This window comes from Caenispirillum salinarum AK4 (assembly GCF_000315795.1).
Lineage (GTDB): Bacteria > Pseudomonadota > Alphaproteobacteria > Rhodospirillales > Rhodospirillaceae > Caenispirillum > Caenispirillum salinarum.
Genome location: NZ_ANHY01000002.1, coordinates 56,247 through 170,936, shown reverse-complemented (window position 1 = coordinate 170,936; position 114,690 = coordinate 56,247). Strand labels below are relative to the sequence as shown.

General features: G+C 69.3%; 95 protein-coding genes (2 of these 95 running past the window's edge). 35 read left to right on the top strand and 60 right to left on the bottom strand.

Going from position 1 to position 114,690, the window contains the following annotated elements; translation table 11 throughout:
* A protein-coding gene (locus tag C882_RS00875; protein WP_043642781.1) for a polysaccharide pyruvyl transferase family protein crosses the window boundary here: on the top strand, positions 1 to 399 show its final stretch. Its footprint begins 873 nt before the window's first position; 399 of the gene's 1,272 nt are visible here — the last part of the coding sequence; its start codon lies off the left edge, out of view; the stop codon is at positions 397 to 399.
* Positions 400 to 427: 28 nt separating this feature from the next.
* On the opposite strand, the gene C882_RS00870 is transcribed toward C882_RS00875, so the two are convergent.
* On the bottom strand, positions 428 to 1,885 hold the full coding sequence (locus tag C882_RS00870; protein WP_043642779.1) for a lipopolysaccharide biosynthesis protein: 1,458 nt from the start codon (positions 1,883 to 1,885) through the stop codon (positions 428 to 430).
* A 611-nt stretch (positions 1,886 to 2,496) separates the two neighbouring features.
* On the opposite strand from C882_RS00870, the gene C882_RS00865 reads away from it, so the two are divergent.
* On the top strand, positions 2,497 to 3,378 hold the full coding sequence (locus C882_RS00865; protein WP_236262419.1) for a glycosyltransferase family 4 protein: 882 nt from the start codon (positions 2,497 to 2,499) through the stop codon (positions 3,376 to 3,378).
* Positions 3,379 to 3,386: 8 nt separating this feature from the next.
* On the opposite strand, the gene C882_RS00860 is transcribed toward C882_RS00865, so the two are convergent.
* From C882_RS00860 to hutI, 6 genes are all read right to left on the bottom strand, one after another.
* The gene (locus tag C882_RS00860) at positions 3,387 to 4,967 is read right to left on the bottom strand and encodes a TRAP transporter large permease (RefSeq protein ID WP_009538631.1); all 1,581 of its coding nucleotides are present in this window, start codon (positions 4,965 to 4,967) and stop codon (positions 3,387 to 3,389) included.
* A 1-nt stretch (position 4,968) separates the two neighbouring features.
* Positions 4,969 to 5,541, bottom strand: coding sequence for a TRAP transporter small permease subunit (locus C882_RS00855; protein WP_009538630.1), 573 nt, complete (start codon positions 5,539 to 5,541; stop codon positions 4,969 to 4,971).
* A gap of 111 nt (positions 5,542 to 5,652) precedes the next feature.
* Positions 5,653 to 6,759, bottom strand: a complete 1,107-nt coding sequence (locus C882_RS00850) for a TRAP transporter substrate-binding protein (RefSeq protein WP_009538629.1) — start codon at positions 6,757 to 6,759, stop codon at positions 5,653 to 5,655.
* A gap of 141 nt (positions 6,760 to 6,900) precedes the next feature.
* The gene (gene hutU, locus C882_RS00845) at positions 6,901 to 8,574 is read right to left on the bottom strand and encodes a urocanate hydratase (protein ID WP_009538628.1); all 1,674 of its coding nucleotides are present in this window, start codon (positions 8,572 to 8,574) and stop codon (positions 6,901 to 6,903) included.
* Between the two features lie 44 nt (positions 8,575 to 8,618).
* Entirely contained in the window at positions 8,619 to 9,365 is a 747-nt protein-coding gene (gene hutC / locus C882_RS00840) for a histidine utilization repressor (RefSeq protein WP_009538627.1), read from the bottom strand.
* Complete coding sequence (hutI, locus tag C882_RS00835; RefSeq protein WP_009538626.1) at positions 9,365 to 10,609, bottom strand: imidazolonepropionase; 1,245 nt, start codon at positions 10,607 to 10,609, stop codon at positions 9,365 to 9,367. The genes hutC and hutI overlap by 1 nt, the downstream gene beginning before the upstream one ends.
* A gap of 113 nt (positions 10,610 to 10,722) precedes the next feature.
* Here hutI and C882_RS00830 point away from each other — a divergent pair, with 113 nt between their 5' ends.
* The 3 genes from C882_RS00830 to hutG are packed head-to-tail and all read left to right on the top strand — an operon-like array spanning position 10,723 to position 14,459.
* Entirely contained in the window at positions 10,723 to 12,090 is a 1,368-nt protein-coding gene (locus C882_RS00830) for a formimidoylglutamate deiminase (protein WP_009538625.1), read from the top strand.
* Positions 12,087 to 13,631 (top strand): histidine ammonia-lyase, encoded by a 1,545-nt coding sequence (gene hutH / locus C882_RS00825; protein ID WP_009538624.1) that lies wholly within the window; start codon positions 12,087 to 12,089, stop codon positions 13,629 to 13,631. Before C882_RS00830 ends, hutH begins: the two co-directional genes overlap by 4 nt.
* Positions 13,632 to 13,643: 12 nt before the next feature.
* The gene (gene hutG / locus C882_RS00820) at positions 13,644 to 14,459 is read left to right on the top strand and encodes an N-formylglutamate deformylase (protein WP_009538623.1); all 816 of its coding nucleotides are present in this window, start codon (positions 13,644 to 13,646) and stop codon (positions 14,457 to 14,459) included.
* A gap of 92 nt (positions 14,460 to 14,551) precedes the next feature.
* On the opposite strand, the gene C882_RS25635 is transcribed toward hutG, so the two are convergent.
* From C882_RS25635 to C882_RS00810, 3 genes are read right to left on the bottom strand one after another with little or no spacing between them, the layout of a single operon-like run.
* Positions 14,552 to 16,510, bottom strand: coding sequence for a hypothetical protein (locus C882_RS25635; RefSeq protein WP_009538622.1), 1,959 nt, complete (start codon positions 16,508 to 16,510; stop codon positions 14,552 to 14,554).
* A 7-nt stretch (positions 16,511 to 16,517) separates the two neighbouring features.
* The gene (locus C882_RS24840; RefSeq protein WP_009538621.1) at positions 16,518 to 16,682 is read right to left on the bottom strand and encodes a hypothetical protein; all 165 of its coding nucleotides are present in this window, start codon (positions 16,680 to 16,682) and stop codon (positions 16,518 to 16,520) included.
* 12 nt (positions 16,683 to 16,694) lie between these two features.
* Positions 16,695 to 18,488, bottom strand: a complete 1,794-nt coding sequence (locus C882_RS00810) for a glycosyltransferase family protein (protein ID WP_152415151.1) — start codon at positions 18,486 to 18,488, stop codon at positions 16,695 to 16,697.
* Between the two features lie 252 nt (positions 18,489 to 18,740).
* On the opposite strand from C882_RS00810, the gene C882_RS00805 reads away from it, so the two are divergent.
* Entirely contained in the window at positions 18,741 to 19,841 is a 1,101-nt protein-coding gene (locus tag C882_RS00805) for a glycosyltransferase family 2 protein (RefSeq protein ID WP_009538619.1), read from the top strand.
* Positions 19,838 to 20,290: a GtrA family protein gene (locus tag C882_RS00800; RefSeq protein ID WP_009538618.1), complete on the top strand. Its 453-nt coding sequence runs from the start codon at positions 19,838 to 19,840 to the stop codon at positions 20,288 to 20,290. The genes C882_RS00805 and C882_RS00800 overlap by 4 nt, the downstream gene beginning before the upstream one ends.
* A 66-nt stretch (positions 20,291 to 20,356) precedes the next feature.
* Here C882_RS00800 and C882_RS00795 read toward each other — a convergent pair whose 3' ends face one another.
* The 13 genes from C882_RS00795 to C882_RS00735 form a co-directional block, all read right to left on the bottom strand.
* The gene (locus C882_RS00795) at positions 20,357 to 20,842 is read right to left on the bottom strand and encodes a YchJ family protein (protein WP_009538617.1); all 486 of its coding nucleotides are present in this window, start codon (positions 20,840 to 20,842) and stop codon (positions 20,357 to 20,359) included.
* 85 nt (positions 20,843 to 20,927) lie between these two features.
* A complete protein-coding gene (locus C882_RS00790) occupies positions 20,928 to 22,964 on the bottom strand; it encodes a CocE/NonD family hydrolase (protein WP_009538616.1) in 2,037 nt (678 codons plus the stop codon).
* A 31-nt stretch (positions 22,965 to 22,995) separates the two neighbouring features.
* Entirely contained in the window at positions 22,996 to 24,297 is a 1,302-nt protein-coding gene (locus C882_RS00785; RefSeq protein WP_009538615.1) for an ATP-grasp domain-containing protein, read from the bottom strand.
* A gap of 185 nt (positions 24,298 to 24,482) precedes the next feature.
* Positions 24,483 to 25,493 (bottom strand): threonine-phosphate decarboxylase CobD, encoded by a 1,011-nt coding sequence (gene cobD / locus C882_RS00780; RefSeq protein ID WP_009538614.1) that lies wholly within the window; start codon positions 25,491 to 25,493, stop codon positions 24,483 to 24,485.
* A gap of 70 nt (positions 25,494 to 25,563) precedes the next feature.
* Positions 25,564 to 28,341, bottom strand: coding sequence for an ATP-binding protein (locus tag C882_RS00775; protein ID WP_009538613.1), 2,778 nt, complete (start codon positions 28,339 to 28,341; stop codon positions 25,564 to 25,566).
* Between the two features lie 9 nt (positions 28,342 to 28,350).
* A complete protein-coding gene (locus C882_RS00770; protein ID WP_009538612.1) occupies positions 28,351 to 28,710 on the bottom strand; it encodes a hypothetical protein in 360 nt (119 codons plus the stop codon).
* A gap of 12 nt (positions 28,711 to 28,722) precedes the next feature.
* Positions 28,723 to 29,121 carry a response regulator transcription factor gene (locus C882_RS00765; protein ID WP_009538611.1) on the bottom strand — a complete coding sequence of 133 codons (399 nt, stop codon included), beginning with the start codon at positions 29,119 to 29,121 and terminating at the stop codon, positions 28,723 to 28,725.
* A gap of 275 nt (positions 29,122 to 29,396) precedes the next feature.
* Positions 29,397 to 30,227, bottom strand: a complete 831-nt coding sequence (locus tag C882_RS00760) for a universal stress protein (protein WP_009538609.1) — start codon at positions 30,225 to 30,227, stop codon at positions 29,397 to 29,399.
* A 247-nt stretch (positions 30,228 to 30,474) separates the two neighbouring features.
* On the bottom strand, positions 30,475 to 31,245 hold the full coding sequence (locus tag C882_RS00755; RefSeq protein ID WP_009538608.1) for an ABC transporter ATP-binding protein: 771 nt from the start codon (positions 31,243 to 31,245) through the stop codon (positions 30,475 to 30,477).
* On the bottom strand, positions 31,245 to 32,006 hold the full coding sequence (locus C882_RS00750) for an ABC transporter ATP-binding protein (RefSeq protein WP_009538607.1): 762 nt from the start codon (positions 32,004 to 32,006) through the stop codon (positions 31,245 to 31,247). Before C882_RS00750 ends, C882_RS00755 begins: the two co-directional genes overlap by 1 nt.
* Before the next feature lie 4 nt (positions 32,007 to 32,010).
* Entirely contained in the window at positions 32,011 to 33,174 is a 1,164-nt protein-coding gene (locus C882_RS00745) for a branched-chain amino acid ABC transporter permease (RefSeq protein ID WP_009538606.1), read from the bottom strand.
* Position 33,175: 1 nt separating this feature from the next.
* A complete protein-coding gene (locus tag C882_RS00740) occupies positions 33,176 to 34,192 on the bottom strand; it encodes a branched-chain amino acid ABC transporter permease (RefSeq protein ID WP_009538605.1) in 1,017 nt (338 codons plus the stop codon).
* A gap of 99 nt (positions 34,193 to 34,291) precedes the next feature.
* Positions 34,292 to 35,638 carry a substrate-binding protein gene (locus C882_RS00735; RefSeq protein ID WP_009538604.1) on the bottom strand — a complete coding sequence of 449 codons (1,347 nt, stop codon included), beginning with the start codon at positions 35,636 to 35,638 and terminating at the stop codon, positions 34,292 to 34,294.
* Between the two features lie 210 nt (positions 35,639 to 35,848).
* Between C882_RS00735 and C882_RS00730 the strand changes: the two genes are divergently transcribed.
* Positions 35,849 to 37,501: a helix-turn-helix domain-containing protein gene (locus C882_RS00730; protein ID WP_009538603.1), complete on the top strand. Its 1,653-nt coding sequence runs from the start codon at positions 35,849 to 35,851 to the stop codon at positions 37,499 to 37,501.
* Here the strand turns inward: C882_RS00730 and C882_RS00725 are convergent, their stop codons facing one another.
* Positions 37,502 to 38,251 carry an inner membrane-spanning protein YciB gene (locus tag C882_RS00725; RefSeq protein WP_009538602.1) on the bottom strand — a complete coding sequence of 250 codons (750 nt, stop codon included), beginning with the start codon at positions 38,249 to 38,251 and terminating at the stop codon, positions 37,502 to 37,504.
* Positions 38,252 to 38,676: 425 nt separating this feature from the next.
* Between C882_RS00725 and C882_RS22750 the strand changes: the two genes are divergently transcribed.
* On the top strand, positions 38,677 to 39,420 hold the full coding sequence (locus C882_RS22750; RefSeq protein ID WP_160166756.1) for a helix-turn-helix transcriptional regulator: 744 nt from the start codon (positions 38,677 to 38,679) through the stop codon (positions 39,418 to 39,420).
* Positions 39,421 to 39,524: 104 nt separating this feature from the next.
* Here the strand turns inward: C882_RS22750 and C882_RS00715 are convergent, their stop codons facing one another.
* Both C882_RS00715 and C882_RS00710 read right to left on the bottom strand, forming a co-directional pair.
* Positions 39,525 to 40,586, bottom strand: coding sequence for a glycosyltransferase family 4 protein (locus C882_RS00715; protein WP_043642773.1), 1,062 nt, complete (start codon positions 40,584 to 40,586; stop codon positions 39,525 to 39,527).
* Position 40,587: 1 nt separating this feature from the next.
* Complete coding sequence (locus tag C882_RS00710; RefSeq protein WP_009538599.1) at positions 40,588 to 41,841, bottom strand: glycosyltransferase; 1,254 nt, start codon at positions 41,839 to 41,841, stop codon at positions 40,588 to 40,590.
* A 321-nt stretch (positions 41,842 to 42,162) separates the two neighbouring features.
* Between C882_RS00710 and C882_RS22745 the strand changes: the two genes are divergently transcribed.
* On the top strand, positions 42,163 to 43,119 hold the full coding sequence (locus C882_RS22745) for a glycosyltransferase family 2 protein (protein WP_009538598.1): 957 nt from the start codon (positions 42,163 to 42,165) through the stop codon (positions 43,117 to 43,119).
* A gap of 17 nt (positions 43,120 to 43,136) precedes the next feature.
* Here C882_RS22745 and C882_RS00700 read toward each other — a convergent pair whose 3' ends face one another.
* Positions 43,137 to 46,949 carry a hypothetical protein gene (locus tag C882_RS00700; RefSeq protein ID WP_009538597.1) on the bottom strand — a complete coding sequence of 1,271 codons (3,813 nt, stop codon included), beginning with the start codon at positions 46,947 to 46,949 and terminating at the stop codon, positions 43,137 to 43,139.
* A gap of 251 nt (positions 46,950 to 47,200) precedes the next feature.
* On the opposite strand from C882_RS00700, the gene C882_RS00695 reads away from it, so the two are divergent.
* The gene (locus C882_RS00695; protein ID WP_009538595.1) at positions 47,201 to 48,442 is read left to right on the top strand and encodes a TIGR03087 family PEP-CTERM/XrtA system glycosyltransferase; all 1,242 of its coding nucleotides are present in this window, start codon (positions 47,201 to 47,203) and stop codon (positions 48,440 to 48,442) included.
* A gap of 96 nt (positions 48,443 to 48,538) precedes the next feature.
* On the opposite strand, the gene prsR is transcribed toward C882_RS00695, so the two are convergent.
* From prsR to C882_RS00655, 8 genes are all read right to left on the bottom strand, one after another.
* Positions 48,539 to 49,894 (bottom strand): PEP-CTERM-box response regulator transcription factor, encoded by a 1,356-nt coding sequence (prsR, locus tag C882_RS00690; protein WP_009538594.1) that lies wholly within the window; start codon positions 49,892 to 49,894, stop codon positions 48,539 to 48,541.
* A 1-nt stretch (position 49,895) separates the two neighbouring features.
* A complete protein-coding gene (gene prsK / locus C882_RS00685) occupies positions 49,896 to 52,067 on the bottom strand; it encodes an XrtA/PEP-CTERM system histidine kinase PrsK (RefSeq protein ID WP_009538593.1) in 2,172 nt (723 codons plus the stop codon).
* A 4-nt stretch (positions 52,068 to 52,071) separates the two neighbouring features.
* Positions 52,072 to 53,556: a TIGR03013 family XrtA/PEP-CTERM system glycosyltransferase gene (locus tag C882_RS00680; protein ID WP_009538592.1), complete on the bottom strand. Its 1,485-nt coding sequence runs from the start codon at positions 53,554 to 53,556 to the stop codon at positions 52,072 to 52,074.
* Between the two features lie 246 nt (positions 53,557 to 53,802).
* Complete coding sequence (prsT, locus tag C882_RS00675; protein WP_083875631.1) at positions 53,803 to 56,637, bottom strand: XrtA/PEP-CTERM system TPR-repeat protein PrsT; 2,835 nt, start codon at positions 56,635 to 56,637, stop codon at positions 53,803 to 53,805.
* A gap of 39 nt (positions 56,638 to 56,676) precedes the next feature.
* Complete coding sequence (locus C882_RS00670; protein WP_009538589.1) at positions 56,677 to 57,891, bottom strand: glycosyltransferase family 4 protein; 1,215 nt, start codon at positions 57,889 to 57,891, stop codon at positions 56,677 to 56,679.
* A complete protein-coding gene (locus tag C882_RS00665) occupies positions 57,888 to 59,165 on the bottom strand; it encodes a TIGR03088 family PEP-CTERM/XrtA system glycosyltransferase (protein ID WP_009538588.1) in 1,278 nt (425 codons plus the stop codon). Before C882_RS00665 ends, C882_RS00670 begins: the two co-directional genes overlap by 4 nt.
* A gap of 120 nt (positions 59,166 to 59,285) precedes the next feature.
* Entirely contained in the window at positions 59,286 to 60,551 is a 1,266-nt protein-coding gene (locus C882_RS00660; protein ID WP_009538587.1) for a TIGR04063 family PEP-CTERM/XrtA system glycosyltransferase, read from the bottom strand.
* A gap of 76 nt (positions 60,552 to 60,627) precedes the next feature.
* The gene (locus tag C882_RS00655) at positions 60,628 to 62,259 is read right to left on the bottom strand and encodes an FAD-binding oxidoreductase (protein ID WP_083875630.1); all 1,632 of its coding nucleotides are present in this window, start codon (positions 62,257 to 62,259) and stop codon (positions 60,628 to 60,630) included.
* Between the two features lie 256 nt (positions 62,260 to 62,515).
* Here C882_RS00655 and C882_RS00650 point away from each other — a divergent pair, with 256 nt between their 5' ends.
* On the top strand, positions 62,516 to 63,382 hold the full coding sequence (locus tag C882_RS00650) for a PEP-CTERM/exosortase system-associated acyltransferase (protein ID WP_083875629.1): 867 nt from the start codon (positions 62,516 to 62,518) through the stop codon (positions 63,380 to 63,382).
* A gap of 105 nt (positions 63,383 to 63,487) precedes the next feature.
* Here the strand turns inward: C882_RS00650 and pepA are convergent, their stop codons facing one another.
* From pepA to C882_RS00630, 4 genes are all read right to left on the bottom strand, one after another.
* Positions 63,488 to 64,333: a flocculation-associated PEP-CTERM protein PepA gene (gene pepA / locus C882_RS00645; protein WP_083875628.1), complete on the bottom strand. Its 846-nt coding sequence runs from the start codon at positions 64,331 to 64,333 to the stop codon at positions 63,488 to 63,490.
* A gap of 367 nt (positions 64,334 to 64,700) precedes the next feature.
* Complete coding sequence (locus C882_RS00640) at positions 64,701 to 65,945, bottom strand: pyridoxal-dependent decarboxylase, exosortase A system-associated (RefSeq protein ID WP_009538583.1); 1,245 nt, start codon at positions 65,943 to 65,945, stop codon at positions 64,701 to 64,703.
* A gap of 1 nt (position 65,946) precedes the next feature.
* Positions 65,947 to 67,548 (bottom strand): acyl-CoA ligase (AMP-forming), exosortase A system-associated, encoded by a 1,602-nt coding sequence (locus C882_RS00635; RefSeq protein WP_009538582.1) that lies wholly within the window; start codon positions 67,546 to 67,548, stop codon positions 65,947 to 65,949.
* Between the two features lie 59 nt (positions 67,549 to 67,607).
* Entirely contained in the window at positions 67,608 to 67,805 is a 198-nt protein-coding gene (locus tag C882_RS00630) for a hypothetical protein (protein ID WP_009538581.1), read from the bottom strand.
* A 182-nt stretch (positions 67,806 to 67,987) separates the two neighbouring features.
* Here C882_RS00630 and C882_RS00625 point away from each other — a divergent pair, with 182 nt between their 5' ends.
* From C882_RS00625 to C882_RS00600, 6 genes are all read left to right on the top strand, one after another.
* Positions 67,988 to 69,355 carry a putative O-glycosylation ligase, exosortase A system-associated gene (locus C882_RS00625; RefSeq protein ID WP_009538580.1) on the top strand — a complete coding sequence of 456 codons (1,368 nt, stop codon included), beginning with the start codon at positions 67,988 to 67,990 and terminating at the stop codon, positions 69,353 to 69,355.
* A complete protein-coding gene (locus C882_RS00620; protein ID WP_051999907.1) occupies positions 69,352 to 70,689 on the top strand; it encodes a glycosyltransferase in 1,338 nt (445 codons plus the stop codon). Before C882_RS00625 ends, C882_RS00620 begins: the two co-directional genes overlap by 4 nt.
* 114 nt (positions 70,690 to 70,803) lie before the next feature.
* A complete protein-coding gene (locus C882_RS00615) occupies positions 70,804 to 71,358 on the top strand; it encodes a C-type lectin domain-containing protein (RefSeq protein ID WP_043642760.1) in 555 nt (184 codons plus the stop codon).
* 2 nt (positions 71,359 to 71,360) lie between these two features.
* A complete protein-coding gene (locus C882_RS00610; RefSeq protein WP_009538577.1) occupies positions 71,361 to 73,112 on the top strand; it encodes an adenine nucleotide alpha hydrolase family protein in 1,752 nt (583 codons plus the stop codon).
* 35 nt (positions 73,113 to 73,147) lie between these two features.
* Entirely contained in the window at positions 73,148 to 74,200 is a 1,053-nt protein-coding gene (locus C882_RS00605) for a polysaccharide deacetylase family protein (RefSeq protein ID WP_009538576.1), read from the top strand.
* Complete coding sequence (locus tag C882_RS00600) at positions 74,197 to 75,360, top strand: right-handed parallel beta-helix repeat-containing protein (RefSeq protein ID WP_009538575.1); 1,164 nt, start codon at positions 74,197 to 74,199, stop codon at positions 75,358 to 75,360. Before C882_RS00605 ends, C882_RS00600 begins: the two co-directional genes overlap by 4 nt.
* Here C882_RS00600 and C882_RS00595 read toward each other — a convergent pair.
* The 11 genes from C882_RS00595 to C882_RS00545 form a co-directional block, all read right to left on the bottom strand.
* Complete coding sequence (locus tag C882_RS00595) at positions 75,357 to 76,949, bottom strand: polysaccharide lyase domain-containing protein (RefSeq protein ID WP_009538574.1); 1,593 nt, start codon at positions 76,947 to 76,949, stop codon at positions 75,357 to 75,359. The two genes, C882_RS00600 and C882_RS00595, sit on opposite strands and share 4 nt — an antisense overlap.
* Positions 76,946 to 77,704, bottom strand: coding sequence for a GNAT family N-acetyltransferase (locus C882_RS00590; RefSeq protein ID WP_009538573.1), 759 nt, complete (start codon positions 77,702 to 77,704; stop codon positions 76,946 to 76,948). Before C882_RS00590 ends, C882_RS00595 begins: the two co-directional genes overlap by 4 nt.
* Positions 77,705 to 77,719: 15 nt before the next feature.
* Positions 77,720 to 79,633, bottom strand: a complete 1,914-nt coding sequence (locus C882_RS00585) for an asparagine synthetase B family protein (RefSeq protein WP_009538572.1) — start codon at positions 79,631 to 79,633, stop codon at positions 77,720 to 77,722.
* Positions 79,630 to 80,526 (bottom strand): hydrolase 1, exosortase A system-associated, encoded by an 897-nt coding sequence (locus tag C882_RS00580; RefSeq protein WP_043642757.1) that lies wholly within the window; start codon positions 80,524 to 80,526, stop codon positions 79,630 to 79,632. Before C882_RS00580 ends, C882_RS00585 begins: the two co-directional genes overlap by 4 nt.
* Positions 80,523 to 81,428, bottom strand: coding sequence for a hydrolase 2, exosortase A system-associated (locus C882_RS00575; RefSeq protein ID WP_009538571.1), 906 nt, complete (start codon positions 81,426 to 81,428; stop codon positions 80,523 to 80,525). Before C882_RS00575 ends, C882_RS00580 begins: the two co-directional genes overlap by 4 nt.
* Positions 81,429 to 81,432: 4 nt before the next feature.
* On the bottom strand, positions 81,433 to 81,690 hold the full coding sequence (locus tag C882_RS00570) for an acyl carrier protein (protein ID WP_009538570.1): 258 nt from the start codon (positions 81,688 to 81,690) through the stop codon (positions 81,433 to 81,435).
* A gap of 33 nt (positions 81,691 to 81,723) precedes the next feature.
* Complete coding sequence (locus tag C882_RS00565; protein ID WP_009538569.1) at positions 81,724 to 82,575, bottom strand: S1 family peptidase; 852 nt, start codon at positions 82,573 to 82,575, stop codon at positions 81,724 to 81,726.
* 20 nt (positions 82,576 to 82,595) lie between these two features.
* Positions 82,596 to 84,554 carry an XrtA/PEP-CTERM system amidotransferase gene (locus C882_RS00560; RefSeq protein WP_009538568.1) on the bottom strand — a complete coding sequence of 653 codons (1,959 nt, stop codon included), beginning with the start codon at positions 84,552 to 84,554 and terminating at the stop codon, positions 82,596 to 82,598.
* Between the two features lie 31 nt (positions 84,555 to 84,585).
* The gene (gene xrtA / locus C882_RS22740; protein ID WP_009538567.1) at positions 84,586 to 86,085 is read right to left on the bottom strand and encodes an exosortase A; all 1,500 of its coding nucleotides are present in this window, start codon (positions 86,083 to 86,085) and stop codon (positions 84,586 to 84,588) included.
* Between the two features lie 191 nt (positions 86,086 to 86,276).
* Positions 86,277 to 87,269, bottom strand: a complete 993-nt coding sequence (locus tag C882_RS00550; RefSeq protein WP_009538566.1) for an XrtA-associated tyrosine autokinase — start codon at positions 87,267 to 87,269, stop codon at positions 86,277 to 86,279.
* Between the two features lie 80 nt (positions 87,270 to 87,349).
* Positions 87,350 to 89,059: an XrtA system polysaccharide chain length determinant gene (locus tag C882_RS00545; protein ID WP_043642753.1), complete on the bottom strand. Its 1,710-nt coding sequence runs from the start codon at positions 89,057 to 89,059 to the stop codon at positions 87,350 to 87,352.
* A 273-nt stretch (positions 89,060 to 89,332) separates the two neighbouring features.
* On the opposite strand from C882_RS00545, the gene C882_RS00540 reads away from it, so the two are divergent.
* The 9 genes from C882_RS00540 (at position 89,333) to C882_RS00500 (ending at position 98,348) form a co-directional block, all read left to right on the top strand.
* Positions 89,333 to 89,968 carry an XrtA/PEP-CTERM system exopolysaccharide export protein gene (locus C882_RS00540; protein ID WP_009538564.1) on the top strand — a complete coding sequence of 212 codons (636 nt, stop codon included), beginning with the start codon at positions 89,333 to 89,335 and terminating at the stop codon, positions 89,966 to 89,968.
* Between the two features lie 95 nt (positions 89,969 to 90,063).
* A complete protein-coding gene (locus tag C882_RS00535; RefSeq protein ID WP_009538563.1) occupies positions 90,064 to 91,734 on the top strand; it encodes a TIGR03016 family PEP-CTERM system-associated outer membrane protein in 1,671 nt (556 codons plus the stop codon).
* Between the two features lie 94 nt (positions 91,735 to 91,828).
* On the top strand, positions 91,829 to 92,962 hold the full coding sequence (locus tag C882_RS00530) for an XrtA/PEP-CTERM system-associated ATPase (protein ID WP_009538562.1): 1,134 nt from the start codon (positions 91,829 to 91,831) through the stop codon (positions 92,960 to 92,962).
* Positions 92,959 to 93,930 carry an XrtA system polysaccharide deacetylase gene (locus C882_RS00525; protein ID WP_009538561.1) on the top strand — a complete coding sequence of 324 codons (972 nt, stop codon included), beginning with the start codon at positions 92,959 to 92,961 and terminating at the stop codon, positions 93,928 to 93,930. Before C882_RS00530 ends, C882_RS00525 begins: the two co-directional genes overlap by 4 nt.
* Positions 93,931 to 93,991: 61 nt before the next feature.
* The gene (locus tag C882_RS00520; RefSeq protein WP_009538560.1) at positions 93,992 to 95,032 is read left to right on the top strand and encodes a FemAB family XrtA/PEP-CTERM system-associated protein; all 1,041 of its coding nucleotides are present in this window, start codon (positions 93,992 to 93,994) and stop codon (positions 95,030 to 95,032) included.
* Between the two features lie 150 nt (positions 95,033 to 95,182).
* Positions 95,183 to 95,935: a hypothetical protein gene (locus C882_RS24495; RefSeq protein WP_009538559.1), complete on the top strand. Its 753-nt coding sequence runs from the start codon at positions 95,183 to 95,185 to the stop codon at positions 95,933 to 95,935.
* A 13-nt stretch (positions 95,936 to 95,948) separates the two neighbouring features.
* A complete protein-coding gene (locus C882_RS00510; RefSeq protein WP_009538558.1) occupies positions 95,949 to 96,293 on the top strand; it encodes an HPr-rel-A system PqqD family peptide chaperone in 345 nt (114 codons plus the stop codon).
* Positions 96,290 to 97,255 (top strand): HprK-related kinase A, encoded by a 966-nt coding sequence (locus tag C882_RS00505; protein ID WP_009538557.1) that lies wholly within the window; start codon positions 96,290 to 96,292, stop codon positions 97,253 to 97,255. The genes C882_RS00510 and C882_RS00505 overlap by 4 nt, the downstream gene beginning before the upstream one ends.
* Positions 97,227 to 98,348 carry a nucleotidyltransferase domain-containing protein gene (locus C882_RS00500; RefSeq protein WP_043642748.1) on the top strand — a complete coding sequence of 374 codons (1,122 nt, stop codon included), beginning with the start codon at positions 97,227 to 97,229 and terminating at the stop codon, positions 98,346 to 98,348. Before C882_RS00505 ends, C882_RS00500 begins: the two co-directional genes overlap by 29 nt.
* A 10-nt stretch (positions 98,349 to 98,358) precedes the next feature.
* Here C882_RS00500 and C882_RS22735 read toward each other — a convergent pair whose 3' ends face one another.
* The 3 genes from C882_RS22735 to C882_RS00485 all read right to left on the bottom strand — a co-directional run bounded on the left by C882_RS22735 (position 98,359) and on the right by C882_RS00485 (position 101,256).
* On the bottom strand, positions 98,359 to 98,796 hold the full coding sequence (locus C882_RS22735; RefSeq protein ID WP_051999905.1) for a VanZ family protein: 438 nt from the start codon (positions 98,794 to 98,796) through the stop codon (positions 98,359 to 98,361).
* A gap of 126 nt (positions 98,797 to 98,922) precedes the next feature.
* On the bottom strand, positions 98,923 to 99,606 hold the full coding sequence (locus C882_RS00490) for a LuxR C-terminal-related transcriptional regulator (protein ID WP_009538553.1): 684 nt from the start codon (positions 99,604 to 99,606) through the stop codon (positions 98,923 to 98,925).
* Between the two features lie 1,134 nt (positions 99,607 to 100,740).
* A complete protein-coding gene (locus C882_RS00485; RefSeq protein ID WP_051999902.1) occupies positions 100,741 to 101,256 on the bottom strand; it encodes a MarR family winged helix-turn-helix transcriptional regulator in 516 nt (171 codons plus the stop codon).
* A gap of 320 nt (positions 101,257 to 101,576) precedes the next feature.
* Here C882_RS00485 and C882_RS00480 point away from each other — a divergent pair, with 320 nt between their 5' ends.
* Both C882_RS00480 and C882_RS22730 read left to right on the top strand, forming a co-directional pair.
* A complete protein-coding gene (locus C882_RS00480) occupies positions 101,577 to 101,873 on the top strand; it encodes a BrnT family toxin (protein WP_043642746.1) in 297 nt (98 codons plus the stop codon).
* Positions 101,818 to 102,129: a BrnA antitoxin family protein gene (locus tag C882_RS22730; RefSeq protein ID WP_009538551.1), complete on the top strand. Its 312-nt coding sequence runs from the start codon at positions 101,818 to 101,820 to the stop codon at positions 102,127 to 102,129. Before C882_RS00480 ends, C882_RS22730 begins: the two co-directional genes overlap by 56 nt.
* 260 nt (positions 102,130 to 102,389) lie before the next feature.
* Here C882_RS22730 and C882_RS00470 read toward each other — a convergent pair whose 3' ends face one another.
* The 5 genes from C882_RS00470 to C882_RS00450 all read right to left on the bottom strand — a co-directional run bounded on the left by C882_RS00470 (position 102,390) and on the right by C882_RS00450 (position 106,496).
* The gene (locus C882_RS00470) at positions 102,390 to 102,629 is read right to left on the bottom strand and encodes an alanine-zipper protein (protein ID WP_043642744.1); all 240 of its coding nucleotides are present in this window, start codon (positions 102,627 to 102,629) and stop codon (positions 102,390 to 102,392) included.
* Between the two features lie 112 nt (positions 102,630 to 102,741).
* Positions 102,742 to 103,452 carry an HdaA/DnaA family protein gene (locus C882_RS00465; protein WP_043642741.1) on the bottom strand — a complete coding sequence of 237 codons (711 nt, stop codon included), beginning with the start codon at positions 103,450 to 103,452 and terminating at the stop codon, positions 102,742 to 102,744.
* 2 nt (positions 103,453 to 103,454) lie between these two features.
* Positions 103,455 to 104,564, bottom strand: a complete 1,110-nt coding sequence (locus C882_RS00460; RefSeq protein WP_009538548.1) for an AI-2E family transporter — start codon at positions 104,562 to 104,564, stop codon at positions 103,455 to 103,457.
* Between the two features lie 56 nt (positions 104,565 to 104,620).
* Positions 104,621 to 105,199 carry a CDP-alcohol phosphatidyltransferase family protein gene (locus C882_RS00455; RefSeq protein ID WP_009538547.1) on the bottom strand — a complete coding sequence of 193 codons (579 nt, stop codon included), beginning with the start codon at positions 105,197 to 105,199 and terminating at the stop codon, positions 104,621 to 104,623.
* A gap of 10 nt (positions 105,200 to 105,209) precedes the next feature.
* Positions 105,210 to 106,496: a DUF2066 domain-containing protein gene (locus C882_RS00450; RefSeq protein WP_009538546.1), complete on the bottom strand. Its 1,287-nt coding sequence runs from the start codon at positions 106,494 to 106,496 to the stop codon at positions 105,210 to 105,212.
* 145 nt (positions 106,497 to 106,641) lie between these two features.
* On the opposite strand from C882_RS00450, the gene purM reads away from it, so the two are divergent.
* From purM to C882_RS00420, 6 genes are all read left to right on the top strand, one after another.
* Positions 106,642 to 107,655 (top strand): phosphoribosylformylglycinamidine cyclo-ligase, encoded by a 1,014-nt coding sequence (gene purM / locus C882_RS00445; RefSeq protein WP_407637663.1) that lies wholly within the window; start codon positions 106,642 to 106,644, stop codon positions 107,653 to 107,655.
* The gene (purN, locus tag C882_RS00440; protein WP_043642738.1) at positions 107,652 to 108,317 is read left to right on the top strand and encodes a phosphoribosylglycinamide formyltransferase; all 666 of its coding nucleotides are present in this window, start codon (positions 107,652 to 107,654) and stop codon (positions 108,315 to 108,317) included. The genes purM and purN overlap by 4 nt, the downstream gene beginning before the upstream one ends.
* Positions 108,318 to 108,642: 325 nt before the next feature.
* Positions 108,643 to 109,971, top strand: a complete 1,329-nt coding sequence (gene ugpB / locus C882_RS00435; protein WP_043642736.1) for a sn-glycerol-3-phosphate ABC transporter substrate-binding protein UgpB — start codon at positions 108,643 to 108,645, stop codon at positions 109,969 to 109,971.
* Positions 109,972 to 110,103: 132 nt separating this feature from the next.
* Complete coding sequence (ugpA, locus tag C882_RS00430; protein ID WP_009538541.1) at positions 110,104 to 110,985, top strand: sn-glycerol-3-phosphate ABC transporter permease UgpA; 882 nt, start codon at positions 110,104 to 110,106, stop codon at positions 110,983 to 110,985.
* Positions 110,985 to 111,833: a sn-glycerol-3-phosphate ABC transporter permease UgpE gene (gene ugpE, locus C882_RS00425; protein ID WP_009538540.1), complete on the top strand. Its 849-nt coding sequence runs from the start codon at positions 110,985 to 110,987 to the stop codon at positions 111,831 to 111,833. The genes ugpA and ugpE overlap by 1 nt, the downstream gene beginning before the upstream one ends.
* A gap of 60 nt (positions 111,834 to 111,893) precedes the next feature.
* A complete protein-coding gene (locus tag C882_RS00420; RefSeq protein ID WP_009538539.1) occupies positions 111,894 to 112,994 on the top strand; it encodes a sn-glycerol-3-phosphate import ATP-binding protein UgpC in 1,101 nt (366 codons plus the stop codon).
* A gap of 73 nt (positions 112,995 to 113,067) precedes the next feature.
* Here C882_RS00420 and C882_RS00415 read toward each other — a convergent pair whose 3' ends face one another.
* Complete coding sequence (locus tag C882_RS00415) at positions 113,068 to 114,408, bottom strand: PDZ domain-containing protein (RefSeq protein ID WP_009538538.1); 1,341 nt, start codon at positions 114,406 to 114,408, stop codon at positions 113,068 to 113,070.
* 26 nt (positions 114,409 to 114,434) lie between these two features.
* A protein-coding gene (locus tag C882_RS00410; RefSeq protein WP_009538537.1) for a nuclear transport factor 2 family protein crosses the window boundary here: on the bottom strand, positions 114,435 to 114,690 show its 3' portion. Its footprint extends 155 nt past the window's final position; the window shows 256 of its 411 coding nt (coding positions 156–411); the start codon falls outside the window, past its right edge; its stop codon occupies positions 114,435 to 114,437.

Here is a 114,690-nt window from a genome sequence, read left to right as displayed (position 1 = left end):
TACCAGGGTCCCATGGACCCGCTATCGATTCGCTCCGTCCTGGCATTGGTGCCGATCGTGATCACAGGACGCATGCATGTCGCCATCTTGGGACTGACCACCGGCGCAGTGCCGATTGCGGTGGTTTACCAAGGCAAGTTCGAGGGACTCTTCCAGCTTTTTGATCTTCCGGTCGAGGATCTCTGCCGCCAGCCGGATGCGGTGATCGCCGATCCGGAGAGCCTGCTTGCCTGCTACGACGCTGCGGTCGCCAATCTTTCGCGGCACGCCGATGCAGTTCGCCGGGCGCTGCCGACGGTTACGGAGGCCGCAAGGATGAACGTCCTCGCTCCTGGATCGCCACGATCAAGGCTCAGCGTCGAGGCCGGCCGCCCTCCGCGGGAACCGGCCGAGACATAGCCGGCCTCGGATGCGGACCGCTTTTTCATCAGGTGACAGACGGCCCCCGTCGCATCACCAGCCGCAGGACAATCTGGAACACGATCGAGAGCTCTCGCATCAGCGGATGGCGCACAAGCGCGAGAACTGCAAGCCACGCCGCGACGCCACATGAACCTAGAATAAGCGCCCCAACGATCCCCGGCGTCTCAATAATGGCCACGCCCAAGACCGAGGGTGCAAGCCCAGCTGCCGCGGCAGCGAAACTCAGACGGCCGGCCCTTAGAACCTCCAGCAGGCTGACGTCGATAAGACGACCCAGATAGCGCTGGGTGACGGCGAAATTGAAGGTGGTGATGACCACCTGCGCCCAGACCACGGCCTCCAGGCTGTGAAAGGCAGCGGCAACCGTCAGCACTATCCGCACCACGGACACGATCGTGTTCTTGCGCAACATCGTTTTAGCGGCACCGACACCCCAAAACAGGCTGTCGCTAAGAGAAAAATAAGCAAAAACAGCATATCTCAGGCAAAATATTTGCAGGAGCAAAACAGAGGCCTTCCAGTTTTCACCAAACAAAAACAGGATGACGGGATCCGCGAAGAGAGCAAGAGTTCCGTAAAATGGCCACGCAAGCGCTGTCATGAGGGTGACCGACCGCAGGTATTCCAGCTTCAGCGGCCTGTCGGATCGGTTGTACTCGGCGAAGGAGGGCTGCGCCACTTTGGACGCTGCACCCAGTATTCCGTCATTGAAGATGCGCCCGAGTCCTTGGGCGCGACTGAAGAAGGCAACAGCCTCGAAGCTCAGCAGCTTCCCCATGGCGACGTCGGGCGCCATCATCGAGAAGTGCTGAACCATGTTCGACCCGCATGCAAAGCCACCGAAAGCGGTGATGGATCGCCAATGGGCGAAGCCGGGAAGAATGAACACATGAGGCGCTCTGACGACGACCAGCATCAAGATCAGCACGACCGTGGCAAAAACCGACGACCATGCCATGCTCATGTAACTGAAGCCGTTGAGCGCCAGTAGGACCGTCATCGCGACTTGCGCAACTGTCGATGCCAGTTCCACAATTGCAACCTTGCCGAAGTGGAACCGCCGACGGAGCAGGGCCAGAGATGGTGCCCCAATAGGCAGGATCAGAAAATTCAGGACCAAGACATGCATGACCTCCCTGACGCCCTCTTGGTCGTAAAAGGCGGCGAGGGGAGCGGCAGCGATCCACAGGATCACGGCCACGCCGGCCGACATGACGAATGCTATGCCGAACGCGCTGCGGATCTTGCTCTCGTCAAGCTCCTTTTCTTGAACAAGATACTGGCCGACGCCGAAGTCTCTCAACAACTGGCCGATGGCCACCAGCGCCATCGTCACCGAAAAGAGGCCAATCTCAGCCGGTTCCAGAAGGCGGGAGACGATGACAACGGAAATAAACTGAATTGCCATACGCAAGTAGGTTGCGGCAGAAGTATGGAGAAGTGATACGTGGATACGTCCCATAGCGTCCGCTCTTGATGGATAGGCGCATCGGCCGGCATTCAGGAGAACCCGATCGCCGTTGTGCGGGAGTCGCATCTTAGCCGAACGGGAAGAGTCGGCGCAGTTCACCATGGGAGGCAGGCTTAAACGCGTCGGAAGACGACGGCATATGTCTTGTGCGTTCGGCGCGATAACCCGCTTGGAGAAAGATGATACGTCAGAAATCTACTTGTTCAGGGCGGCTGACCGAAGAGCAGCGCGTCTGTACCACGATGTCACCGTCAGTTCGGCCGCCACTACCTCCCCTGAAAAAACGTTGTCTTCCAAAGGGTAGTTGAGAACAAACCTTCTCATGCTGCATATAATAGAAAACAACCTGCATTGACATCATTAATATTCACAGCCGGTGACCGACCATGCCATACGACACGACGGAGCCCCGCCTGAGAATTGCAGCGTGGCCCGCCACCGGTGGAAATCCTTACCAGGACCTTCTTTATGGAGCCATGAGGCGCCACCACGCCGTCGTCGACGACTTCAGCATCGGCGCGCCACCGGACCGGGCGCCCGACATTGTGCATGTGCATTGGCCGGAAGCCTTCATGTGGGACGGCCGGACGCCCGTGCAGCGCATGAAGGGCGCCCGCTGGACGCTGCAGGCGCTGCGCACGCTGCACCGGCGCGGCAGCCGGGTCGTCTGGACCTGCCACAACGAGAAGCCGCACGATCTGCATGGCGCCGACATGCTTACCTGGACGGTCTTCGAACGCATGTTTCAGGCCCAACTGAGCGGCGCGATCTTCATGACGGAGGCCAGCCGCCAACACATGCTCCACCGCTCTCCGCTCCTCCGCCGCCTGCCGACGACGGTCATCCCCCACGGCCATTATCAGGACTGGTACGGGAGCCCCGTGGGCCAAGTGACCGCGCGGCAGCGGCTCGGCCTGCCGGCGGACCGCTATATCTACCTGTTCTTCGGCCGGATTCGTCCCTACAAGAACATCGACGCCCTGACGACGCTGATCGGCCCGACGGTCGCCGCGGACGAGAGTGCTCATATCGTCATCGCCGGCAAACCAGCGACACCGGCCCTGGAAACGTCCCTGGCGGCGCTTGCCGAGATGCCGAACATCACCCTCAGGCTGGGATTCGTGCCCGATGAAGAGGTGCGGGACCTGATGTGCGCCAGCGATGCCGTGGTGCTTCCTTATCCCGTTTTCAATTCAGGCGTGGCGCTGCTGGCCGCCTCCTACGGCCGGCCGTTCGTCACGCCCGACACGGCCCCTGTCCGGGAAACGGCCGGGCTTTTGGGCGCGGGCAACGCCCATCTTTTCGACGGGCCGCTGACGCCCCATACGCTGGCGGAGGCGCGGGCGCGTTTCCAGGGCCGGGACAGCGGCCCGGACCTGACGGCTTTTTCATGGGACCGCATTGGCCGCGCGACCATGGACTTCATGGAGGCGGCGATGGGGCGCAGAACCACCACGCCCGAGCACACCTCCAAACAGGACTGAGTGCCGCGTCAGTCGAACAGCACCCCCGGCAGCCACGTCGCGATGCCCGGCATCTGGAAAATGACCAGCATGCCGATGATCTGCAGCATCACGAAGGGAATGACGCCCCTGTATATGTCCAGCGTCGAGACCTCCTTCGGTGCCGCACCGCGCAGGTAAAAGAGCGAGAACCCGAACGGCGGCGTGAGAAAGCTGGTCTGCAGGTTGATGGCGATCAGCACGGCCAGCCAGATGGGGTCCATGCCCATGGTCAGCAGGATCGGCACCACGATGGGCAGGACGATCACGGAAATCTCCACGAAGTCCAGGAAGAAGCCCATCACGAAGACGATCGCCATGACGAACAGAAGCGCCGTCGTCTGGCCGCCGGGCATCTCCGTCAGGAATTCCTCCACCCGCACGTCGCCGCCGAGCCCCCGGAACACCAGCGAGAAAACCGACGCTCCGATCATCATGGCGAAGATCATGCTGGTCACGATCATGGTGGAGCTGAGGACGGGCTTCAGAACGCCCGCACGCCCCGCCCGCCAGAAGGCGACGAAGATGCCCCAGAAGGCGATCAGCGCCAGGCCGCCCGCCAGCCAGATGGACGCCTGCTCCACTGCTGTCGGGTTGGCGCGGCCGGTGCGCAGGTCGACCATGCTGGTCAGCACCAGCATGCCGACGATGGCCGCCGCCGCCGCCCAGAAAGGCCAGTTGCTTCGCCCCTTGAAGAAGCGCGGCGCGGCCAGCATCAACGCGCCGACGGCCCCGACCGAGGCCGCTTCGGTGGGCGTGGCGATGCCGCCGAGGATGGAGCCCAGGACGGCGACGATCAGCACCACCGGCGGCACCAGCACCTTAACGATGCGCAAGGCGGCCTCGCGGCTCGTCACGTCGGCCTCGCGCGGCAGGGCGGGCGCGGCGGACGGCTTCAGGAAGGCCAGTGCCAGGATGAAGATCACGTAGATCAGCACCAGGCAGAGGCCCGGCAGCAGGGCGGCGGCGAAGACGTCACCGACGGAGATCGTGTCGACGGTGAACTTGCCCATGTCGAACTGGGCCTGCTGATAGCCCGACGACATGACCTCGGCCAGGATGATGAGCATGGTCGAGGGCGGGATGATCTGCCCGAGCGTGCCGGCGGAGACGATCACGCCGCTGGTCAGCCGCTTGCCGTATCCGTTGCGCAGCATGGCCGGCATGGCGATCAGCGCCATGGTCACCACCGTCGCGCCGACGATGCCGGTCGACGCCGCCAGCAGCATCCCCACCACGACGACCGACACGGCCAAACCGCCCCGCAAGCTGCCGAACAGCTTGCCCATTTCCTCCAGCAGGTCCTCGGCGATGCGGGACCGCTCCAGGATCACGCCCATCAGCACGAACAGCGGGATCGCCAGAAGGATGTCGTTGGTCATGATGCTGAAGACGCGCGGCGCCAATGCCGCCAGCAGCGGCATGTTGAACACGCCCAGGCCCGCGCCCAGCAGGCCGAACAGGATGCCTGTGCCGGCCAGGGTGAAGATCACCGGATAGCCCAGCAGGATGCCGCCGCACAGCGCGGCGATCATCAGAAGGTCCAGGTTCTGGGTCAGCAGGGTCAGCATGTCAGCCGTTCTCCCGCAGCGCTTCCGAGGCGCGGTCGGCGATGCCGCGCGTTTCCTTGGGCGGCGGCGCGCCCAGCAGGACCGCCAGGTTCCTCAGCGCCAGGCCCAGGCCCTGCACCAGCAGCAGCACCGCGAAGGCCGTGATGAAGGATTTCAGAAGGTAGGACGCGGGAATGCCGCCGACCGAAATGGCGCCTTCCCCGATCTCCCACGACTTGCGGACGAAGGGCCACGTGTAGACCAGGATAGCGACACAGGACGGCACCAGGAAGACCAGCGTCCCCAGAAGGTCGATGGCCGCCTTCCGGCGCGGGGTCTGGCTGCCGTAGAAGATGTCCACGCGCACGTGGCCGTCGTGCAGCAGGGTGTAGCCGGCCCCCAGCATGAACAGGGCGGCGTGCAGGTAAAGCTCCAGTTCGGTGACGAAAATGAAGCTCATGCCGAAGACATAGCGCAGCACGACGATGCCGAACTGGATCACCACCATGCCGACCGCCAGCCACATGACGGCCGCGCCCACGGCGGCGTTGATCCGGTCCAGCATCCGGCCGAGGCGCATGAGGATCGCGGGCATCAGAACAGGCCCTCCGGGCGCGCGGACGGATAGGAAACGATACGTACTCACAGAAGATCACGCGGCGCGGCCACCGCCAAGGGCCGCCGCGCCGCGCGCGATCCGGCCGGATCAGGTCGGGTAGTCGAAGTCCATGTCGCGGGCCCGGAACACGCTGCCGTCGGCATACTTCATGTAGCCGTTGGACAGCGTCCGGTAGTCCACGAAGGACCGCGCGATGCGGGCGACCAGTTCGTCCTCGTGCTCCAGCAGCTCGCGCATGACCTCGCCGGCGGTGTTGCCGATGGCGACCACCACCTCGTCTGGCAGCTGGCGCAACTGCACGCCGTGCTCCTTCACCAGCATGGGCAGGGCCTTGGCGTGGTTGGTGTTGTACTCGGTCAGCACCTGGTCGTAGAGCGACTGGCAGGCCAGCGCGACGGCCTGCTTCAGGTCGTCGCCCAGCGCGTTGAACGCCTCCATGTTCACGCCGCATTCCTCGGCCGAGGACGGCTCGCCGATGCAGGGATAGTAGTAGTTCTTGGCGACCTGATAGTACCCCAGCGCACTGTCGGTCCAGGGGCCGATGAACTCGCCGGCGTCCAGGGTGCCGGACTGGAGCGCCTGGAACATGTCGGCCCCGCCCATGGCCTGCACGGCCATGCCCATGCGCGACAGCACCTCGCTGTTCAGGCCGGTGGTGCGGAAGCGCAGGCCCCGCAGGTCGTCGACGGAGTTGATCTCGTCGCGGAACCAGCCGAACCACTGGGCGCCCGAGTTGCCGCAGAGGAAAGGCTTGATGTTGAAGCGGGCGTACAACTCGTCGTACAGCGCCTGGCCGCCGCCGTGGTTCATCCATCCCGACTGCTCGATGGCCGTCAAACCGAAGGGCTGGCTGCCGAACAGCAGGAAACCGATGGACTTCGACCCCCAATAGGCGGGGACGGAGTGATAAAGCTGTGCCGTGCCCTCCGACACCGCGTCGAACACGCCGCGGCCGGGCACCAGTTCGCCGGCGGCGGAAACCTCCACCTCCAGCCGGCCGCCGGACAGCGCCGTGATGCGCTCGGCCAGCATGTTGGCGGCGACACCCGGCCCCGGCAGGTTGCGCGGCCAGCTGGTCACCATGGTCCAGCGCTTTGTGCCCTGGGCGAGCGCCGGCGTGGCAAGGCCTCCGGCGGTAGCGGCGGCACCGGCGGTGCCGATGGCGGTGGACTTGAGGAACTGCCTCCGATCCATGTTCTGAACTCCCTGTTCATCTGTTCGTCGGCCGGCGGCTTGTTGTTTTAGGCTCGCCCGGTTTTCCGGGTCGAGGGGCCGGCGCGGCGGTGGCCGACTGTTATGACCGCCGCTCCGGGAATGGTGGACTGTCGCCCCTCGTCAGTCGAGGAACGGCAGCTTGAGCTGATGCTCCTTCGCGCAGTCCTTGGCGATGTCGTAGCCGGCATCGGCGTGGCGCATGACGCCGGTCGCGGGATCGTTCCACAGCACGCGCTCCAGGCGCTTCGACGCCGCGTCGGTGCCGTCGGCGACGATCACCATGCCGGCGTGCTGGGAAAAGCCCATGCCGACGCCGCCGCCGTGGTGCAGGCTCACCCACGTCGCGCCGCTGGCGGTGTTCAGAAGCGCGTTCAGGAGCGGCCAGTCGGACACGGCATCGGACCCGTCCAGCATCGCCTCCGTCTCGCGATTGGGACTGGCGACGGAGCCCGAGTCCAGATGGTCGCGGCCGATGACGATGGGACCCTTCAACTCGCCGGACTTCACCATCTCGTTGAAGGCCATGCCCAGGCGGTGCCGCTGCCCCAGGCCGACCCAGCAGATGCGCGCCGGCAGGCCCTGGAAGTGGATGCGCTCGCGCGCCATGTCGAGCCAGTTGTGCAGGTGCGGATCGTCGGGGATCAGCTCCTTCACCTTGGCGTCGGTCTTGTAGATGTCCTCGGGGTCGCCGGACAGCGCCGCCCAGCGGAACGGGCCGATGCCGCGGCAGAACAGCGGGCGGATGTAGGCGGGCACGAAGCCGGGGAAGTCGAAGGCGTGCGTCAGGCCTTCCTCTTTCGCCATCTGGCGGATGTTGTTGCCGTAATCAAGCGTGGGCACGCCCTGGCTGTGGAAGTCCAGCATGGCCTGGACGTGCACCTTCATGGACGCCCGCGCGGCCTTGGCGACGGCCTTGGGGTCGGTCTCGCGCTTGGCCTCCCATTCCTCCAGCGTCCAGCCGGCGGGCAGGTAGCCGTTGACGGGGTCATGCGCGCTGGTCTGGTCGGTCACCGCATCGGGCTTCACCCCGCGCTTGACCAGCTCGGGGAAGACCTCGGCGGCATTGCCCAGCAGGCCGACGGAGATCGCCTCGCCGTTCGCGCAGGCGTCCTCGATCCAGCGCAGGGCCTCGTCGATGTCGGCGGTGTGGCGGTCCAGGTAGCCGGTGCGGATGCGCATGTCGATGCGGCTGGGCTGGCACTCCACAGCCAGCATCGACGCCCCGGCCATGGTGGCGGCCAGCGGCTGCGCCCCGCCCATGCCGCCCAGGCCGGCGGTAAGGATCCACTTGCCCTTCAATTCGCCGCCGTAGTGCTGGCGCCCGACCTCGGCGAAGGTCTCGTAGGTGCCCTGCACGATGCCCTGGCTGCCGATGTAGATCCACGATCCGGCCGTCATCTGGCCGTACATCATCAGGCCCTTCTTATCCAGCTCCGAGAAGTGGTCCCAGTCGGCCCAGTGCGGCACGATGTTGGAGTTGGCGATCAGCACGCGCGGCGCATCGGCGTGGGTGCGGAAGACGCCCACCGGCTTGCCCGACTGCACCAGCAGCGTCTCGTCGTCGCCCAGGTCACGCAAGCGTGCGACGATGCGGTCGAAGCTGTCCCAGTTGCGCGCAGCGCGGCCGATGCCGCCGTAGACCACCAGTTCCTGCGGGCGTTCGGCCACGTCGGGGTCCAGGTTGTTCATCAGCATGCGCAGCGCCGCCTCGGTGAGCCAGCTCTTGCAGCTCTTTTCCGATCCGTGCGGCGCCCGGATGACGCGGGCGTTGTCGAGCCGGGATGCGGTGGACATGGGAGTGATCCTTCTTCTTGTCCGTTTCCGTGAAGCCGTGAAGCCTAAAGAGCGATATCCAGCGGCACCTGTCCGGGCCGCGCGGTGAACCGGGTGCCCAGGCGATAGCGCGTGCCGGGGTGCACCAGCAGGGCCAGCGTCACCACATGGCCCCGCACCCAGGTCCGCCGCGTCAGCCGCAGGCAGGGTTCGCTTTCGGGAATGTTGAGAAGGCGCGCCGCCGTGGCACCGGGCAATGCGGCCTCGATCATGTGTTCGACCTCGGGCGTGCGCTCCAGGTCGGTCAGGTACTCGGTCGGTGTCTTGCTCCTGAAGTCCTGCTCCAGGTAGCGGGGTGCGATGTTGGGGTTGACCCAGCGGTCCTCGTACTGGAGCGGCACCTCGTTCTCGTAGTGCACCACGACCGAGTGGAACAGCCGCGCCCCGGCGGGGAGGTTGAAGCTGCGCGCCAGCCGCGCATCCGCCGTCGCCTCCTCCAGCAGGTCCACCCGGCAGGAATGACGATTACCGCGCGCCGCGATCTCGTCGGAGACCGGCCGCAACTCCAGGATTTCCGCCGAGGCCGCCCGTTCGGCCACGAAGGTGCCCACGCCCTGCACGCGGGTCAGCACGCCCTCGTCCGTCAGTTCCCGCAGCGCCCGGTGGACGGTCATGCGGCTGACGGAGAACTCCTTCAGCAACTGGTTCTCCGACGGAAGCTGAAAGCCCTCCGGCCACTCGCCGGAGAGGATGCGGTTGCGCAGCGTCTCCTTGATCTGGCGATAGCGCGGCTGGCTGGCTGAGACCTTCATTACGCCGCACCCTCTCCGCGCACGCGCCCGCCGTGCACGGCGGCGCGGCAGGGGTTGAGGCCGATGGAGTACGAAAGCTCCGCCGGGTGGCCGATGTCCCACAGCGCCAAGTCGGCGCGCAGGCCCTCGCGCAGGATGCCGCGGTCGTCCAGCCCCAGGGCCTTCGCGCCGTTGCGGGTTATGCCGGCAAGCGCCTCTTCCGGCGTCAGGCGGAAGAAGGTGCACCCCATGCTCAGCATCAAAAGCAGCGAGGTCACGGGCGCGGTGCCGGGGTTGCAGTCGGTCGCCAGCGCCATGGGGACGCCATGGGCGCGCAGCAGGTCGATGGGCGGCAGCTTGGTTTCGCGCAGCACATAGAAGGCGCCGGGCAGCAGCACGGCCACCACGCCCGCCTGCGCCATGGCCTCCACGCCCTGTTCGTCCAGGTGCTCGATATGATCGGCCGAGAGTCCCTTGTACTCCGCCACCAGCGCCGAGCCGCCCAGGTTGGACAACTGCTCGGCATGAAGCTTCACCGGCAGGCCGCGCGCCTTGGCCGCGTCGAACACCCGCCGCGTCTGCTCCAGCGTGAAGCCGATGCGTTCGCAGAAGGCGTCCACGGCATCGGCGAGCCCTGCGTCGGCGGCGGCCGGCAGCATGTCGTCGCACACCCGCTCGACGTAGGCATCGGGGTCGTCCTTGGCTTCCGGCGGCACGGCATGGGCGCCCAGGAAGGTGGTGCGCACCGTCACGGGGCGGACCTCCCCCAGCCTGCGGGCGACGCGCAGCATGCGAAGCTCGGCCTCGCGCTCCAGGCCGTAGCCGGACTTGATCTCGATGGTGGTCACGCCCTCGGCCAGCAGGGCGTCCAGGCGCGGCAGGACGGCGGCCAAAAGCGAGTCCTCGTCCGCCTCGCGCGTTGCCCTGACCGTGGAGGCGATGCCGCCGCCCGCACGGGCCAATTCCTCATACGTGGCGCCCTCCAGCCGCATCTCGAATTCGCGCGCGCGATTTCCACCGTAAACAAGGTGGGTGTGGCAGTCGATGAGGCCCGGCGTCAGCCAGCCGCCGCGCCCGTCATGCACCGTTTCCGCCAGCGACTCGGGCGCATCCGGCAGGTCGGCGCGCGGGCCGATCCAGGCGATGCGGCCATCCTTCACCGCCACCGCCGCGTCCTCGATGGCGCCATAGGCGGCGCCGTCCGGCTCCATGGTGGCGGCGGAAACGTTGATCCAGAGCGAGTCCCAGCGGGGGGCGGTCGGCATGGGCGGCGTCTCCTCCGGGCTTCGGCGCCGCACCCAGACCCGCCTCGCGGAAGGACGCTTGCGCCGGTTGCCTAACCTTGTATAGGCTTGCCTATAATATCTCGGAGACGGCCATGCGCAAATTATTTTTCCCCCGCGCCCTGCTCCCGGACGGATGGGCGGAGGATGTGACGGTGGCGGCCGACGCCTCGGGCCGCATCACCGGCGTCACCGCCGGAGCCCCCTGCCCCGCCGACGCGGAACGGCAGGAGGGCGCGGCCATTCCCGGCGTGCCGAACCTGCACAGCCACGCCCACCAGCGCGCCATCGCCGGCCTGGGGGAACGGTCCGGCCAGGGCGCGGCGGACAGCTTCTGGAGCTGGCGCGACGCCATGTACACCGCTGTCGGGCGCATGGAACCCGATGATTTCCAGGTGGTGGCGACGCGCGCCTATATCGAGATGCTGAAGGCCGGTTTCACCCGTGTGGGGGAGTTCCACTACCTGCACCACGCCCCCGGGGGTACGCCCTATGACGATCCGGCGGAGATGAGCCACCGCGCCGTCGCCGCCGCCCGCGCCGCCGGAATTGGCATGACCCTGCTGCCGGTGCTCTACACCACGGCCGGCTTCGACCGGGCGCCGCTGTCGGAAGGCCAGAGCCGCTTCGGCCACGACGGCGCCGGGTTCCTGAAGCTGATGGAACGGCTGGACAAGGCCTATGCCGATGCCGTGGACGTGGACCTGGGCATCGCCCCGCACTCCCTCCGCGCCGTGCCGCCCGACCTGCTGGCCGAGGTGACGGCGGCCCGGCCTGATGGTCCCATTCACATCCACATCGCCGAGCAGACCGCCGAAGTGCAGGACTGCATCCACCACACCGGCCGCCGCCCGGTGCAATGGCTGCTGGAGAACGCAGCGCCGGACGAACGCTGGTGTTTGATCCACGCGACCCACGTCGACCATGACGAGGTGGTGGGCATGGCCGAGGCCCGGGCGGTCGTCGGCCTGTGCCCCACCACCGAAGCCAACCTGGGCGACGGCATCTTTCCGGCGGAAGATTACCTCGCCGCCAACGGTCGTTTCGGCATCGGGTCGGACAGCCACATTTCCATCAGCCCGGTGGAGGACCTGCGCTGGCTGGAGTATGGCCAGCGCCTGACCACCCGCCGCCGCACCGTCCTCGCCGGCGGCCCGCGGGCCTCCACCGGCGCCCGCCTTCTGCGCGGCGCGCTGGCCGGCGGCGCCCAGGCCATGGGAGCGGATATCGGCGCGCTGGCGGAAGGCGCGCGGGCCGACATCGTGGTGCTGGACGACGCCCATCCCCTGCTCGCCGCCCGCTCCGGCGACGCGCTTCTGGACAGCTGGATCTTCTCCGGCAACGCCACCACCGTGCGCCACGTCATCGTCGGCGGCCGGACGGTCGTTGAGGACGGCCGCCATCCGCTGGACGAAGACAGCGCCGCCCGTTTCACCCGCGTTCTTGAAAGGCTGTTCGCGTGACGACCTCCCCCGACGCCATCGCCCTCACCCCCGGCGGGCTGAGCATCGACGCCCTGCGCCGCATCTATCGCGACGCCGCCCCCATCGCCCTGCCCGACGATGCCCGCCGGCGCATGGCCGAGTCGCGGGCGCTGGTCGAGCAGATCGCCGCCGGCGACGCCGCCGTCTACGGCATCAACACGGGCTTCGGCAAGCTGGCGCAGAAGCGCATCGCGCCGGAAGACCTGGATACCCTGCAACGCAACCTCATCCTGTCCCACGCCACCGGCGTCGGCGAACCGCTCGACGACGGCGTGGTGCGGCTGATCCTGGCGAGCAAGATCGCGAGCCTCGCCGTCGGCGCCTCGGGCATCCGGCCGGAGGTCGTCAACGCCCTGCTCGGCCTTTATCACGCCGGTGCAATGCCTGTGGTGCCGTCCAAGGGCTCCGTCGGCGCCTCGGGCGACTTGGCACCGCTGGCCCACTTGTCCGGCGTGCTGCTGGGCGTCGGCCACATCCGCATCAACGGCGAGACCGTCAGCGCCGACGAAGGCCTGAACCGCGCCGGCGTGGAGCGGATCGAGCTGAAGGCCAAGGAAGGCCTGGCGCTCATCAACGGCACGCAGGTCTCCACGGCGCTGGCGCTTGCGGGGCTGTTCGAGATCGAGCGCTGCTTCAAGGCCGCCGTCGTCTCGGGCGCGCTGTCGGTGGAAGCTGTGAAGGGCAGCCACAAGCCGTTCGACGCCCGCATCTCCGACCTGCGCGGCCAGCCGGGGCAAATTTCCGTTGCCCGGGCCCTGCGCGCCCTTCTGGCCGACAGTCCGCTCAACGCCAGCCACCAGGGCGAGGCCTGCGACCGGGTGCAGGACCCGTACTCGCTCCGCTGCCAGCCGCAGGTCATGGGGGCCGTGCTCGACCAGATGCGCATGGCCGCGCGCACGCTGCGCATCGAGGCCAACGGCGTGACCGACAACCCGCTGGTGCTGGGCGATACGGGCGAGGTCATCTCGGGCGGCAACTTCCATGCCGAACCCGTCGCCATGGCCGCCGACCAGCTTGCCATCGCGGCCTCGGAGATCGGCGCGCTGGCGGAACGGCGCATCGCCATGCTGATCGACGCCTCCATCAGCGGCCTGCCGCCCTTCCTGGTGCCGGAACCGGGGCTGAACTCGGGCTTCATGATCGCCCACGTCACCGCCGCCGCGCTGGCAAGCGAGAACAAGACCCTCGCCCACCCGGCCAGCGTCGACAGTCTGCCGACATCGGCCAACCAGGAGGACCACGTCAGCATGGCGACCTTCGCCGCCCGCCGCCTGCGCGACATCGCAGGCAACGTGGCGGATATCGTGGGGATCGAGCTTCTGGCCGCCGCGCAGGGCCTGGAATTCCACCGCCCGCTTCGGTCCTCGTCGGACATGGAAGCGGCGCTGAGCGTCATCCGCTCGCGCGTGCCGCGGTACGAGGTCGACCGCTATTTCGCGCCGGACCTCTCCGCCATCGGCGCGCTGGTGCGGGACGGCGGACTGGACGATGCTGTGACCTTCGACCTGGACCCGGCCTGAGGACTTCCCTGAATGCCCGACGTCTACGATCTGACCCGCGGCGACAGCCCGCTCATCGTCAGCATGCCCCACTGCGGCACGGAACTGCCGCCGGGCCTGGAGGAGCGCCTGACGCCCGAGGCGCGGACGCTGCCCGACACCGACTGGCACATCCCGCGCCTCTACGACTTCGCGCCCGGCATGGGCGCGACGGTGATCAGCGCCCGCTATTCGCGCTACGTGGTCGACCTCAACCGGCCGCCGGGCAACGAGAGCCTCTATCCCGGCCAGGCCACCACCGGCCTGTGCCCGGAAACCCTGTTCGACGGCACGCCGCTGTACGCCGACGGACGCGGCCCCGGCGAGGACGAGGTGGGGGAGCGGGTGGACACCTACTGGCGGCCCTATCACGATGCGCTGGCCGCGGAGATCGCGCGGGTGAAGGACCGCCATGGCTTCGCGCTGCTCTATGACGCGCATTCCATACGCAGCCACGTGCCGCGTCTGTTCAAGGGGCGCCTGCCCGACCTGAACCTGGGCACGGCCATGGGCGAAAGCTGCCCGGGCTCCTTACGCGAGGCCCTGGCGCTGGTGCTGGCGGAGATTTCGACGCACGGGCATCCGGCGGTGGTCGACGGGCGCTTCATCGGCGGCTACATCACCCGCCACTACGGCCGCCCCGGCGAGAGCGTCTTCGCCGTGCAGATGGAACTGGCGCAGGCCGCCTACATGGAGGAAACGCCGCCCTTCGCCTTTGACGAGGCCAGGGCGGCGGAATTCCGCCCCCACCTGAGGAAGGTGCTGGAGACGCTGCTCGGCTTCAGGCCCGAGGGTCCTTTGGGCGAGTAGGGTCGCGGAGCCGACGGCGTGTGCGGAGCAGACACTGCGCCCCGGCGCCGGGCAGGCGCATGAACCCTGGTGGCGCCTGAGCGGAAAATGTCCTAGCGGGCACTGGCGGACTGGCGGCCGCCGCTGGCGCAGGCGTCCGTCACGCGCCACAACGTCCGCACCTCTTCCAGCGGCACGCCGTTTTCAGGGTTGCGGTCCATGCTGGCGACGGGGTCCAGCCCCACGCAGGCGTCCAGCGGTGCACGGCGCGGACCCTGCGTATAGATGTGGGTCACGCCGAGCGCCCGCAGATGCTCTGGCGTACCGCCGGCGGCGCCAGTCGCCTCAAGCGTCGTCCGCAGCCGGTAGAAGCCGATGACCCGGTTTTCCAGGCTTTCGCCCCGCAGCATGTAGTTGCGCGCCCGCGGGCCCAGGTTCAGGACCGTGCTGCCCGGCGGCAGGGAATCGATGCCTTGCGGGTAATCGTAGAAGGCGTGCCGATCGAAGCGGCTGGAGGCGACGAACTGGCTGCCCGCCGTCATGGCCTCCCGGCTCGCCAGCACGGCCAGCATGAGGACGCAGGCGGCCGCCCCGACGCCGACCAGCCCCGTGCGCCACCGCCCGGCGGCCTCCGCCACCAACGGCGCCACAAGGGGCACGGCGAGCACGATGGCGCCCATGATGTAGCGCGGCTGGCGGTCGTTCATCACCCACCACAGCGCCACGACGACAAGCGCGGCGGCCAGCAGCACCGCCTGGGGGAAGCGCACCGCCCGCCGGCCCGCCTCGCGCGCGGGCCGCAGCACGCGCCAGGCCGCCGCCAGGACGGCCAAGGGCACCAGGGCGGCGAAAAAGGCACCGAAGCCCGAACTGTGCTTGTAGTTCTGGTCGATGAAATGCCATTCGATCCAGGGATAGGCCAGCCACTCCAGCGGCTGGCGCACCCACTCGAACTGCGTCGACTCGCGTGCCGAGTAATCGACGTCGGGCGCCGTGGCGAACCCCAGCCAGTCGGTAATCGGCGGCACGTTGATGGGATAGACGGGGCTGCCCAGTTCGATCCAGTTGCGAACGAGCCACGGCCCCGCCAGCACCACAACACCCAGCGCATAGAGACCGCCGTCGCGCACCATCGCGCGCACCGGACGGCCGCTTCGTGACGCCGCACCGACCAGGATCGCGACGCCCAGCACCATCGCCGGCACCACGTGCAGAGGCTTGAATCCGTAGGCCAGCCCCGCCAGGGCACCGGCCAGCAGCAGGACGGCGGTCGGGATGCCATTGGCCTCGCGTTGATGATGGAGCAGGACCGCCAGGAAGGCCAGCGCCAGCAGGCCCGCCGCGGCGACGTCCGCCCCCAGTTCCAGGCTGGAAAACGCGAAGACCGGAATGGTGGTGATGCCCGCCGCCGCCAGCAGGGCGCCGTCGCGCCCGCCGCCGGCCACGCGGCCCAGGCCGTAGACGGCCACGGCGGTCAGCAGCAGGAACGGCAGGTTGGCAACCGCCACCAGACGCTCGGGCAGGGCCTGGAGCAGCAGGCCGGCATAGAGGCTCATGTTGGCCGGGAAGGTGTGCATGTAGGCGTGATCCCACGGCTGCACAGACCCGGTGTCGAAGATGTGCAGGCCGATGGGCAGGTGGTAGGCCCAGACCTCGAACCCGCGCGGAAATCCAAGGGCGAGCAGCACCCCGGCGCCCAGGAACGTCAGCCCGGCAAGCCACGCCGTCCCCCGTGCCAGCACAACCGGCGCCCGCGGCTCCGTGCCGCCTGCCGCCGGTCCGGCAGCCGCGCCCGCCGCCGTCCGCCGTGGTCCCCGCGCACGAAGCGCCGCCCACAGCAGGCCGACGAGTACGACCTGCACGGCCAGAAGCGGCCCCGGCGCCATGGACGGCGGCGCCCCTGCCAACTCGGCATAGGCCAGCAGAAGCGGCGGCGTGAAGAACAGCAGGGGCGGCAGACTTGCGGCCCACGAAAGCCGTTCGACGCCTGACGCGGCACCAAGGCGCTTCAGCACCAGCGCAGTACCGGCGAAACTCAGCAGTAGATATGCCAGAAGCACGATCAGTGTCACGACTACCTCACCCTCCGGCAATCACCGCCAAGGCGGATCGCATGTCTGCCAAGTGGTTCTGCAAGCCCTCGCTCAACAGCAGATAGGCCGCCAACGACACGGCCGCGAGCGCCACCACCAGGCGACCGCGGGTGCCATCGTGCGGCGGGTCGTTCATGTCAGGGTCGACCATGGACGCGCCTCCTCATCCGCCCCCAGAATGCTCCATCGCTGAACCGGGCGGCGCGGACGATGCGGCCGACGTCCGCCGACGCATGGTCATCAGCGATCCGATCACCAGGAGCGCCGCCGCCCCCGCCGCCAGGACGAACGCCCCCCGCTCCACGGGCGTCAGGCGTCGAACGATGCTCACGTCGAACGGGCCGGCGGGCACGCAGACCCTCATGCGTCCATCGGCGGCGGGCCCGAACCTCACCCCTGCGACCGACGTGTCCCGCGCCAGCACCCAGGTCGGATAGAACAGGTGGTGCAGCACCATGCAGGACGGTTCCGCTGCCGTGCCGGCGAACGTGATGCGGTCCGCGGCCCACGTCGCCTGCCCCGCGTCCGCCACCCCCTCGTCTACCACGACGGGCGGTCGGGGCGCCGACGCGTGACGCTTCAGTTCGTCTTCCGTCAGAGAATGCGCCCCGGCCCAGATCGGCCGGTACTCGGGCACGTCTTGTCGCAGGCGCACCGCTTCGGGAACGGGAATGGCCGCCGCACCCTCGCTCAGGACGGAGGCATGAAGCCAGACCGCGCGTTTGACCGCGGTCGAGGTCAGGATGCCGGACCCGATGACGATCCCGATGGCGGCGACCAGGAACAATGGACGCGGCGTCGCGGTCGTGATGTGAGCAAGGGCGCCCGCCATCAGTCCCGTAGCGACGGTCAGGGCGACCGTGAAGCGCCAGGGAAACTGGATGGTCTGCAATGGCTCGACCCACTCCCACACCGGCGTGCTGACCGCGGTCATGAAGAACAGGCTGACGCCCGCGACGGGCAGGGCCAGCAGCAGCAGGTCCCGCATCGGCGGGCCCAGGCGCCGCCGGGCCGCGAAGGCCAAACCCGCACCACCAACGATGACCAGCAGAGACGGCAAGACAGCCCACGCCGTCAACTCCTGAGGCGTGCCGTTACTGCCGGTGAAGGCGAAGTTGACGCTGTAGTCGAAATACGGCTGGTCGACCAGGGCGTTGACGTTGATCCATCCGGTTTGCGTCGCCACGGTGCTGAGATACGGCGAGGCCAGCGCCACACCGAGGATCCCGGCGAGCACCAGCCGACCCACGCTGACGAGGCGCAGCGAGCGGGGCTGCCGCATGCAGAACAGCAGGGCAGCCGGGCCGATGGTCGCGGCGCAGATGGCGGCCGACGGCAGATGGCTGGCGATCATCGCCGCCGTCACCAGCGCAAGCAGCGCGACGCCGTGCCGCTGCCGGTCGATGACGCGCAATATGAGCAGGATGAGCCACGGCGCCATCATCATGGTGGCGTGTTCCGCGAAGCCGAAGCGCTGCAGCAGGTCAAAGAACAACGCGAAAGGATGAAGCGCAAAGACCAGTCCGCCGATCATGGCGGAGGCCGGGCCGATGAAGCGCCGCAGAAGCCGGTTCATCCCGAAGAAGCCGACCAGGGTGAAGACCGTCGCTGTGGCGCCCAGCCCGTGCAAAGGCGTCGCCGCGAGGTTCAAGGCGTCCAGCAGCAGACCGATGCCGGCCGCGACGACGACGGGAAAGATGCCGTAAAAATATAGCGCCGGACTGCCCAGCCCGGCGTTGCCGTTAATGAGCCAACGGGGATAGAGATCACCCATCAACACCTGCTCCTTCAGGGACAGGTGCCAGACGGCATGCGGAATACGGTCCCAGCCGGGGAGTGCACCCACCAGCCAGAGCGGCCATGTCGCGGCAAGGATAGCCGCGACGGCAGCAACTGCGTACCAATGGGCGGACAGCTCTTTCGCGGCGCGTGGAGCACGAAGGCGCGATCGCGGCATGGACGGATCTCTCGACCGTTCTTGTTTCGAGTCACCGCACACTATAGGGGCTCGGGTTTCCGGCTGTCGCGTGGCCTTGGGCCGTAATCAGAACGTGGGCACGGCCCGCGCATAACGCGCCATCCTGCGGCATCGGCGATAGCCGTCCGGCTTCGGCCGAACGTTGCTTCGTTACCGCGCATGAACCCGGGACGCGAGCCGCCGCCATGGCTACCGTTCTACGCGGACCGTCCGTCTGCCGGAGATGTCGCCATGCCCTTCACCGCCGCCAAGTCCCCCTCCCCCAAGCCGCGCACCGGCGTGCCTCTGGAGTGGGCGTCGACCGGCGAGACGGCCGCCGCGGCCCCGCAAACGGTCGACCTGTCCATCATCGCCCCCATGTACAACGAGGAAGAGGTGCTCGACATCTTCTTCCGCGAAATCACGCGCGTGCTCGACGGCCTGGGGCTGACGTGGGAGATCGTCTGCGTCAATGACGGCAGCCGCGACCGCACCCTGCCCCTGCTGTTTGAACGGGCGGAGCGGGACCCGCGGCTCGTGGTGGTGGACCTGTCGCGCAACTTCGGCAAGGAAGCGGCCCTGACGGCCGGGCTGGAATACTGCTCGGGCGCCGCGGTCATTCCCATCGACTGCGACCTGCAGGACCCGCCCGAGGTCATCGTCCAGATGGTCGAGAAATGGCGCGAAGGCTATGACGTGGTTTACGGCGCGCGCGCCAACCGCGACAGCGACAATTGGCTGAAGCGCACGACGGCGCTGGCCTTCTACCGCATGTTCAATCGTATCACCGACGTGCCCATCCCGGTGAACACCGGCGACTTCCGACTGATGGACCGGGCGGTGGTCGAGGCCGTGCGCCGTCTGCCCGAACGCAGCCGATTCATGAAAGGCGTCTTCGCCTGGGTCGGCTTCCGGTCGGCCGCCGTTGTCTACACCCGCGCCCCGCGCGCCGCCGGCAACACGAAATGGCGATACTGGAAGCTGTGGAACTTCGCCCTGGACGGCATCACCAGCTTCACGACCCTGCCGCTCCGCGTGTGGAGTTACGTCGGCGCCGTGGTCGCCGTGCTGGCGTTCGTCTACGCCCTGTTCACCATCGCCAAGACGCTGATCCTGGGCGTCGACGTTCCCGGTTATGCCTCGCTGCTGACGGTCATGCTGTTCCTGGGCGGGCTGCAACTGCTGTCGCTGGGGGTGCTGGGCGAGTACCTGGGCCGCACCTTCCAGGAGGTCAAGCAGCGCCCGATCTATCTGGTCCGCAGCGTCCAGCGCGGTGCCGGCGGCTCCATCAAGGCCCCGGCGGCGCCCGAACGCCTGCGCACCGCCCCCGCGGCCGAGCGCGCGGCCCAATGACGAACGGCGATCCGACGACGACGGCCGCCCGCGTCCTGCGCCGAACGCCGCTGGCGCGGCTGGCCGGGCTGCCGGTGATGGAGATCGCGCGGTTCGGCGTCGTCGGCCTGGCCGCGACGGCGGTGCACTACCTGACCGCCCTGGCCGCCCTGCCGGTCGCCCCGCCGCTGTACGCCAACGTCGTCGGGTTTCTCACCGCCGTCGCCGTCTCCTGGATCGGCCACAGTCGATGGACCTTCCGGGCCGCGGCCGACGGCACCGGGGCGGGGGCGGCCGCGCGCCTGCCCAGGTTCGTCGCCACCGTCATCGGCGGCTTTTCCATGAGCCAGGGCACGCTGTGGCTGGTGGAGCGCTTCGACGCCCTGCCCGACGCGCTGGCGCTGATGGTGGCGGTGGGCGTGGTGCCGCCAACCACCTACCTGCTCAACAAGTACTGGGTGTTCAAGTGAAGGGGTGATACCGGACGACACTCGAAACCCGACACCCCTCGTCCGGCGAGGCCGGCTGGCCGTCGCTCAGGCCGCCGCCCCGCAGCACTTCTTGAACTTCTTGCCCGACCCGCAGGGACAGGGATCGTTGCGGCCGACCTTCTGCACGGTGCGCGGCGGCGGGCCCATCTTGCCGTCGACGTAGTACCAGGTGTCGCCGTCCTTGGCGAAAACGCTGGTCTCGTGGTGGACCTGTGGCTTGCCCTGGAAGGAGAAGTGCGCCACGAACTCGACCACGCCCTTGTCGTCGGCCGGGCCGCCGGCCTCGGTGGAGCGGATTTCCAGGCCCTGCCAGGTGCTTTCGCGCGACCACTCCGCCACCGCCTCGCGCTCGAAGTCGTCGCGGGTGTCGGGTCGCAGGGTTTCTTCCAGATAATCGACATCGCCCTTGGTGAAGGCGGTATAGCGCGAGCGCATGAGCGCCTCCGCCGTCTCAGCCTTGGCCTTGCGCGCAAGAAGGGGGCCGCAGCAGGCGTCGTAGTCGCGGCCGGAGCCGCAGGGGCAGGCAGTCATGGAAGCAAACCTCTTGCCGGACGAAAAAGTCGGCCCCCTGATACCCTACAGGGGGCCGATGCGCAAAGCCTCTGTCACGCCGGCGTCATACCAGCTGACGCCGGATGGTCTCGTTCCAGCTGTGGCAGAACACGCGCGTCTCGCCCTCGTAGGCGTCCAGGTCGGCGCGGACGTAGAAGTTTTCCGCATCGCACGTCAGGACCGTGCGGGTGACCGTCTCGACCTCCCAGTCGCCCTGGCGGAAACCGCGCGTCCACAGGGTCTCGCCGCGCAAGGAGTCGTACTCGTTGTTGTAGCTTGAGTACCATTCGCGGGTGTCCGACCAGACCTCCAGCCCCTCCGACTCGATGCGGAAGCGGCCGTCGTCCTTGACGACCTCGAGCGTGGAGACGTCGGTGGCGAGGTCCCGTATGACGCGCCACGTGCTCTCGCCCACGTCCAGGGTGGTGGTTTCCATCGGCGGCGCGTGCTCCACCGGGCCGAAGCGGATCTGCTCGTCCTTCTCCGGCTGCGGCGTGCGGATGGGCAGGGTCAGGTGCGAGTCCTTCATGTAGATGCGCAAGGCCGCCTGCTCCGGCGGCGCCCAGGCCAGCGGCCAGTAGCTGGTCGACAGCGACAGGCGCAGGCGGTGGCCCTTGGGGATGGTCGCCCCGCAATCGTTGAGCTTGAGGAACACCCGGTACTTCTCGCCGGGCTCCAGCGGCGTCGGATGCTCGTGGGTCTCGCGGTGGGTCAGGTTGAGAATGCCCCAGGTCACGCGCGTCGCCTCGTTGGAGGGGCGCACGTCCGACAGACGGGCCGCCACCATGGCCACCGGCGCGCTGGAGGTCAGCTCCAGTTCCAGCCAGGGCGCGCCCAGCAGCATCAGGTCCTCTTCCAGCGGCTGCGTGGTGAAGGTCAGCGCGCCGCCGTCCTCTTCCCGCTGGTCGTGGGCGAGATCGGGCCCGGCGGCATAGGAACACCACTTGCCGGCATAGAGCCCCACCGACAGGGGCGATTGCAGGGTGCGGACGTCGTCGGGTGCGACCTCTCCTTCCGAGCCCGCGTCCAGCAGACGGTCCGAGCACAGGGGCAGGCGGCGGCGCTCGATGTTTTCCGACGGCCAGCAGGGCTCGCCGACCCAGCGGCCGGGACGGATTTCATAGCTGGTTGTGGGCGGCGCACTGTCCTGGATCCAGGCGCGCAGCATGGGCTCGTCCATGATGCCCGTGTCGCGCCCCTTCAGCCAGTGGTCCCACCAGCGGATGCATTCCTGCAGGAAGCCGACCGGCGGGCCGGGTTCGCCCTTGTGGGGGTATTTGTGGCTCCACGGCCCGACGATGCCCTGCTTGGGCCCCTGAAGGTGCTGGAGCAGGCGGAAGACGGCGTTGGTGTAGCCGTCGGCCCACCCCGAGACGGCCATGACCGGCGTGGTCACCAGGCTCCAGTCCTCGTTGATGGAGCCGTGCTTCCAGAAGTCGTTGCGGTGCTGGTGCTCCAGCCACTTGGCGAGCCACAGGCCGCTGCCCTTCAGGCGCTCCATCCACATTTCGCGCCACTTGTCGCCCACCGTGTTGGGGTTGGGCGGCAGGCTGTTGTAGGCGAACATGGTCGAGGCCCACGACAGGTTGTCGCCCAGGAGGCAGCCGCCCATGTAGTGGACGTCGTCGGTGTAGCGGTCGTCGGTGGAGCACACCGACACCACGGCCTTCAGCGGCTTCGGGCGGCGGGCGGCGATCTGCAGGCCGTTGAAGCCGCCCCAGCTGATGCCGATCATGCCCACGTTGCCGTCGCACCAGGGCTGCGCGGCCAGCCAGTCGATGATCTCGCAGCCGTCCTGAAGCTCGCTTTCCAGGTATTCGTCTTCCAGCACGCCCTCGCTGTCGCCCGAACCCCGGATGTCCACCCGCACCGCCGCATAGCCGTGGCCGGCGAAGTACGGGTGGTTGATGGCGTCGCGGGTAGCCGTGAAATCGTGCTTGCGGTAGGGGATGTATTCCAGGATGGCGGGCACCGGCGCGCCATCGCTGTCCGTGGGCCGCCAGATGCGCGCCGACAGGTTGATGCCGTCGCGCATGGGTATCAGCACGTGGTCGTCGCACCGCACCTCGTGCGGCATCTCGTGCATGTCCTTGACCGTCATCTTACCCCCTACTGCTTCTCGGTCATCGGTGTCACGCGCCCTCCTCGTCGACGGGCGTCAGCTCCAGCGGCAGCTTTTCGCGCAGACGTTCGTACTTGGCGTCCACGTCGTCGAAGTCGTTGCCGCCAAGGAACACAACGCCCACCTCGTAGGAATAGCTGTCCTGGTCGATCAATTCGTCCAGGCGCTGGCCGTCCTCGACCTCCATGCGGATGTAGCAGTCGCACTCCCGCTGCAGGGCGTTGATCTCGTCGTCCGTCGGCGCGTGGGTGACTTCGGCGTTCTCGTAGACGCGCATCATGTATTTGGCGGCCACCGGGAAGCGGCCCTCGCGGTAGGGCATTTCCGGATGCCGGCCGGTGGACAGCATGACCGCCACCTGCTGATGGCTGGCACCGTCCACCATGGCGAACAGTGGGCAGTGGGACTTGGACATGCGGCTGTTGATCTCCAGCACCCACAGCTTGTCCTTTTCCTCGTCCCAGAAGAATTCGATGTTGAACGGCGTATTGTCGAGGCCCGCGACCTCGGCCCACTTCTTGGCCGCCTCGATCATGCGGTCCTGGATGCCCTGCGGCAGTTCCGACGGATAGCGGTAGGCCCGGAAGCTGACGCCGTTGGGCTCGTTGATGCTGTCGATGACGCCGTAGACCTCGGTCTTGCCCTCGTGGACGAAGCACTCCAGCGTCGCCTGACGGCCGCCGATGACGTCCTCGGCGATGCAATGCCGGCCGTCGAGCTTGCGGATGTCCTCGGGCAGGTCGGCGCGTTCCAGGAAGTAGTTGAAGGGCTCCGCGAAGTGATGGATGTTCTCGCGGATTTCCTCGATGGCCTCCTTCCATTCCTCTTCGCTGTGAATCATGAAGCCGAGGAAGCTGGAGTGCGCCTTAACGGGCTTGAGGAAGAACGGCGGCGTCACCTTCAGATCGCCCCAGTCCTGCACCTCGTCCGGGTTCACCACGTCGAACTCGGGCGTGCACTCGGGCAGGTGCTCCTTCTGAATCAGGCGGCTCCAGGCCTTGTGTTCGCAGCGCAGCACGCTTTCCAGCGTCGGGCCGGGAAGATCGCGCTCGCCGCGCAGCAGCGGCAGCATGCTGGTCGACGGAAAGTCCCACCACGAGATGATGCCGTGCACCGGCTCCTCGAAGCTGTCCAGGTCGGCGCGCGCCTTCGACAGCAGGTCCGGCACGTCGTAGGTCTCGGCGAAGGCGACCTCGTCAGGGTCCAGCAGCGGGTGGAAATGGTAGTCCGCCGAATTGCGGATGGTCTCGCACATGCGCTCGTTGAAGGGGTCGAGGCCCAGCACGAAGATGTTGGTCTTGTCGGTTGTCATGGCCGTCCTCTCGCTAAGGCGTTTGCCTATGGAACGGCTGCGCTGGAACGACGTTCGAAATCAGAACGATTCTTGAAAAGTCATGCAATAAAGCCGCAGTGCTATGCTCGGGCAAGACCTTCCGGGAACCACGCCAATCATTCGGTACAACTGCCCGACATTACGGCGACATTGGCAGAAGGGGCCTACGCCATTGCCTCGGCCAGCCGCGCCAGCCCGGCATCGTCCGCCGGCAGGCCCAGCCGCAGCCAGCGGGGCGCATAGGCGAACGGCCGCGCCAGGATGCCCGCCCGCGCCAGCCGCTCGAACCGGGCCGCGGCGTCGGGCGCCTCGATCAGCCGGAACAGGTCGGTGCCGCCGACGATCGTCAGCCCGGCCGCGGCGAGAACACCGTCAAGCGCCCGCCGGCGCTCCGCCAGCCAGGCCCGTGTCGCGTCGCGCCATGCCAGGTCGGCCAGCGCCGCCGCGCCCACTGCTAGTGCCGGACCGGCCACCGCCCAGGGCCCCAGGTTGGCGGCCAGAGGCGCGGCCACGTCCTCGCCGGCCACCGCGAACCCCAGCCGCAGGCCCGCAAGACCGTAGAACTTGCCCGGCGAGCGCAGGATCACCAATCCCGGTCCGCCGGCCCGGCCGCACAGCGAGACGTCGGGCGCCACGTCGGCGAAGGCCTCGTCCACCACCAGCCAGCCGCCGCGCCGCGCCTGGCCCTCCGCCAGGGCCAGCAGGGCGTCGGGATCATGGCGGCGCCCGTCGGGATTGTTGGGATTGACGACCACCACCACGTCCGGCGCCCCCGCCTCGTCCGGCGCCGGCGGCCTGGAAAGATCCTCGACCGCGTGCCCGGCGCGCGCCCAGGCGGTGGCGTGCTCGCCGTAGGTGGGGCCGACGATGCCCACGCGGCCGCGCGGCCGCAACAGCGGCAGCCACTGGATGAGCGCCTGCGTCCCCGGCGCCGGCACCACGGTCGCCCCCTGCGCGACGCCATAGGCCGCCCGCGCCGCCGCCACCAGCGCCGCATCCTCCGCCGCCTCGGGCAGGCGCGTCCAGGCGTTGGCGGGGATGGGCGGGACGGGATAGGGCCGCGGGTTGATGCCCGTCGACAGGTCCAGCCATTCGGCACGCGGCCGCCCGGTCGCGGCGACGGCGGCCGACAGGTTGCCGCCGTGGTGGCGGAAGACGGAGAAGGGATCGCTCATGCCGCCTTGATAGCAGATTTGCCGCCGCCGTCCATGGCGTCCGCACCCTCGGCATCGGTGGCCGAAGTGCCTACTGCGCCGCCTGGCCGGCTTCGGGCTGGCGCGGCTCCACCCCGCTGCGGGGCAGGATGACGCGGAACAGCGCACCGCCCTGGGGCGAGGCCTCCACCCAGATGTGGCCGCCGAAGTGCTCGACGATCTGGCGCGAGATGGCCAGCCCCAGGCCCGTGCCGCCGCCTGGCCGCCCGCCCTCGGCCTCGGGCACCTGGACGAAGCGGTCGAACACCTGTTCACGCCGGTCGGCCGGGATGCCGGGGCCGTTGTCGGCGACGGAGATGCGCCAGTCATCCCGGCGGCATTCGGCCTTCACCGTCACCTGACCGCTCTGCGGCGGGGCGTATTTGGCGGCGTTGGACAGCAGGTTGACGAAAACCTGCGTCAGGCGGTCGCGGTCGGCGTGGACCGGCGCCACCTCGGTGTCGCCCTTGATTTCCAGGCTCAGGCCGATGCGGCGCTCGGTGTAGAGTGCGTTGACCACGCCGCAGGCATGTTCCAGCGCCTCGCGCACCGACACCGGCGCCATGTTCCAGTCGCCATGCCCGGCCTGGAGGCGCGCCAGGTCGAGAAGCTGGTCGATGAGGCGCGTCAACCGCTCGCTCTCGCGCACGATGATGCCCAAAAAGCGTTCCGCCTCCTCGCGCGTCAGGTCCGGGTTGTCGGTCAGGATTTCGGAAAAGCTGCGGATGGACGTCAGCGGCGTGCGCAGTTCGTGGCTGACGGTCGAAAGGAACTCGTCCTTCAGCCGATCCAGTTCCTGCAGCCGGCGGTTGGCCTCGCGCAGTTCGGCCGTGGTTTGCTCCAACTCGCGCGATTTCTGTTCCAGGCGCTGGCTGTATTCGATGACCTGGCTGGTTTCCTCGAGGATCTTCAGCACCTCGTTCAGCGACACCATGTCGCCCTTGGCGACCGAGGCCACCATCACCCGCGCCGAGGCCGCGCCGATAGAGCCCGCCAATTCCTGCTCCACCGCTGTCACCAGGGCCGGATCGGCGTCGGTGAGCGAGCGGATGCTGCGCGCCCCCATGCGCTTGGCGTGCTTGCGGAACAGGCGGTAGGCGACCGTGTGGCCCAGGAACCGCTGGGTGAGGGCGTACAGGTCCTTCACCGTCGCGGCGCGGCGCCACATGTGCGGCGTGGCGGTGTCGCGGCGGCGGAAAATGTCGACGAAGACCGTCGCCTGCACGCGCTCCAGCGGCCCCTGCTTGCCGAAGACCGAAACGCCGACGAAGGCGCCGATGTTGAACAGCCAACTCCAGAACAGGGCATGGGCCAGCGGGTCCAGCCCGTCCAGCCCGAACAGCGCCTCCGGCCGCAGCAGCGCGAGTCCCCACGGCCCGGCCTGGACGACCTCGGGCCCGATCCAGTCCGCCGACGCCATGCTGGGCAGCACCAGCGTGTAGGCCCACATGGCGAACCCCGCCAGCAGGCCCGCATGGGCGCCGGCGCGGGTGGCGTTCTTCCAGAACAGCCCGCCCAGCATGGCGGGCGCCAGTTGCGCCATCGCCGAGAACGAGATCAGGCCGATGGAAGCCAGCGCCCCCGTGCCGCCGGTGGCGCGGTAATAGCCGTAGCCCATCAGCAGCAGCGCCACGATGGCGGCGCGGCGGATGAACAGCAGCAAGCCGGTCAGATCGCCGCGACTGGTCAGCCGCAACCACTTCAGCCGCAGCAGCAGGGGCATGACCAGGTCGTTGGAAATCATGATGGACAGACTGATGGCGGCCACGATCACCATGCCTGTGGCACTCGACAGTCCGCCCAGGAAGGCGATCAGCGCCAGCACCTGGTTGTCCTGCGACAGCGGCACGGTCAGGACGAAGCTGTCGGCCTCCGCCCCCGACGGCAGGTGGATCAGGCCGGCCACCGCGATGGGCAGCACGAACAGGCTGATGACCGCCAGGTACAGCGGGAAGGCCCAGGCGGCGGTGGAGACGTGGCGCTCGTCGACGTTCTCCACCGCCGTCACCTGGAACTGGCGCGGCAGGCAGATGACGGCGACCATGGCCAGCAGAAGCATGGTCACCCAGCGGTCGGTCGCGGTCGCACCGGACAGGGCATAAAGCTGGGCGACGTCGGGCACGCGCTCCGCCGCCAGGGCGAACAGGTCGGCGAAGCCGTCGTGCATGATGAACACCACGAACAGCCCGACGGCCAGAAAGGCCAGCAGCTTCACCAGGCTTTCGAAGGCGATGGCCGCCACCACGCCCTCGTGGTGTTCCGAGGCGTCGATGTGGCGGGTGCCGAACAGGATGGCGAAGACCGCCATGGCGGCCGCCACCCAGAAAGCCGTGTCCGCCGGCACGGCCGCCGGCGGCGGGCTGGGGGCGCCGACGATGGCGTGAAAGCCCACCAGCGCGGTGTAACTGGTCGCCACCGCCTTCAACTGCAGGGCGATATAGGGCATGGTGCCGACCACGGCGATCACCGTCACCAGGCCCGACAGCCGCGGCGACTTGCCGTAACGCGACGATATGAAATCGGCAATGGACGTCACGCGGTGGGTGCGGGTAATGCGCACGATCTTGCGCAGCACGAACCACCAGGCCAGGAACATCAGCGTCGGGCCCAGGTAGATCGTCAGGAACTCCGGACCCTTGCGCGCAGCCGTGCCGACGGCGCCGTAGAACGTCCAGGACGTGCAGTAGACGGCGATGGACAGCGTGTAGACCATCGGGTTGCGGATTACACTGCGCCCCTGCCCCGCCCGCCGGTCGCCCCACCAGGCGATGGCGAACAGAAGCCCCACATACAGCAGCGAGGCGGTGACGATGAGCCAGGGGGCGACCATGAGCGGACCTTAGCGCCCCCCGCCGCCGGCGGGAAGATCGTCGTCGGGTCCGGGTCCGGGACCAGCCGCCTCCGCCGCGCCGGCGCGCGCGGTGCCCGACTGCGCGCGCTCGGCCAGGTTGGCAGCGGCCTCGGCGGCCTCGGCGGCGCGGGTGGCGTCGTCCAGCCGGCGGGCCAGGACGGCGTTGAGCCCGATCAGCCCGCCCCAAACGACAAAGATGTAGACATAGAACAACGGCGCACCGAAGGCCTCCGCCCGGTGGTCGACCACCAGCAGGAACGGCGGCAGAAGCAGCACGAATCCCAGGATCACCAGAAGCACCGCCCGCTCGCGCAGGCCCTGGAGCCTCGGCTGCGGGGCGGCGGTCATGGCGTCACCGGATCAGGCGGACGCGCTGTGCGCGGCCGGCTCGGGCTCCAGCAGGGCGCGCACCCGGGCGACCACATCACGGGTGGAGAAGGGCTTGAGGATGTAGTCGTCCACGCCCAGGTCCAGCCCCTTGCGCCGGTCCACGTCCTTGCCCTTGGCCGTCAGCATGACGATCCGCACCTTGTCCAAGGCGGGATTGGCGCGCACCGCGCGGGCCACGGCGAAACCGTCGCAGCCCGGCATCATGATGTCGAGAAGCAGAAGGTCGGGCACCGTGCCGGCCTCCAGCAGGTCCAGCGCCTCGCGCCCGTCATGCGCCAGACGCACGTCGTAGCCCTGGCGGTTCATGAGAAACCGCAAGGACTCACCGATATTCCGCTCGTCTTCCACGACGAGAACCGAAATCGCCACTTGTCACCTCCCCAGGCTCCGGACCAGCGGCGTTTGGTTTTTCGTTCTGACGTCGTTGCGCCTGCCGCGATCCACCACGTTCATGATCGTGGTTCATCGAAGGCCACCCCCGCCTTCGAAACAGACCCAGGGTAACGCCGCCGAGGGATCGTGTCACCCCTCGGCGTTCGCAAAAACAACACATGGTCGTACGCCCAACCGGATACGCGCGCGCTGGCAGCGGTGGAGGAAGATCGCAGGTATCAGGTTGCCGCGGCCGGCCGGGCGGCGGGCCATCAATGGCTGAGCAGGGTCGGCACCGTGGTCTGTTTCAGCAGACCGCGGGTGACGCCGCCGCGCAGCACGGCCGGAAACCCGTAGTGGCCGTAGCCGCCCAGCACCAGCAGATCGCAGCCGTAATCGGTGATGCGCGAGACCAGCAGGTTGGCGACCGACATGTCGCTGCTCTTGGGCTCGCGCAGCAGCTTGGGTTCGATGCTGTGGACCTTCAGGTGGTGCATCAGGCGGCCCTGCAACTCCTCGAAGGGCTTGTTCATCTCCTTGGGCGGCTGCACGGTCAGAAGGCGCACCTCCTCTCCGCCCGAAATGAGCGGCATGCCGTCGTTCAGCGCCCGCGTCGCCTCGCGCGTCCCGTTCCAGCCCACCAGAACGCGCCTGCCGATGTCGTAGAACAGCCCCGCGTAGGGAATGACCAGCACCGGCCGGGCGCTGTCGAGGATGACGTGCTCCACCAGATCCTCGGGCGTCTCCCCCAGAACGTTGTGGGGGTCGTGCTGGCCGATCACCGCCAGGTCGGCGTTGCGCGCGGCCTCGGTGGTTTCCTCGATGACCGTCGCCGCCGAGCCCAGGCTGGCGACATCGGCGTTGAAGCGGACGTCGGCCTCGCGGGCGCGCTTGGCGAACGTGTCGACCACCCACCCGCCGACGGCCGCCGTGGTCTTGGGCAAACCTTCCGGGATGCCGTAATCGGGAATGACGCCGTCGACCTGTGAAAAAACGGCCGTGACATGCGCCCCGAAGCGCTGCGCCATGACCAGCGTGGGCACCACCCGCTTCTCGCAGTGCTCGCTGCTGTCCAGATGCACGAAAATGTGCCGGTAGCTCATGCCACCCCCCCTGTCTCTTATAGGCGTCGACGGTTCAAAACATCGACGCTGCGTTTGAACGCCATGCAGGCTTTCGCGCCACAAGGCGCGGCGGCCCGTCGGCCTTGCCGGGCGACGCGCGTGTCCGGGTTCATGCGTCGCCCGATACCTGGTTCAGTCGTTGCCCCCTCAGCGACAACGGGCCCGCCTCCGTCTCCCGGAAGCGAGCCCGTCGCCTTGGCGGTCGGCGTCGTTCGCCTGTTCCGGATCAGATCGCCAGATAGTCGTGGCGAAGCTGCTCGTTCTCCAGAACCTCCTGCGCGTCGCCGTCGAAGACCACCTCGCCCATGTCCATGATGATGGCACGGTCCGAGATATGCAGCGCCGCAACCGCGTTCTGCTCGACGATGATCGTGGTGATGCCGAGTTTCTTGATGTTTTCCAGCGTCTTCTCGATCTCCTGTACGATCACCGGGGCGAGGCCCTCATACGGCTCGTCCAGCAGCAGCAGCTTGATGTCGCGGGCCAGCGCGCGGCCGATGGCGAGCATTTGCTGTTCGCCGCCCGAAAGCGTCACGCCCTCCTGGTTGCGCCGCTCGCCCAGGCGGGGGAACAGCTCGTAGATGCGTTCCACCGACCAGCCGATGGGCGGCTCGATCTGGGCCAGGATCAGGTTCTCCTCGACCGTCAGGCCGGGGATGATGCGCCGGTCCTCGGGCACCAGGCCGATACCGTTCTTGGCGGCCTGGTGGGCCTGCATGTCGTGCAGCGGCTGGTGGTCCAGCCAGATTTCCCCGTGCTTCAGCTCGGGGTTGTCCAGCCGGGCCAGCGTGCGCAGCGTCGACGTCTTGCCGGCACCGTTGCGGCCCAGCAGGGCGAGAATCTCGCCCTCGCGGATGTCGAAGCTCACCCCCTGCACGATGTAGCTCTCGCCGTAGTAGGCGTGGATGTCGTACACGGAGAAGAACGCCGGCGCGGTCCCCTTGGCCTGAATGGGCGCAACGCCCGGGGCCTTTCGTTCCTTGGTGTCGATAGCCATTAGATGTGCGCCCCTCCGAGATAGGCTTCCTGCACGACCGGGTTGCCCTTCACCTCATGCGGCGGACCGGAGCAGATGATGGCACCCTGGGCGAGCACGCTGATGTGGTCGGCGAGCGAGAACACGACGTGCATGTCGTGCTCGATGATGACCTTGGTCTTGCCGCGGGCCTTGATGCGCTGAAGGATTTCGATGGTCCGGTTGGTGTCGGCGCGCGACATGCCGGCCGTCGGCTCGTCCAGCAGCAGGAGCTTGGGGTTCTGGACCAGGCTCATGGCCATTTCCAGGCGCCGCTTGTCGCCGCGCGACAGGTCTGAGGCCGGACGGTTCATCTGGTCGTGCAGGCCCAGGTCCAGCATCACCTCCTCGGCCTGCTCGCGGACGTCCTTCTCGCCGAACAGGCTGCGGAAGAAGTTGAACTTCACCGGCCCTTCCTTGCTGGCGAACGCCGGGATCATGACGTTCTGCAACAACGTCAGGTCGGGGAAGATTTCCGGCGTCTGGAACACGCGCACCACGCCCGCCTGGTTGATCTCGTGCGGCTGCATGCCCGTGATGGACCGGCCGTTGAAGATCACCGAGCCGGTGTCGGGCACCAGGCGGCCGATGATGGTGTTCAGAAGGGTCGACTTGCCGGCACCGTTGGGACCGATGATGGCGTGGATCTTCCCTTCCTCGACCTGAAGGTTGATGTTGTTGAGCGCCTTCAGGCCGCCGAAGCTCTTGTGGACGTCGGAAACGTCGAGAACGATGTTGTCCATGATCTTATCCCTCGGCCGAGTGTGCGGGGCCGCCGGTGCGGGCGGAGCCCTTGCCGCCGCGATGGCTTGCGGTGCGCTTGGCCAGGCCCGTCAGGCGCCGGATGCCTTCCATGATGCCGCCGGGCAGGAAGATGACGACCGCCATGAACAGGGCGCCCAGCGTCAGGTGCCAGCCCTCGCCCACGAAGGGCGCGACAATGAACGTCAGGAAGTCGTTCAGGAAGTCGGGCAGGAACGAGAAGGCGCTGTGAAGGACACCCTCGTTGATGGCCGAGAAGATGTTCTCGAAGTACTTGATGAGACCGGCGCCCAGCAGCGGGCCCACCAGCGTGCCGGCACCGCCCAGGATGGTCATCAGCACTACCTCGCCCGACGCCGTCCACTGCATGCGCTCGGCCCCGGCCAGCGGGTCGGTCACCGCCAGCAGGCTGCCGGCCAGACCGGCGTACATGCCCGAGATCACGAACACCAGCAGCAGGTGCGGCCGGGTGTTGTAGCCCGTGTACATCATGCGGTTCTGGTTCGACTTGATGGCCCGCAGCTTCAGGCCGAAGGGCGACTTGAAGATGCGCAGCGACAGGAAGAACGCCAGGATCAGCACGACGGCGCAGAAGTAGAACCCGGGCCAGCCGCTCATTTCCAGGCCGAACAGGTTGGTGGACGGCAGGCCGGCCGTTTCCTCGGCCCCGAAGGCGAAGTCCAGCACGCGCGGGTCGCCGTGTTCCAGCTGCAGGCCCGTCTCGCCGTTGGTGATCGGGGTCAGCACCGAATAGGCCATGTTGTAGGACATCTGCGCCAGCGCCAGCGTCAGGATCGAGAAGTAGATGCCCGACCGGCGCAGCGACACGAAGCCGATCAGCACCGCGAACAGCGCCGCGATCAGGATGGCGAAGACGATCGCCGGCAGCACGTTCATGGACAGAAGCTTGAACGACCAGACGGCGGCATAGGACCCGACGCCCAGGAAGGCGGCGTGGCCGAACGACAGATAGCCGGTCAGGCCGAACAGCAGGTTGAAGCCGACCGCGAAGATGCCGTAGATGGCGAACTTCTGCAGAAGGTCCGGATAGGAGGCGCCAAACGGCGCCGTCCACAGCGGCATGGTGAGGACCACGGCGGTGAAGATCGCCATGATCATGTAGTCCTTGCGGGGCGATTCCATCAGCATGTTAAGCCTCCATCACCCCTTTGCGGCCCATCAGGCCACGCGGCCGGACGAGCAGAATGACAACCGCGACGAGGTAAATGATGATCTGGTCGATACCGGGCAGCACGTCCTTGACCACGCTCATGGACGCGAAGGATTGCAGGATGCCCAGCAGGAAACCGGCGGCGACGGCGCCCGGCAGCGAGCCCATGCCGCCAACGACGACGACGACGAAGGACAGCACCAGGAAGTCCATGCCCATGTGGTAGTCGGGCGGCAGGATCGGCGTGTACATCACGCCCGCCAGGCCGGCGACCACGGCGGCGATGCCGAAGACCAGGGTGAACCGCTTCTGGATGTTGATACCCAGCAGGCCGACGGTTTCACGGTCGGCCATGCCCGCGCGCACCACCATGCCGTAGGTGGTCAGGTTCAGGAAGGCGAAGACCGCGCCGACGATGAACAGCGTGAACAGCAGGTACAACAGGCGCCACCAGGGATAGACGACGGCATCCCCCAGGCCGAGGGCGGAGCCGATGGCGGCGCTGCCCGACACGGCGTCGGGGGCCGCCATGGGGATCGGGTTGGCGCCGAACCAGGCCTTGATGATCTCCTGCAGCACGATCGCCAGGCCGAAGGTCACCAGGATCTGCTCGGCGTGGGTGCGCTTGTAGAAGTACTGGATCAGCCCGCGCTCCATGACGAAGCCGATGAGCAGCATCACCGGAATGGCCAGTACGATGGAGATCGGCACCACGTAGTCGATGATGGCGAGCCCCGTGTCTCCCAGCCAGATTTCCAGGTAAGGCGTCTCCTTGTACGCCTCGAAGAAGGTGACGCTCTCGTCCCTGACCTGCTTCGAGATCGTCAGAAGGTTCTGGAGAGCGACGGCGACGAACGCGCCCAGCATGAACAGCGCGCCGTGGGCGAAGTTCACGACACCGAGCGTGCCGAAGACGAGGGTCAGACCAAGGGCGATGAGCGCATAGGCCCCGCCCTTGTCCAGACCGTTGAGGATCTGAAGAAGGAATGCGTCCATGGATCCCGAGCTTTCGCGAGTAAATGGATACGGCAACGCCGGCCGCCGCGGCCGCGGCGGCCGGCGCTCTTCAAGCCGTGATAGGACCGGAGGTCTGCCTTAGACCTCGTAGGGGCCCAGCTCGCCGCCGAAGATCGACGGATCGTACATCACCTGCTCGCGCGGCACCTGCTTGACCACCTTCAGCAGGTCGAACTGGCTGGACGGGTTGTCGTTACCCTCCACGACCAGGACTTCCTTGAAGCACTGGTGGTCGGCGCCGCGGTACAGGGTCGGGCCGTTACCGGTGCCGTCGAACTCGAAGTCCTCCAGCGCCTTGATGACCTCGGGCGGGTAGAAGGTGCCCGCGCGCTCCACGGCGTCGGCGTACAGCAGGGTCTGCACGTAGCAGGTGTGGGCGGCCTGCGACGGCGGGAAGCCGTATTCCTGGCCGAAGGACTTGGTGAAGGCCTTCGAGCCCTCGTCTTCCAGCGACCAGTGCCAGTTGGTCGAACCGACGATGCCCTGGACGTTCTCGCCCGCGCCCTGCGCCATCAGGCGCGAGTACAGCGGCACGACGATCTGGAAGTCCTTGCCGTTGACCTGCTTGTCGCGCAGGCCGAACTGCACCGCCTGGGTCAGCGAGTTGACCATGTCCTTGCCGTAGTGGTTCAGGATCAGGACGTCCGCGCCCGAGTTCAGCACCGGGGTGATGTACTGCGAGAAGTCGCCGGCGCCCAGCGGGGTGCGCACCGCGTTGACCGTCTCCCAGCCCAGCGCCTCGGTGGTGTTCTTGATGGACTCTTCCTGGGTCCAGCCCCAGGTGTAGTCGGCGGTCAGGTGATAGGCGCGACGGTCGGTGCCCATGCGCTCCTTCAGCACCGGACCCAGCGCGGCGCCGGACATGTAGGCATTGAAGAAGTGACGGAAGCCGTAGCGACGCTTGTCCTTGCCGGTGGTGTCGTTGGAGTGCGTCAGCCCGGCCATGAAGACGACGCCCATTTCCTGCGCCAGCGACTGCTGCGCGATGGCCACGCCCGAGGACGAGCCGCCGGAGAACATGATGACGCCGTCCTTCTCGATCATGCGCTTGGCAGCGGCACGCGCGGCGTCGGACTTGGTCTGCGTGTCACCCGTGACGTAGTCGACCTTCTTGCCCAGGATGCCGTTGCCCTGCAGGGCCAGCGGCTTCATGGTGTTGAGCATTCCGCCGTCGCCCTCGCCGTTGATGTGCTTGACGGCCAGCTGGTAGGCGCGCAGTTCGTCCGCACCCTCGTCGGCGTAGGCACCCGTCTGCGGCACGTTGAAGCCCAGGGTCACCGTGCTCTTGTTCGAGGGGTCGTTGCGGAAGGCGTTGCCCTGCGCGAACGCATTGCGCGTGAACAGGTGCGGCGTCGCCAGCGCGGCGCCGGCGAAAGCGGACGTCTTCAAAAGCCCACGACGAGTGAAATGGAACGTGTCCGACATATGTCGGGTCCTCCCTTGTTGGACGTTTGCGATGGCCGGACCTTGTTGGCGGCTCCCAAGCCATCAGCGGGGTGAAAGCTTGTCGCTTTTTTGTTCCGGCGAAGTATGTGAGCCGCTGCAGGAGGGGTCAATCAGCGCTCGCATCGCTTGATAAATTTTGTAAAAATGCCCGTATTGCAGCGCCACAATTTGTGAATGTGTGAAAACACCATGGTCCGCCTTCCCGCGTCGCCGCCCGCCGCACCGCCCGTTTCCGCCGCCGATCGCAAGGCGCCGCTCATCGGCCACCGCATCCGCTCCAGCCGCCGGGCGCGCGGCATGACGCAGGTCGCCCTGGCGGAGGCGGCGGGCATTTCGCCCGCCTACCTGAACATGATCGAGCACAACAAGAGGCCCATCGCCGGCGCCCTTCTGCTGCGCCTGGCGGACGCGCTGGGGCTGCCGTCGTCGGACCTGACGGGTCAGGAGGAGAGCCGCATGCTGTCGCAGTTGCGGGCAGCGGCGGCCGAGCCCCTGTTCCGCGACCATGACCTGGACCTGGACGCCATGCCGGCGGTGATGGGCGTGGCGCCCGACCTGCTGCACGCCTTCGCCACCCTGCACGCCGCCTACCGCCGCAACGAGGAAAAGGTCGACGCCCTGTCAGAGCACGTGGAGGCCCTGTCGGAGCGCGTCAGCCAGGACCCCTACCTGGCGCAGACCAGCCACCGGATTCTCACCCACATCACCTCGATCCGGTCGTTTGCCGAGATCCTGCGCGACTACGGCGACCTGGACGAGACGGAGCGCCAGACATTCGTGCAGACTCTGGTGGGGGACAGCCGTCAGCTCACCGACATCGCCACCGAAATGTTCAGCTTCCTCACCAGCGGCAGCGGCGACTCGGCCGGAAGCTCGCCGGCGCAGGAGGTGGACGAGCTGTTCTACGAGCACGGCAACCACTTCCCGGCCCTGGAAGACGCCGCCGATGCCTCGCGCGGGGATATCGACCGCTCCGGCGGCCTGCTGCTGGCCGACCTTCTGCGCCACCTGGAGGAGCGGCATGGCGTCACCGTGCGCCGCGTGGTGCCCGACGCGACCGCAGCGGCGCCGGCGGCATGGGACGCGGAGTCGCGAGAGCTGCACCTGTCGCGCGCCCTGCCGACGGCAACGGCGCGCTTTCTCACCGCCCGCCTCGTCGGCCGCCTGGAGGCCGCCGACGTGGTCGACCGACACCTGGACACCGGCCTGCTCAGCACGGAAGAGGCGCGCGACCAGGCCCGCGACGCCCTGGCCGGCTACTACGCGGCGGCGCTCATGTTTCCATACGATGCGGTGGTGGAGGCCGCCTTTGAGTTGCGGTACGACGTCGAGCTTCTGCAACAGCGGTTCGCGGCAAGCTGGGAGCAGATGTGCCAGCGCCTCACCACCCTGCGCCGGCCGGGGCAGGAAGGCATTCCGCTGCACTTCCTGCGCACCGACATCGCCGGCAACATCTCCAAGCGCTTTTCCGCCTCCGGCCTGCAGTTGCCGCGTTACGGCGGCGCCTGTCCGCGCTGGGCCATCCACGAGGCGCTGCTGACGCCGGGGCGGGTGACGACCCAGCTTGTCGCCCTGCCCGACGGGGGCAGCTACCTGCTCGTCGCCCGGACCGTCGAGAAGACCACCGGCGGCTATCGGGCGCCGCGCAGCGTCTACTCCGTGATGATCGGCTGCGACACGGCGTTCGCGCCGTCGATGGTCTATGGCGACGGCCTGGCACTGGACGACGCGGCGGCGCAGGTGCCCGTCGGCGTCTCCTGCCGCCAATGCCCGCGCGAGACCTGCCGCCAGCGCGCCCAGCCCGCCGCCACGCCGCCGCAATGGGCGACGACCGGCGGGTGATCAATCCGCGGGACAGGCGTGCCGCCGGAGGTGGCGGTAGGCCAGCCAGAACGCCAGGGCATCCAGCGCCGGGATGGCGAAGGCCTTGAAGCCCGCCCAGACTTCGGTGCTGACGGAGCGCCAGACAATCTCGTTGGCGACGGAAAGTGCCAGCAGGAACAGGACGATGCCGATCGTCACCCGCCGCCAGGCCGCCGCTTCAGCCTCGATCCCCGCCCCCAGCACGCTGCGAAGAAGCATGCGTCCCCTCACCAGGGCACCGGCCAGGACCAAGGCCGTAAGGGCATTGATGATGGTGGGCCGCATCTTGATGAAGCGGCCCTCTTCCAGAATCAGGGTGGCGCCGCCCAGCATCCCCGTCAGCGCCAGACTCGCGAACGGCACCACCGGCACCCGGCGCTGGCGCATCCAGCTCACGGCGGTGGAGAGCACGCCCGCGACCAGCAGGACAATGGTGCCGGCGAAGATATCGTAGAACCGCACCGCCAGGAAAAACGCGAGGGCGGGGCCCAGTTCCAACGCGATGCGCTCGACCGTGGCGCCAAGGCGCCATGACGACGGCCTTCCGCCGCCGGACCGGCCGTCGGCTTGGCCGGTGCGGGCACGGGCGGAAGGCGTGGCAGCGTCGGACGTGTCTCGCATGTCGGAGCAACGCGGTCGGGTTTCGACGGGCTGCCGCAAGCGGGCCGCCCGCGCGCCCGCCTTCGTCGGCGCAAGGCCCGCCGGCGCGGCTTTCGGCGTGATGTCCACCGAAAGGTCACAGCGTTGCACGGCGAGAAAGGCGCATACTCGCCCTTAATATGCCGAAAGTCAGGCGACCAAAGGGCTAGTTATGACGTTCGTCATAGCGCCGAGACGCTCCGCAAGCGTAAGACAACCGCGGAATCGCGAACGCCGGGGCGGAGACGAGCGAACGATGCAGAAGCATGGCAGCAGCCCGTGATCGATAGGAGCAGTTCTGGTCGAATTACCAGGGTCCGCCGCCCTTCTCCAGTCTCGTTAAAGGAAACTGTAAAAATGTTCGACAATCCGATTTGTAAATTTTGCCGACGTACTTCGCGAGTGTGAATGGACCGTAAGCCGAAATAACGGATGTGCCGCCGCAAGCGTGATTTACGCTTAAGGCATGGAAGACCTAGCGTAAGGTGCGATGGATGTTGAAATGGATGAACCAGATGGCCGAGAGGGACGACAGCGGCGCGGGCAAGGACGGACAGGACGGGACCCAGCAGTGGCCCCGGGCGCTGCTCTGCCTTGTGGCGCGAGAAGACCTTGGCGTTCTCGGTGAGCTGGTGGCCGAAGTCAAGCACGCCCCCCTGTACTTCCTGGATCGCCCGGCGGACCTTCTGGCCGCACGGCGAGAGGGGGCGGTCCTGATCGCCTCGGCCAGCCGCGTCGCCAACGAACCCTGGTCCAACGCCATCGCGCAGGTGCGCCGCACGGGGCGGCTGCCCACGGTCTTCCTGACGCGGGCCGACCAGATGATCGAGATCGCGCCCTACGCCGATCTCATCGACAACCTGATCTTCCTGGAATTGCCTCCGCGCCGCCTGGGCAAGGCCCTGACCATGGCGCTGGACGGGTTCGTCACGCTGCCCGGGCGCACGCGCGCGACGCTCGCCGTCGACGCCGTCCGCCAGGAACGCCTGCACCGCCTGGACGACATGGAGCAGGAGGTCATCGGCCTGATCGCCGAGGGCATGACCAACGAACAGATAGCCCGGCGCCTCAACATGGGCGAGCCGCAGGTCAAGCGGACCGTCAAGCGCATCCTGGACCACCTGGGCCTGCGCAACCGCACCGAGGCGGCCGTGTTCTACCACTGCGCCGAGGGGTCCTTCCGCCCTGGCGATATGCCGCCGCAGCCGGGGCCCGAGGGCGAAGGTCCGCATCCGGACAACAACAGCGAGGCGCCGTAGGGCGCCGTCGCCCGAACCCGGAAAGGCATTCGGCATCGCCGCCATCGAGCGGCTGTCCTGGACCGGCACCCGACGGGTCCACAGCCGGCCGGGGACGACCGTCGTCAGGCGGACACCGCCGCCCCGGCCACCGCCACCTCGCGATAGACATCCAGCACCTGCCGCGCCACGGCGGTCCAGGAATAGCCGGCAACGGCAGCGCTGATGACGCGCCCCGGCTCATGCTCGTTCACGAGGCCGGCGACGGCCCGCCGCAGGGCATCGGAATCAGTCGGCTCGACCTCGGCCAGGCGCCCGGGGTGCGGCGCGACATCCATGCCGTGGTGGGCGGTCATCACGGCAGGGGTCCCGCAGGCCATGGCCTCCAGCACGCACAGCGGCATCACCTCCGACTGGCTGGGCAGCACCAGCAGGTCGGCCGCCGCATAGGCCGACGGCAGCATGGGATCGTCGTAGGGCAGTTCCCCCAGATACCGCACACGGCCGCGCCCTTCCTGCAGGCACTGCTCCAGATAGCCGCGGTCCTCGCGGGCAACGCGGCCGAACATCACGTAGTCGATGTCGGGATCCAGGCCGGCAAGCGCCCTCACGACGCGCAACTGGCCCTTGTAGGGCGAGATGCTCGCCGCCGTGATGAGGAACCGGCGGTCGGCGCCATGGACGCGGCGGAACAGGTCCGGCGCCGCTTGAAAGAACCGCTCCGGCACGCCGTTGGGGATCACGCGCAGCCGCTCGGCGGGGACATCGTATCCGTCGGCCAGCATGTCGCGCTCCCGACGCCCCAGCGCGACGACACGATCGGCCCCGTGCAGGGCCGTCATGATCTGGCGGTAACTGGTGGTCGACGCCCAGCCGGTCAGCCGACCGGCCAATGCCGCGGCGGTCCGGGCGCGGCGGGCATCGGTCCGGGTGAAGGGCGGCCCCAGCACGGACGACAGCACCACGGGCACGCCAGCGTCGTTGCAGGCCTGGACGACCCGCTCGTTGCCGTTGATGGCGCCGAACAGGTGGATGACATCGAAGTCCGTCAGCGCCTGCGTCCACGGATTCATGAATCCGGCATCGGCGCCCAGCGCGCGCAGGGCGGCCAGCGTCTCGCGCACCTGCACCTGAAGCCCGCCGGTGCGCTGGAACAGCATGGGATAGCTTAAGAATCCGATCCGCATGTCAGGCCCTCTTCCCGCGTGGCGCGGCGGCGACGGCGGCGGACGGAGCGGCGGGGTTCAGAACCTCGGCGTAGAAGCGCGTGATGCGGGCCAGCCAGGCGTCGCGGCTGAACCGCATCACCGCAGCCTCGCGCCCCGCCTGCCCCATGCGTGCCCGGGCATCGGCACCGCTTTCCAGGATGTCGATGACGGTGCGGGCAATGGCCGCCGGATCACCAAACGGCACCAGCGCGCCCGCCTTCGTGCCGCGGATGACCTCCTCGGTGCCCGGCACGCGGGTGCCCACGACCGGCACGCCGCAGGCCATGGCCTCTGCTATGACGCTGCTGAAGCCCTCGTTGCGGCTGATGAGCAGGTGCAGGTCCATGGCGCAATAAAGCGCCTCCACCGCATGGGTGAAGGGCAGTATGACGACGGCCTCAGTCAGGCCGGTGCGGGTGATCTCCTCGCGCACCTGCGCCTCCAGGTGGCCGGACCCCACCAGCAGCAGGCGGGCCTCGGGCAGCCGCCGGCGCACGCGGCGGAATACCTCCAGAAGTTCCAGCGGCCGCTTCTGGTCGGCCAGGCGCCCCACGCTGCCCACCAACGGCACATGGCCGGGAATGCCCAGCGCCTTGCGGGCGCGCAGACGCTGGGTCGGCGACGGCACGAAACGGTCGGTATCGACGCCGTTGTGAATGACGGTGCGGCGGGCAGTGTTCGGTATCCAGGAATCGAAGGTGGCCGCGAAGGAGTCCAGGGCGGCCCCGGACACGCCGTACAGCGCCCGCACCGACCGGAACGCCGTCGGCAGGTGCAGGCGATGCCAGCGCGTCAGCGGCCACGGCGTGAACGAGTTGCGTATGCTGGCCACCGCCGGCAGCCCGGCGCGACCGGCCGCCCACAGGTGGTCGATGCCCTGGTCGGTCCAGGAAAAAAAGACGTGCACCAGGTCCGGTGCGAAGCGGCCCAGCCCCGTCTCGGGCCGCGTGGCCGCCTGCCATCGCGCCCGGAAGCGGTGGTTGTAGTCGCTCAGAACCCGCGCCGGTTCGTAATGCTCCAGCGGCACGTCCAGGTCGCGCAGCCGGTCGGCCATGCGGTCGCGGCCGGGAAAGTCCGCGACGGCCACGGTGACGCGATGGCCCATGTCGCGCAGGGCGCGGGCCTCGTCGATCATCCGCATCTCCATGCCGCCGAACTGGCCGGAGTCCGACGTCAGCAGGATATGGCGCGGCGGTGGACGGCGGGTGGTGTCGAGGGGTGTCTGGACGGTCATGGCCTCCCACCAGCGAGGGTTCCGGTGCGTCGTCCGCGGGCGTCACCACGGCTGACCACTATAGGCCAGCGGCGCGAAACGGGTCTTGGGCGAGCATGTTGTACGCCGCCGGGCTTATGCCTTCGCCGGGCACGTCCCGGAAGAGGTCGCCCACCTGAACGGCCCGTGACCCGGACCCGCCTATCCCGTCGGCGGTACGCCAGAAACGGCCGCGCTCTACGCGATTTGAACCGCCCTTGCGGAAATAGTCGCGCGCTACCATGGCTGAACCTCGGCGCCCGCCATACGCGCGCACCTGCCGGACCGAACTGGAGATCGCCCATGACCACCCGCCCCGACGTCGACGTAGTTACGCCAGTGGGCCGTCCCGATCACGCCCTGGTGGTGGCGGTGGAAAGCGTCCTGTCGCAGCAGGGCGACTTCTCCCTGGGGCGCATCATCATCGTGAACGACGGCGACAAGAGCCCCGAGGGCCGGGCGGTGCTCGACAGCCTGTCGCGACGTCATCCGGCGATCCGGGTGATCGACCTGCCGTCCAACGTGGGTCCGGCGGCGGCACGCAACATCGGCACGCGGGAGGCGAGCGCGACATGGGTGGCCTTCCTGGACGCCGACGACACCATGCTGCCCGGCGCGATCGACGTGCGCCTGCGCGCAGCGCGGGAGATGCCGGACATCGGCATGATCTGCGGCGACTTCATCTGGCGCGATTTGACCGCCGGCACGGAACGGCCCGGCGCGATCCGCGGCAGCGCCGCCGGCCGTGCGCTCCCCCCGGGCGATGGGTCGGCCGTCCGCCTGCGCCGGCCGTTCGAGGCTTTCGTGGAAAGCCCGCTCGCGCATATGTGCAGCACCCTGTTCAGCCTCGACGCCTTCCGCGCCGCCAAGGGGTTCGACGAACGCATCTGGCGCCAGCACGACTACAACCTGTTTCTCCGCCTCACGCTTCGTCACGACGTCCTTTTTGTGAAGGCCGATGTCGGAACCTACAACAACAGCGTGGGCAGCTGGTCGCGGCGCCAGGACACGAACGACTGGCGCGCCCTCGCCTGCCTCGCGCTGCTCGAACAGGATCTGTCAGATGACCAGCGCCGCGCCGTCCTGAGGAAGGTGGAATGGTGCTATCGGGCCCGCCGGTACGCCTGCCTGGCGGACCGCGCCTACGGCGCCGCCGCGCTCTACCGCCTGAAGGAGGCCCGATGCGCCGTTGCCCGATCGCTCAAGCCCCTAGCACCCGTCGTACCGCGCCCGCATGTCGGCCGCCCGGCGGTCTCCTGAAGAGGAGGCGCACCGGCTCAGCCGCCAATCATCGACGGACGCTTTGCGGCATACACCCGGCCGTTCCTGGCGGGAATCAGGAAGAAAGCGTCATAGTCGGGATCGAACCAGAACCGCCTGTGGTAATGATCGCCCTGTGCCGGCCTGTCGTCGCCCAGGGCCGCGAAGGCGTGCGTTACGTCGGCCCAGGTCCATTGGGCAGGATCGGGGCTTGAAATGTCCGCCATCCACAGGCTGAACCAGGGCGCATCATTTGTCCGGGGCGCGATCAGGACCAGGATGTGGTCAAGGCTCGTGTCGCCCTCGGGCATGTGTTCGCCAAGCCAGTGGAACCCGCCCGCGATATTGAATGCTGCCGGGTCGGGGAATGAGGTTCCGTCATATTTAAGCGTATGGATCCTGCGGTCGCCGGTCGGCATGACGACGTTCACCCGTTCCGACACGCAAAGATGCCCTCCGGACCGCTTGGCGAAATAGACCGCATCCCATTCGCCGGCGGTTCGTCTGCTCGGAATGACGCAAGGCGGCGTCATTCTCGTCCAGTTGCCGTCGACGACGGCCTCGTCCACCTTTACGAGGGCCTCCCCGGTCACGACGTTGATAAGCCTCATATTGGTTGTCCGGCGGGCGTAAAGCGCCATTTCCGTTCCTGGCACGAACGTGAACCAGGTGTCGGCGCCATCAGTGGTCACGCTTTCCCCTCTGACGGTCTTGATCGGGAAGGAGCGTGACGAATCCCAGTGATACTTGGCGCCTGACGAGTCGATCGCCCACATGTTGTTCTCGGCGGTCGTGTTCCACCATGGGTACGTTCCCTGGCATGTCACGATGTCCAGGCCGACCTCCGGGTTGTAGCAGTGCGTCAGCGAGCCGTAGGTATGCGTCGCCGTGGGCCCGAGCCGCCCGCGGATGTTCTCGCGCGGGCAAAGTGTCGACGGCAGATAATTGGAATAGGCGGCCCAGTCGGTGGGATCGTCGGCCGACGCGCCGAACTGGTACTGAGGCTTGTTGATTATCCAACTCGGCGGCGTCTTCCCGCGCGACGTCAGGTCTTCTTCCTTCCAGAGCGTCCAGCGCGGACTGTCCTCGACGCGCAGCCACTTCCCCGTCCGAGGGGAAAACAGGTTTATTGACGACGAATGGTAATCACCATGGCCGCCGCCCGTGAAGACGTAATGTTTGCGCGCATTGATCCAGGCGCCCGATGAAAAGGCGAAGGCGTTGAAATGGTTGTAGCTGCCCTTGGGCGGCACCGGCATTGCGCGGTACCCCCAGTAGGGCGCATTCTCTGCACTGTCTACAGTCTGCTCGAAGTGCGGCATGGAATCGTACAGGCCGAACGCATCGTCGCTGACCTGGATCCATTCGCCTTCCCGCGCGCCGGCCAGTCTTGCGGCCGCGTGATCCTGAAACGACGACGCATACTCACGTTCCGGCGCGCGGCTCGCGAACATCCACCGGGGGTCCTTGGCGAAGTCGCTCGGCTGAGTGTTGCTGTCGAACTCATAGGAGTCCCAAAGGGCGTCGACGTAAGACGCGCGCGCGACCAAGTCGGCATCGCCGAACTGTCTACCGATCAGCTTTGCCAGTTTGGCATTGCCCCACCGAATGACGGCGTACTGGACGGGGCTGTTGACGGTGCCGGGCCGTATGATTTCTCCCTTGTCGGCATCCTTCGTCCAATAATGCGTGTCCGTCCCCGTAATGGTCATTTCGCCGAATGACGTAATGGTGTTGCTGGGGCGACAGTCGCCGCGGTACAATCCCAGGTGGTACGGGTGTCCCCCGTAAGCCGGGTTCCACGACGACAGCGGTACGCCCTTCACGAAGTGCTGGACGAATCGCCATGGGTCGCTGGCGGCTTCGTCTGCGATGCCGAGCCGCCACGCATACATCAGGCCGCTGTTGGCCAGGAAGTCACCCATGAAACTGTAGCCGTGATTGATGCTGTCGTTGACGAAGCCGTAGGGCATCAGGCCCGGCCCGTCGTCCTTGCCAGATGCGCGGAGCCACGCCGACCAGGACTCCTTTTGCGGAAGCCAGTTGTCGATCGCATCCCGGATCACCATCCAGTTCTGCTCCAGCATGTGCTTGACGTAGCCGGCCTCGGGGTTCTTGTTGGGCTCGACCCACCACCAGTTGCACAACGAGCGCAGTCCCCACGCCATCGCGCGGATCTCGGAATCGTAGACGCAGCATTCAAATCGGCGGTCGAGGCCGTCGTGGCTGTAGCGGAAGCGCGCGCCGTCGGTCGGCGTCTCGTTGGCGACCGCCTGAAGACCTTCACTGCGCAAGATATCAAGAAACCACTCGTCGCCGGCCCACACAGTCATAGAGAAGCCGGGATTGGGGTTATGCGTGCCGTTGGCGGAGTGATAGCCGTTGCGCTCTCTGGAGGCCAGCCCGCCCATGGAGGCTTCGCCCCACCCGTAATACGTGTACTTCCCATCGACATCGTCAAGCCCGGCGTGACTGACCCTGTCGGAGAAGACGGGGACCTTGTTGCGCCTTGTCCAGAACTGGGTGTTGACGAAGTTGCCCCACGTCAACGTGTATACGCGGTCGGAGTTGATGTCCTTTGGCGTGAACGTGGTCAGCATGCGTGCCGACCAGCGCGGAATGAACCCAAGGCCGGGCCAGTCGCCGGCCGAGTTGATGTCCTTCGGATAGGGGCCGGGGTGTCCCGCCACGTACTGCGGATCGACCTCGGTCGTGTAGTTCGCGAGCGTCGGATCGGTGTCGAAGGGTGGGTGCGCTCGGGTTTCGTAGGAATAGCCACGGTCGAACTCGTGGTGAACGACCGGCTTGCCGGGCCGCTCGATAGCCATGCCGCGATAGTAGGGAGCGTATATCGGCAGGCCGTCATCGGTGCAGTAGATTGCGGAATTGGTATTGAAATCAAAGGGGCCGGTCAGCGGACGGTATCCGACCTGGGTTTCGGCATGGCCGTCGTTGTCGCGATCCTCCATCGCCCGTTCCTTGGCCTCCCATACCGGCGTGCCGGCGCGCTTCAGCACGAATGCCGTGGGGCGCACGAGGATCGCTGGATGAAAACGTTCGTCGCCTTCCTTGTAGGCCCGCACGTTCTCGAGGTTTCCGTTGACCGGCGAGGCCATGACCGCCGTCGTGCAAAGATAGTTGTCCTCGGCGTCGCGCCGTTCTCCCGTCGTGTAGATGTCCGCATAGAAGCGGCACCAAAGATGCATATGCGCGTTGCCGTCCGGGTCCTTGAAGGCGGCCGTCACCAGGTGGCGCTTCAGGACGGGGCCGTCGCGCAGGACCTCGCGGTGCCTGCCGGTGAAGCCGTCGTTCAGGCTTGCGGTCCACGTCACGCCGTCGATGACCAGCTCAACAGTGTAATCGTCATCAAGAAGCGGTTGGTCGTCGATAAGACCGCCGGCGGGCGGCGAGCCATCGGCGGACTCGAAGAAGTCCACGAAGAGGCTCTCGCCCCCTTTAATCCTTGGCAGAAGGATGGTGAAGGCGGCCAGATTGCACGATCCGTCACCATGGTTGTTGCACATGGTATCAAGCTGCCATGTCAGCGGCAGAACGCCGCCCTCGAAGCGCGGCTGCGGATAGCTCCCGGCCTTGATGTCACCCGGCTTGAAGGGGTGTGCGAAGGTGTACCACTGCATGTCCGGGCTGTCGGTGTCCGTCGCGTTCCGCACCCGGAACCGCGCGACGGCGTCACCCTCTGCCCTGCGCGGCTTGCGGTCCGGCACCGGCGGCACCCCGCCGGCGGCCTCGATCAACCGCGCGTACCAGGCGGCCCCGGCGGCGCGGGCCCGTTCCGGCGTAAGCAGATGGCGCAAGGTGACATCGGCCATGAAAAGCTCTCCCTGCCAATGGTTTGGCCGGCGCCCAGTATAGGAGGAGCCCTCCGCCGCCGGGCGGTTCAGGGGCGGTACACCACTGGGCTTACCCCTCGCGCCCGCGGCATCGGCTGCGGCCGGAGGGGTAGTCCGAATACGCCCGCGCTTAAGCAGGGTGAACGGCTGAGGCGCCGGGGGCCTCCGGCTACCATGGCGACGGGTCGTCCGCGGCCCCTGTTCCCGATCCGCAACCGGCACGAGCGTTCATGGCCGACGTCCTGTTCCTGACCCAGCGCATCCCCTATCCGCCGGACAAGGGGGAGAAAATCCGCAGCTTTCACCTGATGAAGCGGCTGCTGCGGCACCACCGGGTGCACCTGGGCTGCCTGCTCGACGATCCCAGCGACCTGCGCCACCTGGACACCCTGAGCGACATGGTGGCCGACCTTCACGTCGCGGTCATCGACCGGCGCCGGGCCCGGCTGAGGTCGCTTTCGGCGCTGGCTTCGGGAGGCGGGTTGAGCGTCGCCTACTTCCGCCACCGCGCCCTGCGGCACTGGGTGAACGACGTGCTGACGCGCGTGCAGCCCGCGGCGGCAGTGGTGTTTTCCTCCAACATGGCGCCCTATGTGCTGGACCGGCCGCCGGGCGCGCCGCGCCCGCCCCGCCTGATCGCCGACGTGGTGGACGTGGACAGCGAGAAGTTTGCCCACTACGCCCGCGAAGCCGCCGGTCCCATGCGCTGGATCTACCGCCGCGAGGCCGCCAAGGTGGCCGGCCTGGAGCGGCGCCTGGGCGACGAGGCCGACGTCGTGACGCTGGTGTCCGAGCCGGAAGCCGATGTCTACCGGCACATCTGCCCGGACGCGCGGGCGCGGGTGCTCGGCATCCCCAACGGCGTCGACCTGGCGACCTTCACGCCCGACGATCCGGCTCCCTCTCCCTACGGCGATGGCGGACCGGTGGCGGTGATGGTCGGACACATGGATTACCCGCCCAACATAGACGCCGCCATGTGGTTCGCGCGCGAGATCCTCCCCCTCGCCCGCCGCCGCGTGCCCGACCTGCGGTTCGCCGTGGTGGGCGCCAACCCTGCCCGCGAGGTGCGCGCCCTGGCCGAGAGTCCGGGGGTGATGGTGACCGGACGGGTGCCGGAGGTGGTGCCCTACGTCAACCACGCCGACGTCTGCGTCGCACCGTTGCGCATCGCCCGCGGCATTCAGAACAAGGTGTTGGAGGCCATGGCGGTCGGGCGGCCGGTCGTCACCACCACCGCCGCTTTGACGGGCATCGCCGCCACGCCGGACCGCGACGTGCTCGTCGCCGATACTGCCGGTGCCTTCGCCGAAGCCGTGGAGACGGCTCTGGCGCCGGCGCGCGCCGCCGCCCTGGGCCGGGCCGCCCGCCGGTTCGTCGAGGCCCACCATGCCTGGGATACCGTCTTCGCGCCCTTCGACGTCCTGATCGACGGAGACGGCACCGCAGAGGCACGGGGCGCCGCCGAATAGGCCGGCGGCGGTACGGCGCCCGCCCTGTCGGCAGCCGGCGCAGCGGTCCGTCAGCCTTGCCGGGCGGCACTTCTACGATGGGATCTTTCCCCGGTCTCAGTCCCGCAGCTTGAGCGAGCGCATGAGGTCGTAGAGCGTCGGGCGGCTGACCCCCAGCAGCTTGGCGGCCGCGGAGACGTTGTTGTCGGCGACGCACAAAGCCTTGGACACGGCCTCGTACTCCGCTTCCTCGCGCGCCATGCGGAGCGTCGGGAAGCTGCCCTCCTCAAGCTGCAGGTCGGTGCCGGTGATGTGGCTGCCGTCGGCCAGCACCAGCGCCCGTTTCACCCGGTTTTCCAGCTCGCGCACGTTGCCCGGCCACTCGTAGGCGGCGATCGCCCGCAAGGCGTCGGAGGTGAAGCCGCGCGCCGGGCGCTTCATCTCCTGGGCGTAGCGCGACAGGAAATGGCGGGCGAGCAGGGTCGCGTCGCCCGGCCGCTCGCGCAGGGGCGGAATGTGGATGCCGACCTCGTCCAGGCGGTAGTACAGGTCCTCGCGGAAGGCGCCCTCGGCGATGGCTTCCGCGAGGTTGCGGTTGGTCGCCGCGACCACACGCACGTCCACCGCGATCTGGCTGCGGCCGCCGATGCGCTCGATCACCCGTTCCTGCAGGAAGCGCAGCAGCTTGACCTGCAGGGCGTGCGGCATGTCGCCGATCTCGTCCAGAAACAGCGTGCCGCCGTCGGCCTGCTCGATCTTGCCCAGGGTCGTTTTGTGGGCGCCGGTGAAGGAGCCCTTCTCGTGGCCGAACAGCTCGCTCTCCAGCAGGGTCTCGGGAATGGCGGCCACGTTGATGGGCACGAAAGGCCCGTCGACACGGGTGCTGGCGCCGTGCAGGGCGCGGGCCAGCACCTCCTTGCCGGTGCCGCTCTCGCCGGTCAGAAGCACGTTGACGTCCGACGGCGCGACGCGCTCGATCATGCGGCAGACGTCGAGCATCTTGGGGCTTTCGGCCAGCACGTCGAGCATGGGCCGGCGGTCCTTGGAGGCGGCCAGGCGGCGGTTCTCGTCCTCCAGGGCGTGCAGGTGGCTGGCGCGCTCGACGATCAGGCGCAGCGTGTCGATGTCCACGGGCTTGGGATAGATGTCGTAGGCGCCCAGGCGCACGGCCTCCAGCGCGTGGATGCGCTCGGCGTTGCCGCTGGAGACGATGATCTTGAGCCACGGCTTGAAGGCCAGCAGGTCGGTCAGCACCGCCAGCCCTTCGGACGCGCCGTTGGGGTCCGGCGGCAGGCCCAGGTCCAGCACCACCACCGCCGGCTCCACCCGCCGGGCCAGCGCCACCGCGCCGGCGCGATCGATGGCGCAGTGGACGTCGTACCGGTCGGCCAGCGCCCAGCGAAGCTGCTTGGCCAGGCCTTCGTCGTCCTCCACCAGCATGAGGATGGGTTTCACGTCCGTCGTCGTGCTCATGTTACACAGCCTCCCTCGCGACCGGACGCGCATCCCCGCCCACCGCTCCGGCCGGCGCGGCGCCGGCCAGGGGGAAGACGATGCGCATGGTCGTGCCCATGCCGGGCCTGCTCGTCACATCCAGGCGCCCACCCATCTCGCGCACCAGCTCGCGGCTCTGGAAGGCGCCCAGGCCGTAGCCGCCGTCCTTGCTGGTCTTGAGCGGGCGGAACAGGTGGTCGCGGACGTAGGCGGGGTCCATGCCCTCGCCGTCGTCGGTCACCGCCACCGCCACGCCGTCGCCGCCCGGAGCCGGCGTCAGGGCGACCTCCACCAGCCCGTCGGAACCGGCGGCCTCGATGGCGTTCTGCACCAGGTGGTCGAGGACCGAGCCCAGGCGTTCCGCCGGCGGTGCCGGCAGGGCCAGGCCCTCGGCCTCCATGCGCCAGCGCAGGTCGGGCTTGCGCCGGCGCCAGCGGGTGACGGCGTCGGCCACCTGGCGCGCCAGGTCGGGCGCGGCGGCGGATCCGGCGGCGGATGCAGCGGGCGCCGGCGCAGCAGACGGCGCGGCCGGCATCGCCGGCTCCGCGGATGCCTCTTCGCGGCTCTGTTTCAGCTCCGCCAGCAGCTTGCGCAGCTTTTCGACGGCGCCGGCGGTGGTTTCCAGCATGTCCTTCTGGAACTCGGGCTCGTGGCCAAACCGGTCGGCGTTCTTGAGCATCAGGTCAAGCTGGCTGACCACGTTCTTGACGTCGTGCACCAGGAAGGCCGTGCGCTTGCTGAAGGCCTCCAGCCGCCGCGCGTCCGACAGGTCGTTGAGCGCGCGCTCCGTCGCCAGGGTGGCGGCGGCATGGCGGCTGACGGTCTTGAGGATGTCGAAGTCCTCCCACGTCAGCGGCCGGCGCACCCGCGGCGCGGCCACCACCACCATGCCCAGAACCTCGCCCCGCAGCACCAGCGGCACCACCAGCCAGGCGTCGGCTTCGGCCAGCCAGGCGGGCGGCTCGAAGCCGTACAGCGCCGGGCGGCGGCGCATCTCGTCCAGGTCCACCACCCAGTGGCGGCGCCGCATGAAGCCCACCAGCGCGGCGTCGTCGGGCAGCGCCGGCAGGGTCACGGGCAGGTTCCAGAAGGCCGTCGGCAGGAAGGCCCGGTCGCGCTCCTGGTGCAGGTACAGCGCGCCCTTCGAGCCTTCCGCGATGTCGCAAACGGCGCGGACGATGCGGTGATGCAGGGCGTCGGGTCCCTCGTCCTCGCCGCCGGCGACCGTCTGCGTGAAGCGCAGCCACTCCGCCCGGTAGTCGTAGCGATGGGAGAAGAAGTTCTTGGCGATCATCACCCGCAGCCGTGCCCGCGAGGCGCCGGACAGGAAGACGAAGCCCAGCAGCAGGACCGACCCGATCAGGAACACCACCTGCGTCACCGCGCCCCATTCGCCGCCGGCGTCGCGCATCCAGAAGCCGACGACCGCCATCAGCAGCAGGTAGACGCCCGCCGCCATGACGATGGACGACCGTAGCACCACCTCGCGCGAGGGCCGCAGGCGGCGGCCGGGAACGGGCTTGCGGAACAGCGACACCATGACGGGCAGCGCGCACAGGGCGCCGACGGCGCCGCGCGCCGCGTAAAGCTGCGCGTCCATGCCGCCGAACAGCAGGGACTCGGCCAGCAGGAAGACGTCGAAGGCCAGCATGATGGCCAGCCCCAGGCACAGGTGCTTGACCACCCAGCGGCCCTCGTCGTCGGCGGCGCGCAGAATGCTCTCGATCAGCGCCAGGCCGAGGATCGCCAGCACCAGCAGCCCCGCCGGGACCAGCGACAGCGTTCCCAGCACCGGCAGCAGCGGTCCCGCCACGGCCAAAAGGCCCGCCGCCGCCCCGGTGCCGAGAATGACGGCCGCCCCACGCAGCATCAGGCGCCGGCCGCGCCACAGGCGGGCGATTTCCACCAGCACCACCAGCCAGGCCCCGACACGGACGCCCTCCAGCATCACGACGGCGACCGCCGGTAGCGCGACGAACGCCGCTCCGGCGGCCCAGGCGGCGGTGACGGCGCCCGCCACGGCCACGGCGATGCCACGCCCCGGCGGCAGGCGGTGGCGCCGCGCCAGGGCGATGGCCGCCACGGCCAGGAAGGTGATGGCGCACAGGCCGTAGGCCAGGCTCAGGATGTCGCCGTAGTCGCCGGCCAGCATCGTGTCAGCGCGCCCCCTCGTTCCACAGGATGACCTTCACCGTCTGCACCAGGATCAGCAGGTCCAGGAACAGGCTGCCGTTCTTCACGTAGTACAGGTCGTAGGCCAGCTTGCGGCGGGCGTCCTCCACCGAGGCGCCGTAGGGATAGTTGATCTGCGCCCAGCCGCTGATGCCCGGCCGCACCGTGTGGCGCTCGCGGTAATAGGGGATCTGCTCGGCCAACTGGTCGACAAAGAAGGGGCGCTCGGGGCGCGGGCCGATGAAGCTCATCTCGCCCTTGAGCACGTTGAGCACCTGCGGGATCTCGTCGATGCGGGTCTTGCGGATGAAGCGGCCCACCGGCGTGACGCGCGCGTCGTTGGCACCGGCCCAGCGCGGCTTGCCGTCCTTCTCGGCGTCCGTCGTCATGCTGCGGAACTTCAGCAACTCGAACGGGCGGCCGTGCAGGCCCACGCGCTCCTGCCGGTAGAACACCGGGCCGCGACTGGTCAGCTTGACCGCCGCCGCCGCCGCCGCCGTAATGGGCAGGGTGGCGACCAGGAAGGTCAGGCTGACGGAAACGTCGAACAGCCGCTTGATGAAGCGCCGCGACAGCGACTGGCGGAACCCGTCGGAAAAGATCATCCAACCGGGGCGCAGGCTGTCCAGGTCGATCTCGGCGGCCTCGCGCTCCCAGAAGGTGGCGTAGTCCGAGATGGTCACGCCGCCCAGCTTGCATTTCAGCAGATCGTCCAGCGGCAGGCCGCCGCCCTGCCCGCCGCGGCCGGCGCGGCGCTCGGCGGTGGCCAGCACGATCTCGTCGACGCGCCGGTCGCGCACCAGGCGATGCAGCGCCGCCGGCTCGCCGGCCAGACGGCGGGGGAACACCTGCCAGTGCAGCCGCCCCGCGCCGGCGCCGCCGTCCTCCATGTCGACGAAGCCGACAAGGCGGAAGTGGCGGTGCTGGCCCGGGGCGGCCATCTCGGCGATGCGCTCGGCGGCCGGCCCGGTGCCCAGCACCAGGATGCGGCGCTTGAAGACGTCCAGGTCCGCCAGCTCCACGAAGAAATAGCGGATGAACACGATCGCCACCGCCGCCGCCGGCGTGGCGAAGCCCAGCAGGATCACGTAGCCCGACCAGTCCGTGCCCATGTACATGGCATAAGCCACCGACGCCGCCGTCAGCGCGACGAACAGAAGCGGGAAGATCACCAGGCTGCGGCGGACAAAGGTCTTCACGTCGAAGAACATCCGCCGGCTGTACATCCCCACGGCCGCGATCACGACGATGCCGAGCACCGCCAGCAGGCGCGGCACGGTGTGGTCTCCCCAGGCCGCCGCCGGCGCGCCAAGCGCCCCCGTCACGGCATCGGCGCCGCCGGGACCGGCCGCCGGGGCCACGTCGAAAAATGCCGTCAGCCCTTCGAACAGGGCGACGAGAACCCCCGCCTCCAGGCTGGCGAGAAGCAGAACCGGGACGGCGATGTGGTGTCCGAACACCCGCATCATGGAAAGCGCTCCGTGACAGTGTTCGCGGAAGACCCCACGAAAGTACCGGAGCAGCGGCGTCGGGAACAAAGGCGGGTAGGCCGTAGAGAGGCGTTATTCCGTTCTACCCCCTCGGGCGATCAGTAATAACTGCCGCAACGGATGAACAGTCCCAATAATGTCGCAACAAAAACCATCGCCGGGCGGCCCGTCCGAAGACCGGCCGCCCGGCGTGTTGATCGGCAGACAAACGGCCGAAGATGATGACTACTGCGCCTGCGCCTCCTCGGGGCCGCCCTCCAGGCGGGCGAGAAGATCGCGGGTGCGCTCGCGTTCGGCATCGGTGGTGCGGGCCCCCTGCACCTGTTCCAGCACCTGGCGGGCGTCGTCGCGGCGGTCGAGGGCCACCAGCGCCTCGGCCAGGTTGAGGCGGTGGCCGGGGCGCGCCGTCTGGCTGGCGGCCTGGCGGAACAGTTGCTCGGCCATCACCAGGTCGTTCATGCGCAGGCGGATCTGGCCTTCGGTGTCCAGCAACTCGGGCTGGTTGCCGCCGTGCAGGCGGGCCTTGTCGATGTGGTCCAGCGCCGCGTCAAGCCGCCCCTGCCGCATCAGGACGTAGGCCAGGTTGTTGTGGTTGACCCAGCTTTCGGGATCGTCCGCCACCAGGCTCTCCAGCAGCGGCTCGGCGGCCTGGAAGCGGCCGTCCTCGATGTGCCACATGGACAGGATGAGGCGTGCCCGGGTGTCGTCGGGGTTTGCCGTGCTCCAGTCGCTCAGGCGCGCAACCGCCTGCTCGGGCTCGATGGGCCGCTCGGCCGAGGCCAGCAGGTGGACCAGATCGCCCGGGGGCGCCTCCATGGCCGCGATCTTGTCGCGCAGGTAGGCGACGCCGTCCCGCGGGTCCCGCGCCAGGCGCGTGCGGGTTTCCATCTGGATGACGCGCACATCGTCGGGGGCCAGGGCCAGCGCCGCGTCCATGTGTTCGCGCGCACCTGCGGCGTCGTTGTCGCCCAACTCCAGCGCGGCCAGCGCCAGCCGGACCTCGAGGTTGTCGGGCTCGACGACGGTGTAGCGTTCCAGCGCGTCCGCCAGAACCGACTGGTTTCCCGCCTGCCGCGCGGCGTTGACCAGCAGTTTCAGCGTTTCGGCGTCGGACTTCACCTCGGCCAGCGTCCGGGCCGCGGCCAGGCCGTTGGCGGCGTCGCCGGTCGCCAGACGGGCGCGCGCCACCATTTCCAGCAGCTCGGGGTCGCGCGGGAAGGTGTTGAGGCCGGGCACGGCGGTGGCAAGCGCCGCGTCAGGCCGGCCCTCCTCCAGCAGCAGGGCCGCCAGACGGGCCCGCGGACGCGGCGAAACCGTGCCGGCCTCCACCGCCTGCTCCAGCCAGGATCGCGCCTCGGCCTTGTCGCCGCGCAGGGCCGCGATGTCGGCCAGCCGCAGCATCAGTGCCGAGGACCGCGGCGCCGCCTCGTGGGCCGACAGCAGCACGGCCTCCGCCTCGTCCACCCGGTCCTGCTGGCGCAGCAGCGCCGCCAGGTTGCCGGCGGCATCGGCGGCGCCGGGGTCCAGCGAAATGGCCTTGCGGAAGGCGGCCTCGGCGCCTTCGGGGTCCTGCCCGGCAAGCAGGGCGAGTCCGCGCATGGTGTGGCCGCGCCCGGCTTCGGGCCGGTCCGTCACGACCTTGTCTGCCACGGCCAGCGCCTGGTCGGGCAGGTTCTTCTGCATCAGCATGGCGAAGTAGGTCGACACGGCGCGGTCGTTGCTCGTGTCCTTTTCCACCGCCAGCCCCAGGGTCTCAAGCCCCTCCTCGCCCTGCCCGAGGGCGGAATGGGTGGCAGCCAACTGGCGAAGGATCGCGGCATCGTCAGGCCGCAGTTCGGACGCGGCGCTCAGCAGGTCAAGCGACTCTTCCGCCTTGCCGGCCAGCCGCGCCGCCTGCCCGGCCAGCGCCAGGGCGTCGGCGTTCTGCTTCATGTCGTCGGGCAACGGCGTCAGCACCCGGTAGGCGCGGTCGTGCCTGCCCGTCTCCAGCAGCGAGGCCCCGAGGGCGATGCGCGCCTGGGGCAGCGCCCCGGCACCCTCGGCAAGCCCGGACAGAAGGCGCACTGCCTGTTCATGCTGCCCCAGGCGGTATTTCACCAGCCCCGCCAGGAGCTGCATGCGCTGGTTGGCGGGGTCCGACGCCAGGCCGCGCGCCAGAAGCGAGTCGGCCTCGCTCATCTGGCCCTGGACATAGGCCACGTGGCCGCGCAGGTAGACCGCCTGCGGGTACTCGGGCACCTTCTCCAGCACCCAGTCCAACTCGTCCGCCGCCGCGTCCATCTGTCCGGCCGCGATGAGCGCCTGGGCAAGCGGCACGCGCACGAAGGGGTTGATGGGACGCATGTCCTTGATGGCGCGGTAGTGTTCAAGGGCCTTGGCCGTCTCTCCGCGCGTCAACGCCAGGTCGCCGGCGATGTAGAGAACGTCGGGGTCGTTCGGCGCATTGGCCAGCGCCTGCTCCGCCAGTTCCGTCGCCGCCTGCACGTTGCCGGCCGACGCCTCCAGCCGCGCCAGGCCGGCGGGCGGCAGCGCCGCCTTGGGGGCCAGTTCCATGGCCCGGGTCATCGTCTCGTGCGCGGCCTCGGCGTCACCGGCGGCGGCCTGCGCCCGGCCGCGCAGCGCCAGGGCGTCGGCCCGCAGCACCGGGTCCAGGCTTTCGGGCAGGTCCTCCGTCAGTTCCATCACCCGCGCGGCCTCGTCGGACGCCAGCCACGCCCGCATGAGCGGCAGCATCCACAGGTCCGGCGCGCCGCCCAGGTCGCGGGCACGCTCAAGCTGCAAACGGCCGCGCTGGACGTCGCCCGCGCCCAGGTAGATATCGCCCAGCAGCGCGTTGGCCTCGGCGTTCGCCGGCTCCTGCTGGAGCGCGTTCTTGATCTGGATGATGCTGTCGGCAACGCGGCCCTCGGCGCGGAAGGTGCGGGCCTCTTCCAGCAGCTGCTCCACGTCGGCCGCGTGCGCCGCGTCCATGGGGACCGGCGCCAGTGTGGCCGTCATGGCGAGAACGGAGGCGGCGACCACCGTACGAAGAGACGTGTATCGGACGCGCTGTCGAATCATTGTGCCACCCTCTGACTAGAATAAAAGGCGCGCTCAGGATCAGGCCGCCGCCGGGGCGCCGACGGCGGCGCGGAACAGTCGGGCCTGCCCGCGGCTGGTATCCTCCCACCCGAAGCGCTCCGCGTAGGCGCGGGTCGCCGCGCGATCCGGCAGATCGGCCAGAAGCGCCGCCACGGCCCCCGCCACCGCCGCGCCCGTGGGATCGTCGAACAGCCGCCCGGCCTCGGGCGCGGCCACAACCTCGGGCGTGCCCCAAATGCGCGAGGCCGCCACCGGCGTGCCGCAGGCCATGGCCTCCAGCAGCACGTTGGCCCAGCCCTCGCGCGAGGACGCCAGCACTAGCGCATCGCAGGCGCCGTACACCTCGTGCAACCGGTCATGCGGCAGGCGCCCCAGGAAGCGCACCCGGCCTGCGACGCCAAGCACCGCCGCCCGGCGCTTCAGGGCGTCCTCCTCCGGTCCCTCGCCGGCGATGAGCAGGCGGGTCTCGGGCGGAAGGTGCGGCAGGGCCTCGATGGCCAGGTGATGGCGCTTGCGCTCGATCAGGTGGCCGACGCTCGCCAGCACCGGCGCGAGGCCGGGAGGCGGCAGGCCCAGGTCCCTGCGCAGGGCGGCCCGGTCGGCGGACGGCCGGAACATGGACAGGTCGACGCCGTTGCGCAGGGTCGTCACGCGACCGGCCGGCACGCCCAGGTCCACCAGGCCGTCCTTGAGCGCCTCACACACCGTGACCAGCGCATCCGCCTGGCCGGCGGCCCAGCGGATCATGCGGCGCGGGCGTGGGTAGCGGGGAATCAGGTTGATGTCGGTCCCGCGCGCGGTGATGGACAGCGGCACGCCGAAGTGCCGCGCCAGCATGGCCGCCGCCACGCCGTCGGGATAGAAGTAGTGGGCATCGATCATGTCGAAGCGATAGCCGCCGGCGCGCAGGCGCTCCAGCACCGGCCGGGCCGCCCGGTAGAGCAGGTAGGGCGCGGCGGTCATCCCCACTTTGGGAATCACCGGATACCGCGGATGCTCCACCGCGATGCCGTTCCGCGTCTCCGCTGCCGGGGCGCGGGCGAACGCGGCATACCCCCCGAACCGCGGGTGGGAGAACGGAAACCACGGCACCGGCGCGACCACCCGGGCGGCGATGCCGGGGTCGTGCTCCAGCAGGTGGCGCAGGCGGTTCTCCACGAACACGCCGTGGTGCGGCTGCGCGGCGTTAGGATAGAGCGTGGTGAAGGTCAGCAGGCGCAGCGGACGGGTCATGGCGTTCCGGCCTCCCCCGCCGCAGAAACGGCCGACCGGCCGCCGCGCCGGGGCCGGCGCCGTGCGGCAAGCAGCGCTTCGTAGGTCCGTAGGTAGGACTCCACCATGACGTCCAGGGCGAAACGCTCCAGCACCTGCGCCCGTCCCGCGGCGCCCTGCCGGCGGCACAAGGCGGCGTCACCGGCATAGCGGACCATGGCGCCGGCCAGGGCGTCGGGGTCGGAGGGCGGCACCAGCAGGCCCGTCTCGCCGGGCGTGACCAGTTCAGGGTTGCCCCCCACGTCCGTCGCCAGCACGGGCAGGCCCGAGCCCATGGCCTCCAGGATCGTGTTGCAGATGCCCTCGGTCCGCGACGGCAGGACGAAAACGTCGAGCCCCTGCAGCAGCGCCGGAACGTCGTTTCGCGCTCCCGGCGTCCAGGCCAGGTCCGCCAAGCCGGCCTCTGCCAACACGGCGCGGCACTCCTCCAGCAGCGGACCGTCGCCGATGAGCGCCAGCCGCAGGCGGCGGCGGCCGTCGGGCATGGCCTCCACGGCGCGGCAGAAGGCGCGGGCCAGCGTCACCTGGTCCTTGACCGTCTGCATGCGCCCGACCGTGCCGAACACCACCTGGTCCGGCCCGGCGAAGCCTGCGGGCGCCGGCAGCGGGCCGCGCTCGGCCGCGCCGGAGTCCGACCGCGGGCGGAAACGCCGGCTGTCGACGCCGTTGCAGATGTGGCGGACCTTCGCCGCCGGCAGGCCGACGGTTCCGGTCATCCACCGCTGGATATCCCTGGAGACCGCCACATATCCGTCGACCAGCGGGCTGACAGTGCGACGCAGGCGGTTGTAGCGGCGGTTGGCGCCGTCCTCCTCCACCGCGTCGCGGCCGTGCTCGCCATGGACGACGACCGTGGCGCCGCACAGGCGGCCGGGCACCACCATGTCCACCGCCGGCAGGTTGCGGGTGTGAACGACGTCGGGGCGCAGGCGGCGCAACAGGCGCCACAGGCGCAGGTAGGCGGCGGGGTCCTTGCCGTCCTTCTTGCCCAGAACGATCACCGGCACGTCGCAGCGCGTCAGCCGCGCCTGAAAGGCCCCGGCGGCGCGCAGGCAGACCACCGCATGGCGCACCCGCGCCGGATCGGTGCCGTTGATGATGTTGACCAGGCCGTTCTCCATGCCGCCGACACCCAGGCGGTCGACCACGTGCACCACCAGCGGCGCGCCGGCATCGGAGCCTGGCGCCGGCCGTTGCGCACGGTCTGCGGGGTATGCGGCGGCGGGGTCTGTCATGAACGGTCCTGCACCTCCCTGAGCCTCCTCAGGGTCGCCGCCCGCCCCAACCGGAGCAACGGTTACGACGGACTAAACCGGCGGGGTTAAAGCGGGAACGACGCTTGGGCGGGGCCGCCGTCACGCCTCGGCCGCCATATCGGCGGGCTGCGGCGCGGCGGACGTCGGGCGCCGGCGGGAGGGCGGAACGAGCGGGCCGTAGACGCCTTCGTAGCGCGCCACCACCGCCCGCCACGACCGTTCCCCTTCCACATAGGCGTGGGCGGCCTCCAGCACCGCCGGCCAGCGGGCGCGGTCGGCCAGGACCCGGTCAACGGCGGCCGCCAGGGCCGCCGGATCGTCCGGCGGGAACAGCCAGCCCGTGGCGCCGTCGCGGATCAACTCCCGGTGACCGCCGACGTCCGAGGCCAGAACGGGCTTGCCCATGGCCATGGCCTCCAGCGGCTTCAGGGGCGTCACCAGGTCGGTCAGGCGGATGCGGGCGCGCGGGAACACCAGCACGTCCACCAGGTCGTAATACGCCTGCACCTCGGCATGGGGCACGCGGCCGGTGAAGACCACCCGATCCGCCACGCCCAGGTCCGCCGCCAGGGCGCGCAGCCGGGCATCCTCCGGGCCGCCGCCCACCAGCAGGACGCGCACCTCGGGCCGGCGGCGGGCGATGTCCGGCAGGGCGCGCAGAAGCCCGTCCAGTCCTTCGTACCCGTAGAACGAGCCCAGGAAGCCCAGCACGACGCAGCCGCCCAGGCCGAGCCGCGCCTCCAGGTCCGGGTCGCGGCGGCCGCTGGTCCGAAAGGCGTCGGCGTCGACGGCATTGGGAATGACGGTGACCTTTTCGGGCGGCACGCCGCGCGCCAGCAGATCGCCGCGCAGGCCCTCGGCGATGGTGGTGACGGCAGTGGCATGGCGCACCGCCCAGGTCTCCAGCGCCCGCGTCAGGCGATAACGCCAGTCGCCGGCCCGCGCCGTGCCGTGGCTGACGGCGGCGTCCTCCCAGAAGGCGCGGATTTCGTAGACCACCGGCAGGCCGAAGCGCCGGCCCACCCGCACCGCCGGCACCGCATTCAGGGCCGGCGAGTGGGCGTGCAGGATGTCGGGGCGCTCCTTGCGGACCACCTCGATCAGGCGCGCCTCCGTGGCGCGCATCAGGGCGTGCTCGCGCAGCAGCGGCCACGCGCCGGCCCCGCGGCCGGGGGGCATGGGCGTGCGGTGGAAGACAAGGCCCTCGGCCTCTTCCTCCGGCGGCCCTTCGCGCGTGTGCTTGAGCGAGGTGAGATGACAGGTATCCCACCCGCGGGCCCGCTGCTCACGCAGGATGCCGAGCGTGCGGAAGGAATATCCGCTATGCATGGGCACCGAATGGTCCAGGACATGGAGGATCTTCATACCGCTCGCCCGCGCAGGATGACTGGGAGCCACATGGTGGCGGCCCCGCGCGCACGCCGGCAACCTGTCATCGGGCTTACGCCCCGCCGCCGCCCTCGCCGCCATCGCCGCGTCCGGCGGCGACGTAGCGTCCCGGAGCGATGATTCCCCTGGGGTCGACCGCGTGCTTGATCCGCCGCGCCAGGTCCCACGTCGGGCCCTCCTGCGCGGTGACCCGGTCCATGGCGGCGACATTCAGGCGATAGGGCTGGAGGCCCAGCTTGCGGCCCTCGTCCACCAGCTCCAGATAGCAGGCCCGCGCCGCCTCGGCCTCGGTGTCCGGGTCGAACAGCAGCGGCACCGTGGCGTCGGCCACCGACCCCGACAGGGCTGTCAGCGTGATGAGCGGGTTGAAGCCGTGCTTGCGGCAGGTGCGTTCCACGAAATCGGTGGCCCGGCGGGCGGCGGCGCCGTCCAGCGGCACCAGCGGCGCGTACCACATGAGCCCGCAGCGGTCGCGGTCGGGGTCCAGCGCCTCGGTGTTTTCCGGTGGCCTGAAGCCCGGCCGCCAGTACGCCAGCGGCAGGGCGACGCGGCGCGGGCGCCCCACCATGATGTCCAATGCCTGCTCGAAGGAGCCCAGCCGCTCGCGCTGCACCGCCACCTTGCGGCCCGGCAGCCAGCCCGCCACCCGGCGCAGCAGCCGGACGCGGTCGTGGGAAAAGAAGGTCACCATGCGGCTCACCGGGCACAGCCGGCGCCGGATGGCGCGGCGGGCGCCGGCGGCGACGGCGGAGTCGGCGTACAGCCCGCCGATGCCCAGCCAGGGCGCCACTCCGTGTTCGCGCCCCATGGCGTCGATGCGCGGGTCCGAGATCAGGCGCCCTTCGTCGTCGGGATAAGGCGCGAACATCGACAGGCCGCGGCGCCGGTTGAGCAGGTTGATGCCGCCCACCAGCCCCGGAAGGCTCTGCTGCAGGCCGCGCACGGCATCGACCGCCGCTTCCAGGTCCGCGTCGCGCTTGAGGTTGAAGACGAAGGCCTCCACCCGCTCGGGCCGGCGGACCAGCTGCAGGGTCATGCGCACCACGACGCCCAGGTTGGACTGGCCGAACAGCCCGTCCAGATACGGCCCGATGCCCCACTTGAAGGCCGGCACCCGCTGGTCCGGGCTCGACAGCGCGCGCAGGGGCGACTCGTACAGCGACCCGTCGGGCAGCACGACGGTCACAGCCGCCACCGCCGCGAAGTGGTCGGTGGCCGGGGTGATGCCGAAGCCGCGCTCCAGGGCGTTGCCGAGCAGGCTGCAATCGGGCCCGGCGCCGGTGGTGGGCACCATGAACGGCAGGCCGTGGTCGTCCAGGTGGCGGCTGAGCTGGCCCTGTGTCACGCCGGGCTCCACCGTCACCAACCCCAGGTCCGCCTCGTCGGACCGGATGTCGATTCGCGCCAGGCGGCCCAGGTCCAGGACGACCGAGTCGACCGGCGGCAGGCGGCTGCCATAGCCCCAGTTGCGCCCGGTGCTGATGGGATACAGCGGTACGCCGGCGTCCGAGGCAATGACCACGCAGTCACGAACCTCGTCGACCGTCGACGGTCGGACGACGGCCTGTACCGGCCGGTCAAACCCCAAGGTATTACGACTGTAGTCGTGGCACCTTTGACGTTCCAGAACATGCTCGGCACCAACGGTACGCCGCCACCGTTCCAAGGCGCTATTTGAATCCATTTGCACCTACCTCAGTCCCTGAGAGCCAGAATAAGACGAAAAATCATCAAATTTTATGCTTTTTCCAGTTGTATCGGCGCCTTCACTCGCGAGGAATACTGCCGTGACAGGGCTGTGACCGCATTTGTGTCAGGATCGCCTTCATCAACCACCGGATTGTCACGGGTTGGTTACTATTTATTAAGCGCCTCACCGCCTACTATGACCCGTCCAAAAGATATATAACCCGCTATCCCAATCGGATTAAACTCAAGGAATGAGTCGGGGAACAAAAATGCGTGAGATGCAGAGTGAGAGCACCATGGTTCGGCCCGATATCGCGACAGCCGGCCCGATCCTGAACCGGTCAACCATTCCTTCCGCCAATCCCTCCAATACTCCCTCCCCCAAACCCGCCGCCAACAAGGACCTGACAGTCTTCGCAGACCGGTTCGAAGTTCGGCGCGCGGAAAGCCGGGAAGAGCGCAACCTGTGTTTCGAGCTTCGACACCAGGTTTACTGCGTGGAGCGGGAATTCGAAGAGAAGAGCGACTTTCCCGATGGCCGGGAAAGCGACCTGTTCGACCGTCATTCCATCCATGTCCTGCTGATCGACCGCACCAGCGGCGAGGCCCTGGGCACGGCGCGGCTGGTCCTGCCGCATCCGACGCTGGGCCATCCCATCAACTCGGTGGCGCCGGGCATGGCGGAACGCGGCGGCGTGCTGCCCCCCATGCGGACCGGCGAGATCTCGCGGTTCTGCCTGTCCAAGACCATCCGCAAATCGCTTGGTCGGGACACGGCGTCCTTTCTGCCCTTTCTGCCGCTGGGGCTGATCCAGGGCGTCATCACGGCGATCTACGAGCACCGCCTGACCCATGTCTGCGCGGTGATGGAGCCGGCGCTCCTGCGCCTGCTGACCCGCCTGGGCATCCACTTCAATCCGTGGGGCGAGCTTGTCGATCACCACGGCCTGCGGCAGCCCTGCTGGTCGAACTTCGACGTACTGATGGACCGCATGTTCGACGAGCGCGCCGACGTTCACCACTACTGCACCACCGGCGCCCGGGCGGCCGGCGTCCTGCCCGAAGCCGTGGCGCGCCTGCGGCCGAGCCGGAGCGCCGTCGCCTTCGCCAGCTGCTGACCCGCTGTCGACAGCCGACAGTGAAAAGGGATGGCCCGAGGGCCATCCCTTTTCCTTGTGGCGGTGAATCCCGCTGCGCAGGCCGCGCCGATTCAGGCCTCTGGGTCAGGCCGCCTTGCGGCGGCGCCAGCCGCCGATGCCGATGCCGGCCAGGCCGAAGCCCAGAAGCGCCAGCGTGGCGGGCTCGGGGACCCGTGCGAAAGTCGTCGCGCCGGTGCCCTGCGAGATCACGCTGAAGTCACCCGACGCGACGGTCCCGTCGAACACGTCGAACCCGTCGTCGGTGATCGCGTTGACGGCGATGCCCGAGTTGAGCTGCAACTGATAGAAGGGGACGGGATCGATGAAGTACTGCTCGCCGAAGGGCGTCAGGGCGATCTCCAGATCGATCACGAACGTGATGATCTCGTTCGGGATGACCTGAATTGTCTGAGAGCCCAGGACCAGCGAGGCCGTCAGGACGGTTTCCGTGTCGCCGTCCACCTCATACCGGAACGGGTCCACCACGCTGTCGGACGGATCGAGGTCCAGCGGCGTATCGGTGGGCGTGCGGTCGTAGTACAGGGTGAACTCGAACGTGTCGTAGAGGCCCTCGGCCTCGGTGATCGAGCCGTCGGCGACGGACGTCGAGGAACCGGTGGCCGTGAAGTTGCCGAACAGCTTGTATTCGGTGTTCAGCCCGGCGGTCAGGTCGACGCCGTTGAGGGTGAAGGTGGTGTAGCGCACCTGGCCTTCCTGGGTGAAGGTGCCGGCGTCCGGCGTGCCGTCAACGTCGGTGAAGGCGGTGAACAGGAACACCATGGCGTCGGCCGTGACCTCGTTGCCGCCCACCGGGTTCTCGTCCACGGTGAACTCCGGCGCGGCCGCGGCCGGCGCGGCGTACAATCCGAGAGCGAAGGCAGCGGCGCCCGCCGCCTTTACCGCGGATGAAGTGAGAAATCTCTTAAACATCGAAGGCTCCCTTTGCAGTGCGGCCTGCGCCGCGGTCTCCGTCTGATGGCGGTTAAACCCGACGCTCTTTCAGCAAGCCGCGTGCCACAGTTTTTTCTCCTTTATTTTCAATGCACTGACCTTTCTCCCCGGGCAGTGCCCCCATAAAGTGGAAAAACCTCCGACACCCGCCGCCCCGTCTTGTCGACCCGATCGCCGCAAAGCCGGGGCGTTCGCGCCGATACGGCGGTTTGGGCGGCGTAAAGGCTGCCAACACCTTGTCGATCAGCGCCGGCCGCGGCCCGCTGCGGGGGCCTGGCACGCGTCGAATGCCGGGCGCCCGCAAGAAGCGCCCGGCCAGAGGTTCGAAAGCGTGGGAGAAGGTTGGTCAGACCAGCACTTCGGCCGGTCCGCCATGCCCCAGAAAGCCGGCGGGGCTGGCCGTGGCGCCGTAGGCACCGGACTGGAAGATCACCACCAGATCGCCCACGTCGGCCCGCGGCAGCTCCACCCGGTCGGCCAGCAGGTCCAGCGGCGTGCACAGGCAGCCGACGACGCTCTGGGTCTCGATGCCGTTTCCGGTCATGCGGGTGCCGATGGCAACCGGATAGTTCCGCCGCAGCACCTGCCCGAAGTTGCCCGTCGCGGCCAGATGGTGGTGCAGGCCGCCGTCGGTGACCAGGAACACCTGCCCGCGCGACACCTTGCGATCGACCACGCGGCAGACGTAGACCCCGGCCTCGCCCACCAGATAGCGCCCCAGTTCGATCCCCGGCCGGGCGTCCGGCAGGGCCGTCGTCAGGCGCTCGACCGCGCCTGCCATGCCCTCGCCCACCTCGGCCAGCGGCAGGGGCGTGTCCTTGTCGTGGTAGGGGATGCCGAAGCCGCCGCCCAGGTTGACCATCTCCGGCGCGCCCGGCGCGTCATCGGTCAGGCGCAGGATCAGCTCCACGCTCTTTTCCTGGGCCTCGCGTATCAGGGCCGGACGCAGGGCCTGGCTGCCCCAATAGCAGTGGAAGCCGACGAAGGTCAGGTCCAGCGCGCCGATGCGCGCCAGCAGGGCCGGCACCGCTTCCGCGTCCACGCCGAACTGCTTGGCCCCGCCGCCCATGCGCATGCCCGAGCCGCGCAATTCGAAGTCGGGATTGACGCGCACGGCGACGCGGGGTGTGATTCCCAGCCGGTCGCCGTGGCGGGCGATCTCCTCCAGTTCCGCCGGGCTTTCGACGTTGATGGTCACGCCGGCAGCCACGGCCTGCGCCAACTCGTCGGACTTCTTTCCCGGCCCGGCGAAGGAAACGCGGCCCGGGTCCATGCCCGTATCCAGCACGGTCGCCAGTTCCCCGGCCGAGGCCACGTCGCAGCCGTCCACCAGCCGCGCCAGGTGCTGAACCACGGCCGGCATGGGGTTGGCCTTCACGGCATAGGACAGGTGCACGGCCGCCGGCAGGTGCGCGCGCAGGGCCGCGACACGCTCGCTCAGCAGGCCGCGGTCGTAGGCGTAGAAGGGTGTCCGCCCCACCCGCGCGGCCAGGCGTGACAGCGGCACGCCGCCCACGCCCAACTCGTCGCCCAGGACGGGAAAGCCATGGACGCGGAATGCGCCCGTGTCTGCGGTCAGGGGCGCGTTCATGTCAGGCTTCCTCTTTGCGGAAGGTATCGGCGTGGGCGGTGGCGAGGCCCTTGCGGTCGGGCTTGCCGTTGGCGTTGCGCGGCAGGGCGTCCATGGCGACCACCCGGCGCGGCACCATGTAGGCGGGAAGCTCCGCCCGCGCCGCCTCCATCAGCGCATCCGCATCCAGCGCCGCGCCATCGAGGCCGGTGGCGACCACCACCACCGCCTGCCCCAGGTCCGGGTGCGGCACGCCGATGGCGACCACCTCGCCCACCAGGCCGGTGGCGTAGAGCACTTCCTCGATCTCCGTCGGGCTGGTGCGATAGCCCGAGGTCTTGATCATCTCGTCCTCGCGCCCGACGAAATAGAGGTAGCCGTCGGCGTCCATCTTCACCGTGTCACCCGACCACACCGCGATCTCCGGGTGCGGCAGGCCGGCCGGCTGGCCGGGGGCGGGCTTGAAGCGCGCCGCCGTGCGGTCCGGGTCGTTCCAGTAGCCCAGGGCCACGAAGGCGCCCCGGTGGACCAGTTCCCCCGGTTCGCCGGGCGCACAGGGCGATCCGTCCTTGCGGACCACCAGCACCTCGGCGTTGGGCACGGCCTTGCCGATGCTGTCGGGGCGGCGGTCCACCTCCGCCGGCGGCAGGTAGGTGGAGCGGAAGGCTTCCGTCAGCCCGTACATCAGATAGCACTGGGTGTAGGGCAGCAGGGCCCGCAGGCGCTCGAGCACCGCGCGCGGCATCCGTCCGCCCGTGTTGGCGATGTAGCGCAGGCCCGCCGCCGCCTCGTCGGGCCAGCGGCACTGGGCGAGTTGCACCCACAGGGGTGGAATGCCGGTGATGCCCGTGATGCCTTCCGCCGCCACCGCCTTCACGGCATCGCGCGGCAGCAGGTAGTTGAGCAGCACCACCCGCGCGCCCGCCGCGAACGCCGTCGTCAACTGGCTGAAGCCCGCGTCGAAGGACAGCGGCAGGAGCGAGAGAATGCGATCCTCGGCCGTGTTGCCGATGTAGGACGCCACCGAATGGGCGCCGGCCAGCATGTTGCGGTGGGACAGCACCACGCCCTTGGGCAGCCCGGTGGAGCCCGAGGTGTAGAGGATCGCCGCCATGTCCTGATCCACCACCCGATGCGGTGCCGGCGCGCCGACGCCCGATCCGGCGGCCATGACGTCGCGCCAGCGCAGCAGGTCCACCCCGTGCAGGGCCGGCGGCGGGTCGGATGCCTCGTCCACCAGCACGATGGTCCGCAGGTCCGGGCAGTCGGGCAGCACGTCGGCGAGCGCGCCAAGCCGGGCGCTGCTGGTCACCAGGACGCGGACGTTGCAGTCGGTCAGGATGTGCTGCACCTGGCGCCCCTTGAGCACCGGATTCACCGGCACGAAGACGCCGCCGGCATGGGCGGCGCCGAAGCTGGCGACCACCGTCTCGAACCGCTTGTCCAGGTAGACGGCCACCCGCTCGGTGCGGTGCAGGCCCTCGGCCACCAGTCCGCGTGCGAACGCCTCCACCGCCTGCGCGAGGTCGCCGTAGGTCAGCGCCTCGCCGCCGCAGCGCAGGGCCGTCGCCAGCGGATCGCGCAGCGCCGCCGACAGGATGAGATTCGACAGGCGGTCGTGCATGGCGGCGGCCTCCGGGGAATGACGCGGGAAACGGGGCGGGACGGGATGGGCGGCCAGGATCAAGCGTCGAAACGGCGCTTGACGGTGGCGGCGCGTTCGCGGGCTGCGGCCTCTTCCCGGGCCGCTTCGTCCTTGGGCGGCATCATGCGCAACAGACCCTTCTGATCGCGGATGCTGGGGGCGCCGTCGTTCATCACCACCCAGTACATCACGAAGGCGACCGCGCCCATGGCAAGGATCAGGATGCCGGTTTCCACGGGAACGCCTCCAAGTATCGGAAAAGAAAATCGTGGTGTTCCATCAATACCGTGCCCGGCGCCAGGTCTCATCATCTCACGCGGACTAAACCCGACGACGGACTCCTAGGCGGCGCTTCCGCGTGCCATAGTTCAGCGGCGTCAACGACCTCGACCGCCCTGGGAGCGAGCCGTACAGCGCCATGCGCGATATCTTCATCATAATGTTCATGGTGGGCATCGTCCCCGCCATCCTGCGCTGGCCGTTCCTGGGCATCCTGGGATGGTGCGTGGTGTCCTACATGAACCCGCACCAGCTGGGCTGGGGCCGGGTCAACGACCTGCCTTTCGGCATGCTGATCGGCCTGGCGACCATCTTTTCCTTCATGATCTCCAGCGGGTACCGCAAGACGGTGCCGCTGACGCCGATCACGGTGCTGCTGCTGGTCTTCTTCGGCTACATGACCATGACCACGATCATGGCGCTCGCCCCGGGGTCGGCCTACGAGAAGTGGGACAAGGTGTTCAAGGTCCTGCTGATGACCTTCATCACCATTCCCATGATGGCCAGCCGCGAGCGCATTCACGCCTTCGTCTGGGTCATCGTGCTGTGCATCGGGTTCTACGGCGTCAAGGGCGGGTTGTTCACGTTGATCAACGGCGGCGGCTACCGTGTGTGGGGGCCGCCCAACACCATGATCGAGGACAACAACCACCTGGCCCTCGCCCTGATCATGCTGCTGCCCATGGTCCGCTACCTGCACCTGCAGAGCGGCGACGTCTGGATCCGCCGCGGCCTGCTGCTGGCCATGGCGCTGATCGGCGCGTCGATCATCGGGTCATACTCGCGCGGCGCCTTCGTCGCCGGCAGCGCCTGCCTGTTCTGGCTATTCCTGAAGTCGCGGCACAAGATGGCGATCATCGGCCTCGGCGTTTTCGCGCTGATTCTCGGCCTGAGCGTCATGCCGCCCGAGTGGATGGCCCGCATGGCGACGATCCAGTCCTACACCGAGGATTCCTCGGTACAGGGACGCTTCGACGCCTGGACGTTCGCGTGGCGCCTGGCCCAGATGCGGCCGCTGTTCGGCGGCGGGTTCAACCCCATCGATTCCGGCCTGTTCCTCGCCCTCGTCCCCGATGGCGAAGTCGCCCGGGCCTTCCACAGCAACTACTTCGAGGTCCTGGGCGAACACGGCTTCATCGGGCTGGCGCTGTTCCTGGCGATCCTGGCGGCGGGCTTCTTCACCGCCGGCAGCATCACGCGTCAGGTGCGTCACGCGCCCGGTTACGAGTGGGCGCGCGACCTGGCCTCCATGGTGCAGGTCAGCCTCGTAGCCTACGCCGTCGGCGGCCTGTTCCTCAACATGGCCACCTTCGACCTGTTCTACCACATCCTGGTGATCCTGGTGATGCTGCGCCTGGTCATCGAGGGCGACGCCGTCGCCACGCCGAAGCCCGCCACTCTTGCCGAACAGGCCCGCGCCAGCCGCCGGCCGCCGCAGGGCGTGCCGACGCCGGCATCGCCCGGTGGTTCGCCCATGCGGCCCCAGCGGGGGCACGGCGGCTCATGAGCGTGGGCCCGCTGGACATCCTGCTCGTCGCGGGGTTCTTCCCGCCGCATGCGCCCCTGGCCGCCACGCGGGCGCCGGCATTGGCGCGGTTTCTCGGGCAGCGCGGACATCGGGTGCGGGTGCTGGCGGCGCGCAATGCCGACTTTCCCCCGGTCATGGACCACGGCCTGCCCGAAGGCTCGGTCACCTGGGCAAAGGTCGCCCCGCCGCTCAGCGCGCGGGCCCTGCTGCGCGATCCCGCCGGCGCCGTGCGCGTCCTGCGCAGCCCCGCCGATGCCCTGCGCCGCCTGAGCGGCTGGCCCGACCAGCAGAGCGGCTGGCTGCCCGATGCCGCCCGCCAAGGCGACGCGCTGGTCGCGGCGCGCCGCCCCGACGTGATCCTCGCCACCGCCCCGCCCCACTCGGGCCTGCTGGTCGCCGAGGGACTGCACCGGCGCCACGGCGTCCCCTGGGTGGCGGAGTTCCGCGACCTGTGGACGGGTCATCCGTACTACGACGGAACGGGCCTGCGGGCCTGGCTGGACGGCCGGACGGAGGCGCGCGTGCTGGGCTCGGCGGCGGGGCTTGCCACCGTCACCGACGGCTGGCGGCGGCAGCTCGCCGCGCAGTGGCCGCGAACGCCCGTGTGCCTGGCCCGCAATGGCTTCGACCCCGCAGAGATCGCCGCCGCGCCGCCGCCCGCCGAAACCGGCGACCCGGCACACCTGACCATCATCTATGCCGGCGTCCTGTATGGCGACAAGCGCGACCCGCGCCCGCTGTTCGCGGCCATCGCCCGCCTGCCGGAAGACCGGTTGACCCGCGTGCGCGTCCACTTCTACGGCAGCGAGCGCGCCGCCGTGGAGGCCATGGCGGCCGAACACGGGATAGCCGCCCCGGTGGTGAGCGTGCACGCTCCCGTTCCGCGCGCCACGCTGCTGGGCCTGCAGAAGGCCGCCGACGTGCTTCTGCTGCTGCGCTGGAACGACCGGCGCGAGGACCATGTGCTCGCCGGCAAGCTGTTCGAGTACATCGGCTGCCGCCGCCCCATTCTGTCGGTGGGCTCCACCACCGGCGAGGCGGCGGACATCCTGCGCGACGGCGGGCTGGGACGGGTGTCCGACGATCCCGCCGCCATCGTCGGCCACCTGTCGGCATGGCTGGAGGAAAAAGCAGCGACGGGACGGGTCGCCGCACCGCCCGAAGACGCCGCCGCCGGTCATGCGCGCGGCGCCCAGTTCGAGGCGCTGGAGGCGCTGCTCGGCCGCTGCGCCGGCAAGGCGTCACCGGCCGCCCATGGCACCGCGCCGGCGCCCGCGCGCCCAGTCACCGGCGCGCCTCCACGATCGGCTTAAACCGGCGGTTCCGTCGACATTCGGGGCTGCCGCTTCTAGGCTTTTGTCAATGCGAACAGGCCCTTCACGCGGTGAACGCGCTGCCAGTGAAGGGCCCAAGGAACAGGGTGAGCCATGCCTGCCGCAAGCCGTTCTCTGGCCGCGTTCGCCCTCGCGGCGGTAACCATGATGATCCTGCTGGTCAGCGCACCCGCGCTGGGCAAGGAGAAAATGGTGGGGCCGTTCTACAACCCGCACACCAAGTCCTACTTCGCCTATGTCGACCTCAACATCATGGGCGGCACGTCGTGGGGCGGCGTGCAGAAACATGCCCTGCGCAAGACCTACCACGGCATTCCCGGCCGCCTGGCGGTCGTGAAGGACCGCAAGACCCACGACTGGCTGCGGGAAAAGTTCGGCGACGTCATCGACAAGGAAACCTGGATCGGCCTGCGCTATTTCTGCGGCGCCCGCAAGCTGATGTGGGTGGACGGCACCATCATGGACCGGTCGCCGCCGGGCGTGTGGCACCCGCAGTGGCACCGCACCTGGATCATGTGCGGCCGGGTGCGCATGGAATACATGCCGGTCTACTACGTGGGCGGCGGCCTGCAGATGGTCTGGCAGGCGTCGGGCATCGACAAGTACCAGATTTCGTACCTGGTGGAATTCCCCACCGGCAAGCCCTGACCATGGGCGCCCTGTTCCTGACCCGCGACGACGGCTCGCCGGCGGCCGCCCGCCTTCATGCACGGCTGGAGAGGTCCTTCCGGCGCCAGGGCTTCGGCGCCGGCCGGTCGGCAACCCACAACAGCCACCGAATCACCTGCTTCGCGCCCTTGAGCGGCGGCGTGCCGCTCGTCCACGCGGACAATGCCGGCAATGTCATCGCCATTGCCGGCACCGTTTTCTACCGAAGCCGCCATGGCAGGGACGCCCTGGCACCGCTGCTGGCCGATCTGGTGGCGGACCGCCTGAACGAACCGGCGCTCTGGGGCAGCTTCGCCGTCGTCGCCGGCATCCGGGGTGCGGTGCGGGTGCTGACCGACCGCTGCGGCACCTTCCACCTGTTTCGCAGCGAGACGCCGGCGGTGGTCTCGTCGTCGTTTCTCGCCGTGGCCGACGCCCTGGACTCGCCGGCCGTCGACGCCGACGGCGTGCGGGACTACGTCTTCCACGGCGCCGCCCACGGCGGCCTGACGGTGCTGCGCGACGTGCGCCTGCTCGACTCCTTGCGTGCCTGGACCTTCCACGACGACGGCCGCGTCTCCGGTCGGCCGCGCCCCATGCCCCTGCCCGAGCAGACCGCCGACGCCACCACGCCCGAGGCGGCGGCCGAGCGCTGCCTGGCGGTTCTGGACGACCGTTTCGACGCCCTCGCCCGCCTGGGCGGCGCCGGCCTCGACACCGCCCTCTCGGGCGGTTACGACAGCCGCCTCATCCTCGCCATGCTGCGACGGCACGGGACGATCCCGGACCTGCACGTCTATGGACCCGAGGCGAGCGACGACGTGCGGATCGCCAAGGCCGTCTGCGCCGCCGAGGGCCTGGCCCTGGCGCATGTGGACAAGGCCGGTCGCCCCCTGCCCGACCCGGACATCTATGCCGCCGTGGTCTCGGCGACGCTGGAGGCCTTCGACGGCACGCCCAACGACGGCGTTTTCGACAGCGGCGCCGACCTGGAAACGCGGCTCGCGCGCTGCCATGACGGGCGGCTGGCGCTCAACGGCGGCGGCGGCGAGGTCTTCCGCAATTTCTTCTACCTGCCCGACCGACCGGTCTCGCCGCTGGCCATGCAGCAGGTGTTCTGGAGCCAGTACGATCCCGCCGCCGCAGCGCCCGGTTTCGACGCCCGCGGCTATGCCCGCCGCTTCGCCGCGCGGCTGGCCGCCGACGTCGGACGCGGCGGGGACGCCGGCACCGTCCGCCGCCCCCTGCCCCGCCCGGTGGTGGAAGCCGTCTACCCCCTGACCCGCTGCCGCTGGTGGATGGGCCGCAACGCCAGCGTCAACAATCGCCTGGGCGCGGCCGTCACCCCCTTCGTGGACGCCGAGATTCTGGCGACCACCCTGCCCGTGCCCCTGCGCCTGAAGAACCACGGGCGCCTCCAGGCCGCCATGATCGCCCGCGCCGACCCGGCGCTGGCGCGCCATCCGTCGGCCTACGGCCACGCCTTCGACGCACCGCCTCCGACACGGCGGGTGCTGTCGGACTGGGCGACGTTCGTGCGGCCGCCCGCCGTTCGCGCCCGCACCTTCCGGCTCAAGCGTCAGCCGCCTGTCCCGCCGCCGTCGCTGGCGCCCGAGCGCGTGGCGCGGGTGCTGGGCGGCCCGCCCGAGTACATGCCGCGCTTCTTCCGGCTCGACCGCCTGTGCGAGCCCGGGCAGCTCAACCGGGCCATGACGCTGGAGCTTTTGTTCCGCCGCCTCAACGCCGCCGCCTGATCCACGCCGCTTCCGCCCGAGGAGATCCGCCGCTCATGCTCGACCCCGCCCGCCAGACGCCCGCCGCGCTGCCCGACGGCCACCCGCCGGTGCTGGCGGTGATCGTCGACACGGAGGAGGAATTCGACTGGACCCGCCCCTTGTCGCGCGCCAATCGGGGCGTGACCGCCATCGCGGGGGTGGAACCGGCGCACGAGGCGGTGTTCGACCCCCTGGGGCTGCGTCCCGACTACGTCATCGACTACCCCGTTGCTGCCGACCCGGCCGCCATGGCCCTGTTCCGGCGGCTGCAGGATGAGGGCCGGGCCAGCATCGGCGCCCACCTGCACCCCTGGGTCAACCCGCCGGAGACCGAGGCGGTCACCCCCGCCAACAGCTACCCGGGCAACCTGCCCCGTGCGCTGGAGGAAGCCAAGCTGCGGGTCCTGACCGACGTCATCGCACAAGGACTGGGGCGCCGGCCCACCCTCTACAAGGCCGGGCGCTACGGCGCCGGCCCCAACACGGCGGCGCTGCTGGAGGCCGAAGGCTACGAGATCGACGCCAGCGTCGTCCCCCACGTCTCCTTCGCCGCCGATGGCGGGCCGGACTTCCGCCGGCTCGGCCTGGCACCGTCGTGGTTCGGGACGCAGCGCCGCCTTCTGGAACTGCCCCTGACCAGCGGGTTCTGCGGTTTCGGCCGGCGGCTGGGGCCGGGACTGTACGGGCCGGTGACGTCTCCGATCGGGCGCCGCCTCAAGGCGCAGGGCATCCTCAGCCGCCTGGGCGTGATGGAGCGCATCCGCCTGACGCCCGAAGGCAGCACCACCGAAGAGATGCAGCGCCTGATCCGTGCGCTTCTGGCCGACGGGCACCGCATCTTCACGCTGACCTTCCACAGCCCCTCGCTGGTGCCCGGCCATACGCCCTATGTGCGTGACGGCGACGACCTGGCCGTGTTCCTGGCCGCCATCCGCGACACCGCCGCCTGGTTCCGCGACCACCTGGGCGGCACCTTCCGCACCGCCGGCGAGATCCGGGCGCTGTGCCGGGAGGCCGCCGCCGCCCCCTCCGCCATCCCATCCGCTTTCATGAAGAGGGCCTCATGATCCCGCACCGCCGCGTCGTCCTGTCCGCCGTGCTGCTTCTGGCCTCTGCCCTGCCGGCGCAGGCCTGGGACCTGAAGGTGGGGCCCGGCCTCTACTACACGCAGCCAAGCCAGGCCGCGAAGGACGCCAAGGACGGCGACCGGGTGCTCATCCAGGCCGGCACCTACGAGAACGACACCGCCACCTGGAAGGCCGCCGACCTGACCATTCAGGCCGTCGGCGGGCCGGTGCGCATCGTCTCGCGTGATGGCCGGGTGGCGGGCAACAAGGCGATCTGGGTCGTCCAGGGCGACCGCACCACCATCGACGGCATCCACTTCTCGGGCGCCCGCTCCAGCCACCACAACGGCGCCGGCATCCGGCTGGAGGGCCGGGACCTGACGCTGCGCAACTGCGGCTTTTCCGACAACCAGATGGGCATCCTCACCGGCCACGATCCCGAGGGCGTGGTGGTGATCGAACGCTGCCGCTTCGCCGACAACGGGGTGGGCATCACGCCGAAGAACCGCATCGGCCACAACATCTACATCGGCCGGCAGAAACGGTTCGAGATGCGGTTCTCCTCCTCCACCGGTGCCAACGTGGGGCATGCCGTCAAAAGCCGCGCGCAGGAAAACCACATCGCCTACAACCATATCGCCGACCATCGCGAGGGCCGCGCGAGCTATCTGGTGGACCTGTCGGAGGGCGGCGACAGCCTGCTGATCGGCAACGTCCTCCAGCAGGGACCGAAGTGGGAGAACGACACGCTGGTCTCCTTCGCCGCCGAGAAGAAGAGCAAGGCCGCCGGCACGTTGACCATGGCCTACAACACGCTGGTGAACGCCGCCGACCAGGGCTATTTCCTGCGCAACTACGCGCCTTCGGCAGCGGTGCTGGTCAACAACCTGCTCGTGGGTCCGGGAGAGATCGCCCAGGGACCGGTGGAGGCGCAGGGCACCGTCCGCCTGCCCGACGGGCCGGCGGACGCGCAGTTCGTTGATGCCGACGCCTTCGATTACCGGCTGGAGCCTGCGTCTCCCGCCGTCGACGCGGGCACCGAAACGCCGCCGCAACTCGCCCCGGCCTACAGCCTCGTCCACGGCACGGGCCGCGTGCAGGAGCGCCACACCGTCGGCGCCGCTCCCGACGCTGGCGCCTTCGAGGCCGAGGCACCCTAGGGCCGCCGCGCTTCCTCGGGGTAGGGCGCCAGGCTGGGCAGGAAATCGGCCGGGGAGCATCCGCCGGCGCGGTACTCGATGGCGCCAAGATCGGCGCCCCCGGCACTGCGGCGGCGGCCGCAGAAGTCGGTGTCGACCGACTCCAGCTTGAGCCCCGCCGCCAGCAGCGGCGGCACGTCGCGCAGGCGGAAGTCGGCGGCGTCGGGATGGGCATACCACGCCCGCATCTCCGCCGGCCGCCGGTCGGCGCTGAAGAAGCTGCCCAGCACGATGTTGTCGCCCTCGATCGCCGTGCCGCCCTCGCGCTCGTGCACGCGCCCGGCGATCACGTTGTTGCGCAGGCGCGCCGTGCTCTGCGGGTAGCGCACGTCGATGCCCAGCGTGTTGTAGAGCGTGTTGTGGGCCACATCGGTCCCCGCCGCCTTGTTCAGGTAGATGCCGACATCGGGGCAGTGCATGACGATGTTGTTGGTCATGCGCCCCTCGGCGTGCTCCACCCCGCCCTCGCAGGACCCGCCCCGGCAGTCGGCCCCGGCGGAACCGCCGCCCCCAAACGACAGCCCGACGCGGGTTTCGCCCTTCACGGGCACGGTCATGGAGCAAATGACAAGGTTGGCGTCGAACACGCCCCGCGCGCCGCCGCCCTTCATGAAGCCGGCGTAGGAAATCCGGTCGCCGCCCGCCTTGGCCATGTCGGCGATGAGCGAATGGCGCACGGTCCAGTCCGACGCGCCGACGATGTCGACGAAGGACACGGGCGAACTCGTCCGCCGCCGGTCTGTGGCCGCGAAGGTGGAGAACTCCACCAGCCCGGCGTCGGGATAGGCGCCGCGCAGGCCGTTGACCTTCAGGGGCGAGTTGAAGTCGACCATGCGGGTGTTGCGGATGATGGTGCCGCGCGCCTCGCCCACCACATGGAAGGCGTGCTCGCAGCGGCCGGGATTGCCGCAGGTGCCGCGGATGTCCAGGTTCTCGAACACCCAGTACGGGGCGCGGACGTGGAAGCCCTCCATCATGTCCAGGTTCAGCGTCACCGCCCCCAGGTGCTCGGCCCGCACGACGATGGGCGCGTCGGCCCGGCCGGCAGTGTCGAGGTCGATGCCGTGCCCGCGCAGATCGTAGGTGCCCGGCGCGATGAGAATCTCGCGCCCCGGCACCGCCTGCCGCAGGGCCCGGCTCAGGGTCTCGGCGGTGTTCACCACCACCGTGTCCGGCGCCGTCCGCCGCACCACGCCGGCCGTGGCCACCGCGAGGGGCGTGGGCTCGGGCTGTCCGCCACCGTAGAAAGGCGCGGGAAGGTGCAGGTCGGGGCTTGCGCCGGTGCCGCGCCAGTCGGCCAGCGTCACCCCGTCGGGAAAGGCCGACACCGCACCCGGCGACGGCCGCAGGGCATCGGCCAGCGGCGCCAGTGGTTCGCCGACGCTGGGATAGCGCACCTTCAGCACGTCGGCGGCATAGACCAGAAGCTCGGGCAGCGACCGGCCGGACTGGAGCCCCCGCATGATGCGGTCGGCGTTGGCCGCGCCCACGGCGCCGACGCCGACCACCGCCACGGCCGCCAGGCCCAGGATCAGCTTGCGCAGTCTCATGACGTGCCCTCCTTGTTCTCGCCCCCTTGCGCCGGCGGCGGGCACGGGATCAACAGCCGCGGCGGCCGGTCGTCGCGCCACGAGATGTTCACGCGCGGCGCCAGGTCCGACACCATGACCTGCAGGCGCGGCCCCAGCCGCAGGAACGTCGCCCGCCCCACTGCCGCCGCTCCCAGCGCCGCGTGGCTCTTGAGGGACGCGGCGTTGAAGGCACTGATCCGGCTGGCGGAAAAGCGCGCCCCGCGTTCGCGCAGAAGGCCGTTCGCGGCATCCCACAGGCGGCCGAAGGCGAAGCCCGTCCGGTGGTCGGGATGGACGTAGACGTCGAAGTCCCACGACGCGGCGCCCTCGGGCTCCCGCACATAGCGGCAGCGCACCTCGTCCTCGTCGAAGGGGCCGAGGCACAGCCACAGGCAGCCGATCACCCGGCCGTCCTTCACGGCCCCCAGGCACAGCGCGCCCTGATCGAAGCGGTAGTCCATGACCGCGCGGGTCAGCGGCAGGTCGAACAGCCGGGGGTCGTCGCGCGACAGCGGCTCGACCGCGATGGACCGGCCCCGGTGAGGCTTGAGCAACGGCCGCTCCGGCACCGGCTGCAGCACGATCACATAACGGTGCAGCCGGGCGATCCCGCCGGCGCGGCCGAGCGCCCGGCTGATCCAGTAGAGCACCGCGTTCGGCCCGCCCAGTTCGGCGACCGTCGCCCGCAGGCGGGCGGTCAGGCCGGGCGCGGCGGTGGCGGTCTCGGCGGCCATGGCTCTGCCCTCCCCCTATTCCGCGGCCCCGGCCACCGGCGCACGCACCCCCGCCGGACGGTCCCGGCGGCGGGCGAGCCAGCGGTGCAGGGTCACCAGGTCCCAGGCGATGGACAGCGCGCCGTCCCCCTGCGCCTCGGGCGCGGCCAGGGCCTTGACCTCGGCATCCAGGAACGCGGGCCGGAACAGGTTCTCGCGCTTGAGGTCGTCGATGGCCTCGCGCGCCATGGCATTGAGCGCCGGGTCGGTGCGCAGGAACTCCAGGTACGGCAGGCCGAAGCCGTGCTTGGGCTTGTCCAGGATGGCGCGCGGCAGCACCCCGGCGAAGGCGTCCTTGTAGAACCCGCGCAGCCGCCCGCCCTTGCACAGAAGTTCCGGCGGAAGGGTGGCGGAAAAGGCCATCACGTCGTCATCAAGCATGGGATAGCGCACCCGCACGCCGGCCATCGCGCACATGCGCCCGACCTTGCGCAGGTCGCCGTCGGCCAGCGTCAGGCGCAGGTCCAGCGCCATGAACCGCATGAGGTCGGACTGCGTCTCGGCCGCGTCCCAGATGTCGGTCACCAGCCGCTCGGGCGCCGTGCGGTCCACCTCCGCCAGCAGCTCGGGCGCAAGCACCGCCTCGGCCGGCAGGTGCGAGAGCAGCCCTTCCCGCGTCACCCGCACGGGCATGGGCAGGCGGGCCTGGGCGACGTAGCGGGCGGTCTTGCGGAACAGGGTCACATGGCTGTCGCGCGACAGGCGCCCGGCCACCGGCTCGATCAACGCCTTGCGCAGCACCCCGGGAATGCGGGTGTAGCGCTGGAAGACCCGGTCTTTCAGGTAGCGCGCGTTGCCGGCGAACAACTCGTCGCCGCCGTCGCCGGCCAGCAGCAGGTCCACCCCCGCCGCCCGCGCCCGCTGCGCGCACAACAGCGCCGGAACGGCCGAGGAATTGCCGAAGGGCTCGTCATAGGCTGTGGCGACGGCGTCGAACACCGCCGCCACGTCGGCGGGGCGGACGGTGGTGACGTCGTGGTCCAGGCCGAAATGCTCGGCGGTGATGCGGGCGTAGGCGCTTTCGTCGTAGGCCGCGTCCTCGAACCCGATGGTGAAGGCGCGCGCCGGCCGGTCGCCGTCCACCGCGTCGGCCAGAAGCCCCGCCACCGTGCTGCTGTCCAGCCCGCCCGACAGGAAGGCGCCCACCCGCTGCGGCGCCTCGTCCGCCACGGCGCGGCGCACGGCGGCGCCCAGGGTGCTGCGCAGACGTCCGGCCAGTGCCGCCTCGTCCGCCGCGCGGTCGGGGGCATAGGGCATCGTCCAGTAGCGCGTCACGCGGGTTCGCCCGGCCTCGTGCACCAGGCACTCGCCGGGCACCAGCTTGCGCACGCCCGGGCGGATGGTCTCCGGCGCCGGCACCCGGTCGACGAAGTAGAGATAATCGTGGAAGGCCTGCGGCGACAGCCCGTCGGCCGCCACCGCCGGATGGGCCGCCACGGCATCCACCGTGCCGCCGAAGACGACGCCACCGCCGGGCGTCTCGGCATAGGCCAGCGACTGCACGCCGGCGCGGTCGATGGCGGCCAGGGCCCGGCCCGTGGCGGGGTCCACCACGGCGACCGAGACATGCCCGGCCAGCCGCTCCAGAACGCCGGCGCCATGACGCCGCCACCCGTCCAGCAGGGCGGCCGCGTGGCCGTGGGCACGGGCGGTGGCGGCGAGATCCTCGTCCCGCCACCAGGGCGAGCCATCCCACACCGCCGCCAGCCCGTCGGCGGCGCGGAAGCCGCCGGCCGCGGCATGCACCGCACATCCGACCGCCCCCGCCGCGCCGGCGAAGGCCTGGCGGATCATGTCCGTCGGCTCGGGTAGGGCGTCGAGCATGGAGTGCAGCGAGCCCCGCGCATCCGGCACGGCGGGTCCGCCGATCCAGCCGCAGAAACCGCTCATGGTCGTCCTCCGCCGAAATCGGATTGCAGGTGGCCGAGGGTGCGCGCCAGCACCTGCGCCCGGTGCACCTCGGCGCTGAAGGTGTGGTTGGCGTCGGGCATGCGGTGCAGGGCGAAGGCGTTGCGGCCCTTGAAGCGGCGACGCACGCTTCTGCGCGCCAGCACCGTGTCCTCGAACTCCCGCGCCGTCAGGTCACGGCCGGACAGGATCACCGTCAGCGGCACGGACACGGCCTCCAGCGCCGCCGCCAGCCGATCGGGCAGCGGCGCCGGGCCGGCGGATTGCGTCGTCGCGCGCGCCCCTCCACGCGCCGCCCGCAGGCTTCCCAGCGCCTGGGCCGCCGCGCCGCGCAGGTCGACGCCGCCCGCCAGAAGCTTGCGCCAGAAGGCCGGGTTGAGCAGCCGCCGGCCGTAATAGTGCTTCACCCGCGCCGCCGCCGCGCCGGCGTCGCTGCGGGCCCAGGGGTTGAGGAGCACTGCTCCTGCCACGGCCGGATGCCGCCGCCGGTCCGTGTCGGCCAGATGGAAGGCGATGGCCGTGGCGCCGTCGCACAGGCCCCACAGCACCACCTCCTCAATCCCCGGCTGGTGCTCCATCAGCGCGTCCACGGCCGCCGCGATGTCGTCGCCGCAGTCCTCGAAGCCGCGGAAGTCGCCGCCGCTGTCGCCCATGCCCCGGTAGTCGAAGCGCAGGGTCGGCACGCCGGCCTCGGCCAGCGAGCGGGCGAGTGTCACGTACTGCCGGTGCGCGCCGGCGCGGTACTGCGGCCCGCCGACGACGATCACCACGCCGCGCCGCGCCGGGCGGCTGGTGCCATGCAGGATGCCCACCAGCACGGCGTCGCCGCAGGAAAAGGTGAGCGGGGTTTCCAGTCGGTGGCGGATGGCGTTCATGGCGTCGTCCCCCGCATGGTTCCATCCAGATGCACCGGCGGGGCCGGCGGCGGCGGCGCATGACGGGGGACCGTCACGACCTCCACCGTTTCTTCCAGCAGCGCCGGCGCGAGCGTGGTCTCCTCGATGGACCAGAAGGGCTCCCCGGCGACCTGCCGGATCTCGGCGTCGACGCGCCGGCGCATCCAGCCTTCCACCACCGCGCCCACGGCGGGCGGCACCGGCGCGGCCGGATCGGCGGCCACCTGAAGCCACGTCAGGCGCCCGCGATAGCCCTCGGCCATGTCCTTGAGCATCAGGCCGTCCAGATCGGCGGCCATGCCCGGCGTGACGGGGTAGCCGGCAACGTCCAGCGTCTCGCTGGCGGCCAGCCGGGCGCGCAGGTCCTTGACCGTCTCCCGCGCCCCCGCCTCCAGCCCGGCGGCGACCCGCACGCGCAGGAGCTGGCTGAGGAACATCTCGCCCTTGGTGACCGGGTGCCACAGCAGGGCGTGATCCAGCCCCTCCGCCCGCGCCAGGTCGAGCGCCAGCAGCGCCCCCGACCGCAGTCCCACCGCGCCCAGCGGCGTCAGCCCCTGCGCCCGCAGCCAGGCCGCGGCGGCGGCGGCATCGGCGCGCCAGTGGTCCCAGCGGGCGTCATGAAAGGCCCCGTCGCTGTCGCCCGTGCCGCGCGGATCGACCACCAGCAGCGCCTCGCCCGCCGCCGCCAGGCGCCGCCCCAGAAGCGCGGCCATGCGGCGGGAGCGGTTCATTTCCTCGGCGAAGGGCGGCAGGTAGACCAGCGCCCGCCGCGCCGCCCGCCCGGCATAGAGAACGGCGAACAGACGCCCCGACGGCCCGTCCAGGAACAGCGGGCGCGGCGCGGTTTCGATCGTGGCGGCGACGGGCGGGCTGAAGGGCATGGCGTCAGGCGGCCTCGTGCAGCTTGTCGTCGACCAGCGCGCACAGGCTGCCGACGGTCTCGAACACCTCCACCGACAGGTCGTCATCCTCAATCACGATGTCGAAGCGGTCCTCCAGCCCGGCGATGACGGTCGCCACCGCCATGCTGTCGAACTCGGGCAGGCTGCCGAGAAGCGGCGTGTCCGCCGTCAGGGTCTCGGCGCGCGGACCGAGTTGCAGGACCTCGCCGAGCAGGCTTTTGACGTGGTCGAGAGTGGTCATGAACGGAAAACCTCCTGATGCGGTGAAGGGCGCCTACGAACGGTCGCCCACGGCCCGGCAGCCGCCGTTCCGCGCCCGCTCGATGAGCGGCTGGGCAAAGCGGATGGGGATGGCATAGGTGATGCCGCTGGGCTCGCTGATGGCCGAAAGCTGGCGTTCGCGCGTGCTTTTCACGTAGACGCTGTTGAGGATGCCGATCACCCGGCCGTCCCGCTGGTCGTAGAGCGGGCTGCCGCTGTTGCCGGGATAGGCCGTTGCGTCCAGCTGGTAGATGTCGAAGTTGTTGCGCAGCCGCTCCAGCATGGCGGGGTCCAGAAGCTTGGGATCGGCCATGGGAACGGCCGCGGGCGCCACCGCCGAGACCATGCCCCGGTGGGTCACCGGGTGCAGGCCGACGGCGCTGCTGAGCGGATAGCCCGTGAAGGCGATGGGCAGCCCGGGGTCGACGACGGCGTCCACGTCCAGTCCCACCGCCGCCGGCAGGCGCCGGTCGCCTAGCACCAGCAGGGCCAGGTCGCGGGCGTCGTCGCGGCAGACGTGGGAGGGCGTGATGACCTCTACGTCGCGGGCGCTGCCGTCGCCCTTGTTGCGGATGACGGCAATGCGCTCGCGCCGCTGGTGGTCGAGCATGCGCGGCAGCACATGGGCGTTGGTCAGCACCATCGACCCGTCGCCGATGCCGAAGCCGGTTCCCATCAACTCGACCGGCGGGTGGCGCGACGGCTGGAAGGTCCCCACCGCCACCACGGCCGGCTCCATGCGCTGGACGATGGAGCGCAGATCGCGGTCCTGCGCCTGCGCCGGCGGCACCAGAAGCGTCGGCAGGGCGGCGGCCAGGGCCAGGATCAGGGCGGCGGCACGGGATCGACGGGATCGGATGGGCATGGGCGAAGGCCTCCGGACGCTCATTCCGCCGGCACCGCGAGGCGGGGGCCGGGCGGCGTGTCCGTTCCCAGGCTCACCGGCACCTCGGCCTGCTGCCGGCGCAGGAAGGCCTCGAACATCAGGACCGACCACAGGGCCGCCGAGTGGTCGTTGCGGCCGCTGATATGCTGCTCGGCCAGGGTGGACAGGAACGCCCGGTCGAACAGGCCGCTGTCGGCCAGGACCGGCCCGTTGACGGCCTCGCGCAGGCGGTCCTTCAGCGGTCCCCGCAGCCACTTCGCCAAGGGGACGGCGAACCCCATCTTCGGGCGGTAGAGCACGTCGTGCGGCACGTCGGGCTCCAGCGCCTTCTTGAGCACCGCCTTGCCCTCGCGCCCGATCAGCTTCATCTCCGGCGGCACCGTTCCCGCCCATTCGACGAAATGGTGGTCGAGCAGCGGCACCCGCACCTCCAGCGCCACCGCCATGCTGGTGCGGTCCACCTTGGTCAGGATGTCGCCGGGCAGGTAGGTCTTCATGTCGGCGTACTGCACCCGCGACAGCGGATGGTCGGTGGGTGCGGCCTCCATGTGCCGGCGCAGGACGTCGGCGGCGTGGTAGGCGCCCAGCCGCGCCTTGAGGCCGGGACTGTAGAGCCGCGCCCGCAGGTGGTCGGGCAGCACCGAGACGGCATGGAAGTAGCCCTCCACCGTCTCGCGGCCCAGCGCCTGGAAGGTGGTCTTGGCGCGCAGGGGCTTGGGCGCCCAGTCCATCTTGGGGTACAGCGCCCCGAGCGCGCCGAACACCGGCCGCCGCATGCCCGGCGGCACCAGCCCCCGCACGCGCTCTTCCAGGGCGTGCCAGCGGTGGCGGCGATAGCCGGCGAAGACCTCGTCGCCGCCGTCTCCCGACAGCGCCACCGTCACCTTCTCGCGCGCCAGTTGACAGACGCGGAAGGTGGGCATGGCCGAGCTGTCGGCGAAGGGCTCGTCGTACATGGCCGCCAAACTGTCGATCAGGTCGAAGCTGTCGGGATCGACCCGCCGCGTGCGGTGGTTGGTCTTCCACCGCTCGGCCACCTTGGCGGCGTGCGGGCTTTCGTCGTGGTCGACCTGGGCGAACCCGATGGAGCAGGTGTCCACCGGATCGCTGGACTGGCGCGCCATCATGGCGACGACGCCGCTGGAGTCCACGCCGCCGGACAGAAAGGCGCCCAGCGGCACCTCGGCGATCATGCGGATGCCGACGGCCTCCTTCAGACGTGCGCGCAACTCGCCCACCGCATCGTCCATGCGCCGCGGACCGCCGGCGCCGAAGGACACGTCCCAGTACTGGCGCGGGCACGGCGGCGCCGGATCGTCGCGCCGGATGCACAGGGTGTGGCCGGGCTCCAGCTTGTGGACGCTCTGGTAGATGGTGCGCGGGTCGGGCACGTAGCCGTAGGCGAAGTAGTCCTCCACCGCCAGTGGATCGATGGCGCGCGACAGGCCGGGATGGCACAGCAGGCTTTTCAGCTCGGACCCGAAGACCAGCGCGCCCCCGGTGGTGCGCGCCCAGTAGAGGGGCTTGATGCCCAGGCGGTCGCGGGCCAGGAACAGCGTATGGCGTCGGCGGTCCCAGATGGCGAAGGCGAACATGCCGCGAAAGCGCCTCACGCAATCCTCGCCCCATTCCTCCCAGGCGTGAACGATGGCTTCGGTGTCGCAGTGGGTGCGGAAGACATGGCCGCGCGCGCGCAACTCCTCGAACAGTTCGGCGAAGTTGTAGATCTCGCCGTTGTAGACGACCACCACCGAACCGTCCTCGTTGAACAGCGGCTGGGCGCCGCCGCCGACGTCGATGATCGACAGCCGGCGATGGCCCAGGCCGACGCCGTCCTCGGCGAACAGGCCGCCGCCGTCGGGACCGCGATGGTGCTGGCTTTCGTTCATGGCATGCAGCAGCGCCTGGTCGACCGGGTGATCGGCGCGGGCGTGGTAGATGCCGACTATGCCGCACATGGGTGTCTCCTCAAGCCTGTCGCCGCCCGCGTCAGCGGCGGGCCAGCGCGGGGATGCCGCGCGCCGCTGTCGCCAGCTGCGTGGACAGGGTCCGGTGGGCGCCGACGAAGGCGCGAATGCCGCCTTCCGCCGTCGCCTCGCGAAGGGGATCGGTGTATTCGGCCGACACGGCGATCACCGCGCCGGCGCCGCTGCCGCCGAACAGGACGGACCGCGCCTCCAGCAGCTTCGCCACCCGGTCGTCGCCGGTGTAGGTGCCGTCGATCCAGTACCAGCTCCACACGATGCGGCGCGTCTCGCCCTTGGCCAGGCGCAGCACGCGCACCTCCACCGGCTGGCCGTCGACGGTGACCGCCTCGCTGCCGGTGGACAGGCGGCGCCAGCCGGCGCCCGTCAGGTCGTTGCCGCGGTAGACCACCTCGCGACCCTGTTCCTGCTGCGGGTACCAGGCGACCACGCGGTCGACGGTCGCGCCCTTGGCCTCGAAGGCTTCGCGCACGGTCTCGCGCGCCCCCGGGAACACGGGCTCCCAGCGTCCCGAGTCAACGGGCGCCCATCCGTCGGGCGACACCAGGGCGAGCGGCTTGTGGATCACGCCGCCGGCAGCCTGCGCCTGACGGGCGGTTTCCGACGTCACCCAGGTGGGCAGGGCCAGCGCCACCACCAGTGCCACGGCCGTGCCGCCCAGCAGGCGGGCGGCGCTGAAGCGGCGCCGACGGGGGGCGTCGTCATCGCCCTCGGCGCGCGGCGGCGGGTCCTGGCGCATGAACCAGCCGGCCAGCGCCAGCAGGGCCATGACCAGCGAGAAAAAGATCCAGCCGTAGATCAGGTGGTCGACGCCCGTCGCCGCCTCGATCCCGGCACTGCGCGCCAGCATGATGATGCCGAAGGCGCGGAAGCCGTTGGCGACGATCGGCACCACGATGGACAGCCCGATGAACACCAGCCGGCGCGGCCACGTGCGGAAGAACATCCAGGCGAACAGCGTGCCGAAGGCGACACAGGCGATCAGGAAGCGCAGGCCCGCGCAGGCCTCGGCCACCTCGAACCGCCCGAAGGAGGTCGCCAGGATGACCCCGTCGCTGAACACCGGCACGTCGCTGGCGCGCAACAGGCGCACGGTCATCTCGGCCGTCAGGTCCTGCAGGTGCACCACCAGGAACTCGCCGAACGGCACGGCGAACAGCAGGAACGCCAGCGGAAACGCCATGCCCCAGGTGGCGCGCGGCCCCATCACCGTCAGCACAAGTCCCCAGATCATGCCCACAAGGCCGAACTGCTGGACGACGACGGCATGCACCGTCTCGCCCACCGTCCACAAAAGCGACGCGGCGGCCATCAGGGGCAGGCCCCAGGCGCTGGCCCGCGGGGTGAGGCGGGCGAGGTCGGCGCGCCGCTCCCAGATGAGGAACAGCACCACCGGCACGACGATCAGGCCGTGGTTGTAGGAGGCCGCGTTCCACCAGGTGGTCACGGTCGTGGTCACCGTCTCGGCGAAGGCCGCCAGCAACACCACCAGCCCGAACGCCACGGCCGCGACCGACGGCCGCCATGCCGAGGCGGACGTCGCCGCACCACGGGGCGCCAGTGCGGATGCAGACGGGGCCGCAGGCGATGCGTCCGACAGCGCCGGTGCCGGCGTTCGTGTCGCGTCTCGGGCGGGACCGGAGCGCGGGGGCGCGGCGGCGGTCTCCGCCGGCGCCGCTGGCGGGGCGGAGAGGTTCATGTGTAGCTGCCGTAGTAGTAGTACCCGTTGTACATGGCCTTGGTGCGCGCGCCGAACCGGGTACGCACCTTGTTCAAGACCAGCTGGATGTTGTCGCAGGCGCTCAGGGTGTCGAGCGCACCCTTGACCTCGCTCTCCGTGGTGCGCTCGGCCTCGACGATGAGCAGGATCTGCCCGACGTGGGGGCTCAGCGCGGTGCCCTCGGCACTGACCAGCGCCGGCGCACTGTCGAAAATGATGACGCGGTCCTTGTAGCGCTCCGCGATCTCGCGAATGATCTGGCCGGCCCGGTGGCTGGCCAGAAGCTCGGTGCCCATGGCGTGCGGCCGGCCGGCCAGGATCACCGACAGGTTGGGCACGTTGGTGCGCAACAGGACGTCGGGGACGCTGAGCGACGGGTCGTCCAGCAGATCCGTCAGGCCCTTTTCCGCCGAAACGCCGAGCGTCTGCCCGATGTTGGGACGGCTCAGGTCGCTGTCGACCAGCAGGACATGCAGGTCGCGCTCCTTGGCGATGCTCATGGCGAGATTGATGGAGGTAAAGCTCTTGCCCTCGCTGGGCAGGGCGCTGGTCACCATGATGAGGTTGTTCTTGCGCACCTCGCCGCGCCGATAGGTGACGGCCTGCTGCAACAGCGGGCGCTTGATCATGCGGTACTCCTCGGCGATGACCGAGCGGCTCGGGCGCGGCGTCACCATGCCCTCGGCCTGCAGGCGATCGAGGTCGATGGACACCTCCAGCGGCACATGGTCGGGCGCGCGGGGCCCGCCGCCGCTGCCGCCATGGCCGCCCCCGTCCCCGCCGCCGCCGGGACCGCGGCCGCCGCCGGACAGGCCCGGGCGAAGCTCCCGGCGCGGCGGCGCATCGGCCCCGCGCAGGTCGGACGTGGCGCCCAGCCGCTCCGCCGCCCGTTCGACCAGCGATCCCCGGCGCGGCGCGCGCGTCGGCTGGTCGCTGTCGGCGGAAGTCTTGTCCATCAGGCTCGTCATGCGTTTCCCCTGCGTTTCCCTGGTTGTCGGCACCCGCCGGCGGCCGGTCCGCCAGCGGCGGACGGCTCCAAAGGCGGGTGTCACTGCACCTTTTCGATAAGCGGCTGAACGCGCTGCATCACCTCGGCCTTCACCGAGTCGGGCACGGCATTGGGCAGGCCGACCTGCAGTTCGACGACCATCAGGCCGGCGTAGACCGCCACCAGCGCGGACAGGGCACCGCCGAAGGAGGTCAGGCGCAGCGAGCGGGCGAACCGGCTCTCATGGCTGACCATGGACACGCTGCCCAGCACCGGCAGGCCCACGATCTGGGCCAGACGCATGGTGCTGACGAAGTTGGACTGGAAGCTGGCCAGCAGCACCGCGATGCCCAGGCCCACGCCGAGCCCGGCGATCAGCACGCCCGACAGCAGCATGGGACGCTGGTAGCCGTCCGGCAGCACCGGCACCTGCGGCGGATCGATGACGCGGAACTGCACCTTGTCGGCGTTCATCTCCCGGCTTTCCGAGATGGTCGCGGTCTCGCGCCGCTCCAGAAGCTGTTCATAGTTGCGCCGCGCCATGGTGTAGTCGCGGTTCAGGCGGTCGAGCTGCCCCTGGATCTCGGGCATGCGGTCGACTTCCTTCTCCAACGCGGCCAGTTCCTCCTCCACCCGTGCCCGCGCGCCCACCAGGGCGGCGACCTGGGCCTCGGCGTCCACCAGCGACAGCTTGATGCTCTGGTAGAGGCTGTTGGGCATCTTCGGCACCGGCGGACCGGCATCCTGGGCGGGTCGGCCGGCGTCGGACCCGGCCTCGCCACCGCCGGCGACGGAGCCGTCGACGGCGGTTATCTCGTCGCCGAAGCCGGTGGCGGCGGCGAACTGCGCCGCGGCCATGGAACGCTCGCGCATCTCCTGCTCGTAGTCGGCCCGCAGCCGGTCGAGCAGCCGGCGGGCGGCGACCACGTCGGGATGCTGATCGGTGTAGTTCAGCAGCATCTCGTCGATTCGCTGCTCCAGGTTCATGATGCGCACTTCCGTCCCCGAGGGCGGACCGCCCGGCGCGCCCTCCACGGGCACGAATTCGGGAATTTCCGAAAGCTGCACCTCCATTTCGTCGGCCCGCGCGCGCGCCTCGACCAGACGGCTGTCCAGCGTCTTCAGTTCCTCGCGCTTGGCGTTGAGGTGATTGACGAAGGTGGTGTTGCCCGGGAGGTAGCCCAGGTACTGGGTCTTGAAGGTGTTGAGGCGCGCTTCCGCTTCGTTCATCTGCTGCTCGTATTTCTGCAGCTGCGAATCGATGAACTGGCGGGCGCTGTCGAACTCGCGCCGGGTGGAGCCGGCGTTGTTCTCCATGTAGATGCTAAGCAGCGCCTGCACGACCTTGTAGGCCGTCTGCGGGTCCTTGTCGGTGAAGCTGATCGTGAAGATGTTGGCGCGGTCGCGCGCCATGCGGATGCGGTCGCCCAGCGATCCCAGCAACTCGGCCATGGCGGTCTCGTTGCGGGCCTGGAGGTCCAGGTCCGTCATGCGGGCCACGCGTTCCAGGTTGGTGCGGCTGACCAGCGTCCGCTGCATCAGGTTGATCTGCTGCATCGGGTTGATGTCCACCGTCAGGCCGCGCAGCAGGGGCCGCAGCAGGCTGTCGGTGTCGATGTGGACCTTGGTCGCCACGCGGTACTCGTTGGGCACCATGGCGACGGCCGCCCACCCCAGCGCGCACAGAAGCCAGGCCACGCCCAGGATCTGCCACCGCCGGCGCCACAGGGCCGGCAGATACCATTGAAGCTGCGAGAGAATGTCTTTCATCAGCGTCCCGTTCCGATGTCGCGGCTGGTTGATCGGCCCCCGGGGCGGCGGCAGGCGCTTCCCGAGGGCGTTCACGAACAGGGGCGCCGCCGCTGGGCCGACGCGTGACCAGTCCTCGACATCTAAAGCCGCGGCGCGCTGTTCTGCCAATCCACCCGGCGGCTTAGTACACTTCACAGCAGTGCGGCATGTACTCCCTTTGCGACTGCCCTTAAGTCTTTGGGTGGCGGTTGCGCCAATACACGGGGCCGTCGATAATGCGACGATCACTACATGGGATTGGTGGAAATGAAACGGCCCTCGATTCTGATCAAGTCCATACTCCCGGCCCTTGTTCTGGGTCTCGCCGCCTGCGCGTCGGAGACCGCTGCGCCGCCCGACGTGCCGGAAGTCGCCGAACGCCCGACCTACGTGATCGGGCCCCAGGACTCGCTGAACATCTTCGTGTGGCGCAATCCGGACCTTTCGACCACGGTGCCCGTGCGTCCCGACGGGCGCATCTCGATCCCGCTGGTCAAGGAACTGGAGGTCGCCGGCAAGACGCCCGCCGAAGTCGCCGCCGACATTGAGGAGGAACTGTCACAGTTCGTCCAAGCGCCGAGCGTGACCGTCATCGTCACTTCGTTCGCCGGCCCCTACGATCAGCAGGTGCGCATCGTCGGCGAGGCGACCGAGCCCAAGGCACTCGCCTACCGCGACCGCATGACGCTGCTCGACGCCATGATTTCGGTCGGCGGCCTGACCGACTTTGCCGCCGGCAACCGTGCCGTGCTTGTCCGCGAGGATGATGCGGGAAACACGCAGAACTATACGGTTCGGCTTGACGATCTGCTTGAGGAAGGCGACATTTCCGCCAACGCCCGGCTGCTGCCGGGTGATATCATTATCGTTCCGCAAGCCTGGTTCTGAACACCGGGCACCGTTGCCTAAGGGGGGAGACGCCGTCCGATGTCCATGATCCGGGCCGCGCGCACGGCCGCTCGCCGCATGTCGGGAGCGCCATTGTGATCGTCGTGCGTACACCATCTTTCCCGGCGTCCGCCGGTCGGCTCCCGTCCCTTGCGCGGCGTCTCGCCGCACCCTCCGCCGCCTCGGCGATACTCGCCGTTCTGGCGCCGCTGGCCGTTGCGCCGGCGGCTGCCCAGGACCGGCAGGAGTTCCTGGGCCTCACCCCGGGTGACGTGCAGATCAATGCCTCGGGCTTTGGCGAGGTCACGCTGACCGACCGGGCCGGCGGCGCCGGCGGAACGGGCGACGACGCGTCTTCCGGCGACGTCATCACCACGGTCGGCGCCGGTGTCACGGCCTCGGTGGACGGTGCGCGATCCACTCTCGTGGGCACCTACCGGGCCAGCTACGACCAGTACCTGTCCCAGTCCGACCGAAGCGGCTATCGCCAGTCGCTGCTCGCCTCGGGCAACCACGAGCTGATCGACGAACACCTGTTCTTCGACGCCTCGGCCAGCATGTCGACGCGCTTCGCCGGACTGGGCGCGGCATCGGCCACCGACCGCGCGGGCGTCGGGAACCAGACGCAGGCCATCTCGTGGTCGCTGGGGCCCACCTGGCAGCAGCGCGTCGGCGGCTCCTTCGCCAACCTCAACGCCTCCTACAGGCTGGCGGGCACGGCCTTCTTCGCCGCCAGCTCCGGCGACGTCGGCGATTCCGAACGGCCGGACAACGGCATCATTCACAACGCCACCGTGGCGCTGAACAGCGGCAGCGACTTCACCCGCCTGCGTTGGAGCCTGGGCGGCAGCTGGCAGACGCAGACCGGCGGCGGCGACGACGGCGGCAGCGGCTCCCGCTCCGTCGTGGCGTCGACGGAATACCGCATCGACCGGCGCTTCGGCCTTCTGGGCAGCGTCGGCTACGACGACGTGCAGCTGACCGACCAGGCCGAAGGGGTTATCTCCGAGGCCGACCTGTCGGGCCTGTCCTGGACGGTGGGGCTGCGCTTCAACCCGTCGCCGCGCACCGACATGCAGGCCGAATACGGCCAGCGCTTCGGCGATCCCTACTACAGCGGCACGGTCAACTGGCGGGTAACGGCGCGCACCTCGGTGTCCGCAAGCTACCGGACCGACGTCCAGACGCTGCAGGAGGCGCTGCTGGTCGGCATTACGCCCGAATGCCTGAGCGCCGGCCTCTCGGCCGTGGGCGGCGAGGACGTGCCGATCACGGTGGACTGCCTGCTCGACCTGTTCAACACGGGCGTGCTGAGCCCCGGCGGCGTCGATCCCACCGCGCCCTTCACCCTGGTCGACGGCACCGCCCGCACCCAGACCTTCCGCGCCGCCATCAACACCCAGCGGGAGCGTACGACCTATTCCCTGAACGGATCGGTCACGCAGCGCGAGTTCACGATCAACGGCGCCGAGGACACCACCTACTCGGTCACCGGCACCGCCAGCCGGAACCTGGACGAGCAGACCACCGGCAGCGTCAGCATCAGCTACACCGCCAGCGACAACACCGTCACGGGCAACGAGGACACCGCCCTGGTTACGTCCGACGGTTCCACCTCCCTACGCGGAAGGCTCAGCCTCTCCCACCAGTTCGCCGACGATCTGAACGGGTCGGTCAGCTATAGTCACCTTCGCCGGGACGATAATTCGAATTCCGGCTCGACCAGCGAGAATGCTCTCGTCGCGCGATTCACGGTGACGTTCTAGGGCCTCCCGCCAGCACGCCGACGGCGCGCGTCGGGCCGGTGGAACGGCCGGACCGACGCGCGACGGGTCCACTCCCCCGTTGCGGAGGTGACCCTTGTACGTCGAACACTATGGCCTGTCGGGCCATCCGTTCCAGCTGACACCCGACCCTCATTTCTTCTTCGGCTCGACCGTCCACAACCGCGTCAAGTCCTACCTGACCTACGGCATCGCCCAGGGGGAGGGCTTCGTGATCGTCACCGGCGACGTCGGCGCCGGCAAGACGACCCTGGTCGGCCACCTGCTCGACACACTCGACCCCGACCGCTTCCGCTGCGCCAAGATCGTCACGTCGCAGATCGGCGCCGACGACGTGCTGCGCATGGCCGCCACCGGCTTCGGCCTGCAGCCTGAGCGCGGCGCCACGAAGGCCGAACTGCTGACGCTGCTGTCCGACTTCCTGGCCGCGCGGCAGGAGGCGGGGCAGCGCTGCCTTCTGGTGGCCGACGAGTGCCAGAACCTGCCCTTCGATGCGCTGGAGGAGCTGCGCATGCTGTCGAACCTGAGCGTCGACGGCGCGCCGCCCCTGCAGACCCTGCTGGTGGGCCAGCCCCAGTTTCGCGCCACTCTGGCGACCCCCAACCTCGAGCAGCTACGCCAACGGGTCATCGCCTCCTGCCACTTGGGGCCAATCGACGCCTCCGAGGTCGAGGGTTACATCAGGTACCGGCTGGAGGCGGTCGACTGGCGCGGCGACCCCGAGTTCACGCCCGACGCCATCGAGGCCGTCCACCGCCACGCCGAGGGCGTGCCGCGCCGGGTGAACATCCTGTGCTCGCGCCTGCTGCTGTTCGGCGCGCTGGAGGACCTGCACACGCTGGATGGGCAGGCGGTCACGGAAGTCGCCGAGGACATGGCGGCCGAAGGCGAGGCCGTGCTCGACCGCGAGGGCGCCGCCCGCGTGCCCGGCGCGCTGGTGCCGAGCACTGGCCGATACCACGGCAGCGGACCGGCGGATACGCCGGGCCCTCATGCCGGAGCGGCCACGCCGCTGCACGCCAGCGCCCTGCGCGACCTGGCGGGCCAGCCCGAGGAACTGGTCGCGGTCGTCGAGAACATGGAGCAGCGGATCGCCCACCTGGAGGACCGCGCCCGGCGCCACGACAAGGTGTTCCGCCGCACGCTCACCACACTGTCCGACCACCTGGAAGAATTCATCGACGGAATGAGGCCGAGGTCGCAGCCATGAACCAGATTACCGCCGCCGCCGCCGCCCGCGCCCAGGCCGCGCCGCCCCAGGTGTCGCGCCGGGAGGTGCCGCCGGCGGCGCCGTCGCGGCCCGGGCCGAGGCGGGACGCGCGCGGCCGCATCGTCAACGCCATGACGGTGGACGTGGAGGACTGGTTTCAGGTGCAGGCCCTGTCGGCCCATGTCGACCGCGACAGCTGGGACCTGCAGAACCGCCGGGTGGAACGCAATACCGACCGCATCCTCGCCCTCTTCGCCGAGGAAGGCGTGTCGGCCACCTTCTTCACACTGGGCTGGGTGGCGGAGCGTCACCCGCTGCTCATCCGCCGCATCGTCGATGCCGGGCACGAACTGGCTAGCCACGGCCTGGCCCATGTGCCGGTCCACGCCCAGAGCGCCGACGCCTTCCGCCGCGACATCCGCCACGCCAAGGCGCTGCTGGAGGACACCGGCGGCGTGGCGGTACACGGCTACCGCGCCGCCACCTTTTCCATAGGGTCCCGGACACCGTGGGCCCATCAGGTGCTGGCGGAGGAGGGGCATTCCTATTCCTCCAGCATCAATCCCATCCGCCACGACCTGTACGGCGCGCCCGATGCGCCGCGTTTCCCGCACTGCCCGCGCGAGGCGCCGGACGGCTTCTGGGAAGTGCCCATGACCACCGTGCAGGTGCGCGGGCGCAACCTCCCCTGCGCCGGCGGCGGGTTCTTCCGCCTTCTGCCCTACGCCGTATTCCGCGCCGGATTGCGCCGGGTGAACCTGGGCGAAGAGCGCCCGGCCGTGTTCTATTTCCATCCGTGGGAGGTCGATCCCGGCCAGCCGCGCATCGCCGGCCTGCCCTGGCGGTCGGCGTTCCGCCACACCGTCAACCTGGGCCGCACCGAGGCACGGCTGAAGCGCCTGCTGCGGGATTTCGCCTGGGACCGCATGGACCGGGTGCATCCGGGCCTGGTTCCGGCGGACGGCTGACGCCGCGCCTGATCGTCCGCCCGACGCCGCCGCCACGCGCCTCGCCGCACGGGAGCCCGCAATGCTGTCCTATTCGGTGACGGAGTTGACCGAGCCGCGCGACGTCGCGCGCTGGGATACCTTCGTCGACGCCTGTCCGGAAACCACCTTTTTCCATCGCGCCGGCTGGAAGCCGGTCATCGAGCGAAGCTTCGGCCAGCGCTGCTATTTCCTGATGGCCGAGCGGTCCGGCTCCATCCGCGGCATCCTGCCCCTGACGCTGGTGAAAAGCCGCCTGTTCGGCACCCGGCTGGTCTCCACCGGCTGGTGCGTCGGCGGCGGCGCGGCGCTGACGGAGGACGCCGCCCTGGCCGCCCTGGACGCGGCGGCGGAAAGCCTGATGCAGCGCACCGGCGCGGCCTACATCGAGGTGCGCGACCCCGCCCGGCCGCACGCCCAGTGGCCGCGCAAGGACGGCCTGTACGCCACCTTCGCCCGCACCACCGAGGCCGACGAGGACGCCTGCCTCAAGCAGATCCCGCGCAAGCAGCGGGCCGTCGTGCGCAAGGCGCTAAAAAGCGACATGACCTGGCGGCGCGATGACGACGTGGACACCTGCTGGACCCTTTACGCCCGCTCCATGCGGGGGCTGGGAACGCCGGTCTTCGCCCGCCGCTACTTCCGCACCCTGAAGGACACGTTCGGCGACGCCTGCGACGTCCTGACGGTCAGCACGGCGGAAGGGGCGCCGCTGTCGTCGGTACTGAACTTCTATTTCCGCGACCGCGTGCTGCCGTTCTACACCGGCGCCGCGCCCGAAGCGCGGACGACCGGCGCGGCGGACCTGATGTACTACCGGCTCATGCGCGACGGCGTGGCGCGCGGGTATCCCGTCTTCGACTTCGGGCGCAGCAAGGTCGACACCGGCCCCTTCGCCTTCAAGAAGAACTGGGGCTTCACGCCGCGCCCGGTCGTCCACGAGTTCCGTCTGCGCGAGGGCGAAGCCATGCCCGACGTCAATCCCAACAACCCGAAGTACCGGCGCATGATCGCACTGTGGAAGCGCCTGCCGCTTCCGGTCGCCAACACCCTGGGTCCGTGGATCGGCCGGCAGGTGGGATAGGTCCGGCGCCCCGGCGGACGAAGTGGCTACGCCAGAAGGCGTGTCGGCAGGCGTTGCACCTCCTACACGGTAGAACCGAAGGGCGTTTGAAGCGGGACGGCGGCGGACCTATCGTCTTGGTATCCGCAGCCCCACGGGAAACAGGTCACCATGAGCGCGAACAGCGAGCATCACGATGACGCCACGCCCACCGGCGCGGACGGCCGTGCCGGACCGCCGGCCGCCGCGACCGGCACCGGTCCCGCCCGGCGCCGCTTGCTGCAGGCAGGTCTGGGCGCCGCACCGGTCATCCTGACCCTGACCAGCAAGCCGGCGTTCGCGCAAACGGTCACCGACCGCAGCTCCATGGAATCCATGTCCACCTGCGCGTCCGGTGCAAGCGAGGCCTGCCTGGAAGGCCAGACGGTGGAACATTGGCGCGGCCGCTTCCTGACCAGCACCGACACGACCACCACGGACACGACCACCACGGACACCACGACCACGGACACCACGCTCGCCACCTTCAGCACGACCGAGACGACGGACACCACCACCACCGACGGCGCGGACACCTCTTCGACCGGCGACCTGACGTTCAAGTGGCTTTTCGGCGAGCGCTGGGTCGACGTGAACAACAGAAAGTGGCAGGGCAACCCGACCATCGGCGACGTGCTGCACATGGACCCCTCGCTCAGCGAAGGCACGGCCACCGACGACGCCGACCACCTGGGCAAGCGCCTGGTGGCGGCCTACCTGAACGCCATGTCGCTGGACTACCCCATGACGCCCGAAGCGGTCCGCGCCCTGGGTGCGGTGGCCGTCAGCGGCAGCGGCACCTTCGCGCCGTTCGAGGGTACGCTGATAGAGTGGGGCCCGCGGGAATGCAGGGGCTACGTGACCAACACCATCGCCCTGTACTAGAGCCGGCCGCACCATGACGGCATCGGACGAGACCGCCCCCGACCTGCGCGCGACACCCGCCCCGCGGCTGCTCTGGCGGCGCTGGGAGGATGGCGCGGTGGTCTACCGCGAGGATCGGGGCGAGACGCATTTCCTCGATCCCGCAACGGCCGCCGTCCTGGTCCGGCTGTGTGAAAGCCCGGTGCCGCCGTCCCCCGACGATCTGCTCGCCGCCATGCGCGCGGCAACGGCCGCAGGCGGTGGGGGCGACGGCGACGGCGACGCGGGCACCGCCAGGCACCTGGCGCGCATCCTCGACCGCCTGGCGCGGGCCGGGCTGGTGCAGCGCCACACCCTTGCGGACGCTCCGGCACCATGACGGCCCTGTCCGCGCCACCTCGCCCGCCCCGTGCCGCCACCGAGCCGGCCGCGCCCGTGATTCGCCTCCGCGATCTTCCGCCCTGCGCGGTGCGTGCGGCGCTCGGAGGCGACGGGCTGCGGCTTTCGCTCGGCCCCTACACCGTGAACCTGCGTACCCGCCTGCCCGAGCTGGTCGCCATGGTGGAGCGCCTGTACGCCGCGCATCCCGTGGCGCCGGCGGATGCCTTCGTCGACGTGGAGGCGGAGGTGCGGTCCGCCGCCGGCCCGCGCCGCTGGATCTCGCCGCAGGTGTTGTTCCTGCGCGATTCCGAGGTCCTGTTCCAACCCCAGCCCCGCGCCCATGCGCCGGCCATGATGGAGTGGGGCCTGAACTGGTGCCTGTCCGTCGGCATCCACGACCTGATGGTGCTGCACGCCGCCGTCGTCGCCCGGCCCGACGGCCGCGCCGCCGTGATGCCGGCCCCGCCCGGCTCGGGCAAGAGCACGCTGTGCGCCGGGCTGGTGGCGGCGGGCTGGCGGCTGCTGTCCGACGAGTTGTGCCTGGTGTCCCTGCATGACGGCGCCCTGATCCCCTGCCCGCGCCCGCTCAACCTGAAGAACAGTTCCATCGACGTGATCAAGGCGCGCCAGCCCGACGCCGTTCTGGGGCCCGAGGTGCGCGACACCAGCAAGGGCGTGGTGAGGCACCTGGCCCCGCCGGCCGACAGCGTGACCCGCGCCGGCGAGCCGGCACGCCCGGCCTGGGTGGTCTTCCCCACCTGGGCCGAGGACGCGCCGGCCACCATGACGCCGCTCGGCCGGGCGGATGCCTTCCTGCGTCTGGTGGAGAACTGCTTCAACTACCACATCCTGGGCGGTGCGGCCTTTGCGGCGCTGGGCACCCTGACCGACGCCGCCGAACCCTGCGCCTTCACCTATTCGGACCTGGACGATGCCGTCGCCGCCTTCGATGCGCTCTGAGCTGCTGCGCCTGATGGGCGACCCCGGCAGCGCACCGGCCCTGACGCCGGCGCAGTGGTCGCGCCTGCTGCCCGTGGCGCGCCAGGCCCGCCTGCTTGGCCGACTCGCGCACGCCGTCCAGGGGGCGGGCGTCCTGCCGGCCGTGCCCGACGGTCCGCGCCGGCACCTGACCGGTGCACTGCGGCTGGTCGCCGCCCACCACCGGGACGTCCGGGCCGAGGTGGCGCACATCATGGAGGCGTTGAAGGACCTGGGCGCGCCGGTGGTGCTGCTGAAGGGCGCGGCCTATGTGCTGGGAGACCTTCCGGCGGCGGACGGGCGCCTGTTCACCGACACCGACGTGATGGTGCCGGCGGCCGCGCTGAACCGGGCGGAAAGCCTGCTCGCGCTGGCGGGATGGGTGCCGGCGAAATCCGACGCCTACGACACCCTTTACTACCGCCGCTGGATGCATCAGGTGCCGCCTCTGGTGCATTTCCGGCGCGGGACGGTGCTGGACCTGCATCACACGCTGGTGCCGCCGACCGCGCGGGTGGCCCTGGAGGCCTCGCACGTCTTCGGCGCCGCCCGTCCCCTTCCGGGCGTGCCGGGGGCATGGCTTCCCGCGCCGGCGGACATGGTCCTGCACTCGGCGGCGCATCTGTTCAACGAAGGCATGTTCAACAACGCCCTGCGGGACCTGTCGGACATGGACCGCCTGTTGCGCCACTTCGGCGCGACGGAGCCCGAGTTCTGGGACAACCTGCCCGCCCGCGCCCGCCGGCTGGACATGGAAACACCGCTGGCCCACGCCCTGATTGCCGCCCGCAGTCTGCTTGGGACGCCGGTGCCCGAGGCGGCGGCCGCGCGGCTCATGGCGCGCACGGGGCTGGGGCCGCGCCTGCTGTCGCCCGTCTTCGACGCCGCCCTGCAGCCGGCCCATCCCGCCTGCCGGGGACGCGGCGCGGCGGCGGCCGTCGGGTTCCTCTACCTGCGCGGCCACTGGATGCGCATGCCGCTCCGCCACCTGGTCCCGCACTTGACGCGCAAGGCGTGGCGCGCGGTGCTGGAAGGCCTGCACGCAGACACCACCTCCCAGCGGGCAATGCGCTGAGCCCGCCGCCTCACCGGCGTTTGCGCGCCAGGCGTCCAGTGACCCACAACACCAGCAGGATACCCGCGCCATTGGCGACGGCATCGACAACGGACCCGGTGTGGAACGGCAGCCGCGCCTGGATCATCTCGATCCACACGCCGAAGGTCATCAACCCGACGCCGATCCAGCGGAACCATGCGACACGGTCGTGGCCGAGCGCCACGACACCGAGAGCCGTCAACCACGCATAGGCCGCGAGGTGCAGGACCTTGTCCCACACCGGCACGGGCGGCGGCGGTGCGCGGTTGGCGGTCGGGCCGTGCGTCGACAGTGAAAGCCACACGATCGCGGCGACGCTGACGAGAAAACCTCCGGCCGCCACGGTGCGCCACGGCACGACCCGGCGCTGTCGGGACGGCGGCGTGGGCGGTGTGGGCGGCGGGTGCTGCGTGGGCGTCAGGTCCATGGCAAAGCGGCGGCGCTCCTGAACCGTCAAGCGGCCAGCGGCAGAAACGGCGGCGGGCGCCCCCACGTCATGGAGGCGCCCGCCGGATCGTCTTCGGCCGGTTGATCGATGCCCGGCCGGCCCGGATCAGGCCGGCTGGACACCCGCCGGCTGCGCGCTGTTGGCGAAGCCGTGGTGCAGCGCCCAGATGGCCGCCTGGGTGCGGTTGGCCGCGTTGATCTTCTTCAGCAGGCTGCGCAGGTGCACCTTCACGGTGGCTTCCGTGATGCTGAGGCGGCGGGCGATGACCTTGTTGGGCTCACCGGCGACCAGCAGGTGCAGGATGTCCATCTCGCGGGCGGTCAGGTTGTACTGCTCCTGGCTGCCCGGCATGACCACCATGGACTGGGCACCGCCACGCAGCAGGCGCGCCACCAGGTTGGCCGGATAGACCCGCTCGCCCTCGGCGATCAGGGCCAGGGACTGCAGCAGCACCGAAGGCTTCATGGTCTTGATCAGGAAGCCGTCGATATCCTGCATCAGGCAATCGGTCATCAGCATGGGACACTGCTGGCCGACCAGGGCCACGATCCGCGCGTCGGGCACGGCCTCGCGGATGGCGTTGAAGTCCGCCGGCACCGCCTCAGCGCCCGCCGGCAGCTCGGCGATGACAAGGTCCGGGTGTTCGGACTGCAGGTAGGACAGCGCGTCCTCCACCCGTTCCGCCTCGCAGTCGATGCGGAACCGGCTGTCCCGAAGGATGCTCTTGAGCCCCTCCCGGAAGAACGAATTGCTCTCAATGATGCAGGTCTTGATAAGCTCTTTTTCCATCGTGACCCCCAAAGTCGGTCGAAATGTTATCCCCAAGTCGCGATAGATAGTCCCCAGAACCCCGCCGACTTACCGGGCGGACGGTGGCCTGTAACCGGGCAGGTGCCTTGCGAATTATGCCGGCGCCCCAAGAGGTAACCGACTGCCATTTTTTATCCTTCGCGAGACACCGGCCGGCGCGCATTCTGCGCGGAGCGGCCTGGTTGACTATGTCGCAAGAACGCCACCTTCCGGTTGAGAACCAGGGCAGGCGGCGCCCCATGCATGCCTCGATAGCGCGTATCCTCACTTCACCTTTAAGCGGCGGCGCGCCTTGTAACCGGCCCGTCCTACCGCTTCGTCGCGGCACACACAGTCAATGGAACCGCGGGCGCAGAAAAAAGGTCCATCCAAAGTTATGCCGGGAGGAAAAATTTTTCCGCCTTTCGACATATGACTAAGCTTTCCCCCGCATCCACGGCCATGACCGCATTCCGCGAAGGGAAATAAACCATCCAGCTACTGAGGGGCTCGGAAGCCCTCAAAGCCCGAACGGCATAGGTCTCAGTCGGTTGGAAGGTAGCATGGCATCCTCCGGATATGAAGCCTCAGTAGAAGGGATTTTCTATTTTATTCGAAATTCGCGGAACTTTACTGAAAACGCGGCGACATTTACTATACCTTCTGCGGATGGCGGCGCGCCCTTGGTCGCACGACCGGTTCGGGGTGGTTATCCCAAGCGCGTAACCGGGCGCACGCCCACGGCGCGCCATTGCGACCGCGACGCTTCTTTAGGGGGAGCGCAGGCCTGACGGTTTGGCTGGCACGGCCCGACCAAAAGGCGGTCCTGCCGCGCTGCGCAGGCCGTCACAGCGCCGACGACGCCCCGACTCGATCACGTCAGGGACCTTTCGGCAGTCGTCCTGCCGCCAATGGCGAGCCCCCGTACGTCGCCTGCGTGGTGGAAAGCCGCCGTGCCGGCACCCTACAGTACAAGTGGGCCCAAAAGCCCGCGCGCCCGCCGCGGTGGAGTCTTTCCCCCTCACCATTCCCCCCTGCGACACCACGGCGGGCGCTACCTTTTCCCGACAAAAAATGGCCGCAGACCCAGGGGTCCGGCGGCCTTTTTTACGTTTATCGGACGCGGATGCAGTATCAGCCGGGCGGATCGTCGGGCCAGTCTTCGCCCCGGCCCTCGGCCACTTCCAGAAGCCTCGACAGACTGGCGGCCATCATCCGCTGACCGCCGCGCATGGGCTTGAAGAAGCGGCCGTCCACCTCCTCGACCAGCGGCACGGCCCGACGCACCAGGGCCGCGCCCTCGTCGGTCAGGCGCGGGTTCTTGGCGCGCGTGTCGCGGCCCTTGCGGCGCTCGATCAGACCGCGCTTTTCCAGTCCGCGCAGGATCTGCGACATGGTGTTGGGATCGAGGCGCACGTGCCGCCCCAGCGCCGCCTGGCTGACCGACGCCCCTTCGCGCGTCAGCCAAGCCAGCGACGCCATGGTGACGAACTGCGGATGCGTCAGGCCCAGCGGGGTCAAGGCCCCCTCCACTTGGCGGCGCCAGGTGGTGCTGACCAGCCACAACAGGAAACCGGGGCTAGCATCCGGCCCGGCATAGCGGCTGACCTCGGTCCAGTCGTCGTCGGTGGTCACGGTCATCTTCGTCATGGCGCGAACAGTACACGCATCATCCGCGGGACTGTGACGAAAATCCGGCCGACTCAGCCGAATGCGCAGCCACGGAAGGCGCGCTGTCGACCTCTAAGGGAGCGACCTCCCGTCATCACACTTATAGAGCGCGTCATCGCGCAACTCAAAATAAAAAAGCCCCCGCGATTTCCTCTCAACTTATGAACTTCATTCCCGTAAAGCGAGTTAACCTTGGGGCCTCTTGACTATAACTAAGGTCCAGATGTCAAAGGCTTGCGACATCATTGGGATATTCGTTATACTTGCTGAAAACAATCGTAGGGCGAGCGGGAACCGATATGTATGACGGCTTCGAATGGGACGGAGCCCAGGACAGGTCCAATGTCGAGGCACACGGGGTCGACCTGGAAAGTGCGGCGGCGGTGTTCGAGGGACCGGTCCTGGCGCGGCCCGATGAGCGCGCCGCCCTGGGCGAGCGCCGCTTCATCGGGATCGGGGCCGTTTCCGGCGTGGAACTGACTATCGTCTTCACCGTCCGGTCCCCTCGCCTGTGCAGGATCGTGTCGGCACGGAGGGCTCATGGCATCGAGCGGCAAACGTATCACCAGGCGCTCGCGCGCCGCGCTGCGGGTTGATCCAGAGCGGCTGCACGACGCGGCCCGCCGCGACGATCACGCCATCGCCGAAGAGGCGGCGGCCGACCCTGCCTCGGCCCCGGTGCAGCAGCCGGAAAACTGGCGCGGGGCGGAACTGATCGAGCCCGAGACGACCGTACAGGTCACCCTGCGCGTCCACCGCGACACGCTCCGCGCGTTCCAGGCCGACGGCCCGGGCGCCGAACAGCGCATGGCCCGCGTGCTGGACGAACAGGCCCGCACGCAAACCGACTGACCGGCCGGACCGGGCCGTCTGCCGCGCGCAGATCACCGGACGGCCCTCCGCGTGCCTTGACCGGCCGCGCCGGACCGGCCGCGAGGTACCGGACGGATGCGCATGAAAAACGCCGCACCGGACGGTCCGGGCGGCGGGCAGGCCGGCCTTTCACGCGGGCCGGGCGATCTGTGACGGAAAGGCTATCTCGCGCTCTGCGGGCGGCGTGACCGGCCGGCAGCGGGTTTGGACGCCGCCGCCGGCCGGTGATGCACGCGAAATTACTTGCGCATCATCTGCTGGTAGATGCGCTCCGCCTTGTTGGCGGCAGCCTCGGCGCGCTGCGCCGCGGCCTCGGCACGCTGGGCGGCGGCCTGGGCGGACTGAGCGGACTGCTGAGCCTGCTGGCCGGCCTGCGTGGCCGCGGTCATGGTGGCGCGATCCTCATCGCTCATGCCCTGGGCGCAAGCGGCCAGGCCAAGAACGAGCGGAGCGGCGAGGAGCAAACGAGATTTCTTCATATCAATAAACCTCCCAATGTCACGCGTGAGACGGACCTGTGTTTAGCGCCCGCCTAACGCGTATGGTTGGCTAGAAGTTCCCCTAATAGCAAGGGCTTCTTGCGGATAAGCCTCATGGTTTCGCCGATCCGTCACGATTCTGCGCATCGAGCACCTTTGCGATGAACCGAACCGTGATGTGCCGGCGCTCGGCCAGAGACATCGTGTCTGCGGCCGCTACGACTCGACGCGCGGCGGCGAAGGACCGTTCCATATGCCGCAGCAAAAAGCCGATAACGTCCGGCCCGACCCGCAGTTGCCGGTCGATGAACAGCTTGACCAGCACCGCCTCCATGAGAATGTCGTCGGGGGCGGCGATGGCGGCCGTCTGGGCCGTCGACAGGCGCGACCGCAGATCGGGCAGGTCGACCTTCCATCGGGCGGGCGGTTCCTCGCCAGTGAGCAATATGTGACGTTGTGCGTCTTTCACGAGATTCCAGGCATGGAACAGCGCCTGCTCCACCTCCGGGTCCGGCACCAGGCGGTCGGCGCCTTCCACCACCAGGGCGCGGTGGTGGTCCAGCAGGTAGGGAATGTCCTCGTCGGGCAGTTCCTCGGCGCGCAGGATGGCCGCGCCCGAACGGGCCGCGAACACATGCGCCAGATGCGTCTTGCCGCAGCCCCGCGGGCCGTGCAGGGCCAGTGCCGGCCCGGGCCAGCGCGGCCAGCAGTCGAGCCAGACCACCGCCTCGGCGTTCGCCGGGGTGACGAGGAAGTCCTCCCGCGACAACGCCGGACGGTGCGGCAGGTCGAGGGGCAGTTGCTTGCCGGGATCGGTGCTCATGGTCACGTCGCGTCGGGCGCGGCCGGGGGCGGTGGCGGCAGGTCGCGGCGCTTGCCCCCGCGGCCCTGGAAATAGGGGCTCTTGAGGTACTGGCCCAGGAAGAACCGCGCCAGCACACCCACCACCGCCGCCACGGGCACCGCCAGCAGGATGCCGACGAAGCCGAACAGCGCGCCGCCGGCCAGCAGCGCGAAGATCACCCAGACCGGATGCAGGCCGATGCGGTCCCCGACCAGCTTGGGCGTCAGGAAGTTGCCCTCGATCATCTGCCCGGCGACGAAGACGCCCGCGACCAGCGCCACCGGTGTATAGGTATCGAACTGCGCGAGCGCCAGGCCGATGCCGACCACGAATCCGGAAATGGTGCCCAGGTAGGGAATGAAGCTGATGATGCCCGCACCCAGGCCCACCAGCAGCCCCAGGTCCAGCCCGACGACGCTCAGGCCGATGGCGTAGAAGGCCCCCAGCACCAGGCAGACGCTCGCCTGGCCGCGGATGAACCCGGCCAGGGTCTGGTCGATCTCGCGGAACTGGGCGCGGATGGTGTCGGCATGCTCGCGCGGCAGCCAGCTGTCCACCTTGGCCACCATGCGGTCCCAGTCGCGCAGCTGGTAGAAGGCGACCACCGGCGTGATGAACACCAGAGACAGCAGGTTGAGCAGCGCGAACCCGCCGGACAGCAGGCCCTTCAGCACCGTTCCCACGAAGGCCAGGGCGTTGCCGATGAAGCCGCTGGCCTGCTCGCGCAGGGTCTCCACCTGATCGGGCGGCAGGCGTTCGACGCCCATCTGGATGATGGGCTCGGCGGCCTCTCGCAGCATGTCGATGTAGCCCGGCAGCCGCACCAGGAACGACGTCACCTGCGCCTGCAACAAAGGCACCAGCAGCAGCAGCGCCGCCACCAGCACGGCGACGATGCCCGCGGTGACCACCACCGTCGCCATCAGTCGCGACAGGCCCCACTTCTGCAGGCGGTCGGCGACGGGATCGAGGAAATAGGCGATGGCCATGCCGGCGACGAACGGCAGCAGCACCTCGCGCAGCACCCACAGCGCCGCGACGAAGACCACCAACCCGATCAACCAGAACCGCAGTTGTCGCCCACCGGCCATGGCGTTGTCGTCACTCCCCCTGCCGGGTCATCCCGGACCGACGCGCGGCCTGCGCGTCACCTGTCGTCGTCCTCGTGGGTCGCCTCGAGCGCGTGGCGGCCCCAGACCCACAGGTAGGCGGCGCCCGACGCGATGGTGGTCGCGGCCGCCGCAAAGGTCAGTACACCAACCAGCGGGCCGGCGTCCAGATTCAGTCCCTCCACCGCCAGCGTCCCGGCGCCCAGCGCCACCTGGGCCACGGTGTTGGCCTTGCTGACCAGCAGCGGGCGCATGTGCAGCCCGCCCACGACCATTTCATACAGAATGGCGCCGCCGACGATGAGCACGTCGCGGAACACCACCAGCGTGACGATCCACGACGGCAGCACCCCCGACCACCCCAGCGCCACGAAAACACTGACCAGCAGCGCCTTGTCGGCCAGCGGGTCGAGGAACCCGCCCAGCTTGGTCCGCGCATCCAGCACACGGGCCAGAATGCCGTCCACTGCGTCGGTGACGCCCGCCAGCACGAACACCCAGAAGGCCCACGCCAGATGGCCTTCCAGGATCAGCTCGACCACCACCGGCACCATGAGCAGCCGGAAGATGGTCAGCAGGTTGGGCAGTTGCTTGACGATGGCCCGTTGCGGACGCACGACGCCTCCCTCAGCGCGGCGCCATGACCCGGCCCTGCCCCGGCGTCGGAGCCGAGGCCTCGCCCGGCTGCTGCTGCGGCCCGGTCGGCGCCTGGGCCGCGGGCCGGGCCTCCTGAGCCGCCGGCCGGGCGCCCTGTGCGCCCGCCGCTTCGGGCGTGACCATGGGCTGGCGCGCGGGCTCGGCCGGGGCCGGGGCGCGGCGCAGCTCGATGCGCCACACGCCGCCGCCCAGGTCGCTCATGTCCAGCCCGTACTGGGCGAGCGTGAGGGTCAGGCGCTCGATGTCGCCCATGTATCCCAGCAGGATCTGCGCCCGCTCGCGGCTGAGGGCCTGCACCTCCACCCCGCGCACCAGGGGCACCTGCCCCAGGCGCTCGCGCACCGTCAGCCAGGTTTCCAGGCCGCCCGCTGTGGGCACGATCGCCGTCATCCGCTGCGGCGCCGAATCGGGCGACAGGGCCGCCGCCGTACCGCCGCCCTGCCATTGGGCGTCGCGCAGGCGGGCAGCCACCTCGTCGGCGGCGCGGTTGAGGAAGGCCGACCGGTCCTCGGCCGCATCGCGGGTCAGGGTGAAGGACTGCCGGCTCGGCTGCCCGGCCAGGCGGTAGCGGGTCATGTCCACGGCCAGTTGGTCCTCGCCGGCCAGGGCGGCGCGGGCGACCACGGCCTCGGTCATGTCGTAGCGCTGGAGCAGGTTGCGCACGGCCGCGGCGTCACCGCCCGCAGCCTCGTCGGCAGAGACCGCCCGCAGGTCGCCCAGGTCGCCCAGCGGCACGCGCGTCGGCACCAGGCCGTCGCCGGCGCGTCGGTTCCAGGCCGCGCGCCAGGGGTTGGGGTCCTCCCACAGAATGGGTCCGGCGGCACCCGGCGCCTGCCACAGCGGCACCACCAGGACCGGCGTGCGCGGCTGCTCGCTGAAGGGGATGTCGTTCATGCTCAGAAGCTGGCGCACGGCATCGGGATTGTAGGTGATGTCCAGCGTGGCGATGTAGCGGACGTTGGACCGCTTTTCATCCTCCACCTGCAGGGACAGCACGTAGTTCTGCGCCTCCTGCCCGCCGATCTCGGGCAGGCGGTCCTGGTATTCGGCGGGGGCGAGGTCGCGCATGACCTGCCGCAGGCCCTTGGCCTGGCCTTCCATCAGGGCCTGGTCGCGGGCAGTGACGGCGCTGTCGGCGGTCACGTCGACCTTGACGTCGTCGGCGGTGAACAGCGCCAGCGTCGCCGCATCGGGCGCCTGCGCGCGCGCCGGGCCGCCGGGCACCGAAAGCACGGCCAGAAGGGCCGCCAGGACCATTGCAAACACGCGCCGATGCAGTATCTTCCCGCACACCGATCGCAACCGAACAGAACCAGACGAGGCCGTCATCACCACTCCCTCTGACAAGACCGGGTTGTCGTACAAGGACGCCGGCGTTGACATTGACGCCGGAAACGCGCTTGTGCAAGCGATCAAGCCGCTCGCCAAATCGACCACCCGTTCCGGGGCCGACGCCGCGCTGGGCGGTTTCGGCGCCCTTTTCGACCTGAAGGCCGCCGGCTTCACCGATCCCGTGCTTATCGCCGCCACCGACGGCGTGGGCACGAAGCTGCGCGTCGCCATCACGGCGGGCCGCCATGAAAGCGTCGGCATCGACCTGGTGGCCATGAGCGTCAACGACCTGGTGGTCCAGGGCGGCGAGCCGCTGTTCTTCCTCGACTACTACGCGACGGGACGCCTTGAGGTTACCGTCGCGCGCGACGTGGTCGCCGGCATCGCCGAGGGCTGCCGCCAGGCGGGCTGCGCGCTGATCGGCGGCGAAACCGCCGAAATGCCCGGCATGTACGAGGACGGCGACTACGACGTCGCCGGTTTCGCCGTCGGCGCGGCCGAGCGCGGACAGCTTCTGGACGGCACCGGCGTGACCGAGGGCGACGTGGTGATCGGCCTGGCGTCGTCGGGCATCCACTCCAACGGCTATTCCCTGGTGCGCCGCATCGTGGAGCGGTCGGGCCTGGGCTATGACGCCCCCGCCCCCTTCGTCGAGGGACAAAGCCTGGGCGAGGCGCTGCTGACGCCGACCCGCATCTATGTGAAAAGCTGCCTGGCCGCTGTCCGTGCCGGCCACGTCAAGGCGCTGGCGCACATCACCGGCGGCGGCTTCTGGGAGAACATCCCCCGCGTCCTGCCCGAAGGCCTGGCCGCCGAGCTGGACGCCGACGCCCTGCCCCTGCCGCCGGTCTTCCGCTGGCTGGCCGAACAAGGCGGCGTGTCCGCGCACGAGATGGCGCGCACCTTCAACTGCGGCGTCGGCATGGTCGCCGTCGTTCCCGCCGCCGAGGCCGAAGCGGCGCTGACGGTGTTCCGCGACCACGGCGAAGAAGCCCGCGTCATCGGCCGCATGGTCGCGCGCGATGAGGGGTCGGACCCTGTGCGCATCCCCGGCCTCGCACAGGCCTGGGGCCTGTCGGCATGAGTGAGTCCGGGCGCCCGCGGGTGAAGGTGGCCGTCCTGGTCTCGGGCCGGGGCAGCAACCTGCAGGCCCTGCTGGATGCCTGCGCCGACCCGTCGCACCCTGCCGAGATCGTCGCCGTGATCTCGAACGTGCCCGGCGCCTATGCGCTGGAGCGGGCGGAAAAGGCGGGTGTGACGACGCAGGTGATCGATCACAAGGCCTACGACGGCCGCCCCGCCTTCGAGGACGCGCTCAACGCCGCGCTGGACGAGGCAGGGGCGGACCTGGTGTGCCTGGCGGGCTTCATGCGCCTGCTGACGGACGCCTTCGTCGACCGCTGGCACGACCGGATGATCAACATCCACCCGAGCCTGCTGCCCAGTTTCAAGGGCCTGCACACCCACGAGCGGGCGCTGGAGGCCGGCGTGCGCTTCCACGGCTGCACGGTACACTTCGTGCGCGCCGACATGGACGCCGGGCCGATCATCGCCCAGGCCGCCGTGCCCGTGCACCCGGACGATGACGCCGACGCCCTGGGCGCCCGCGTGCTGGAGGCCGAACACCGCCTTTATCCGCTGGCCCTGCGGCTGGTGGCCGAGGGCCATGCGCGGGTTTCCGGCCAGCGCGTCGTCATCACGAACCACGGGGCGCCCGACTCCACGGTGCTGAACCCGGCCGGCTGACGGCCGCCCCCCTTCATCCGATCCTGTGCAGCCCGACTCGTCGAGTCGGGCTTTTTTCGTGGTTGGCGCTCAACCCAGGCCCCGCCGCTGCGCGTTTTCGAAAAGCCCCGGATGACGCGACGTCCGGCGCCTGCCCCGGAAACACGAAGGTTTCCAGGGGACTATGATTTTCGAATGAAAATGGAAACTTTTCGCTTGATGGACGCTTGAAGATTAATCGAACATTCACCCCTGCGTCATCGTCCTGTAACGGCGGGATGATAAACGGGTGGACATCGATATTCCGACCACCCGGCACAACAATTGGTTTTTTGGGGAGAAATCCATGAACGGCCTCAAACTCGGCCTCGCCGCGGCCACCGCCGCCGCCACCATCGGCGCCGCCACCTCGGCCTTCGCCGCCACGGAAATCCAGTTCTGGCACGCCATGGGCGGCGGCACCACCGGCGAAAAGGTCGCCGAGTACGCCCAGCGCTTCAACGAAAGCCAGGATCAGTACGAGGTCAACGCCGTCTACAAGGGCACCTACACCGAAACCCTGACGGCCGCCATCGCCGCCTTCCGCGCGCGCCAGCAGCCTCACATCGTGCAGGTCTTCGAGGTGGGCACCGCCTCCATGATGGCCGCCGAGGGCGCCGTCTACCCCGTCTACGAACTGATGGAAGCCACCGCCAAGACCTTCGATCCGGACGACTACCTGGACGCGGTGAAGTCCTACTACACCACGCCGAACGGCGACATGCTGTCCATGCCGTTCAACAGCTCCACCCCGGTGGTCTACTACAACAAGGACGCCTTCAAGAAGGCCGGCCTGGACCCCGATAACCCGCCGAAGACGTGGGAAGGCCTGGTCGAGGCCAGCCGCAAGATCATGGCCGTCGAAGGCAACCCGACGTGCGGCTTCACCACCGGCTGGCAGAGCTGGGTGCAGCTGGAAAACTTCGGCGCCATGCACAACGTGCCCTTCGCCACCAAGGCCAACGGCTTCGAAGGCGTCGACACCTCGCTGGTGTTCAACCAGGAGCCCTTCACCACCCACATCCAGAACATGCAGGACTGGCAGGAAGACCGCGTGTTCGTCTACGGCGGCCGCCGCGGCGATCCGAACCCGCTGTTCCTGACCGGCGAGTGCGCCATGCTGATGAACAGCTCGGCCTACTACGGCTCGGTCAAGGAAGGCGCGGGCTTCGATTGGGGCATCGCCCAGCTGCCGTACTACGACTCGGTGGAAGGCGCCCCGCAGAACTCCATCATCGGCGGCGCCACCCTGTGGGTGCTGCAGGGCCACGACGACGAGGCCTACGCCGGCGTGGCCGAGTTCATGAACTTCCTGTCCTCGCCGGAAATCCAGCTGGACTGGCACAAGTCCACCGGCTACGTGCCCATCACCAACTCCGCCTACGAAGCCGCCAAGGATGAAGGCTTCTACAAGGAGGCACCGGGCGCCGACGTCGCGATCAAGCAGCTGACCATGGACGAGCCCACCGAGTACTCCAAGGGCCTGCGCCTGGGCAACTTCGTCCAGATCCGCGACATCATCAACGAGGAGCTGGAAGCCGTGTGGTCCGGCGACAAGAGCGCCGACCAGGCGCTGGACAGCGCCGTCAACCGCGGCAACGAACTGCTGCGCAAGTTCGAGGAAAGCGTCAACTAAGCGCCTCGAACGCTCATGAGCCGGTCCTGACCGGCCGGCGCGACACCGCCCGTCGCCGCCCATCCGGCGGCGGGCGGTGCCTGCATTTTCTCCACCGTTCCCGCGTGTTCAGACCAGGCTGCGTCCCCGCCCATGCACAAACGCGTCACATACAGTTCCGTCTGGCTGCCCTACCTGCTGGTCCTGCCGCAGGTGGCCATCACCCTGGTCTTCTTCATCTGGCCGGCGGGCCAGGCGCTGTACCAGTCGGTGCTGCGTCAGGACGCCTTCGGGCTGAGGACCGAGTTCGTCGGACTGGAAAACTTCATCGACCTGTTCCAGTCAGACCGCTACCTGGACGTCTTTCTCAACACCATCCTGTTCAGCGCGGCGACCACCTTCTCGGCCATGGGCTTCGCCCTGCTGCTGGCGGTGATGGCGGACCGCGTCATCAAGGGGGCGAGCGTCTACAAGACCCTGCTCATCTGGCCCTATGCCGTGGCGCCGGCCATCGCCGGCGTGCTGATGTGGTTCCTGTTCAACCCCACCATCGGCTTCGCGGCCTGGGCCCTGGGCGGCGTCGGCGTGGAGTGGAACCACTACACCAACGGCACGCAGGCCTTCATCCTGGTGGTCATCGCGGCGGCGTGGAAGCAGGTCAGCTACAACTTCGTCTTCTTCCTGGCCGGCCTGCAGGCCATTCCCCGGTCGCTCATCGAGGCCGCGGCCATCGACGGCGCCGGGCCTGGCAAACGGTTCTGGACCATCATCTTCCCGCTGCTGTCGCCCACCACCTTCTTCCTGCTGGTGGTCAACGTGGTCTACAGCTTCTTCGAGACCTTCGGCATCATCCACGCCACCACCGAGGGCGGCCCCGGCGGCGCCACCGAGATCCTGGTCTACAAGGTCTACAAGGACGGCTTCGTCGGCCTTGACCTGGGCGGGTCAGCGGCGCAGTCGGTCGTGCTGATGGCGATCGTCATCGCCCTGACCGTCATCCAGTTCCGTTACGTCGAGCGCAAGGTGCAGTACTGATGGTCGAGAACAACCGCATGCTGACGTTCGTCTCGCACCTCGTGCTGGTGCTGGGGCTTCTGACCGTCGCGCTGCCGCTGTGGATCGCCTTCGTCGCCTCCACGCACGGCCAGGCGGACCTGATCGCCGGCCGCATTCCCATCCTGCCCGGCGCGCATTTCATGGAGAACTGGGGCACCGCCGTCACGAGCGGCCTCAAGCGCGCCGGCGGCGTGCCCGTCGGCCTCATGCTGTTCAACAGCCTGGTCATGGCGATCGGCATCGCGGTGGGCAAGATCGCCATCTCCATCATCTCGGCCTATGCCATCGTCTATTTCCGCTTCCCCTTCCGCATGGCGATTTTCTGGATGATCTTCCTGACGCTCATGCTGCCGGTGGAAGTGCGCATCCTGCCCACCTTCGAGGTCGCGGCGAACCTGGACCTGCTGGACAGCTACACCGGCCTGACCGTGCCCCTGATCGCGTCGGCCACCGCCACCTTCCTGTTCCGCCAGTTCTTCCTGACCGTTCCCGACGAACTGACCGAAGCCGCCCGCATGGATGGCGCCGGACCGCTGAAGTTCTTCAAGGACATCCTGCTGCCCCTGTCGTGGACCAACATCGCGGCGCTGTTCGTGATCCTGTTCATCTACGGCTGGAACCAGTACCTGTGGCCGCTGCTGATCACGACGGACGAGAACTATTACACCATCGTCATGGGCATCCAGCGCATGGTCACCGTCTCCGACGAGGAACCGCGCTGGGGCATCGTCATGGCGACGGCCATGCTGGCGATGATCCCGCCGGTGCTGGTGGTCATCGTCATGCAGCGCCTGTTCGTGAAGGGGCTGGTCGAGCAGGAAAAATAGACCGCCGACCGCCCCAGCCGCCCAAGATCAACGACAAGAGTGAGAGAAAGGCCCCGCGTCATGGCCACCGTCGCGTTCCAGCGGGTCGAGAAGACCTACCCCAACGGCTACAAGGCCATCCACGGCATCGACCTCGCCATCAAGGACGGCGAGTTCATCGTCCTCGTCGGCCCCTCGGGCTGCGGCAAGTCCACGCTGCTGCGCATGGTCGCGGGCCTGGAGGAAGTGTCGTCCGGCGAGATTTCCATCGGCGACCGCGTGGTCAACCGGCTGGAGCCCGCCAAGCGCGACATCGCCATGGTATTCCAGAACTACGCGCTCTATCCGCACATGAGCGTCTACGACAACATGGCCTACGGCCTGCGCAACCAGCGCCGCCCCAAGGACGAGATCGACCGCCGCGTCCAGGATGCCGCCCGGATTCTCGAACTCGGCCCCATGCTGGAGCGCCGCCCCCGACAGCTGTCGGGCGGCCAGCGCCAGCGCGTCGCCATGGGCCGGGCCATCGTGCGCGAGCCGTCGGTGTTCCTGTTCGACGAGCCCCTGTCCAACCTGGACGCCAAGTTGCGCGTGCAGATGCGCCTGGAAATCCGCCGCCTGCAAAAGGACCTGGGCACCACGTCCATCTACGTCACCCACGACCAGGTGGAGGCCATGACCATGGCCGACCGGCTTGTGGTGATGAACGGCGGCCACGCCGAACAGGTGGGGGCGCCGCTGGAGGTTTACGCGCAACCGGCGTCGGTCTTCGTCGCCGGCTTCATCGGCAGCCCGGCCATGAACCTGATCCCGGCGGTGGTGGCGGCCGACGGCGCCTCGGTGGCGCTGGGCGAGAGCGGCGACGGCCCGGCAATCCCCCTGCCCATGCCCCTGCCCGCCCACGCCAACCGACCCGTCACCTTCGGCATCCGCCCCGAACACCTGCACCCCGAGGACGTGGGCAACGGCGGCACGCCGCTGTCCATGCTGGCCGAACTGGTGGAGCCGCTGGGCGCCGACATCATCCTCCACGGCCGCATCGAGAACACCGCCCTGCCGGTCTCGATGCGCCTGCGCGGCACCCGAACCGTGACGGAGGGCGGCACGGTGACGGCCGTGGTCGACCACGACCACCTGCACCTGTTCGACCGCGAGACGGGACGGCGGCTGGAGGGGATTTGAGCGGTCGGCCCGGACCAACGGACGGGCAAATTGCTGCCGTGAGATGAAAGGAGCCGGCCATGCCGCCGGCCCCCTACTCCGCCGGCTCCCCCTGCCACTGCAGCAGGTTGGGAGTCGGGGCCACGGGCGCCTTGTCCTTGAGCGGCAGGCCCACGATGCGGAAGCCCTGCGCGCCCTCGATCAGCAGCACCGCCTCGGCCGCGCTCTGGGCCATTGCCGCCGAAAGCTCCTCGGACACGTCCCCGGGGCGTTCGACGAAGCGCTGGTTGACGGCGACGATCACCAGCCCCGGCCGAAGGCCCGCCTCGGCCGCGCGGCCGCCGGGTACGGCAGAGGTCACCACCACGCCCCGCGTACTCGGGCGCAGGGTGAAGCTGTCGCGCATGGGCGGCGTCAGGCTTGCCACCGCCGCGCCCAGGGGTTCGATCAGCGCCACCGCCTCGGCAAGGTTCAGCGACGGCTGGGGAGACAGGGCGACCATGCGCGGCGCGGCATCGTCCAGCCCCTCCACCGACAGACGCGCGGGCGTGATGGCCAGCGCGAGCGCCGTGTCGGCGTCGGGCAGCCCATCGGCCCCTTCGATGGCGGTGACCAGGTCGCCGGCCGCCAGGCCCGCCGCCGCGCCGGGCGTGCGGTGGGCGACGTCCAGCACCACCAGTCCCAGCCCCGGCACCGCCTGCCAGGACACGCCGGCGGCCATGACCGGTGGCGGCAGGGGCTCGGCCCCGGCATCCAGGACCACAAGGCGGAAGCCGCGGCGCCCCTCCACCAGCAGGACGTCCGCCTCGGCCAAGGCGAACTCCGCCGCCGCCGGGTCGATCAGGCGTTCGCGGTCGGCGGCCACCACAAGCTCGCCCGCTTCCAGGCCGAGGACGGCGGCGGGGCTTTCGGGCTCCACCTCGGTCACCAGCAGGCCGGTCGAGCCCCAGCGGATGCCCGCGCGCTCGCGCATCCTGGGCGTCAGGGCGGCGAGCGTCAGGCCCAGGCGCGGCAGGACGGCGGTGGCCTCGGTGCGCACAGACCAGCCGGGCGGATAGTCGATGAGGGTCAGCGACAGGCTCTGCTCCTGCCCCAGCCGGCGGCGGGCGATCGGCACGGCGTCCTCGGGCCGGCTGCCCTGGACCAGCGAGACCAGGTGTTGAAGGCCGGTGATGGAGACCCCGGCGTAGTCCAGCAGCACGTCGCCGCGGCGCAAACCCGCACGATACGCCGGGCCCCAGGGCACCAGGTCACGCACGAAGACCCCGCGCGGCGCCTCCATGCCCAGCGCCTGCGCCTCCGCCAGGGCCACGGGCTGCACCTCGGCACCCACGAACCCGAAGGGCGGCGGGTCCTCCACGGCGCGGGCGGGGCCACCGGCTGCCAGGACCAGCGCGGCCAGCACGACGATCGCCGTTCGCAGACGCCGGGTCATCGCCCTCCCTCCCTCGCACATCAAGCTCAGTTGATGGGGCCTTCGCCGCCGGCGGGCTCGGGCTCGAAGTCCGGCGCCACCGTCAGCGGCCCCGCCTGGTGGTGGACCAGCTTCCATACGGGACCTTCGCGCACCAGCACGTTGGTGGCTGCCAGAAGCTCGCCGCCCACGTCCTCCAGGCATGTGGAGACGGCGGTGTCGCCGTAAAGCACGATCTCGGGCGACAGGCATTGCACGTCCGGCGTTTCGGGGTTGGCGAGGATGGCCTCCCAGCTTTCCAGC

What these genes read in the sequence shown, in the direction of transcription:
- hutU (WP_009538628.1), bottom strand. Translation starts at nt 8,574, where the DNA reads ATGTCCACCGCATCCCGGCTCGACAACGCCCGCGTCATCCGGGCGCCG.
- C882_RS00745 (WP_009538606.1), bottom strand. Translation starts at nt 33,174, where the DNA reads ATGCTGATGGAATCGCCCCGCAAGGACTACATGATCATGGCGATCTTC.
- prsT (WP_083875631.1), bottom strand. Translation starts at nt 56,637, where the DNA reads ATGATTCGACAGCGCGTCCGATACACGTCTCTTCGTACGGTGGTCGCC.
- C882_RS00755 (WP_009538608.1), bottom strand. Translation starts at nt 31,245, where the DNA reads ATGGCTATCGACACCAAGGAACGAAAGGCCCCGGGCGTTGCGCCCATT.
- C882_RS00670 (WP_009538589.1), bottom strand. Translation starts at nt 57,891, where the DNA reads ATGACCCGTCCGCTGCGCCTGCTGACCTTCACCACGCTCTATCCTAAC.
- C882_RS00415 (WP_009538538.1), bottom strand. Translation starts at nt 114,408, where the DNA reads ATGACCCGGCGTCTGCGAACGGCGATCGTCGTGCTGGCCGCGCTGGTC.
- prsK (WP_009538593.1), bottom strand. Translation starts at nt 52,067, where the DNA reads ATGCTGGCCGGCGACTACGGCGACATCCTGAGCCTGGCCTACGGCCTG.
- C882_RS00510 (WP_009538558.1), top strand. Translation starts at nt 95,949, where the DNA reads ATGACGGCATCGGACGAGACCGCCCCCGACCTGCGCGCGACACCCGCC.
- C882_RS00420 (WP_009538539.1), top strand. Translation starts at nt 111,894, where the DNA reads ATGGCCACCGTCGCGTTCCAGCGGGTCGAGAAGACCTACCCCAACGGC.
- ugpE (WP_009538540.1), top strand. Translation starts at nt 110,985, where the DNA reads ATGGTCGAGAACAACCGCATGCTGACGTTCGTCTCGCACCTCGTGCTG.
- C882_RS00545 (WP_043642753.1), bottom strand. Translation starts at nt 89,059, where the DNA reads ATGAAAGACATTCTCTCGCAGCTTCAATGGTATCTGCCGGCCCTGTGG.
- C882_RS00615 (WP_043642760.1), top strand. Translation starts at nt 70,804, where the DNA reads ATGCCTGCCGCAAGCCGTTCTCTGGCCGCGTTCGCCCTCGCGGCGGTA.
- C882_RS00760 (WP_009538609.1), bottom strand. Translation starts at nt 30,227, where the DNA reads ATGAGCTACCGGCACATTTTCGTGCATCTGGACAGCAGCGAGCACTGC.
- C882_RS00640 (WP_009538583.1), bottom strand. Translation starts at nt 65,945, where the DNA reads ATGAACGCGCCCCTGACCGCAGACACGGGCGCATTCCGCGTCCATGGC.
- C882_RS22750 (WP_160166756.1), top strand. Translation starts at nt 38,677, where the DNA reads ATGGCCGAGAGGGACGACAGCGGCGCGGGCAAGGACGGACAGGACGGG.
- C882_RS00790 (WP_009538616.1), bottom strand. Translation starts at nt 22,964, where the DNA reads ATGACGGTCAAGGACATGCACGAGATGCCGCACGAGGTGCGGTGCGAC.
- C882_RS00570 (WP_009538570.1), bottom strand. Translation starts at nt 81,690, where the DNA reads ATGACCACTCTCGACCACGTCAAAAGCCTGCTCGGCGAGGTCCTGCAA.
- C882_RS00860 (WP_009538631.1), bottom strand. Translation starts at nt 4,967, where the DNA reads ATGCTGACCCTGCTGACCCAGAACCTGGACCTTCTGATGATCGCCGCG.
- hutC (WP_009538627.1), bottom strand. Translation starts at nt 9,365, where the DNA reads ATGAAGGTCTCAGCCAGCCAGCCGCGCTATCGCCAGATCAAGGAGACG.
- C882_RS00580 (WP_043642757.1), bottom strand. Translation starts at nt 80,526, where the DNA reads ATGAACGCCATCCGCCACCGACTGGAAACCCCGCTCACCTTTTCCTGC.
- C882_RS00605 (WP_009538576.1), top strand. Translation starts at nt 73,148, where the DNA reads ATGCTCGACCCCGCCCGCCAGACGCCCGCCGCGCTGCCCGACGGCCAC.
- C882_RS00460 (WP_009538548.1), bottom strand. Translation starts at nt 104,564, where the DNA reads ATGGCCGGTGGGCGACAACTGCGGTTCTGGTTGATCGGGTTGGTGGTC.
- C882_RS00485 (WP_051999902.1), bottom strand. Translation starts at nt 101,256, where the DNA reads ATGACGAAGATGACCGTGACCACCGACGACGACTGGACCGAGGTCAGC.
- C882_RS00795 (WP_009538617.1), bottom strand. Translation starts at nt 20,842, where the DNA reads ATGACTGCCTGCCCCTGCGGCTCCGGCCGCGACTACGACGCCTGCTGC.
- C882_RS00660 (WP_009538587.1), bottom strand. Translation starts at nt 60,551, where the DNA reads ATGAAGATCCTCCATGTCCTGGACCATTCGGTGCCCATGCATAGCGGA.
- C882_RS00590 (WP_009538573.1), bottom strand. Translation starts at nt 77,704, where the DNA reads ATGGCCGCCGAGACCGCCACCGCCGCGCCCGGCCTGACCGCCCGCCTG.
- C882_RS00525 (WP_009538561.1), top strand. Translation starts at nt 92,959, where the DNA reads ATGAACCAGATTACCGCCGCCGCCGCCGCCCGCGCCCAGGCCGCGCCG.
- C882_RS00650 (WP_083875629.1), top strand. Translation starts at nt 62,516, where the DNA reads ATGAGTCGGGGAACAAAAATGCGTGAGATGCAGAGTGAGAGCACCATG.
- C882_RS00700 (WP_009538597.1), bottom strand. Translation starts at nt 46,949, where the DNA reads ATGGCCGATGTCACCTTGCGCCATCTGCTTACGCCGGAACGGGCCCGC.
- C882_RS24840 (WP_009538621.1), bottom strand. Translation starts at nt 16,682, where the DNA reads ATGGTCGACCCTGACATGAACGACCCGCCGCACGATGGCACCCGCGGT.
- C882_RS00635 (WP_009538582.1), bottom strand. Translation starts at nt 67,548, where the DNA reads ATGCACGACCGCCTGTCGAATCTCATCCTGTCGGCGGCGCTGCGCGAT.
- C882_RS00625 (WP_009538580.1), top strand. Translation starts at nt 67,988, where the DNA reads ATGCGCGATATCTTCATCATAATGTTCATGGTGGGCATCGTCCCCGCC.
- C882_RS00740 (WP_009538605.1), bottom strand. Translation starts at nt 34,192, where the DNA reads ATGGACGCATTCCTTCTTCAGATCCTCAACGGTCTGGACAAGGGCGGG.
- C882_RS00695 (WP_009538595.1), top strand. Translation starts at nt 47,201, where the DNA reads ATGGCCGACGTCCTGTTCCTGACCCAGCGCATCCCCTATCCGCCGGAC.
- C882_RS00470 (WP_043642744.1), bottom strand. Translation starts at nt 102,629, where the DNA reads ATGAAGAAATCTCGTTTGCTCCTCGCCGCTCCGCTCGTTCTTGGCCTG.
- C882_RS00865 (WP_236262419.1), top strand. Translation starts at nt 2,497, where the DNA reads ATGAAGGGCGCCCGCTGGACGCTGCAGGCGCTGCGCACGCTGCACCGG.
- purN (WP_043642738.1), top strand. Translation starts at nt 107,652, where the DNA reads ATGAGTGAGTCCGGGCGCCCGCGGGTGAAGGTGGCCGTCCTGGTCTCG.
- C882_RS22745 (WP_009538598.1), top strand. Translation starts at nt 42,163, where the DNA reads ATGACCACCCGCCCCGACGTCGACGTAGTTACGCCAGTGGGCCGTCCC.
- C882_RS00450 (WP_009538546.1), bottom strand. Translation starts at nt 106,496, where the DNA reads ATGGTCCTGGCGGCCCTTCTGGCCGTGCTTTCGGTGCCCGGCGGCCCG.
- hutI (WP_009538626.1), bottom strand. Translation starts at nt 10,609, where the DNA reads ATGCCGACCGCCCCCCGCTGGGACTCGCTCTGGATCAACGTTTCCGCC.
- C882_RS00775 (WP_009538613.1), bottom strand. Translation starts at nt 28,341, where the DNA reads ATGGTCGCCCCCTGGCTCATCGTCACCGCCTCGCTGCTGTATGTGGGG.
- C882_RS00505 (WP_009538557.1), top strand. Translation starts at nt 96,290, where the DNA reads ATGACGGCCCTGTCCGCGCCACCTCGCCCGCCCCGTGCCGCCACCGAG.
- C882_RS22730 (WP_009538551.1), top strand. Translation starts at nt 101,818, where the DNA reads ATGGCATCGAGCGGCAAACGTATCACCAGGCGCTCGCGCGCCGCGCTG.
- prsR (WP_009538594.1), bottom strand. Translation starts at nt 49,894, where the DNA reads ATGAGCACGACGACGGACGTGAAACCCATCCTCATGCTGGTGGAGGAC.
- C882_RS00595 (WP_009538574.1), bottom strand. Translation starts at nt 76,949, where the DNA reads ATGAGACTGCGCAAGCTGATCCTGGGCCTGGCGGCCGTGGCGGTGGTC.
- C882_RS00540 (WP_009538564.1), top strand. Translation starts at nt 89,333, where the DNA reads ATGGGATTGGTGGAAATGAAACGGCCCTCGATTCTGATCAAGTCCATA.
- C882_RS00870 (WP_043642779.1), bottom strand. Translation starts at nt 1,885, where the DNA reads ATGGGACGTATCCACGTATCACTTCTCCATACTTCTGCCGCAACCTAC.
- C882_RS00710 (WP_009538599.1), bottom strand. Translation starts at nt 41,841, where the DNA reads ATGACCGTCCAGACACCCCTCGACACCACCCGCCGTCCACCGCCGCGC.
- C882_RS00465 (WP_043642741.1), bottom strand. Translation starts at nt 103,452, where the DNA reads ATGAGCACCGATCCCGGCAAGCAACTGCCCCTCGACCTGCCGCACCGT.
- C882_RS00735 (WP_009538604.1), bottom strand. Translation starts at nt 35,638, where the DNA reads ATGTCGGACACGTTCCATTTCACTCGTCGTGGGCTTTTGAAGACGTCC.
- C882_RS00500 (WP_043642748.1), top strand. Translation starts at nt 97,227, where the DNA reads ATGCCGTCGCCGCCTTCGATGCGCTCTGAGCTGCTGCGCCTGATGGGC.
- C882_RS00810 (WP_152415151.1), bottom strand. Translation starts at nt 18,488, where the DNA reads ATGCCGCGATCGCGCCTTCGTGCTCCACGCGCCGCGAAAGAGCTGTCC.
- pepA (WP_083875628.1), bottom strand. Translation starts at nt 64,333, where the DNA reads ATGTTTAAGAGATTTCTCACTTCATCCGCGGTAAAGGCGGCGGGCGCC.
- C882_RS00610 (WP_009538577.1), top strand. Translation starts at nt 71,361, where the DNA reads ATGGGCGCCCTGTTCCTGACCCGCGACGACGGCTCGCCGGCGGCCGCC.
- C882_RS00830 (WP_009538625.1), top strand. Translation starts at nt 10,723, where the DNA reads ATGCGCAAATTATTTTTCCCCCGCGCCCTGCTCCCGGACGGATGGGCG.
- C882_RS24495 (WP_009538559.1), top strand. Translation starts at nt 95,183, where the DNA reads ATGAGCGCGAACAGCGAGCATCACGATGACGCCACGCCCACCGGCGCG.
- C882_RS00855 (WP_009538630.1), bottom strand. Translation starts at nt 5,541, where the DNA reads ATGCCCGCGATCCTCATGCGCCTCGGCCGGATGCTGGACCGGATCAAC.
- C882_RS22735 (WP_051999905.1), bottom strand. Translation starts at nt 98,796, where the DNA reads ATGGACCTGACGCCCACGCAGCACCCGCCGCCCACACCGCCCACGCCG.
- C882_RS00480 (WP_043642746.1), top strand. Translation starts at nt 101,577, where the DNA reads ATGTATGACGGCTTCGAATGGGACGGAGCCCAGGACAGGTCCAATGTC.
- C882_RS00800 (WP_009538618.1), top strand. Translation starts at nt 19,838, where the DNA reads ATGACGAACGGCGATCCGACGACGACGGCCGCCCGCGTCCTGCGCCGA.
- C882_RS00750 (WP_009538607.1), bottom strand. Translation starts at nt 32,006, where the DNA reads ATGGACAACATCGTTCTCGACGTTTCCGACGTCCACAAGAGCTTCGGC.
- C882_RS00715 (WP_043642773.1), bottom strand. Translation starts at nt 40,586, where the DNA reads ATGCGGATCGGATTCTTAAGCTATCCCATGCTGTTCCAGCGCACCGGC.
- C882_RS00680 (WP_009538592.1), bottom strand. Translation starts at nt 53,556, where the DNA reads ATGATGCGGGTGTTCGGACACCACATCGCCGTCCCGGTTCTGCTTCTC.
- C882_RS00770 (WP_009538612.1), bottom strand. Translation starts at nt 28,710, where the DNA reads ATGACCGCCGCCCCGCAGCCGAGGCTCCAGGGCCTGCGCGAGCGGGCG.
- C882_RS00620 (WP_051999907.1), top strand. Translation starts at nt 69,352, where the DNA reads ATGAGCGTGGGCCCGCTGGACATCCTGCTCGTCGCGGGGTTCTTCCCG.
- C882_RS00585 (WP_009538572.1), bottom strand. Translation starts at nt 79,633, where the DNA reads ATGAGCGGTTTCTGCGGCTGGATCGGCGGACCCGCCGTGCCGGATGCG.
- C882_RS00805 (WP_009538619.1), top strand. Translation starts at nt 18,741, where the DNA reads ATGCCCTTCACCGCCGCCAAGTCCCCCTCCCCCAAGCCGCGCACCGGC.
- C882_RS00665 (WP_009538588.1), bottom strand. Translation starts at nt 59,165, where the DNA reads ATGACAGACCCCGCCGCCGCATACCCCGCAGACCGTGCGCAACGGCCG.
- ugpA (WP_009538541.1), top strand. Translation starts at nt 110,104, where the DNA reads ATGCACAAACGCGTCACATACAGTTCCGTCTGGCTGCCCTACCTGCTG.
- hutG (WP_009538623.1), top strand. Translation starts at nt 13,644, where the DNA reads ATGCCCGACGTCTACGATCTGACCCGCGGCGACAGCCCGCTCATCGTC.
- C882_RS00520 (WP_009538560.1), top strand. Translation starts at nt 93,992, where the DNA reads ATGCTGTCCTATTCGGTGACGGAGTTGACCGAGCCGCGCGACGTCGCG.
- C882_RS00655 (WP_083875630.1), bottom strand. Translation starts at nt 62,259, where the DNA reads ATGGATTCAAATAGCGCCTTGGAACGGTGGCGGCGTACCGTTGGTGCC.
- C882_RS00565 (WP_009538569.1), bottom strand. Translation starts at nt 82,575, where the DNA reads ATGCCCATCCGATCCCGTCGATCCCGTGCCGCCGCCCTGATCCTGGCC.
- C882_RS00850 (WP_009538629.1), bottom strand. Translation starts at nt 6,759, where the DNA reads ATGGATCGGAGGCAGTTCCTCAAGTCCACCGCCATCGGCACCGCCGGT.
- C882_RS00575 (WP_009538571.1), bottom strand. Translation starts at nt 81,428, where the DNA reads ATGCCCTTCAGCCCGCCCGTCGCCGCCACGATCGAAACCGCGCCGCGC.
- C882_RS00560 (WP_009538568.1), bottom strand. Translation starts at nt 84,554, where the DNA reads ATGTGCGGCATAGTCGGCATCTACCACGCCCGCGCCGATCACCCGGTC.
- C882_RS00600 (WP_009538575.1), top strand. Translation starts at nt 74,197, where the DNA reads ATGATCCCGCACCGCCGCGTCGTCCTGTCCGCCGTGCTGCTTCTGGCC.
- C882_RS00490 (WP_009538553.1), bottom strand. Translation starts at nt 99,606, where the DNA reads ATGGAAAAAGAGCTTATCAAGACCTGCATCATTGAGAGCAATTCGTTC.
- C882_RS00785 (WP_009538615.1), bottom strand. Translation starts at nt 24,297, where the DNA reads ATGACAACCGACAAGACCAACATCTTCGTGCTGGGCCTCGACCCCTTC.
- C882_RS00550 (WP_009538566.1), bottom strand. Translation starts at nt 87,269, where the DNA reads ATGACGAGCCTGATGGACAAGACTTCCGCCGACAGCGACCAGCCGACG.
- C882_RS00730 (WP_009538603.1), top strand. Translation starts at nt 35,849, where the DNA reads ATGGTCCGCCTTCCCGCGTCGCCGCCCGCCGCACCGCCCGTTTCCGCC.
- cobD (WP_009538614.1), bottom strand. Translation starts at nt 25,493, where the DNA reads ATGAGCGATCCCTTCTCCGTCTTCCGCCACCACGGCGGCAACCTGTCG.
- ugpB (WP_043642736.1), top strand. Translation starts at nt 108,643, where the DNA reads ATGAACGGCCTCAAACTCGGCCTCGCCGCGGCCACCGCCGCCGCCACC.